The sequence below is a fragment of the Eikenella halliae genome, assembly GCF_001648475.1.
Classification (GTDB): Bacteria; Pseudomonadota; Gammaproteobacteria; order Burkholderiales; family Neisseriaceae; genus Eikenella; species Eikenella halliae.
In genome coordinates, this window is the sequence record NZ_LXSQ01000023.1 from 55,934 (window position 1) to 169,676 (window position 113,743).

Sequence of the window (113,743 nt, forward strand, 5' to 3'; positions counted from 1 at the left end):
GGTGGCGGAAACGAAGACGGTTTGCGGCATGACTTTTTCAAATTCGTGGAATTTGAGCGGTCGGTTGTCGCGGGCGGAAGGCAGCCTGAAACCATAATCCACGAGGTTTTGCTTGCGCGATGCGTCGCCTTTGTACATGCCGCCGATTTGGGTAACGGTAACGTGGCTTTCGTCGATGAACATGATGGCGTTGTCGGGCAGGTAGTCCATCAGCGTGGGCGGCGGTTCGCCTTCTTTTTTGCCGGAGAAGTGGCGGGAGTAGTTTTCGATGCCTTTGCAGAAGCCCATTTCGTAGAGCATTTCGAGGTCGAAACGGGTGCGCTGTTCGATGCGTTGTTGCTCGACGGGGCGTTGTTCGCGGGCGAAAAATTCGATGCGTTCGCGCAATTCTTCTTTGATGGACTCGCAGGCGCGCAAGACGGTATCGCGCGGGGTAACGTAGTGGCTGGACGGGAAGACGGTGTAGCGTCCGACGCGTTGGTGCAGGCTGCCTGAAAGCGGGTCGAACATATCGAGGCGATCGATTTCGTCGTCAAACAGGCTGATGCGCAAGGCGTTTTCGGAGCTTTCGGCGGGGTACACGTCAATCACGTCGCCGCGTACGCGGAAGCTGCCGCGTTTGAAGTCCAAATCGCCGCGTTCGTACTGCATGGAAACGAGCGTGGCGATGATGTCGCGCTGCTCGATGGTGTCGCCTTCTTTGACGGACAACACCATTTGTTGATACTCGGTCGGGTCGCCGATACCGTAAATGGCGGACACGGTGGCGACGATAATCACGTCGTCGCGCGTCATCAGGTTTTTGGTGGCGGAAAGGCGCATCTGCTCGATGTGTTCGTTGATCGCACTGTCTTTTTCGATAAACAAATCGCGGCTGGGCACATAGGCTTCGGGCTGGTAATAGTCGTAGTAGGAGACGAAATATTCCACTGCGTTTTCAGGGAAAAACTCGCGCATTTCGGCATAGAGCTGGGCGGCAAGGGTTTTGTTGTGCGCCATGATGATGGCGGGACGGCCGCTTTGGGCGATGACGTTCGCCATGGTGTAGGTTTTGCCCGAACCGGTTACGCCGAGCAGGGTTTGATAGGCCAGGCCGTCTGAAAGCCCTTCGAGCAGGCCGGCAATGGCGGTAGGCTGGTCTCCAGCGGGGGGGAAGGGTTGGTGGAGTTTGAAGGGGGAGTTGGGGTATTGGATGATTTGCATGAGGCTACCTGAAAAAGCGCGGGCAAAGATGGAATTATAACGCTAATGCGTGTGCTTGCTGCGGAGCGGTCGGAGAGTTTCAGGTAGCCTTTTGGGGACTGGCGGGGCGGCAGCAGGGCAGTATTGTTATGAAGAAGGCTACCTGAAAGTTTCAGGTAGCCTTTTGGCTGTTACTTGAAGAATAGATCGCGATACACGGCGTAAGGTACCAGCATCAGCATGGGCATCACCACCAGCAGGCCGAGGAATATGGGAATCATGCCAACAATGAACAGCAGACCCATCATCAAACTACAGAATACCGCACCGCCGATATTTCGGCTGAAACCTTGCCAGCTCAGCAGAATGGCACGCTTGGGTGGTTCGTTTTCCAAGATAATCAAGGCTGGGGCGAGGAAGGTAAAGGCAGAATAAACTATGCCCAGTATGAGAGACAGTGCCATCACAGAAAGGCCGGCAGACATCATCTGTGCTTCATCTAGATCCAGATTGGCAGCACTGCTCACATCGCCTACTTGTCCGACGATCAAGATGATTGCAGCAAGGTTGCTAATTAAAGCCACTACCGCGCCGATTGCACCGATTATCGCCAGCGATTTGGTGTTTTCCTGAAAGCCGATAAAAATCTGGCCGAATTCAAAATCGCCTTCTTCTTCCAATTGTTTGGCAATAAAGGCAAAGCCGGCTATTTCAAATATGGAGATGGCCGCCTGCAGCAGGCCGCCGATATACGGAATCATGCCCAAGCCGATATTGATGGCGCCAAACAACAGCGCGGCGCCAATAAGTTTGCCCGGGCGCAGTTTGAACAAACGCCAGGCTGCGCCAATCCACTCTTTAGCATTACCAGCAGGCAAAGCCTGCGGCTCGGCCAAATAGTTGCCTTGGCGGGTGGAATCCGGTTCGCCGTTGGTGCGCGGCGGGGCATATCGGTTGAATTGTTGGTTGTCCATCATGGTTTCCCTTGTTGGTTGGAAGAGTAGGCGGCAGGCTACCTGAAAAAATTAGATGGCAAAATATTGTGGTTTTGGGGTTTCAGGTAGCCTGTTAAGGCTTACAACGCAGCGCGGATTTCCTGTCGGATTTTATCGAGGAAACGGCCTTGCGGCACGAGTTCGGCGGCTTGGGTGTAGTCTGCCTGCCGAAAGGCGGTGCTGAGTTTGGCCAGCAGCCGGGCCTCTTCAGCAGCCACTTGGTTGTCCAGTTCGGCAAGCCGTTCGGCGGAATTTGCAGCGCGGGCGGCGGCCAGCTCTTCGCGCCATTCCATTTGCTGCATCAGAAACTCGGGGTCGAAGGCGGTGCGCTCTTCGGAATCGGCCTGAATGCCTTGCGCCTGCAACAGCAAAACGGCGCGCTCCAGCGGCCGGCTGAGGCGGCGGTAGGCTTCGTTTACGGCGGCCGCCATCATCACGGCCTGTTTCTGCTCGAAGGCGGAAGCGGTGGCGGTTTTATCGGGATGGAAGCGGGCGGCCAGTTGGCGGTAGGTTTGTTCCAGCAGGGCGGGGTCGAGGTCGAACTGCGCGGGCAGGTTGAAAAGTTGGAATTCGCGGGGCATGTGTGTGCTTTCAGGTAGCCTTTTCTAAAGATGAAGTATTGTATAGGCAAACGCTAAGATGAGGCTACCTGAAAACGGCGGCGGGCGGTTGGGGCGCAGCTTGCCGCATCCGCTTTCAGGTAGCCTGCAAGCGCCGCGGCTGGCGGAAGGGCGGCGGCTTGCTATACAATACGCGCCCTTACCGTTTGAAAGAAATGCGATTATGCCCTACCAACAAGCCAGTATTCCGATTGGTGCCGACCGTGCCGAGCAGTTTTCCGATGCGTTAATGGCCGCCGGCGCATTGTCGGCCGCGATTGAAGATGCCTATGCCGGCACAGACGAAGAACAGGCTATTTTCGGCGAGCCGGGCGAAGAAAACGGCCAAATTTGGCAGCGCAGCCTGGTGATTGCCTTGTTTGACGATCAATGCAACGTAGCTGCCGCCGTGTCGGCCGCGGCTAAGGAGTGCCGGTTGGAAGTGCCGCCTTACCGCATCGAGCAGCTGCCGGAGCAGGATTGGGTGCGCCTCACACAATCGCAGTTCGACCCCATCCGCATTTCCGGGCGGCTGTGGATTGTGCCCACCTGGCACGATATTGCCGACCAATCGGCCGTAAACCTTCGGCTCGACCCCGGCTTGGCTTTCGGCACAGGCAGCCACCCCACCACCCGGTTGTGCCTGCAGTGGCTCGATGAAAATATCCAAGCTGCCGACCGCGTGCTCGACTACGGCTGCGGCTCCGGCATTTTGGCCATTGCCGCGCTCAAACTCGGCGCTGCTGCCGCCGACGGCGTGGATATCGACGAGCAGGCCATCATTGCCAGCCGCAGCAATGCCGAGCAAAACGAAGCCGCCGCCCGTTTTTTCCTACCCGACGACTTGCCGGAAGCGGCATACGATGTGGTGGTGGCCAATATTCTGGCTAATCCGCTGCGCCTGTTGGGCGGCATGCTGGCCTCGCGCACCAAGGCGGGCGGGCGGATTGTGCTTTCCGGCATTCTGGAAGAGCAGGCCGAAGAGTTAAACGGCATCTATAGCGAATGGTTCGATATGCAGCCGCCGGTTGCCGAAGGCGGCTGGGTGCGATTGGTGGGCGTGCGCAAGGCCGGATAACCCGCCGGCCGTGCCGTAGAGCCGTTTCGAATAGGAGTAAAACCGGGCAAGCCAAGGCCGCGTATCCTTCTTTTTTGGAACGGCCAAATTCGCGGCAAATGGTTTGGCAGGAACGTTCCGCCGACAGATATTTTCTGTAAAATATACAAAAAACCGACAGTTAGCCGCTAGAAGGCTACCTGAAAATGGTAAAAGCGCATTAATTTTCTTAAAATAGCGGCCGAAACATCAGTATTTGGATTGCCGACACATGAAAACCGTCAAACTCAGTTGCCCCCGCTGCCAAGCGGAAAATCATTATGCCGTAGCCGATTTGCAGGCAGCCAACGGGCGGGTGCAGTGCAGCCAGTGCCGACATGCCTTTACCGTAGCGCGCAAGCCGAAAGCCCAGAGCACCCCTGCCGCCCAGGCTGAAATTCTGCAGGAAGACGTGATTCACGCCAAAATGCCCCTGCGCGAAAAACTCGCCCGCCTCAAACAACAATCTGCCGCCTTGGCCGCACAGCAGGCCGGACAGGATGCCGACGAATCCCTGCACACCCAGAAAAAACCGCTGGCCGCCGAGCTGGACGAAATCGACAGCCGCCTGCGCCGCCAGCGCATGGCTTTGGATAACGACACCGGCCAAGCCATGCCCTTCAAACTGGCCGAAGCCGAGCGGACTGCCAACAGCGCCGATGCCATCGAAGCACTGCTGCAACGCTCCGCTTCCACCCCGCCGCCGCCCACCGTGCTGCCCAGCATCGACACCCTGCTCAAAAGCGCACAATCTGCCGCCGCCGGCCACGGGCAAACCCAAAACATCCACATCCAGGCCGAGAGCTTGGTATTCAACTTGATGTCCGGCCGCGACCCCGGCGGCATTCAGCTGCCTGCTGCGGCCAAACTGCCTGCCGTTATCGACCAGCCCGCCGATAACCTGCTCGCTGCGCCTTCCGGCCCCCCGAATACTCCCGCATCTGCCGCCGCCGTACACAGCGAATTCAACTGGACGCTGGCTTCGCTGGCCGCGCTCACGGTACTGATTATGCAGCTGTTTTACTATTTGCTGATTATGAAGCACTAAATTACGGCGTCGAAAGTGAAAAGGCTACCTGAAAACCGGTTTGGAGGGGTTTCAGGTAGCCTTTGTTATGAGGAGTGGATTAGTAGCATACAGGCTTGATCATGTTTTGATTAAAAGACTAGCTGAAAACCTGAGGCGCTTATCAATATGGCCGTGCCTGCCAACCCGAGTAGATATGGTTTCACCTGAATTCCGGCGCAACAAAAAGGCTACCTGAAATTTTCAGGTAGCCTTGCTTATGCAGGAGAGGCTTATATAGTGAATTAACAAAAATCAGGACAAGGCGACGAGCCGCAAACAGTACAAATAGTACGGCAAGGCGAGGCAACGCTGTACTGGTTTAAATTTAATTCACTATAGTTTGCCGCCGGATTGGTTGGCCATATACACCACGGCGGCTTCCACGTCGGCATCGCTCAGGTTGGCATCGCCGCCGCGGGCGGGCATGGTTTTGAAGCCTTGGATGGCATGCTGCACCAAGGTGGCGCGGCCTTGTTTGAGGCGCGGTGCCCATTGGTCGTTATGGGTGATTTTGGGCGAGTTGGGGAAGGCGGAGTTGGCGGCGTGGCAGGCGATGCAGAGTTTGTTGAACACGGCTTCGCCATTGGCTGCGGCAGATTGGCCTGCGGGGGCGGAAGCGGCTGCACCGGAAGCGGCGGCATCGCCTTTTTGCACGGCGGGGGCGGTGAAGTTGCCGCCGGATTGGTTGGCCATATAGGCCACGGCGCGGGCAACTTCGTCATCGGTGAGGGTGCTGTCGCCGCCGCGCGCGGGCATTTGGCCTACGCCGTTAAAGCCGTTTACGGCGTGGGAAACGAGGGTGTCGAAGCCTTTGGCGATGCGGGCGCTCCATTCGTCGTTGTGGGTGACTTTGGGGGCGAAGGCAACGTTTTTATCGGCACCGTGGCATTGGATGCAGACTTTGTCGAACACTTGCTTGCCTTCGCGTTCGCCTACGGGTGTGCCGTCGCCCATGGTGAGGCGGCCGATGGGCTGGATGCGGGTTTCCACGGCGCTGGGCTGCATATCGGAAACGTTGCTGTAGTATCCGGTGGTGGCAAGCTTAACCAGGAGGAAGAGGGTGATCAGCAAAACGAGCAGGCCGCCGATAAAGGTAGTGGCGGCTGAGCCTTTGATGTTGTTGGCAGTGGTGTTCATGGTATGGGCTTTATGGTTTGTGGTCGCTATGGGCGCATGCGGTGCGCATACTTGTTGGTTGGTGTGAAACCTTCGCCTAATCAAGTTATTGAATGCTTTTTAGGATTGGCGGCCGGGCCGGCTTATACGGATTGGGTTTCGATTGGTAAGATTGTGCGAAATTATACTGAATTCGCTTATGGCTTCCAATCGTAAAATCCTATTCTGTGCCGCTTTGCCGCCGGAAGGAGACAAAATTTTTTGCCTTTGCGCCGGTTTTGGGTTAATCTTACGCGCTTCTCGCACCCATAGCTCAGTTGGATAGAGTGTCAGTTTCCGAAGCTGAAGGTCACAGGTTCGATCCCTGTTGGGTGCGCCAGTTTCATGGGAAGGCAGCCGGATGGCTGCTTTTTTGTTGCCCGGCCGTTCCAATTTGGCTTGTTATACAGCGGGGGGCGGCTATAAATTTCAGGTAGCCTTTTCAGAGAGGCTACCTGAAAACGTTAGAAGCGGAATGATGAGGCTTTTTTCACGGCAGGGCCGCCGAGGGCGGGGGCGACGGTATTGAACATCACGCTTTGTTCGTAGCTGGCCTCGCCGTTGCATTGCACGAGCAGGGCGTGCATCACGGGCTCTTGGCCGATGATTACGGCCATGCGGCCGCCGGCGGGCAGTTTGCTGCGCAGGGTTTCGGGCATGACGGGGCAGGAGCCGCCCACGTAGATGGCGCTTACGGTGGCGATGGGCGGGTTTACCAGGCCGTCGCCGATGCGGTAGTCGATATTGGTGATGCCGAGACCCTCTAGCACGGCGCGGGCTTTTTGCTGCTGGGCTTCGTCGGTGTCGACGGTGATGACGCGGCCGGCGAGCTTGGACAGCACGGCGGTGGCGTAGCCGGAGCCGGTGCCGATTTCGAGCACGGTGTCATTTTTGGTGAGCTTCAGGCCTTGAATCAGGCGGGCAACCACTTTTGGTTCGAGCATGGCGCTGCCGTTGGGCAGGGGCAGGGAGAGGTCGGCGTAGGCGTAGGCCTGCTGTTCGGGGGCAACGAATTGTTCGCGCGGCACTTCGGCCAAGGCGTCGAGAACGTCGAAATCCAATACGCTCCAGGGGCGAATTTGCTGTTCGACCATGTTGAATCGGGCTTGTTCAAAGTAGTTCATTATTTTGCTCGCAACAGTGGATATGTGTTTGAAGGCAGGATTATAAGCTAATTCGGTGTTTGTGGGCGGCAAATGTGCGGGGGAAAGAAAAGGCTACCTGAAATTTCAGGTAGCCTTTGTTTTTGCTGCTTCGGCCGTTTAGCCTTGGCGTTGTGCATCCACGGCGGCCAGTGCCACCATGTTCACCAAGCGGCGCACGGAGGCGAGCTGGTTGACGATGTGCACGGGTTTTTTCATGCCCAGCAGAATCGGGCCCACGGTTACGCCGTCGGGGCTGGCGGCGCGCAGCAGGTTGCAGCTGATGTTGGCGGCTTCCACGTTGGGCATCACCAGGAGGTTGGCGGCGCCTTTCAGAGTGGAGTCGGGCAGGCTTTGCTGGCGCAGGCTTTCTACCAAAGCGGCGTCGCCCTGCATTTCGCCGTCGATTTCCAACTGCGGGGCGGCTTGGCGGATGAGCTCAAGCGCACGGCGCATTTTTCCGGCGCTTTCGGAGGGCACGGAGCCGAAGTTGGAGTGCGAGAGCAGCGCAACCTTGGGCGTGATGCCGAAGCGTTGGATTTCTTCGGCGCACATCAGGGTGCTTTGGGCAATCTGCTCGGCGGTCGGATTGGCGTTTACATAGGTGTCGGCAATGAACAGGTTGTGGCCGCCGAAAATCAGCGCGTTCATGGCGCAGGCGGTGTGTTCGGGGTTGTTGTAGCCGACAACGTTGGAGATGATGCCGAGGTGGTGCTGGAAATGGCCGACCGTGCCGCACACCATGGCATCGGCATGGCCGAGCTGCAGCATGAGCGCGCCGATGAGGGTGGTGTTGGCAAGCACGCGGCGTTTGGCCAAATCGGGGGTGATGCCGTTGCGCTGCTGTAGGCGGTAGTATTCCTGCCAGTATTCTTGGTAGCGCGGGTCGTTTTCGTTGTTCACGATTTCAAAATCGCTGCCGGGGCGGATGGTGAGCCCCATTTGTTGGATGCGCTCTGTGATTACGGCGGGGCGACCGATGAGGATAGGCGCGGCCAGTTTGGCAGACACAATCTGCTGGGTGGCGTGCAGCACGCGTTCGTCTTCGCCTTCGACCAATACCACGCGTTTGAGCGATTGGCGAGCCTGGGCGAAGATGGGTTTCATGAACAGGCCGGACTTATAAACAAACTCGTTCAGTTTTTCTTCGTAAGCGGCAAAATCGGCAATCGGGCGGGTGGCCACGCCGGAATCCATGGCGGCTTTGGCCACGGCAGGCGCTACACGGGAAATCAGGCGCGGGTCGAAGGGTTTGGGAATCAGGTATTCGGGGCCGAATTTCAGCTCGGCGCCGGTGTAGGCGGTGGCAACTTTGTCGTTTTGCTCGGCCATGGCCAAATCGGCAATGGCGCGTACGGCGGCCAGCTTCATTTCTTCGTTGATGGTGGTGGCACCCACATCGAGTGCGCCGCGGAAGATGAAGGGGAAGCAGAGAACGTTGTTCACCTGGTTGGGGAAGTCGGAACGGCCGGTGCCGATAATCACATCGGGGCGGGCGGCTTTGGCTTCCGGCGGCCAAATTTCTGGCTGCGGGTTGGCCATGGCCAGCACGATGGGCGAAGCAGTCATTTGCTTGAGCATATCGGTGCTCAATACATTGGGGCCGGAGAGGCCGAGGAAGATGTCGGCGCCGGGCACGGCGTCGCCCAGTTTGCGCCAGCCTTTGTCTTCAATGGCGTAGCGCACTTTGCTGGCATCCATGCGTTCGCGGTCTTCGCGGGTTTGGTAGATGACGCCTTTGGAGTCGCACACGGTGATGTTTTCGCGTTTCATGCCCAAGGCCACGAGTAAGTCGAGGCAGGCGATGGCCGCCGCGCCCGCGCCGGAGCACACCAAGCGCACTTGGCCAATGTCTTTGCCCACCAGGCGCAGGCCGTTGAGGACGGTGGCGGCGGTGATGATGGCCGTACCGTGCTGGTCGTCGTGGAATACCGGGATTTTGCAGCGTTCGCGCAGTTTTTTCTCAATGTAGAAGCATTCGGGCGCTTTGATGTCTTCCAAGTTGATGCCGCCGAAAGTGGGCTCGAGCGAGGCGATGATGTCCACCAGTTTTTCGGGGTCGGTTTCATTGATTTCGATATCGAACACGTCGATGCCAGCGAATTTTTTAAACAATACGCCTTTGCCTTCCATCACCGGTTTGCTGGCCTCGGCGCCGATATTGCCTAAACCGAGCACGGCGGTGCCGTTGGAAACCACGGCCACCAGGTTGCCGCGTGCGGTGTATTTATAGGAATCCTGCGGGTTGGCTTGGATTTCCAGGCAGGGAGCGGCCACACCCGGGGAATAGGCCAGCGACAGGTCGTGCTGGGTGGCCAGTGCTTTGGTGGGGGCTACCTGAATTTTGCCGGGCTGCGGATATTGGTGAAAATCGAGGGCGGCTTGCTTCAGCATATCGTCCATGGGATAGGTCCTTTTGTGGGGTGGAAGGGGAAACGGGCTTGAGGCTACCTGAAAAATCCAATGCCTGCCCAGCCTGAGGCTACTGCTTGGCTTTTGGCGGATTGGGCGCCGCCGGCTGGGGCATCGGCACTAGGCTCAGGCTGTTGCCGCGTTTGGGATACCAAATGCCTTGCACGCGCCATTTGCCGGCGCTGTCTTCCAGGCGTACATACCAATGGTCGGCAGGGCGCAGGGCTTGGAAATCTGCGGCATATTCTACCCGATTCGCCGTCGCTGCGGCACTACCCTGCCGCTGCATCGTTACGGTTTGGTCGTATTCGCTGCGGGCGGGGTGCAGCCACAGCAGTTTGAGCGGCACATCAGGCTCGATATTGCCGCTGAGCAGGATTTTGGCGCGGCTGTTGTCGGGGCTGACGAGCAATTCGGCACGGATTTGCCGGCGTTCGGCTTCTTGGTCGCGCTCCATTTGCAGGGCGATGTTTTTACCTTCGCGGTAGTAATCGTCGGTAACCAGCGAGGGGTTGTTTTTGGTGGCGGCCAAGTAATAAGTGTAGAAACCGGCCGCCACCACAATAGCCGGCCCGGCCATCAGCAGCCACGGCCAGGGGTGTTTGTACCATGGCTTGGTCGGGGTGCTGTTGTCGCGGGGCGGGGTGGGCGTGCTCATGTGCTTATTCTCCGGTGAAGGTGCTTTTGGTGGTGATGGTGTCGACTTCGTCCGGCTTTTCGGCATCAGCGTAGCGGAAGGTGAAAACAATGGGGTTGCTGCCCCGTTCGGCGTAGTCGGGCAACACGGCTACCTGAACGGGGATGGAAACGCTGTCGTTGCCGCCCACGCGTAGGCCGCCTTCGGGCAGGCCGGTGATTTTGATGTCTTCTAGGCCGGAAACCGAGGCGGTGAGGATTTTTGCGCGCTCGCCGGTATTGCTGATGCGCAGGTTGTAGGCGTTTTCCAGCCAGCCGTCTTGGTTTTGGCGCACCATCACGCCCCGGTCTTTGATGATGTCGATGTGCACGTCTTGGCGCAGCAGGAGACCCACCGCCAGACCCACGGCCACCACGGCCAAAACCGTGCCGTAGCCCAACACGCGCGGGCGCAGCATACGGCGCGGGATTTTGCTTTCCGGATAGTCTTTTTCCAGCGCGCCTTCGGTGGTGTAGCGGATGAGACCGCGCGGATAGCCCATTTTGTCCATGATGTCGTCGCAGGCATCGATGCAGGCGGCGCAGCCGATGCATTCGTATTGCAGGCCGTCGCGGATGTCGATGCCCACCGGGCACACCTGCACGCACATGGTGCAGTTGATGCAGTCGCCCAAATCGGTGTCTTCGCGCTGCACGTTTTTCTTGCGTGCCCCGCGCGGCTCGCCGCGTGCCGGGTCGTAGGAAATAATCAGCGTGTCGCGGTCGAACATGGCGCTTTGGAAGCGGGCGTAAGGGCACATGTATTTGCACACCTGCTCGCGCAGGATGTGGGCAAACAGCCAGGTGGCGCCGCCGTAGAGCGCGGCGGCAATCAGCGCCGCGCCGGAAACGGCCGCCCAGTTGAGCGTGAAGATGTGCGTTACCAGCGCGCGGATGGGGCTGAACCAGCCGGCGAAGGTGATGCCCGTCCAGGCGCAAACCAGGAAAATCAACAGGTATTTGGTGGCCTTGATGCGGATTTTGGTGAAGTTCCACGGCGATTTATCGAGCTTGAGCCGCTTGTTGCGGTCGCCTTCCACCAAGTGGTCGATCCACAGCATGATTTCGGTATAGACCGTTTGCGGGCAGGCATAGCCGCACCACAAGCGCCCGGCGATGGTGGTCCACCAAAACAGGCCGAAGGCCGAGAGCAGCAGCAGGCCGGTGAGGTAGATTAAATCGTTGGGCACGAGCGTGAAGGCGAAGATGTGGAAGCGGCGGCCGGGAATGTCGAACCACACTGCCTGGCGGCCGTTCAGATTGAACCACGGGGTAACGTAAAACACGAACTGCGTGGCCAGAATCGCCCACAGGCGCAGGTTGGCAAAACGGCCTTTGGCCAGCTTGGGGTGAATGCGTTTCGCGCCCTGATACAGGGAAATCACCTGCTCTTTCGGAGGTTGCGCCATGGGTGTGTTCCTTTGATTGGGTCTGTGGATTATTGTTGTTTATTAGTGGTTTGTCTGCCTTTGCGGCACAAAAGGCCGGTTGGGTGCGGCAGCCGATAACGCGCGGGATTATACGCCGCTGCCGAAATGCTTGTCAGCCCGTTAGCCGGCTGCCGTTCGGGTGTGATAGAGAAAGGCAATGGCTGTTGAGGCTACCTGAAAGCCGTGGGGCTGGGTTTTAACTTGATTGGACGATGCTTTCAGGTAGCCTTTATGACTAAATACTTCACTTCCCATCACTCTAGCCCGCCTTGCCGTAACGTGTGTGTTGCCTGCGCTGCGGCTCGCCGCCCGGCATGGAGAAAAATCATTTCGGCTATACATGGCATCGGCAGTGGAGGATGGAGGCTACCTGAAAACGCCGCCGCAACGATATTCCTGCGGGATTGGCATTTCAGGTAGCCTTTTTGCGGCATTTGGCGGGGCGAGGGCAGGGCGGTAGTGCGGCAGTGCAGCAAGGGCGGCCAGCGCCGTATCGATTTCCGCTAATCCGTCATATAATCCCCGCCTTTTGCAGAAAGGCTCGACCATGCCCTCTTTTAGCAACGACTATCTCTCCGGCTGCCATCCGGCCATTCTTGAGCGCATGATTCACAGCAATCTTGAGCAAACCCCGGGCTACGGCCTTGATCCCTACTGCGAGTCTGCCCGCGCCAAAATCCGCTCTGCCATTGGCAGCCAGGCAGCCGATGTGCATTTCCTGGTGGGCGGTACGCAAACCAATGCCGCCGTGATCGCCCATATCCTGCGGCCGCACCAAGGCGTTATCGCTGCCGAATCCGGCCACATCGCCACCCACGAAACCGGCGCCATCGAAGCCTCCGGCCACAAAGTGCTCGCCCTGCCCGCTGCCGACGGCAAGCTCGGCGCGCAGCAAGTGCAGGACTTCATCGAACAATACTACGCCACCAGCCCGATCAAAGAGCACATCGTCCAGCCCGGCATGGTATACGTTTCGCAGCCTACCGAGCTTGGCACGGCATACAGCCAAGCCGAACTTGCCGCGCTCTCGCAAGTGTGCCGCCGCCACGGCCTGCCGCTGTTTGTGGATGGTGCACGCCTCGGCTACGCCCTGCACCCCGAAGTGAGCGACCTCACCCTGCCCGCCCTCGCCGAATTGGCTGATGTGTTTTATATCGGCGGCACCAAATGCGGCGCCCTGTTTGGCGAAGCCGTCGTCATCACCAACCCCGCGCTTCAACCCCATTTCCGCGCCACCATCAAACAACACGGCGGCCTGCTCGCCAAAGGCCGCCTGCTCGGCATCCAGTTCGACACCCTGTTTACCGACAACCTATACCAAACCGTCTGCCACCACGCCATCGCCCACGCCCGCCGTATCCGCCAAGCCTTTGAAGGGCGCGGCATCGCCTTCTACGGCGCATCCGCCACCAACCAGCAATTCCCCATCCTGCCGGAAGCGCAAGCAGCCTACTTCATCTGCGAATTTGGTTTTGCGGCCTACTGGCCGGCAGAAAACGGCCGACAAATCGTGCGCTACTGCACCAGCTGGGCCACCACCGAATCCGATGTGGACACCCTGCTGCACACCATCCAACATCTGTGATGCCATTGCCGAACACAACAAAGGCTACCTGAAAACCTATTTGCGTTTCAGGTAGCCTTTGCTTAATCGGGGAATGCAGCTTTGTATAGTGAATTAACAAAAACCAGTACAGCGTTGGCTCGCCTTGCCGTACTATTTGTACTGTCTACGGCTCGTCGCCTTGTCCTGATTTTTGTTAATTCACTATATCAGTTATACGGGTTGTGCACGCTGCGCACCAAATCTTGCAGGAATTCGCGCACTTGTGTTTCACTGCAGCCCATCAGCAGGGCGTCTTCGAAAGTGTCTTGCGCGAGCTGGTAGAGCTCTTGCATGTTTTCCTGCATCACTTTCACTTTTTCGGTGCACGATACGATGCTGCCGTCGTCGCTGTACCATTTGGGCATGGGGGGCATATTCATGATACAGGCCTTTAATGGGTGAAGCGGGAGGAGCGGTCTACCCGGCGGGCGGTGATGTAGCGGCTTTTCCAATAGTTGCCGTTCATACTGGTGATTTCGATGTCGCGGCCGGTGCGCGGGGCGTGGATGAAGCGGTCGTTACCGATATACATGCCGACGTGGGAGACGCGGCCGCCCGAGCCGAAAAATACCATGTCGCCGGGCTTGAGGTTGGCACGGTCTACCTGCTGGCCTACGGTGGCCATTTCGGCGGAAGTGCGCGGCAGGGTGATGCCCATGCTGCGTTTGAAGATATATTGCATGAAGCCGCTGCAATCGAGGCCTTGGGTGGGAGAATTGCCGCCGAAACGGTAGGAGAGGCCGATGAGGCTCATGGCGTTCATGATGAGGTCACCGGCTTCGTCTTGGCTGCCGGAAGAACGGCGGCCAGATGAGGAAGAGTTGCTGTGGCCGTCGTGTTCGGTGCGTTCGCGGATCAGGCGCTCGAGGGCGTCGTTATCCAATCCTTCCGGAGCGGCGTGTGCGGCGGGGGCGAGGCCGAAAGCCAGGGCGGCCAGGGCGCAGAGGGTTGCTTGTTTTATCCACTTCATCAATCTGAAACTTTCTTGTTTTGCCCATGTTATAGCATAGTGCGGTAAGGGGCGGCAATGTGTTTGGCCGAACGGTGCGCAATCGGGCGGTTTGTGCGCACCGGCAGGCGCGTATGTTATGCTGTGCGCCTGTTTGTGCGGACTTTATCCGCAAAGGGGATGCCGTATGGTTAGAACTGCCATGCCCGCTTTGGGCGACATCAATCGTTTGCGTCAAATCGTGGCCACGCTGGCGCGGCACGGTTTGGGCGGTTTTCTCAGCCGGATTCAGCTGAACCGGGCTTCTTGGCTCGGCGGCTCGGCCGCGCAGGAAGATGCCGACGGTTCGAGTACGGCGCACCGTTTCCGGCTGGCGTTTGAGGAGCTGGGGCCGACCTTTGTTAAGCTCGGCCAGATTTTGGCCACCCGGGTTGATATTTTCAACACCGAATGGATTGAGGAATTCGAGCATCTGCAAAGCAGCGCGAATCCTTTGCCTTTCGAGGCGATTCTCTCCCTGCTCACCGAGCAGCTGGGCTGCCCGCCGGAGCAGGTGTTCCGGCACATCGACAGCGAGCCTTTGGGCAGCGCCTCCATCGCGCAGGTGCACCGCGCGGTGTTGCTCGACGGCAGCGAGGTGGCGGTAAAGGTGCGACGGCCGGATATCGAACCGCTCATCCGGGCGGATTTGCGTATTCTAACCCATCTGGCGCAGCTCACCGAATCGGAAATGCCGGAAACCCGCCGCTATCAGCCGGTGCAGATGGTGCAGTATTTTGCCAAAAGCCTGGCCAGGGAAACCGATTTGCTGGCCGAAATGCGCCATTTGCAGCGTTTTGCCGCGCTGTATGCCGAGCATCCGGCGGTACATATTCCCAAGGCCTATCCCGAATACAGCAACCGGCAGGTGCTGATGCAGGAATACATCGCCGCCGATTTGCTGAAAGATACCGACATCGAATTGCTTAACGCCGAAGAGCGGCATATTCTGGCCTGCCGCATCACCGATGTGCTGCTTGATATGATACTGGGGCAGGGCCTGTTTCATGCCGACCCGCATCCGGGCAACATCTTTATTTATCCCGATTTGCGCATCGGCCTGATCGATTTCGGCATGACGGGCTACCTGAATCCGATGCGCCGGCAGGAAATCAATACGCTGGTTGAAGCCCTTATCCACCGCGACCCGTTTGCCGTGCAATATATTCTGAGCAACTGGGCGCAAGGCGAAGTTCCCGATGAAGACCTGCTCGGCGCCGACGTGATGGAAATGCTGCTCGACTACGAACACACCGCTGTGCGCGATTTGCGCGTGAGCCAGATAATTAACGATTTAACCCGCATCATGCGCGAACACGAGCTGGCCTTGCCGGGCGATTTGGTGATGCTGTTCAAAGCCCTGCTCACCCTCGAAGGCGTGGTGAAAAGGCTGGACGGCAGCTTCCAACTGCTGGAGCACGCCAAACCGATTGTGCAGAAAGTTATCCGCCAACGCCTTTTGCCACAGCAACTTTGGCGCAGAAGCCGCACGCAAAGCCGTATGCTGGGGCAGATGCTGGGCGATTTGCCCAAAAACCTGCTGCGTCTCAACCGCAATCTGCAAAGCGGCCGGTTAAACGTAAACCTGGATTTGAAACGCCTCGACACCCTGAACCGGCACTTGGAATACAGCGCCAACCGGCTGACCATGGGCATGGTAACGGCGGCTCTGATTATCGGCTCGTCCATCCTGCTCAGCAGCAATATCGGCCCGAAGCTGTTCGGCCTCTCGTTTCTGGGCTTTCTCGGCTATCTCTTGGCCTTTGCCAACAGCTTGTGGATTATCTGGTCTATCTGGCGTTCGGGCAAACATTAAAACAAAACTTTTCAAGCGCGTAAAAAAGTGTATGGTAAAGGATGGCGACAGTTGGGGGGAAATGGGTAACAGGCAAACCGTTAATATCGTATAGCTAAAGCGTTTCATTCCCGATGGCGTAGGTGCGCTTTGCCAAGCGGATTTATTGTTTGCTTCTTGCCACTTGGTAGGGGAAATAATTGCTTTGGCTGTGGCTGCAATCAGAAGGCTACCTGAAAAATCATTTTCAGGTAGCCTTCCTGTCTCTGCGGCACTAAACAGCATTAAGCCTCAACACAGCACATGCACCACATGCGTGGCCAAGCCGCCGGTGGAGGTTTCGCGGTATTTCGGGTTCATGTCTTTGCCGGTTTCATACATGGTTTTGATTACTTCGTCCAGCGACACCACAGGCTCGGTGGAGCGTTGCAGCGCCATGCGCGAGGCGTTGATGGCTTTGATGGAGGAAATGGCGTTGCGCTCGATGCACGGTACCTGCACTTGGCCGCCCACCGGGTCGCAAGTGAGGCCGAGATGGTGCTCCATGGCGATTTCGGCGGCAATACATACCTGTTCAATGTTGCCGCCCTGAATCTCGGTCAGCCCGGCGGCGGCCATGGAACAGGCCACGCCCACTTCGCCCTGGCAGCCCACCTCCGCGCCGGAAATGGAAGCATTCATCTTATACAGGCTGCCGATGGCGCTGGCGGTAATCAGATAACACAGGATATGCTCTTCATCGGCACGGCGGATAAAGTGGTCGTAGTAGGCCAGCACGGTGGGCACGATGCCGCAGGCACCGTTGGTGGGAGCGGTAACCACCCGCCCGCCCGCTGCGTTTTCTTCGTTGACGGCGAAGGCCACCATGTTTACCCAATCCACCGCCGCCATCGGGTCTTTGTCGTCCAGCCCGTTTTTGTCGAACTGTTTGCGCGAAAGCGGCGCGCGGCGGCGTATTTGCATGGGGCCGGGCAGCACGCCTTCGGTGTGCAGGCCGCGCTGGATGCAGTCGCTCATGGTCTGCCACACGGCACGCACATAGTCGCGCACTTCCTGCTCCGGCCGCAGGGCGCATTCGTTGCGGAACATCAATTCGGAGAGGGAGAGATTATGTTCGTTGCACTGGCGGATGAGGTCGTCTGCATTAGCATAAGGATAGGGTACATTGACGGGGGCAGATTGCTTGCCGCTGTCGGCAAATTGTTTTTCAGTCACCACAAAACCGCCGCCGATGGAGTAAAACACTTCCTGCGCCGCCAGATCGTCGCCGATATAGGCTTCCAGGCGCATGCCGTTTTCGTGCAGCGGCAGGAATGAAGAATGGAACACGAAATCGCGCTCGTAGTCGAACGGGGTTTGGTGGCCGCCAATGTCGGTGAGGGTTTTGCTGCGCAATACTTGTTCGATGAATTTGGGGAAGGCGGTGGTGTCCACCGTATCCGGCTCGTAGCCCGCCAGGCCGCCGATGATGGCGTGGTCTGTGCCGTGGCCTTTGCCGGTGAAGGAGAGCGAGCCGTACACATGGGCGCTGAAGCGGGTAATTTTATCCAGCAGCCCCTGTTCGATAAGCCGTTTGCGGAACAGCACGCCGGCACGCATCGGCCCCACGGTATGCGAACTGGACGGGCCGATGCCAATTTTGAACATATCGAAAATGCTGATCATTTTTTCCACCCCTTTCATTCATAGTGGGTCAACCGGAATCAGAGCAGGGCGGCTGATTGCAAATGGTACATGCGTATAGCAAAGCGGGCCAATGCCCTATTGATTTAATAGTTAATCCACTATAGTTATTTAACTTTTCGTATTCATCAATATCTTACCAAATTCGCCATCGGCAGCATAGGGCTATACTGCTGTGTGCCGGGCGATATGAATGCGGTTTCCCTGATGAATAATGCTGGACAAGTTGCCGCTACCTAGGCAAAATGCGCATATTGCCTGTTTGATGCAGTAAGGATGTTGTGGGAAAGCATGAGAAGTTTGGGCAATATTTTCGTGATGCATATTGCATAATTGTACAAAAACAGTGCAGTATGGTTAGCTGTTTATTTTCAATCAACTACATTATTTAGAGGTTAATATGCCACAAATGTTGATTCAAGTGTCCGGTATGAAGCATAAAACGGACGGGGACCGCTTGGTTTTGAAGGGTGAAACTGTTGCGGGCGTGAAAATGGTGAATGCCAACCATGACGATGGACGCGTAGTAGTGACATACGGCGATGGCTTCGATGCCGAGGCATTCAAAGCCGCCATTTCAGCAGAAGGTTTTACCGTGGCATAACGTACCGGTCAAACAACTAACGGCTTCCACAGAGGAAGCCGTTTTTCTTTTTCAGGTAGCCTTTCTGATGTGAGGCTACCTGAAAACCGTTTGCACGCGCTAATCAAACAAATCCTGCTGCCCGGTGCGTTGCGGCAACACCTGCGCCTTGGCCGTGCCGGTTTCGAAATGCAGCTGCAACACCTGCCCGCCGTGCAGCCTGCCTGCATCGCGCACCACTTTGCCCGCACGGTCGGTAATCACGCTGTAGCCGCGCGACAGCGTGTGTTGCGGCGAGAGGGCGTCCAAAATGCCTGCCTGCCTTTGGCATTGCGCCTGCTTTTGCGCCAAGAGCGCGGCCATGTGGCGGTTGAGTTGTGCCGCCTGCGTGTGCAGCTGCCGAGCAACGGTTTGCACTTGCGGCCGGCTGCGGCGGCACAGCTCGGCCAAATAGGCCAGCTGCTCCTGTTTGCGATGCAGGTGGCGCAGCATATGGTCGGCCAGCATTTGGCGGCTGCGCAACAAACCGGCCAGCTGCTCCTGCCATTTCTGGCGTGGATGGCGCAACTGCGCGGCATGCCAATCGAGCCGTTGTGCCGCGTCCGTGCAGCGCCGTTGCAGTGTGTGGCGCATATGGCTGTGCAGGCGACACATTTTGTCCAGCTGCTCCGCACGGTTCGGGCTGGCCATCTCGGCGGCGGCGGTGGGCGTGGGTGCGCGCACGTCGGCGGCGAAATCCGTGAGCGTGAAATCGGTTTCGTGCCCCACCCCGCTCACCACCGGAATCGGCGAGGCCGCCACCGCGCGCACCGCCGCTTCTTCGTTAAACGCCCACAAATCCTCAATGCTGCCCCCGCCGCGGCACACAATCAACACATCCGCCTGCGCGTGTTCTGCCGCTGCTGCAATGGCCGAGGCTACCTGAAACTCGCTGCCCGCGCCCTGCACCGCCGTGGGATACACCACCACGCGCACATCCGGCGCCCGCCGCCGTAACGTGGTGACCACATCGCGCAATGCCGCCGCCGCCAGGCTGGTGACCACGCCGATACACTGCGGCGCGGTAGGCAGCGGCCGTTTGCGTGCCACATCGAATAAGCCTTCCGCCTGCAGGCGCTGCTTTAGCCGTTCATAAGCCTCAAACAGCTGCCCCAGCCCCTTGCGCCGCACTTCCTGCACATTAATCTGAAACTCCCCACGCGCCTCATACAGCGTGATTTTGCCCAACACCTCCACTTCCTCGCCCTCGCGCAGCAGCGCAGCCAGCGAACGGGCGGCATGCTTAAACAAAGTGCAGCGCACCTGGGCGTGTTGGTCTTTTAAAACAAAATAATAGTGCCCGCTCGCCGCCTTCACCAAATTCGACACTTCGCCGCCCACCCACAGCCCGGCAAGCTGGTCTTCCAGCAGGTTTTTGGCCAGATGGTTGAGCTCGGAAACAGAAAGCGCGGCGGGGGCGAATAGGTCGGACATGGCAAGACGGCGGGAAAATAAACAAAGGCGGCATTATACAAGGGGAAGGCTACCTGAAAAATCGGCGGACGGGTTTGCCTGCTTTTTCAGGTAGCCCCTCAAACTGAAATAGTCTGTATAAATTAAAATTGAAAAATCAAAAAAAACAATATACTGCCGAAAATCTTTTTTCCACTCGTATTGATAAGGAGCAAATCATGTTGAAACGTTTGGCTTTGATAACGGCAGTTTGTTTGTTGGCCGCCTGCGGCAAGAGTGCGGATGATTATGTGGGCTATTGGCGCGAGCAGAACAATAGAGTAGAAGAGGTGATGGAAATCAAACATGAAAACGGCAATTATTTTGGTAATAACCTGATGGGTATTAACAATTCGTTAGGAATGGCCAGGAAAGCGGTCGTGTTGGATGAAAAAGACGGTGTACTGTCTGTGCAGGGCGTACCGTTTAAATTGTCGGATGACGGAAAGTCGATGTATATCGGCGACCGCAGCTACACTAAGATTGATGCTGAATTTAAAGACAAAATTATGGCACATCAATCGGAGTGCCAAAAACTCCGAGATGAGTTTTCGGCTGCACAAGACCCTTTACCGTATGATCGTGAAGGTAATGAAAAGCGTAATGCGCTTCAGAAGGAATATGAGGCCAAGTACGCAGAATTATCGAAGGAAATCAGATGTAATAAGGGGTTATTGGGTTGGTAAAATTTTTCTGAACTGACATTTATATTTTCAGTAGCCGTCAATCGCCCTAAAGGCTACCTGAAAACGGATGCAGCGCGTTGCGTTCAAACAGCCTGCACGTTTTTCAGGTAGCCTTTCCCTTCGCGGCAATATGTTAAAATACGCCATTTTCAATTCGGATTTTCCGCCATGTCCAATATTCCAGACCAAGTGCGCCGCCGCCGCACATTTGCCATCATCTCCCACCCCGACGCGGGTAAAACCACGCTGACCGAAAAGCTTTTGCTGTTTTCAGGCGCGATTCAGAGCGCGGGTACGGTAAAAGGCAAGAAAACCGGCAAATTCGCCACTTCCGACTGGATGGAAATCGAGAAGCAGCGCGGCATTTCCGTGGCATCAAGCGTAATGCAGTTCGACTACAAAGACCACACCGTCAACCTCTTGGACACGCCGGGACACCAAGACTTCTCTGAAGACACCTACCGCGTTTTGACCGCCGTTGACAGCGCGTTGATGGTCATCGATGCGGCAAAAGGCGTGGAAGCGCAAACCATCAAACTCTTGAACGTCTGCCGCCTGCGCAATACGCCGATTGTCACGTTCATGAACAAATACGACCGCGAAGTGCGCGATTCCTTGGAATTGCTGGACGAAGTGGAAAATATTTTAAAAATCCGCTGCGCGCCCGTTACTTGGCCGATCGGCATGGGCAAAAACTTCAAAGGCGTGTACCACATCCTGAACGACGAAATCTATCTCTTTGAAGCGGGCGGCGAACGCCTGCCGCACGAGTTCGACATCATCAAAGGCATCAACAATCCCGAACTGGAACAACGCTTTCCGCTGGAAATCCAGCAGTTGCGCGACGAAATCGAATTGGTGCAGGCTGCTTCCAACGAGTTCAATCTCGACGAATTTCTTTCAGGTAGCCTCACGCCCGTGTTCTTCGGCTCGGCGATTAACAACTTCGGCATTCAGGAAATCCTCAATTCATTGATTGACTGGGCGCCCGCTCCGAAACCGCGCGACGCGACCGTGCGCATGGTCGAGCCTGACGAGCCGAAATTTTCCGGATTTATCTTTAAAATCCAAGCCAATATGGACCCGAAACACCGCGACCGCATCGCCTTTTTGCGCGTCTGCTCCGGCAAATTCGAGCGCGGCATGAAGATGAAACACCTGCGCATCAACCGCGAAATCGCCGCCTCCAGCGTGGTAACGTTTATGTCGCACGACCGCGAGCTGGTGGAAGAAGCCTACGCGGGCGACATCATCGGCATCCCGAACCACGGCAACATCCAAATCGGCGACAGCTTCTCCGAAGGCGAACAACTGGCGTTTACCGGTATCCCCTTCTTCGCCCCCGAACTGTTCCGCAGCGTCCGCATCAAAAACCCGCTGAAAATCAAGCAACTGCAAAAAGGTTTGCAACAGCTCGGCGAAGAAGGTGCGGTACAAGTCTTCAAACCGATGAGCGGCGCAGATTTGATTTTGGGCGCGGTCGGCGTGTTGCAGTTTGAAGTCGTTACCTCGCGCCTCGCCAACGAATACGGCGTGGAAGCCGTGTTTGACAGCGCATCCATCTGGTCGGCGCGCTGGGTATCGTGCGAAGACAAGAAAAAGCTGGCGGAATTTGAAAAAGCCAATGCAGGCAATCTCGCCATCGACGCAGGCGGCAACCTCGCCTACCTCGCGCCCAACCGCGTGAACCTGAATCTGACGCAGGAACGCTGGCCGGATATTGTGTTCCATGAAACCAGAGAACACGCGGCGAAGCTGAGTTGATAAAGAGGCTACCTGAAATAAGATTTTCAGGTAGCCTTTATGTTCGGTGGATGTGGGCTGGTTTTCGCCTCTTTGCCTTGTATTGTTTAACTATTTTCTGGAGATAGCTATGAAGATGAAAAAATTGGTTTTAGCTGCCGTATTGGGTCTGGCAACTTCATTTGTTGCCGCTAAATTGCCAGTTGTGGTGCAACGTGCGGTTAATGAAGATGCGCAAAATTGCCGTAGCTCGGGTGGGCGGTTTTCTTATAGCAAAGCAATACAGACCATTGATTTAAATGGTGATGGATACCCCGATTATGTTTATGATTCGGGCGAAACAGAGTGTGCCGGCGGTGCTGATTTGGGCGGATCGGGTGGCTGGCCGGTAACCGTGTTTGCAGGGCAGCCGGACGGCTCGGCCAAGGAGGCGTTTAGTAATGGCGCAATAGGGGCGCGGATGATAAACGGCCGCCTGTATTTGGGCGTAGGTGGGGCATACTGCGGGCAAAATACGCGTGGTAGGGTGCGCGCCCAATACGACAACTGCATTCGCCCGCTGCAATGGAATGCACGTAGAAAAGTGTTTGAGTTCGCACCCGTGTCGCAGAAAAGGCCATTCCCAGCAAGCTGGGAGCGGTAAGGAGAAAACTATGCTGGCTTTGCCAATCTAAGAAGTGGACTACTGATTAAGAAGAGGCTACCTGAAAATTTTCAGGTAGCCTTTTTCAATGCGATGGGTATAGCAGGAGTAAGCCTGGCAAGCTGTTAATCCGCTGCAGCTGCCGGGCTTATTCTTGTTAAGTCAGGAAGAAGTATGCCCAAGCCGATACCACGATGATGGATAGGATATTCAGCAGGAAGCCAACCTGCATCATTTCTTTCTGCTTAATCAGCCCCGAGCCGAACACAATCGCATTGGGCGGCGTGGCCACAGGCAACATAAAGGCACAAGATGCACCGATGCCGATAATCAGCACCAACACTTCCTGATTCATGCCCATTTTGGCGGCAATGGTGGCGAATACCGGTACCAATAACGCGGCGGATGCGGTGTTGCTGGTGAATTCGGTGAGGAAGATGATAAACGCGGCCACCACCAAGATAATCACCAAGGGGGAAGCATGGCCGAAAGAAGCCGCCACTTCATTGCCCAAGGCAGCAGAAGCGCCGGATTTTTCCATCAATACGGAAAGGGTAATGCCGCCGCCGAACAGCATCAGCGTACCCCAGTCGGTGTTGCGTGCCACTTCGCGCCAGCTCACCACACCGAACATCACCACGGCCACTGCCGCCATCATGGCGATGAAGCTGTCGATCGATTTGATGCCGGTGGCTTTGCCCAAATCCCCGCCGAAAATCCAGCACAGGGCGGTAACCACAAAAATGATGACGGTAATCACGCGGTGCAAAGTCCACGGAATGTCTTCTTTTTGCTGCAAATCCACTTTTTCGGCAAAGTTCGGTTTCAACACTACAAACAGGGAAAACAGCATCAGCGGCAGCAACACCAGCATCATCGGCAGGCCGTGCTTCATCCAGCCGGCGAAGTCCAGATTGAGCGCTTTGGCGGCAATCGCGTTGGGCGGCGAGCCCACCAGCGTGCCCAGGCCGCCGATACTGGCGCAGTAGGCAATGCCCAGCAGCACGAATACATAGGTTTTGCGGTCTTTTTCTTTATCGACGTGCCCCATCAGCCCCATGGCCAAGGGCAGCATCATCGCGGCGGTGGCGGTGTTGCTGATCCACATGGACAGGCCGGTGGTAACGGCAAACACCATCATCACCGCCGCCAGCATATTGCCGCGCGAGAGCGAAATCACCAGCATGGCGATTTTTCTATCCAGCCGCTGCACGTGCATGGCTGCCGCCAGCGCGAAACCGCCGAAAAACACATAAATAATCGGATCGGAAAAGCCGGCAAAGGCTTCTTTGGTGCCCATATCCGGAATTTTGAAGAAAATCGCTAATAGTGGCACCGTAAGCGCGGTAACGGTGATGTGCACCGCTTCGGTAAACCATAAAATGGCCACAAACAGCAAAATAGTCAGCCCGGCATTGGGATAATGCCCATAGGGCAGGATTTGGTAGGCAATAGCCGATATCACGGCCGCAATAATGGCGATAATCAGCCCGCGAAAGCTGGTTACCGGTATTTGCGCACTTTGCAGCTCGAAGTTTTCCGGTAAATTGGTTTGGCTTGGGTTCTCTCGGAAGTTCATGAATCCGTCTCCATAAAGTTTGGTTAAGCTTTATCTTCACATTCTTTATTGTTGCGACCATGAGCATGTGTGCACTCATAGCGGCAGAATAAGAGCTGGCAAGGGGTCTGTCAATCATTAATATAAACATACCAAGCTGTTTGTATAGCGGGGCAAATTGGCTTTCGCTACAGCGTTTGCCCGCCTTGCCGTGCTTCTGCGCTGCCCACGGGCTGCCGCTTTATAGTGAATTAAATTTAAACCAGTACAGCGTTGTCTCGCCTTGCCGTATTATCTGTACTGTCTGCGGCTCGCCGCCTTGTCCTGATGTAAATTTAATTCACTATATATTGAAAGCCCATCTGGCTTGCCATATATCGGCCGGCCGCTTAAAAGGCTACCTGAAACTTTAGCTTCGCAAAAACTTGCGTTGCCGGTTTTCAGGTAGCCTTTATGTATGTATAGAGAGTATCAGGCGGCCAGGTGCGGGGCGATGGTTTGCAGCATTTGTGCCAGCACTTTGGGCGGGGCGGCTACGATGTCGCCGCTTTCGAGCCAGCCTTCGTTGCCGCGCATATCGGTTACGATGCCGCCCGCTTCCTGTACGATCAGTGCGCCGGCGGCGATGTCCCAGGGTTTGAGGTTGAATTCGAAGAAGCCGTCGAAGCGGCCGCAAGCCACGGCGCACAAATCGAGCGAGGCGGCGCCTTCGCGGCGGGCGCCGGCGGTTTTGGCGAGGAAGTCGCGCAGGATGTTCAGGTAGCGTTCCATCATGCTTTGATCCACCACGGGGAAGCCGGTGCCGATCAGGCAGCGGTTGAGCTCGATGCGGCTGGATACGCGGATGCGGCGGTCGTTGAGCAGGGCACCTTGGCCGCGTGAGGCGAGGTAGAGGTCGTTGCGCTCGGGGGCGTAAACGAGGGCTTCTTGCAAGACGCCTTTGTGCAGCAGCGCCATGCTGACGGCGTATTGGGGATGGCCGTGCAGGTAGTTGGTGGTGCCGTCGAGCGGGTCGATAATCCATTCATATTCGGCTTTTTCGGGGCCGCTGCTGCCGCCTTCTTCGGCGGTGATTTTGTGCCGGGGATAGGCTTCCTGCAGGATTTCGCGGATGATTTCCTCGGCGGTGCGGTCTACGTCGGAAACGAAATCGTTGAAGGCTTTGCTGTCGATTTTCACGGCGGGCAGGTTGTTGGCGGCACGCAGCATCATGTCGCCGGCGCGGCGGGCGGCTTTGACGGCGGTGTTGAGGATGGGATTCATATTTCTCCGATTCGGGTAGTGGGGGCAGGCTGCCGCTGGCAGGCTACCTGAAAATGGAAAGGCTGTGCCGGAAACGGCAGCCGATGTTTGGGGCGGCATTATACCTTGGGCGGCAAACGGGCAAAAGCGCCCGGGCTTTAAATCGGCAGCGGCGGCCTTATTTGCTTGAGCGTGCGGGAAGTTGCCCGCCTTGTTTGATTAAGGGATTTAATGATGACGGCTTTGCTGATTATTTTGGCGCTGGTGTTGCTGCTGGCGGGTTTGGCGGGTGCGGTACACCCGCTGCTGCCGGGAATGCCGCTGATGTTTGCGGGCACTTGGCTCTTGGCCTACAGCCAGGATTACGAAGTTATCGGCACCACGGCGCTGACGGTGTTGGGGCTGATTATGGCGCTGGCCTGGACGCTGGATTATGTGGCGGGGCTGCTGGGGGCGAAGTTTACCGGGGCGAGCAAACAGGCGCTGTGGGGCTCGCTGGCGGGCGGCGTTGTGGGGCTGTTTTTCGCGCTGCCGGGCATGGTGCTGGGCCCGCTGGTTGGCGCGGCGGCAGGGGAATTTGCGGCACGGCGCAGTTTGTGGGCGGCCGGCAAGGTGGGTTTGGGTACGCTCTTGGGCTTTGTGGCGGGCGTGGTGGCGAAGCTGGGCTGTGCGCTGGTGGTGCTGTTCAGCATTTTCGGGCTGTATGTGTATTATTGGTTGAGTTAGGGTTTCAGGTAGCCTGTTGCCAAGCAGGGGCTACCTGAAATTTTTATTGCCGGAAGGCGGGACGGCTGCCGCTTCCTGATTCTTAGCGCAACCGGCCGTATCCGCTTGCCGCCTACTTGTTGCCAAAGGCTACCTGAAAACGGAAAATACCCGATTAAACGTTTTCAGGTAGCCTCAGTCTGTTTTCCTGCTTAAAGGCTACCTGAAAAAAATTTTGCAATGGAATGAGAAACACATGATTGGTTTGATGATTATCACGCATGAAACGCTGGGCGAGTCGTACACCAAGCTGGCCCGGCATTTTTTCGGGCAGATGCCGGCGCATCTGGCGGTTGTGGGCGTGAACCCGGATGAAGATGCGGATGCGGCTGCCGCACGAGCCCAAGCAGCAGCGGAGCGTTTGGCGTTTGCCGACGGCATTTTGCTTTTGGCCGACGTGTTCGGTGCCACGCCGTGCAATATCGGCCGCCGGCTGCTGCCGCACCACCGCATGGTGATGCTCACCGGGCTGAATGCGCCGATGATGGTGAAGGCGGTGCAGGAGGCGGAAAAGGCCGATGATTTGCTGGCGCTGGCCGAATCGGTGCGCCAATCGGCCTTGGCGGGGATTATGTTGGTGTTGCCGGAAGAGGAGCAGGGCGTATGCTGAAGCAGGAAGTGGAGATTATCAATAAACTGGGGCTGCACGCGCGCGCGTCGAGCAAGTTTACGCAAACGGCAGGCGCGTTTACGGCGGAAGTGCGGGTGTGCCGCAACGGCAAGTGCGTAAACGGCAAAAGCATCATGGGTTTGATGATGCTAGCGGCGGCCAAAGGCTCGGTGATTGAAATTGAAACCGAAGGCGCCGACGAACAGGCGGCCATGCAGGCGCTGGTGGCGTTAATCAACAATTATTTTGACGAAGGCGAATAAACATGAGCGTGGTGTTGCACGGATTTGCAGCAGGCGGCGGGATTGCCATCGGGCGGGCGCATTTGGTGGTGCGCGGCATGGAGGAAGTGCCGCAGCTGGATTTGGCGCCGGAAGAAATTGATGCGGAAGCCGAACGTTTCGATGCCGCCATCAAGGCCACGCGCCGCCAGCTGGAGCAGTTGCGCAGCGCCATTCCGGAAAATGCGCCAACCGAATTGGGCGCGTTTATTTCGCTGCACCTGATGCTGCTGGCCGACGTTACGCTTTCCCGCGAGCCGATTGATATTCTGCGCGCGCAGGCCATCAATGCCGAATGGGCGCTGAAGCTGCAAACCGACAGGCTGGCCGAGCAGTTTGATGCGATTGAAGACGAATACCTGCGCGAACGCAAGCAGGATATGCTTCAGGTAGCCGAGCGGATTTACCAAAACCTGATGGGGCAGAACACCGAATTCCTGCCCGAAGGCGAATTAGACGACGACACCATCCTGATTGCCCACGATTTGTCACCTGCCGACGCGGTGTATTTTAAAGAACGCCATATTGCCGGCTTCGCCACCGATGCCGGTGGCCCCACCAGCCACACCGCCATTTTGGGGCGCAGCCTGGATATGCCCTCGGTAATCGGGCTCTACAATGCGCGCGAACTCATCAGCCAAGACGACTGGATTATCGTGGACGGCATCAGCGGCGTGCTGATCATCAACCCCGACGATTTAATCCTCAGCGAATACCGCAAGCGCGACCGCGTTTACCGCAGCCAGCGCCGCCTGCTCAACAAGCTCAAAGACATCACCGCCACCACCAAAGACGGCGCAGACATCGAGCTGTTGGCCAATATCGAATCCGCACAGGATGTGCGCCTGATGCACCGCCTCTCTGCCGACGGCGTGGGGCTGTTTCGCAGTGAATTCCTGTTTCTCAACCGCGACAACCTGCCCGATGAAGACGAGCAATACCGCGTGTATGCCGGCATTGTGAAAAAGCTCAAAGGCAAGCCGCTCACCGTGCGCACCGTGGATTTGGGCATGGACAAAAACCCGCGCTGGTTCGGCGAGGGGCACGCGCTCAATCCCGCGCTGGGCATGACCGGCATCCGTTTATGCTTGGCCGAGCCGATGATGTTCCGCACCCAAATGCGCGCGATTTTGCGCGCGGCGGCGCTGGGGCCGGTAAAGATTATGTGGCCGATGATTACTTCGGTGGACGAGGTGAGACAATGTCTCAATCATTTGGTGGTTGCCCGTAAACAGCTGGACGAACGCAGCATGGAATATGGCGAAGTGCAGGTGGGTGCGATGATTGAAATCCCCTCCGCCGCGCTTACCGTGGGCAGTATTTTGAAATATCTGGATTTTATCTCGGTCGGCACCAACGATTTGATTCAGTACACTTTATCGGTAGACCGCGGCGACGATAGCGTGAGCTACCTCTACCAGCCCGCCCATCCGGCAGTATTGAAGCTGCTGCACCATATTTTCAGCACCGCCAAGCGCATGGGCAAGCCGGTGTCGGTGTGCGGCGAGATGGCCGGCGACCTGCATTTCACCCGCCTGCTGCTCGGCTTGGGCTTGCGCCGCTTCTCCATGAATGCCAGCAACCTTTTGGCCGTGAAGAACGTCATCATCCAAAGCCACGCCGGCGAGCTGGCGGTACAGGTGAAAAAGCTGCTGCGCTTAAGCGATCCGGAAAAGGTGCGTCAAGCCGTTAAAAAGATGAATGCAGTAGATGATGGCAAAAATGCAACACTCGAAACGACATAGCATAGCATGGCATAACGAGGTAAAAAAGTGAAGAAGTGTTAAAAAATATTGTTTAAATACTGACGCTAATCTTAAGTAAAGTAAACACTCATATTGTTGGCAATTGTGTTTTAATGCAATTTTATTGCAGTAGATTGCCGTATTTAGGTAAATAAAGACAATAAGTGGCGACAAGCTGAGAAGTGTTCTATATAATGCGCCGCATCTGTGCTGCTTCTTGGTAGGCAGCATGGATAGTAAGTAGACGTTTTCCCGCAAGTTGGCCATCAATACTTCCTCCCTTGGTATTGATGGCTTTTTTTATGCGGGCTTTACGGAGGAATCCTTTGTATCGGCCAACTACCGTGCCTAGTTTATTCAGGCCGGTATTTTCAGGTAGCCTCTGGCCGTGGGAAAACGATAGCGCTTGTTTCAATCTTTATTTTGCTTAAAATCAGTAAAACGCCGCAGGCGGCTGTTTCAAACAACAGCCGCCCGATTATTTCCCCACCGCTATCTTGTTTGGCGTAGCCCCCGCTGCTGGCTTATAATCCGCAGCTTTCCAATCTATCCGAAAACATCGGTAAAACGACATCATGCAAGAACTCTACCAACCCTCCGCCATCGAGCCCGCCGCGCAGCGGAAATGGGCGGCCGAACGCGCGTTCAATGTGTCCGAAGACGCTTCCAAACCCAAATTCTACTGCCTCTCCATGTTCCCCTATCCCAGCGGCAAGCTGCACATGGGGCATGTGCGCAACTACACCATCGGCGACGTGCGCAGCCGCTTCAAAAAAATGCAGGGGTTCAACGTGTTGCAGCCGATGGGTTGGGATGCGTTCGGCATGCCCGCCGAAAACGCGGCGATTAACCACCAAGTCGCGCCGTCCAAATGGACGTATGAAAACATTGCCTATATGCGCAAGCAGTTGCAGAGCCTTGGCTTTGCGCTGGATTGGGAGCGCGAAATCGCCACCTGCCGCCCCGAATACTACCGCTGGGAGCAGCTCCTGTTTACCAAGCTGTTTGAAAAAGGCATTGTGTACAAAAAGTTGGGCACGGTGAACTGGGACCCGATTGACCAAACCGTGCTGGCGAACGAGCAGGTGATTGACGGACGCGGCTGGCGTTCCGGCGCACTGGTGGAAAAACGCGAAATCCCGATGTACTACTTCAAAATTACCGATTACGCCGAGCAGCTGCTGGCGGATTTGGACGGTTTGGACTGGCCCGAGCAGGTGAAAACCATGCAGCGCAACTGGATTGGCAAATCGCGCGGCATGACCGTGCGTTTTCAGGTAGCCGCCGACAGCCGCGAAGGGCTGCCTGAAAGCCACTGCGAGTTTGTGCAGGTGTACACCACCCGCCCCGACACGCTGATGGGCGCGACGTATGTGGCCGTGGCCGCCGAGCATCCGCTGGCCGCCGCCGCAGCCGAAAAGCAGCCTGCACTGCAAGCGTTCATTGCCGAATGCAAGGCGGGCAGCGTGGCGGAAGCCGACATGGCGACCATGGAGAAAAAAGGTGAATTTACTGGATTCCATGTCATTCACCCATTGACTGGGGATCAGCTGCCAGTGTGGGTTGCAAATTATGTGTTATGGGGCTACGGCGATGGCGCAGTGATGGCCGTGCCCGCGCATGATGAGCGTGATTTTGAATTTGCTAAGAAAGAAGGCTTACCTTGTAAACTTGTTAGTATTAGTGAGAAAAATGCTGAAATCCTAGCCGAAATTGAGCGATGTACTAATCAAGCAATTAGAAAACAAGATATTCTAAACAGTGAAAATAATCAGAAACTGGAAGAGAGACTACGAACTCATGTTGATAATTATGAAAAAGATGGTGGTTTAGTAAATGATGAATTAGTATTTTTGCTAGCTCAAGTAGGTAAAAATAGTCAATTTAGACATCCTAATGATCCACCTTCTAATGAGCCGCCTTTTGCAAAAAATAATATTGAATTTAAAGATGAGTGGAGAAAATTCCTCGCTCTTAATGAGAAAAATTTCTTGATTAACAGCGGTGATTTGGACGGTTTGAATTTTCAGGCTGCCTTTGATGCCATCGCCGCCAAGTTGCAGGCTGCTTCTGCGGGCGAGCCGAAAACGCAATACCGCCTGCGTGACTGGGGCATTTCGCGCCAACGCTATTGGGGCTGCCCCGTGCCGATTATCCACTGCGACCAATGTGGCGACGTGCCCGTGCCGGAGCAAGATTTGCCCGTGGTGCTGCCTGAAAACGTCGTGCCCGACGGTTCTGGTTCGCCGCTGGCCAAGATGCCCGAATTTTACGAGACAAAATGTCCGAAATGCGGCGGCGCGGCCAAGCGCGAAACCGACACCATGGACACGTTTGTGGAATCGAGCTGGTACCAGTTCCGCTATATGTCGCCACGCGACGACGCGCATATGGTCGCGCCCGAAGCCGCCGCGTATTGGGGGCAGGCCGACCAGTATATCGGCGGCATCGAACACGCCATTCTGCACCTGCTGTATGCCCGTTTCTTCACCAAACTGATGAATGATGAAGGCATCGTGTCCGTGCGCGAGCCGTTCAAACAACTGCTTACGCAGGGCATGGTGTTGGCGGCGACGTATTACCGCGAAAGCGCGGACGGCAAAAAAACATGGTTCAACCCCGCCGAAGTGCGCGTGCAGACCGACGACAAAGGTCGCCCCGTATCCGCCGTGTTGGAAGCGGACGGGCAGCCCGTGGTCATCGGCGGCGTGGAAAAAATGTCCAAATCCAAAAACAACGGCGTGGACCCGCAGCAAATCATCGATGCCTACGGCGCGGACACCGCCCGCCTGTTCATGATGTTCGCCAGCCCGCCCGAGCAGTCGCTGGAATGGTCGGATGCAGGCGTGGAAGGCGCGCACCGCTTCCTGCGCCGCCTGTGGCGCACCGTGTACGAATTCGTGCAAAACGGCGGCAGCGGCGTGAGCAAGTTTTCAGGTAGCCAAGAAACCCTGTCAGGCAGCCTGAAAGACCTGCGCTTCAAGCTGCACAGCACCATCGCCAAAGTAACCGATGATTACGACCGCCGCCAGCAGTTCAACACCGCCATCGCCGCCGTGATGGAGCTGCTGAACCAGTACGACAAAACCGACACCTCCGGCAAACACGGCCAAGCCGTCACCCGCGAGGTGCTGGAAGCCGTTATCCTGCTGCTATCGCCCATCGTTCCGCACATCTGCGAAACCCTGTGGGGCGAACTGGTGGGCGGCAACCTGTGGCAGCAAAGCTGGCCCGCCGTGGACAACGCCGCACTGGTGCAGACCGAGATAGAAATGATGGTGCAGGTGAACGGCAAACTGCGCGACAAAATCCAAATCGCCGCCGATGCGGACGAAGCCGCTGTGAAAGCCGCCGCCCTCGCCACCGGCGGCGCGCAGAAGTTTATGGAAGGCAAAGAGCCGAAGAAAATCGTCGTCGTGCCGAAACGGCTGGTGAATATTGTGGTGTGAGGCCGTTGGGCTGAAAGAAAGGCTGCCTGAAAACCGGTTTGGCTTGTTCAGGTAGCCTTAAATATGCAAAACTAAGGAATATGCAAAACTAAGGAACGAATCATGTTGAGAAAGGTTTTTGCCTTCACACTATTGCTGCCTGCTTTGGCTGCCGCCGATCCGCCTATTCGGGATTGCCGTGCCTTCTTGATGGATATGAGCACATTGGGTTTTCGCGCCGGTATTTGCTGGAAAAATATCGAGCAACCCGAAGTTGTCCGTTTGCGGGCAAGGGAGCGGGAATGTTCCGCCATATCAGCAGATGGAGAATTGCGTGAGGAAATCAGGGTTCGGCAGCTTGCCCTGCACGATGAATTTGTCAATGAGGCTGTAACGCGGGAAACGGTGGAGGCGGTATTGGCCGGCAAACGGGCGGATGTGGGCGGAACTGCATTCTGTGCTGCATACGACAAGCAGTTGAAAGACATGGTGCGATACTATCTGAACCCCGCTCTTTCTCCATCCCGACCGCAATCGCAACAGTCTGTTGGAACAAGGTGAGCTGGGCTTTATCGGCTATGTGAAATCTCCCTGCGATGATTTGGAAAAGCAGCTCCAAGCGTAGCCTGCGGCAGATTAAAGGCAGCCTGAAACCGGTCAAAAATCAAATCGACTCCGATAAGGGAAATCTATGCGCCGATACCTAATCACTGCCATATTGTCTGTTTTAAATGTACTTTTGATTTTATGGATATTGGGTGAGCTGCCATCCCTGGCTGATTTCATCACCGGTATTCCCAACCATGATTTCCGCGATTTCATCTCGGGTGTAGCCGAATTGCTGGTGCAATATTTGGCAAGCCTGTTGATTGTTTATCTGTCGTTTTGCCGTCTGCCCGTTAAAGGAGCGGCAGCTGTCAGAATATTTTGCCCGATAATCGTTTGCCTGTTGTTGGATATATTGTTCTGCTTATTTGTATACAGGATGTTTTTTATAGTTTGACTATTGGCGGTGGGATGGGTTTAGCCCATCAATCTCCGGAATGCCATGGAATGGTGGGTTGAAACCTACTGTTATCCCGCAGAAAGCAGAATAAAGGCTGCCTGAAAACCGGTTTGGTTTTCAGGCAGTTTTTTATAGTGGATTGAAACACAAGAATACTGTTGTGCGGTCTGCCTTGCTATAGTGGATTAACAAAAATCAGGACAAGGCGGCGAGCCGCAGACAGTACACACGTTACGGCAAGGCGAGGCAACGCTGTACTGGTTTTTGTTAATTCACTATATAACGTGTGTACTGCCTGCAGCCCGCCATTTTGCCCCATTTTTATTTTAACCCCGCCCACCTCGAAGCGCAGAAAGCTGCCGTGCTGCATTTGGCTGGCTTGGGGCGGGCTTTCAGGTAGCCTGGGGAAGGCAGGAGGTTTACCAATCGTCTTGTGTGGCGGCGAGACGTTCGGTGTCGGTGTCGTAGATGCCGTAGCATTGGGCAATGTAGGCGAGGTCGTTGCCGATGGCGTCGCGCAGGGTGTTGCCGCCTTCGATGTCGAACTCTTCGCGCAGTTGGTTAAAACGTTCGGCGGCCGCTTGGGTGAATAGGTAGAGGGCTTCGGCATCAGACGGCGGGTCGGCTTCGATTTGGCGGCAGGTATCGGCTAGGATTGCTTCGCCGCGTTGGGCAAACTCGAAGGGGAAGCTGTTGTCGTTGTAGATGTCTTGCAGGAAGGTGTAGTCAGCCAGTTCGGGGTTTTGCAGATTGTGGCGGCTCATGGCGGTCTCCTTGGGTTGGTGGAATGGTTTTGCATTGTACCCGAAACCGCGGGTTACAAGCCTGGCGGTGTGGGCTTAAAGGCTACCTGAAGATTTCAGGTAGCCTTTTTTGATGCAGTTGGGTGTTGAAGCTGTTGGGATATTTGTGCTGGCGGCAAGTGTTTTTTATGGGATGCCGATGTGTTATGGCAAACTGGTTTGGCTTTCGCCAAAACATGGGCTTGCTTTGCCGTATTGCCAGGCTGTGTGCGGCTTGCTGCCTTGTATTGCCAATCGGTTTGGCTGGTTATAAAGGCTACCTGAAAATTCTATTCAGCTGCCGGGGGATTGAGTTCGGCCAGTTTTTGCTCCACCCAGCTGCGGGCTGCATCGGGAGTATCGGGCATGGGTTCGGCTTCGCCGAAGTGGGACACGGCGGGCAGGGGGCGCAGGAGGGTGTCGATGTCTTGCGGGCTTAAAAAGCGGCCGTGCAGGTCGAAACCGACGTTGAGGGCGCGGCCGGGGAGGGGGGCGAGGCGGTCGTGCAGGTGGCCGTAGAGGTGATACCAGCCTTTGTGGCAGCCGTCCCATTCGTTGATGGGGTAGTGGAATAAAATCAGGGTGTTGTTGATTTCTGGCAGCTTGAGCTTGAGGTAGGGTTGGGCGGAGGCGAGCAGGGGGTGGCCGTCGGCTTTGGTGGTTTGGAAGAATCGGCCGATGTGGCGTTGGATGAGGTCGTCGTGGTTGCCGAAAATCAGGTGGTGGCGGCCGTTGAGGCGGGAGAGTAGGTGGGTGATGTGTTTGAGGTCGTGGGAGAAGCTGAGGTCGCCCAAGTTGTACACTTCATCTTCGGGGGAAACGGTTTTGTTCCACATGGCTACGAGATGTTCGTCCATCTCTTCAACGCTGGCGAAGCGGCGGAACTGGGGGCAGAATTTGGCAATGTTTTTGTGGGAGAAGTGGAGGTCGGAGGTAAAGAAGATTTTGCTCATATTGGTATGAAGTTCAAGGCGGTTGCTCACTGCGTTGCCGTACGGTTTGTGGCTAGCTGCATGAAGAAATCATTATTTCGGCTATACCTGAAAACAGGGCTTCAACGCGGTTGAAGCGAATTGTCGGTAGAGTTGAAATGGTGGTTCAGCCGAAGAGGCGGCGCTGCCAATCTTCGCATTCGCCGGTGTCGAGGCGGCGTTGGAACATATGCTGCCAGGAAGTGGGCAAGGGTAGTTGCAGCACTTCGCGCATAGCCTGGGGCTGGCAGTTTCGGCTGTCGATGAGCTCGAGGATGCGGCTGAGCGGCCATTCGGCATAGGGACGGGCGAGGAGTTGCACGCTGTCGCCCGCTTGGATGTGGCCGCTTTGCAATACGCGCAAATACCAGCCGCAGCGCAGATTGTGCTGCACTTGGGCGGCCATGTCGGGCACACCGAAGCGTTCGTTGAGTTTCCAGCAGGGCTGCCGGCCTTGGCTGACTTCGAAGCGGGCGCTGCCGATTTGCCATTGGTCGCCGAGGCAGACTTGCCATTCGTCTGTGCCTTCGATGCAGAGGTTTTCGCCGAAGCCGCCGGCGCGGAAGTGCGGATTGCCGGGGAATTGGGCTTGCCATTGTTCGTAGTGGTGTTGGGCGTAGCAATGCAGGGCTTTGTCGACACCGCCGTGGTAGCGCGGGTCACCCACGCCGTCGCCTACCAGGCCGGTGGGGGTGGCTTCGATGGGGCCGGTGACGGGTTGTTTGTCGATGCCGCTGATTTGGCCGCGGGCAAAGGGTTTGGGCTGGGCAATGCGGATTTCGCTGATGGTGGCGATGGTTTGAGGCATGATGGTTTGCTGCATGAATACGTTGGCGCTGATTATATAGCAAGCCAAATTAACTTTCGATATAAGGTGGAGAGCCGCAGGTGGCGCGAAAGTATGGCAAGGCAGAGCAAGGCTGTGGTGAAAGTTAGGTTGGTTATAGTGGATGGCATCGGGTGTTGAAAGGGCTACCTGAAAGTTTCAGGTAGCCCAGTTCCGACAGTTTGAACCAAGGCAATAAAAAACAGGCAAGCCTGAGGCATGCCTGTTTGCAAGTTGGGCGGTTAATCTTGGAAGATTTGTTGGTTGCCCACGAATACATTGCTGCTGTATTGGCAGCCGGATTCGGTTTTGCAGCCGGGGATGGTTACGCTTAAGGTGTAGCGGCCGGTGCGGGTGGGGCGCAAGCCGAACATGGGGGCGTCGTCTCCTCGAGTATCGGCTTTGACTACGCTGCCATCGGCTGATTTGAGGGTGAGGTCGATGTTGTCGCAGTCGTGATCGCAGGCAGCGAAAAAGGTATAGTATTTGCCGGCGGTGAGCTGAACCTGGTGGGTTTTGGTTTCGCCCACTTTGGCGTTGCCTTGGAACAGCTCTGCTTGGCGGGCGCTCGGGTCTTTTTCCTGCATAAGTTGTTTGTAAACCTGTTGGACTTCGGGCAGCCATGAGCCACTGGGCTCAGCCAGGGCGGCGGGGGCGGCAAACAGGGCGGCCAAGCCCAATGCGGCAAACTTTTTCATGTATCTTCCTTTTGTTCGGTTAGGTAAAGAGTACGCGTATTATAAGGTAAAGCTAGGAAATATTCTGGGTTTTATGTTCTTTTAAATCAATTATCCATACCGTTGCTTCGTGTGTTTGCAGATGATATGCGCAAAGCGGCGGGCTGCTTGAAAAATATCCTGCCCGATTTTCAGGTAGCCTTTTGTAGGGGGGGTATGGCCAGCCTGAGTTTCCAAACCGGGGCAGCATACAAAAATAAAAACCGCCCGGAAGATATCGGGCGGTTTTTGCATTGGCGGTGAGGCGGTTTATTTGGTTTTCATCACGCGGCGGATGAAAATCAGCATCCCGCCGATGAAGAAGGCCAGGCCGAGGAATTCGCTGATGGTGCCCCAGTTGTCCAGGTTCAAGGCCAAGGGGGAATCCGAGCCGCCGCTGGTAACGGACAGGGCGATAATCAGCGCCATAATCACGCCAATCAGGCTCTCGCCCACAATCAGGCCGGCGGCAAACAGGGTGCCCACGCGCTCGGCATCTTTCTGTTTGGCCTCATCTTTGCCGATGCGGCGTTTCAGGAAGGCAGCCATGATGGCGCCGATGGCAATCGGCATATTGATGGCCGGCGGCAGATAGATGCCCATGCCCACGGCCAGGGTGGGCAGCATCAGTTTGGAGCCGCTGCGTTTGAATGCTTCGTTGATGATGATGAGCACCACCCCGATGCCGATGCCGGTGAGGATGTAGTTCCATTGTAGGGTATCAGAGAAAATGGCTTTGGCGATGGTGGTCATCAGCGTGGCCTGCGGTGCGGCCAGTGCTTGGCTCGGATCCATATCCGGGCGCGGCATGGCGCCGGTGAAACCGTAGGCGGCGTAGAGCAGCTCGAGCACGGAAGACACCACGAACGCGCCCACCACGCAGCCGATAATCAGCGCCACTTCCTGACGCCACGGGGTGGCTTTAATCAGGTAGCCGGTTTTCAGGTCTTGCAGGTTGTCGTTGGAGATAGAGGCCACGGCCACCACAGCAGAGCCGCAGAACAAGGTGAGCGCCACCAGGAAGTTGCGCGTGCCTTCATCGGCAAACAGGTTGTTGGCATTGCCGATGCCCAACAGCACCAGCGAAATGGCCACCACGGAAATAATACCGATGCCGGAAATCGGGCTGGAAGAAGAGCCCACCAAGCCGGCCATATAGCCGCAGGCAGCCGCTACCAGGAAACCGATAACGAAAGCCAATAAGGTGCAGACTACTACCAACAGCCAAGCCGTGCCGGTAGGCAGGTTGGCATCGGCCACGAATTGGTAGAAGGAGAAGCCCAAGAGCAGCATCATGCCTAGTGCATAGGCAATCATGGCTTTGGGCGACAAGTCTTGCTCAACGCGTTCCAGCGCAGCACCTTCACCGCCTTTGATGGCGCGGAACGACATTTTCATGCCTTCCAGGGTGGGTTTGAGCAGGGTAATCAGCGTCCAGATTGCGGCAATACCGATGGTGCCGGCGCCGATAAAGCGCACTTTTTCTTTCCACAACCGCATGGCGAAAGCAACCATTTCCATATCGGCCGGCTGCGGATTGGTGGCGGAGAAATAGGGGATGGCGATGCCCCAGGCAATTGCAATGCCCACCAACATGGCAATACCGCTGGCCAGGCCGACCAAATAGCCGGCGCCGAGTAGAGCCAATGAGAAGCCCATCGGGATTTGGAAAATAGACGCGCCGGCTTTAAACCACAGACTGGCACTGTCGGCCACTACGCGCAAGCCGTTGCTGGCAAAGCTGAAAATACCGGAAATCACGCCACCGGTAACGATTTCGCCGATACCGCTGTCAGCTTTTTGCGCGGTATCTGCGTTTTCTTCACCTACTACGCCGTCACCGCTGCCGACTTTCAAAATCTCGGCTGCTGCCACGCCTTCGGGATAGGGCAAATCGCTTTTCACTACCATGGCATAGCGCAACGGGATGGTGAAAATCACCCCCAAGATACCGCCGGCCATACACAGCAGAGTGGTTTGCCAAAACGGGAAACCTGTCCAATAGCCGCTCATTAAGAGGCCGGGCAGGATAAAGATCACGGAAGAGAGCGTACCCGCGGCAGAAGCCTGGGTTTGCACCATGTTGTTTTCAAGGATATTACTGCCTTTGGCGAATTTCAAAATCGCCATGGAAATCACGGCAGCCGGGATGGAAGAGGCAAACGTAAGGCCTACTTTCAGCCCTAAATAGATATTGGAAGCGGTAAACACCACAGTGATTAACGCGCCCAACACCATACCGCGCAGGGTAAGCTCCCTGTAATTGGCATAAGGATCATGGGTGGATAGAGACATTTTCTTTACCTTTGGTTGAAACGAGGTTGCATTCTTTTTCGATATGAGGTTTATGTCAAGAAAAATATTGCAAATGTAAAATTTTATTTACAAATTAGCTAAGTTTACTTGGTGATTTTTTATGAATGAAAATATCTATATACTTTAAGAGTGATAATTTACTTATAAAAAATTATATTGTTATATTAAGTATAAAAATCATTAATCAGGAAATATGTGTTGTGTAGGTAATGAATTTTTTACAAATCCTTACGTTCTGTGATTGTAAAAAATATAGGGAGTTGGGCAGAGATAGCAGCAGATACAGGCAAATTAGGGTGCAGAAGTGAGGAGTGAAAGCTAGCTGAAACCATATTGGCTCAAGTAGAAGAGAGGCTACCTGAAAGCTTTCAGGTAGCCTCTCTAAACACAGCATCGGGCTGTTTTACAACACCGATTTCACAGTATCAACCACATTGTCCACGGTAAAGCCGAATTCTTTGAACAGCAGTTCGGCAGGGGCGGATTCGCCGAAGCGGTTGATGCCGACGACTGCGCCGTTCAGTCCGACGTATTTGTACCAGCCGTCGGCGTGTCCGGCTTCTACGGCGATGCGCGGCAGGCCTTCGGGCAGGACGGTGGCTTGATAGGCGGTGTCTTGGCGGTCGAATACGTTGGTGGACGGCATGGAGACGACGCGCACGGCGATGTTTTGCGCGGCGAGGGCTTTTTGCGCTTCCAAAGCCAGCTCGACTTCGGAACCGGTGGCCATGATGACGGCTTGAGCGTTGCCTTGGGCTTCGCTGATGACGTAGCCGCCGCGTTTGATGTCGTTCAGTTGTTGTTCGTTGCGCGCTTGGAATTTCAGGTTTTGACGGCTGAAAATCAGGCAGGACGGGTGGTCTTCGGCTTTTGCCGCTTCCGCCCATGCGACCAAGGATTCGGCGGTGTCGCACGGACGCCATACGTCCATATTCGGAATCAGGCGCAGGGTGGCGGTTTGTTCGACGGGTTGGTGGGTCGGGCCGTCTTCGCCAAGACCGATGGAATCGTGGGTAAAGACGAAGACGGGGTTGATTTTCATCAGTGCCGCCATGCGCAGGGCGTTGCGCTGGTATTCGCTGAACATCAGGAAAGTCGCGCCGAACGGTTTCACGCCGCCGTGCAGGGCAAGGCCGTTCATGATGGCGCCCATGCCGAACTCGCGCACGCCGTAGTGGATGTAGTTGCCGCCTTTGTCGCGGGTAACGGAGACGCTGTTTGACCAGTCGGTCAGGTTGGACGGGGTCAGGTCGGCCGAACCGCCCACCAGTTCGGGCAGCTCTTTGGCGAGGATTTCGATGCTGTTTTGGCTGGCTTTGCGGGTGGCGATGGTTTCGGCTTTGGCGCACACTTCTTGCAAGGCCGTCTGAATATAGGCATCGAAGTTTTCAGGTAGCCTGTGTTCCATACGGCGCACGAATTCTGCGGCTTCGGCGGGATATTTGGCTTGGTATTGCGCGAACAGCCCGTTCCATTCGGCTTCCAGTTTCGCGCCTTGTTCTTTCGCGCTCCATGCGGCGTAAATTTCTTGCGGGATTTCAAAGGCGGGGTAAGCCCAGCCCAGATGTTTGCGCGTGGCTTCGATTTCATCCGCGCCCAAAGGCGCGCCATGGGTTTTATGGCTGCCTTCTTTGTTGGCGCTGCCTTTGCCGATTAAGGTTTTGCAGCAGATGATGGACGGTTTGCCGGTTTCGGCGCGGGCGGCTTCGATGGCCGTCTGAATGGCGGCGGTGTCGTGGCCGTTTACGTTGGGAACGACGTGCCAGCCGTAGCTTTCAAAGCGTTGAGGGATGTTTTCGGTAAACCAGCCGTCCACTTTGCCGTCGATGGAAATATTGTTGTCATCATACAAAACAATCAGTTTGCCCAAGCCCAAAGTGCCGGCGAGCGAACAGGCTTCGTGCGATACGCCTTCCATCAGGCAGCCGTCGCCCATGAAGACGTAGGTGTAGTGATCGACGATGTTCAAACCGTCTTTATTGAACTCGGCGGCAAGGATTTTTTCCGCCAATGCCATGCCTACCGCGTTGGCAATGCCTTGTCCCAACGGGCCGGTGGTGGTTTCCACGCCGTCGGTGTAGCCGTATTCTGGGTGGCCGGGGGTTTTGCTGTGCAGCTGGCGGAAGTTTTTCAGGTCTTCAATGCTCAGGTTGTAGCCGGTCAGGTGCAGCAGGCTGTACAACAGCATGGAGGCGTGGCCGTTGGAGAGGATGAAGCGGTCGCGGTTGTAGAATTTGGGGTTGGCGGGGTTGTGGCGCAGGAATTTCGTCCACAAGACTTCCGCCATTTCCGCCATGCCCATGGGCGCGCCGGGGTGGCCGGAGTTGGCTTTTTGGATGGCGTCGGCGGAGAGGAAGCGGATGGCGTTAGCAAGTTGGGAGGGCATGGTGTTTCCTAACAGTTTGGTTTGAAAAGGGATAAGGCTACCTGAAAACGGGTCGGCTATTCGCCGCTCAACAGGCTGTAATTCTCGTAAACGGATTCGACGAGCGGGGTAAAGTCATCGGCGGAGAAATGGGCATGGCCGATGCCGATTAACCGGCTTAAAGGGTCGTCTGCATCGGCGGGTTCGGCATCTTCATCGGTAACAAAATCCTGCCGTGCGCGCGCCATCATGCCTTGCACATATTTCGCGCCCACGCCGAGGCCGGTGAGTTTATCTGCCACATAGGCATCAATATCGTCGGCATCCATCAGGCACACCAGCCGGCCGAAGCCGAAGCAGTAGCCGTAGAAGGTGAAGCCCGCCACTTGAAACAGCAGTTCGTCGTTGATATCCCAGCGCGGATCGCTCGTGATGGCGGAGAAAAGGCGGTTTGCTTTGTCGTGGAAGGCTGGTTGCATGGGATTTTAAGATACAGTTTACGGGTGGGCAGGTGCCGGGAACGGCGCGGATTATCGCACTTTTGGCCGCGCCGTTCAAAATATGGTGGATGAACAAAACGCGACAGCGTTGGCTCGCCTTGCCGTACTCCCTGCATTGTTTGCGGCTCGCCGCCTTGCCCCGTTTTTTTCATCCGCTATATCAGGCGAACAGTTTTTCCAGCGCGGCTTCGATGTCATGGCGCACTACGGCCTTGCTGCGGCTGCTGTCGATTACCGTGTAGCGTTCGGGCGCGGCGGCGGCGCGTTCGAGGTAGCTTTGGCGTACGCGAGTGAAGAAATCGGCTTCTTCTTGCTCGAAGCGGTCTTTGGTGCGGCTGCGTTCGATGCGCCTGAGCGATACTTCCAGCGGCACGTCGAGCAGGATGGTGAGATCGGGGCGCAGGCCGCCTTGCACCCATTGTTCGAGTGCGGCAATGTCGGCTTCGGGCAGGCCGCGCCCGCCGCCCTGGTAGGCGAAGGTGGCATCGGTGAAGCGGTCGGACACCACGGACACGCCGCCCTCCAGTGCGGGCAGGATAACGCTTTCGATGTGCTGAGCGCGGGCGGCGAACATGAGCAGGGTTTCGGCACGCAGCCCGGCTTGGGTTTTCGGGTTGAGCAGCAGGCGGCGCAGGGCTTCGCCCAAGGGCGTGCCGCCGGGCTCGCGGGTGAACAAGACGGGGCGCCCTTGTGCGGCAAACCATTCGCGGATCACAGCCAGCTGGGTGGTTTTGCCGGCGCCGTCGATGCCGTCGAGGGTGATGAAATGAGCAGTCATTTTTATAGTCAATTAAAAATAGAATAGTACAATACTCAACTTTGAAGGTCTAGCCATGGCATACTCTGCGGACTTAAGAAACAAAGCTTTAAACTATTACGAACAATGCAAAAACATCAGCCAAACCGCAGCAACGTTTAACTTGTCAAGAAACACGCTTTACCTGTGGATGCGCCTTAAAAAACAAACAGGCAGCCTAAAACATCAAGTTACCGGTCTAAATGCCGTCAAATTGGATAGGCAAAAACTGGCTCAATATGTTGGGCAACACCCGGATGCCTATCTGCATGAAATCGCCAAACATTTGATTGTACGGCAGCCGCCATTAGCTATGCACTCAAACAGATGGGAATGACGCGCAAAAAAAGACCACCACTTACAAAGAACAAGACCCGGCCAAAGTAACGCATTATTTGACACAGCTGGCCGAATTTTCCGACTACCAACGTGTTTATTTGGATGAAACAGGATTTGACCGCTACCTGTTCCGTCCCTATGCCCGCAGCCTGAAAGGGCAAATAGTGAAAGCGCAGATAAGTGGGAAAAGATACCAACGCTTATCTCTGGTGTCCGCACAAGTCGGCAACCGGCTGATTGCTCCGATGGTTTATCAAAATACGATGACCGGCGTCTTTTTTGAAGCGTGGTTTCAGCAATGCCTACTGCCCGCATTGACTCAAAAATCGGTGATTATTTTAGATAATGCACGATTTCACCGTATGGGTGTCTTACGGGAAATGGCGGAAAAATTGGGGCATAAGGTATTGCCTCTTGCACCTTATTCACCGGAGCTCAACCCGATTGAGAAGGTGTGGGCGAATATTAAGCGGTATCTTCGAACCGTATTGTCTGATTACGCCCGATTTGACGATGCGTTACTGTCCTATTTTGATTTTAATTGACTATAACTCCGTTGAGGCTTACGTTTCAGCTTTGCAGAAACCCAGACTTGCTTTGCAAAACATCGTTTACTGCGTTGAGGATGGGTTTTCAGGTAGCCTTTAGTTTGGCAGAGACTACCTGAAAACCGTTATGGTTAAGATGGATACGCGGCGGTTCACTTTTTTTCATCCTTCAACTTCGGTCATGGCCTCACCGTAACGGTAATATCGGTTTTTATCTTTGCCGTAAGGCAGTTCCCAGCCTTCTGGCGAGGTAAGTAAGACCACTTCGAAGCTACCGCAATCAGCTTCTGACACGAGCCAATATGCATGATAAACATATTTGTCGTCTTTGGAATAGAAATGCTGCAGCTTTTGCCAAGTGGCAGGGTTGGCTTTGGGCAGGATGTTTTTCTCGTAGAAAACGTGAGTGCCGTCTTTGGCAAAATTGCCGTCATTCATGGACATGAAGGTGGTAGGGTCGGCTTCAGGCAGAATTTCTACTTCGCTGTGAAGGTTTTTGTAGTACACCTGCCGACCGTCTTTGGCATAGCCTGCAGGAATGATTGAGCGAACGGTTCTTTTGATGCCGTCATCAAACTCCCTGCAATTATCATTACCGTAGTCCATCAGAAAAACACCTGCGTCACAAACTTCAAAATTGTCCGCATCGGCAGGCTCAAAGCTGCCGCCTGTGGTCCAAACGGTTCGGCGGTCGGTGGCATAGCATTCGTTGAGTACTTCGAAACGGGAAGGGTCTGCCCTTTTGAGCTCGCGTCCTGCAATATAGCAGCGGTTATCGTCTTTGGCGAAGAGGCTGTTGTAATAGACGAAGGTTTCGGGGTTGGCCCTTTTGACAGGAGTGTCGCGGTAGAAGACCAGTTTGCCGTTGGTCCAGTAGCCAATGATTTCTTGGGTGTCTTCCAAATAGAAGCGTGGGTCGGTGTCGATAACCCAATCCAAATCGTCTGGGTCGATGTTGTGGCTGATAAAGGGTGGTTTTTTAGCGGGCATGGACATGGTTTATTGTATTGGAAATATAGCTTTATTTTGGTCTCGGCTTCGCTTTCAGGTAGCCTTTTTTTCAGTTTGAGGCTACCTGAAAAATGTACGGATGGGATTTCAGGTAGCCTTCAGTTTAGTGCTGCTGTTGGCTTGGTTGTTCGCTTGTTTCGTTTTCGCCCGCGGTGTCGCTTTCGATATTGAGGTGTTTGCGCAATACGAAGGCTTGGGCGGCGAGGAAGATGCCCATCAGGATAAGCTGGCCGTAGCTTTTGAAGTGGATAAACAGATTTTTGGCCTGCTCGGAGGCGTCGTAGTGGTAGAGGCCGAACCAGTAGTGCAGGGCGGCGAGCAGGAGGAAGAAGGCGGCCCAGGCGTAGGTGAGGCGTTGCCAGCCTTGCGGGCCGAAGCGGAATACGTCTTTGGCCACGGGCTGCATCAGGGGTTTGCCGATGAGGGCGCTCACGGTCAGGGCGAGGGCGAAGCTGAGGTTGATGATGGGGGTTTTCCAGCGCAGGTAGAGGTCGTCGCGCAGGAGGATGGTGGCGCCGCAGAAGAGGATGGTGAGCACGAGCACCACCCATTGCTGTTTGGTGAGCCGCCATTTTTGCCGCACGAGGTGGATACCGTACACAACCAGGGTGGCGGCCAATACGGCGGCAGCGCCGGCCAATAGGCCGAATTTCTTGGAGGCGATGAAAAAGGCGAGGAGGGGGAGGAGGTCGAGCAGGGCGGTCATGTTACGGCCTTTTCAAAATATAGCGGCGGACGTTGGCGTTATGTTCTTCTAAGGTGCGGCTGAATTCGCTTTTGCCGGTATCGTCCATACGGGAGACGAAGTAGAGGTAGTCGGCGTTGCTGGGGTGGGCGGCGGCTTGGAGGGCGGCTTCACCGGGCAGGGCGATGGGGGTGGGGGGCAGGCCGTCGCGGGTGTAGGTGTTGTAGGGGGTGTCGCGCTGGAGGTCGGCGCGGCGGATGCGGCCGTTGTAGGCGCTGCCCATGCCGTAAATCACTGTGGGGTCGGTTTGCAGGCGCATGCCTTGGTTGAGGCGGTTGACGAACACGGCGGCCACGTTGGCGCGGTCTTCTTCGTGCGCGGTTTCTTTTTCGATGATGCTGGCCATGGTGAGCAGCTCGTAGGGGTTCTTATACGGCAAATTGCCGGCACGGTCGCTCCAGGCGGATTGCAGCTGGTTTTGCATACGGCGGTAGGCAAGGCGGTAGATTTGCAAATCGCTGCTGTCGTAGTCGATTTCGTAGCTGTCGGGGAAGAAGCGGCCTTCGGGATGTTGCACGTCGGCATCGGAGGCGACGGCGGCGAGGAGCTGTTGGTCGCTCCAAGATGCGGTGTCGTGGCGGATGTCGGCGGTTTGGTTGATGAGGCGGCGCATTTGGGCAAAACGCATGCCTTCGATGATGCGCACGGTGACGGTGTCGGGGCGGCCGTTTTTCAGGTGGTGCAGGATTTGCCAGGAGGAGGCGCGGGGCTGGAGGCGGTAGTTGCCGGGCAGGAGCTGTTTGTGGGTGCCGGTGAGGTAGGCGGCGGCCACGAATACCCAGCGGCTGTAGATGGCGTCGTTGGCGGCCAGCGTGCGGCTCACGCTGCCGATGCCGCTGCCGCGCTCTATCCGTAGGCGTTGGCTGTGGGTGTCTTTGGGGGCGAAGAGCAGGCCGGCAAACAGGGCGGCGGCCAGCAGGATAAGGGCAAGTAGGGAATAGAGGATTTTTTTCAGCATGGGTTTCGGTGTGGCCGATTAAAGGGCGGCAGTATAGCCCAGGGTGGGGCGGATGCGAAGCGGCGGGGTTGATTTGGAGGGCGGGTAAAGGCTACCTGAAACTGCTTTTTTGTTTTTCAGGTAGCCTTTCTGCGCTTTGCAGGCCGAACTTTACTCTTCTTCTTTGCCAAACCAGCGTTGCCAGCCTTCGCGGATTGGCGGGGCGATTTTCAGCAGATACACCAACACCACAATATTGCCCGCCGCCACGATGAAATAAAGCAGGTTGATGCTGTCGAACAGCCACAAAAGGATGGCGGAGAGCAGGGCGGCGGCCACCATGAAGAGGCCGTTGATGATGTTGTTGGCGGCGATGGCGTGGGCGCGGAATTCTTCGCTGCTGGCGGTTTGCAGCCAGGTGTAGAGCGGCACGGAGAAGAAACCGCCGCAGAAGCCGAGCAACACGATGCAGAGCATCACGGCATAGGCCTCGCCGCGCAACAGGAAGCTGCCGATGCCGCTGTATTCGTGATAGTGCGTGCCATGCACGAGGGAAACGAGCAGCAGGCCGAATATGGCCATGCCCACCGTACCCACCGCCACCCAGCCGAGGTTGAGCCGGCGGTGGCTGAGTTTGGCGCACAGCACGGAGCCGCTGCCGATGCCGATGGAAAACAGGGTGAGCATCAGGTTGAACACATTATCGTTGCCGCCCAGGTGCAGTTTGGTGAAGGTGGGCAGCTGGGTGGTGTACACCGCGCCGATAAACCAAAACCAGGAAATGCCGATGATGGCGGCGTAGATTTCGCGGTTGGCAAAGGCTTGTTTCAGAATGGCTTTGGAATTGCGCACAATGTGCCAGTCGATTTTTGCTTCCGGGGTTTTCGGCGCCACGCGCGGCATAAACAGGCTGGAGGCGAGGCCGCAAACAGCGATGATGAGCAGGAAAACGGATACCGTGGTGCCGCCGATGCCGGCCAGAATGGTGCCCAAAATCTGGCCGAACAGGATGGCGAGAAACGTGCCGCCTTCCACCAGGCTGTTGCCCACAATCAGCTCGTGTTCGTCCAAATAATCGGGCAACACGGCGTATTTAAGCGGGCCGAACAGCGTGGAATGCAGGCCCATCAGGAAAATGCAGAGCAGCAAAAGCAGCAGCGACTGGCTGAGGAAGCCCACCGTGGCCAGCAGCATAATCAGCACTTCGGCCACCTTCACCGCCACCGCCATGCGGCTGCGGTCGAATTTGTTGCACAGCTGGCCGGAGAGGGCGGAAAACAAGAAAAAGGGCAACACAAACAGAAGCGCGCTCACGTTAATCATTTGCGCCGGTTCGATGAGGCCGTTTTTGCCCAAACCATAAAAGCTGATCATGGTGGCCAGCGCGATTTTGAATAAGTTGTCGTTGAGCGCGCCGAGGAATTGGGTGCCGAACAGCGGGGCAAAGCGGCGGGTGGCGGCGAATTTGAAGCCTGGGTTCATGGTTTGTCCTGCGGGGGGGGGGAGTCGGGATGGACGGAATCGTCGTCCATCAGAATGCGGTGGGCGGGGCCTTCCAAATCGTCAAACTGGCCGTTGTGGCCGGACCACCAAAAGAAATAGCCGATTACGAAGGCCAATACGATGCTGATGGGAATCAGGATAAACACGCTGTCCATCAAAGGTTTCCTTCCAAATCGGTGAGCAGCAGGGTGTGGCCGCCGAGGCGCAGGTATTGCTGGCGGATGTCGGCTGCCAGGCCGCCTTCGGCATCATACAGGGCAATGCCCTCGCCGTGCGGCTGCCAAACCAGCAGCTGGCCGGCCAGGGCTTCCAGCGCGCGGGCGGGCGCGGCATCTTCCGGCGGCAGCGCGGCGGCGTGCGCCTGAATCATGGCGTTGCCGGCGACGGGCTCGTCGTCGTTGTCGGCCATGAGTACGAGGAAACCGAGCAGGGTGCCGTTGGGGGTGCTGAGGGTGAATTGGCGCATTTTCAGGTAGCCTTTGTTGTTGGGCGGGTTCGGTATGACCCGCCTACTTTTTTTCAGGTAGCCTTAATCGGCGGACGGGCTGTTGAGCAGCCAATATTGCAGGCCGACCAGGGTTTTGCCGTCTTGGATTTGGTTGGCGGCAACGGCTTCCCGCACGGCTTGGCGCGAGAGCAATACGGTTTCGACAAATTCGTCTTGGTCGGGCTTGCGGGTGCTGGTGGGCGTGATGCCTTCGGCGAGGTAGAGGTACATTTTCTCGTTGCAGAAGCCGGGGGCGGTGTAGAAGGTATGCAACAGGCGCACGGATTGGGCGCGGTAGGGGGTTTCTTCTTCCAGTTCGCGCGCGGCGCACACGGCCGGGTCTTCATCGGGGTCGAGCTTGCCGGCGGGCAGTTCGAGCAGGGCCTGGCCGGTGGCGTAGCGCCATTGGCGCACCAGCACCACTTCGTCTGCCTCGGTAACGGCCAGCACGCAGGCGGCACCGGGGTGGCGGATAACGATGCGGTAGCCTTGGTTGCCGTTGGGCAGCCGTACGGTGTCGCGGGCGATGGTAACGAATTTGCCGTCGAAAATCGGCTCGGAGGAGAGTTGGGTTTCGGTGAGGTTCATAGTATTTATTCAGGCTACCTGAAAACGAAGTTTCGGCGTAGCCGAAGCTGAGTTTCTGCGAAGCTAAAACGAAGTTTCTGAAGGGGGTAGGTTTTCAGGTAGCCTTTATGGAAACAGGTTATTGGGAAACGTAGCCGCGCAATTCTTTGGCTTTGGCACGGGCTTCGGTGGCAATGCATTCTTGTTCGGCCAGCTGCCCGGCAGTGCCGCCGCCTGCCTGCTGCGCGGCGGCGGTGCATTTGGCTGAGGCGCTGCGCTTCCAGCTTTGGAAGTCTTGGCCGATGATGTCTTTCACGTCGTCAGACACGCTCTGCCACACGTTTTGCAATTCCTGTACGGCGGCACGGCTGCGGTTGCCGGCTTCGGCGATTTGGTTGGCAGCCTGGTTTTCGGCCTCTTGTTTGAGGGCGGGGATGCGCTGCTGGATTTCGCGGTTTTCGCATTCGAGGCGCAGGGCTTCCTGCTCTAAGGGTTCGGCCGAGTCGGACGTGCTTTGGCGGGCGCATTGGCTCGTCCGCAGGCGCGCCCACTGCTCTTGTGAGTCTTTGAGCGCGGTACGGGCGGCCGCAGGCAGGGCCTGCCAGGCGTTATTGAGGTTTTCCTGCGCCTGTTTGTTTTCGGCGCGCAGCAAATCGATGCGGGTTTGCAGGCGGGTGTGGTCGACGAAGTTGATCGCTTGTTGGCGGGTTTCCTCGGAGGCAGCCTGTCGGCGTATTTCGGCTATTTGTTTGGCCAAATCAGGGGCGGCAAGGTAGAAGGCGGCGGGATAGAGCAGGCCGGCGGCGATTTCTTTGCTGGCCACGTTCACGACGAGTTTGTCGCCGTTGTCGGTTTGGCTGACGGTGTAGCTGAAGGGGGCGATGAAGCCGCCTTTGCCGTCGGGCTTGAGCATATCGCCCGCGCTCATCAGGCCGTTGTAGTCGATGCCGTCGGTTTCGTTGATTTCAAGGTAGTTTTCGATGCTTTGTTTGATGCGGGTTTGGGCTTCGGGCTTGGGGGCGAGGCGCAGGGTGGCTTCGCAGGAGAGCGTTTTGCTGCCTTCGGAGGCGGCCTGGGTGGTGCGGATGTCGGTGATTTCGAAGCCGAGCTGCCCGAAGGCGGCCTGCACTTCGGATGCGTCGGATTCGAAGTGGGGCAGGCCGCTTTCTTGGGCGGGCGACACGGCGGCCTGGATTTGGTCGGTAAGCTGCCCGATGGCTTCGGGCGCTTGGCAGCTGAGGGCAACGGGTTTGGCTTCTTCCTTGCCGCAGGCGGTAAGCGTGGCGGCAATCAGGAGGGGGAGGGCTGGGCGGATGAGGGGGTTCATGTCTGGATTTCTTTGGCTGGATGGGAATGACGGTATTTTATAGCAAATCACACGGGCTTTCGATTGGTGTTCCACTATCGTTGAGGCCGTGGTTTTCAGGTAGCCTTTCTCTGGCCGGGGAGGCTACCTGAAAAAGGAGGGTTGGGTTTTCAGGTAGCCTTTGTTTGGCGTGGCGGCGGAAGGCTACCTGAAAAGTTTGTTCTATGCCGGCGTTATTGCAGCAGCAGCCCGAAGCGGATGCCGATTTTGCGCCATTGGGCGGCGTCGTCGGCCAGCGCGCCGGCGGTGAGGGGGTTGTCTTCCGGCCATTGGCGGCTGATGGCGAGGGTGTAGTTTTTGTTTTCGTAGCTCAGTCGGGTGCCTGCGGGCAGGGTGATGGGTTGGCGGGCGCGGCAGAACAGTACGGCCAGGCGCAGGGCGGCCACGGCAAGCCACATGGTGGGGCTGATGGGCAGTTCGGCCATTTTTTTCAAGTCGCCGCGCTGGCCGAGCACCAGGGTGGCGAGGATTTGCTGCTCTTGGCGGGAAAATCCGGGCATGTCGGCCTGCCCGAGGATGTAGGCGGAGTGTTTGTGGTAGGCGGTGTAGGCGATGTCGGTGCCGATTTCGTGCACGAGGGCGGCCCAGCGCAGGTATTGTTGCCAGTATTGGCGCTCTTTTTCGGGTTCGCGTTCGGCGAGCATGTCGAAGAATTGGGCGGCAAGGGCGGCCACGCGTTTGGCTTGGTTTGGGCTGACGTGGTAGCGCTGTTGGAAGTGGGCGATGGTTTGCTCGCGCATGTCTTCGTTGAGCTGGCGGCCGATGAGGTCGTAGAACACGCCGTCGCGCAGGGCGGCGTCGGTTACGGTCATGCTGTCGATATCGAGCTCGGCGAAGACGGCGCTCATCACGGCCAGCCCGCCGGCGAATACTTCGATGCGGTCGGCCTTCATGCCGTCGAATTTGGCTTTTTTGGCGCTGCCGGCTTCAATCAGGCGGGCGGCGATTTTTTGCAGGGCAGCGGGGGTGATGCGGTTGTCTTCGGGATTGGCGGCGGCAATGAGGTCGCGCAGGGTGCGGGCGGTGCCGGAAGTGCCCACGGCCAGCTGCCAGCCGGTATTTTTCAACAGCTTGGCGATGCGCTGGATTTCGCTGCGGGCGGTGTTGACGGCGAGCTTGAAGGATTCGGCGGATACTTTGCCTTTGGGGAAGAAACGCAGGCTGTAGCTCACGCAGCCGAGGTTGAGGCTTTCGGTGATGTCGGGCTGCAGGCGGCTGCCGATTACGAATTCGGTGGAACCGCCGCCGATATCGACCACCAGCATCTGCCCGCTGCCGGGCGGCAGGGTGTGGATGACGCCGGTGTAGATGAGGCGGGCTTCTTCGCGCCCGGCGATGATTTCGATGGGGAAGCCCAAGGCGGCTTCGGCGAGCGGCATGAAGGGGGCGATGTTTTTGGCCACGCGGAAGGTGTTGGTGGCCACGGCGCGCACCTGTTCGGGCGGGAAGCCGCGCAGGCGCTCGTGGAATTTGGCCAGGCAGGCCAGCGCGCGCTCTTGGGCAACCCGGCTAAGCTGTTTGTGTTCGTCCAGCCCGGCGGCAAAGCGCACCATGTCTTTGATGGAATCAACGATTTGCAGCTGCCCGTTGTGATTGGTGCAGATTTGCAGGCGGAAACTGTTGGAGCCGAGGTCTACCGCGGCCAGCATATTGGCGGGGATGGTCATATGGGGATTCAATTCACTTTCGATACAGGCGGCGGGCCGAATCACAATACGGCAAGGTGGGCTGTGGCCGTAGCGGAAACAGGGTGAAGCCGCTATCGGGTATGCCGGGCGGCAGGCGTATATCTTACCTTGCTGCGGGGAGCGTGTCATTACGGGGCGGGGATGAGTATAATACCGCTCCAAATCAAGGCTACCTGAAATTTCAGGTAGCCTCGTCATGTTGTAGCACAACAAATAAACGGAAAACAGACTGATGCGGATTAAAACACCCCACACAATATTCAAACGCGGCTCGGCCGCCGCCTTGCTGGCGCTGCTTTCGGCCTGCTCGCTGGTGAACTATCGGCCGGTGGCCACCATTTCGAAAGTGGACACCACGCAGGGCTACCGGCTGGAGCAGAGCATCGCGCAGCAAAACGACGATGTATTCGTGGTGCTGCTGTTTTCCGGCGGCGGCACGCGCGCGGCGGCTTTGGGCTACGGCGTGCTCGAAGAGCTGGCCAAGCAGCCGGTGTACATCGAAGGGAGGGAGAAGCCGCTGCTCGATAGCGTGGACTTGGTGTACGGCGTGTCCGGCGGCTCGGTGCTGGCCACTTATTATTCGCTCCACGGGCGCGACACCATCCCCGCATTCGAACAGCAATTCTTGAAGCAGAACTTCCAAAAACAGGTGAGCCGGCAGGTGTTTTCGCTGGCCAACCTGCCGCGCCTGACCTCGCCCGAATTCGGGCGCGGCGATTTGCTGCAGGAGCAGTTTGAAGCCAGCCTGTTCGGCCACGCCACCTTCGGCGATTTGGCCAGGCGGCGCAAAGGCCCGTTTGCCGTGGTGTCGGCCACCGATATGTCGATAGGGCGGCGCTTTGATTTCACGCAAGAATTTTTCGACTTGATGTGCCTCGACCTGTCCGATTTGCGCCTGGCGCGCGCCGTGGCCGCCTCCAGCGCCGTGCCCGTGGTGTTCAGCCCGATTACGATCAACAACAACGGCGGCAACTGCGGCTACACCCTGCCGCCGCGCCTGCAAAACGCGTTGGAACACGGCAGCGACGAGCAGCAGCAAACCCGAACCCGCCGCGAGTTCGGCCAAGAGTTGGCGCTATATCAAAACAGCAAAAGCCGCCCCTACATCCACCTGCTCGACGGCGGCCTCACCGACAACCTCGGTTTGCGCGGCCTGCTGGACGCCGCTGAAATCTACCCCAGCCATACCCTGTACCGCCAGCTGGCCAACCAAAACGTGCGCAAAATCATCGTAATCAGCATGAACGCGCAAAACCAGCCCGACAGCATCATCGACCAAAGCGCCAAAGTGCCCGGCCTCTACGATGTGTTGAGTGCCATCATCAACGTACCCATCGACCAAAATTCGCAGGAGTCGCTACGCCGCATCCGCGCCGTGGCCGACCAATGGAACAGCCAGGCCGGCAGCCGCAAAGGCCACCCGATCAGCATGCATTTCGTGAGCCTCAGCCTGCGCGACTTGCCCGATTCCCCCTTGCGCAAAAACGTGCTCAATATTTCCACAAGCTTTTACCTGCCGCGCGAAGACATCAACAACCTGAAAGAGGCTGCCCGCGTGCTGATGCGCCAATCGCCCGAATACGCCCGCGCCTTGGCCGAGCTCTCGAAAGAGGCCGCGGCCGCTTCCGCCGTGCCCGCCGGGGAAGTCTGCGCAGGCAGCGGGAAAGAAGGCCTGGCAGAATGTTTGCGGGAAGAAAAGGCGGAATGAAGACGGCTGTCTGAACGGCAATGCGGAGCTGAAAGGCTACCTGAAAAATTTCAGGTAGCCTTTGGTGTGCGTTGGGCTTGCGGCCGATCAATTTATAGTGAATTAACAAAAACCAGTACAGAGTTGGCTCGCCTTGCCGTAACAGTGTGTACTGTCTGCGGCTCGCCGCCTTGTCCTGATTTTTGTTAATCCACTATACTTTCCACTCCGGCGTTGGCTTGCCTTGCTGCATTCCCGTGCTGTCTGTGGCCTGGCTTTCTCTTTAAGTTCAATCTGCCCGATTTGGTAAAGGGCTGGTTCTGATGCCAAATGCAAACTATAAAAGGCTACCTGAAAATGGGATTTCAGGTAGCCTTTGCCTTGATGGCAGGGTTAATGCCGATGTTTAGCCTTCATAGTGCTCGATGCTGGGGCAGGAGCAAACCAAGTGGCGGTCGCCATATACGTCGTCGATACGGTTTACGCTCGGCCAGAATTTGTTCTCGCGCACATAGGGCAGGGGATAGACGGCTTCTTCGCGGCTGTAGGCGCGTTTCCACTCGCCGGTTACATCGGCGGCGGTGTGCGGTGCGTTGACCAGCGGGTTGTCATCTTTCGGCCATTCGCCGCGCTGTACTTTCAGCGCTTCCTGCTTAATCTGTTTCATCGCGGCGATGAAGCGGTCGAGCTCGGTCTTGCTTTCGCTTTCGGTGGGCTCGATCATCAGCGTACCGGCCACGGGGAAGGACATGGTCGGGGCGTGGAAGCCGTAGTCCATCAGGCGTTTGGCAATGTCCACTTCGGTGATGCCGCTTTCGGCCTTGAGCGGGCGCAGGTCGATGATGCATTCGTGCGCCACGCGGCCGTTTTTGCCGGTGTAGAGCACTGGATAATCGGCGGAGAGCTGCTTGGCAACGTAGTTGGCGTTGAGCAGGGCGGTTTCGGTGGCTTGGCGCAAACCGTCTGCCCCCATCATGCTGATGTACATCCAAGTAATCGGCAGGATGCTGGCGGAGCCGTAGGGCGCGGCAGATACGGCACCCATGCCCGCGGTTGCGCCTTCCACCGGTGCCACGACGTGGCTCGGTGCAAACGGGGCGAGGTGGGTTTTCAAACCGATGGGGCCCATGCCGGGGCCGCCGCCGCCGTGCGGCACGCAGAAGGTTTTGTGCAGGTTCATGTGCAACACGTCGGCGCCCACTTCGGCCGGCTGCATGATGCCGACTTGGGCGTTCATATTGGCGCCGTCCATATACACCTGGCCGCCGTTTTCGTGGATGATGCGGCAGATGTCGCGGATGCCTTCTTCATACACGCCGTGGGTGGACGGGTAGGTAATCATCAGTGCGCCCAGCGTATCTTTATACTGTTCGGCCTTGGCTTTCAGGTCGGCAATATCCACGTTGCCGTGCTCGTCGGTATCCACGATCACAATCTGCATACCGGCCATATGGGCGGTGGCGGGGTTGGTGCCGTGGGCGGAGCGCGGAATCAGGCACACGTTGCGTTCGGGGTGGCCTTGCGCTTCGTGGTAGCGGCGGATGGTCACCATGCCGGTGTATTCGCCTTGCGCGCCGGAGTTGGGCTGGATACAGATAGCATCGAAGCCGGTAACGGCCTTGAGCTGCTCTTGCAGGCCGTGGATCATTTCCAGGCAGCCTTGCACTTGTTCGCGCGGGGCAAACGGGTGCACGTTGGTGAATTCCGGCCAGGTAATCGGAATCATCTCGGCGGTGGCATTCAGCTTCATGGTGCAGGAACCGAGCGAAATCATGCTGCGGTTCATGGCCAGGTCGCGCTCTTCCAGTTTTTTCAGGTAGCGCAGCATTTCGTGTTCGGTGTGGTAGCTGTTGAACACGGGGTGTTGCAGGATGGCGTTTTTGCGCTGCAGGTTTTCAGGTAGCCTGCTGGCGGGCGCGTTCTCGGGCAGGGCGGCTGCCTTGCCGGTGAACAATTCCACCAGTTGGGCAAACTCTTCGGCGCTGGAGGTTTCGCTGAAGGCGGCAGCCAGCACGTTCTCGCCGATGCGCAGCAGGTTGAAGCCGGTATCCAGCGCTTTTTGGTACACGCCGTCGGCTTGCGCCTTGCTGCCGAAATCCACGGCTACGGTGTCGAAAAATACCGAATGCACCACTTTGCCGCCGGCAGCCTGCACTGCATCGGCAAAAGCAACAGCCAGCGCGTGGATACGGCGGGCGATGCGGTTTACGCCTTCAGGGCCGTGATACACCGCATACATACCGGCCAAGTTAGCCAGCAGCACTTGCGAAGTACAAATATTGGAATTGGCTTTTTCGCGGCGGATATGCTGCTCGCGGGTTTGCAGCGCCATACGCAGCGCCTGCTTGCCGGAAGCATCCACCGATACGCCGATGATGCGGCCGGGGGCGGAGCGTTTGTCTTTGTCTTTAAACGCAAAGTATGCAGCGTGCGGGCCGCCGAAGCCCATCGGGACGCCGAAGCGCTGGGTGCTGCCCAAGGCAATGTCGGCGCCTAGTTCGGCGGGTGGTTTCAGCAGCACTAGGCTCATGATGTCGGCAGCCACGGCGGCAATCGCGCCTTTGGCTTTCACGGCGGCAATCACGTCGGCCAAATCGGCCACGTCGCCGTCTTTGCCCACATATTGGAACAGCGCGCCGAAGTATTCGCCGTTGCGGGCGGTGTCGAAATCGCCCACCACCAGCTCAAAATCGAAATATTTGGCCCGGGTTTTGATCACGTCCAGCGTTTGCGGGTAAACGCGCTCGTCCACAAAGAATTGGTTGGATTTGGATTTGCCCACGCGGCGCGCCATGGTCATGGCTTCGGCGGCGGCGGTGGCTTCGTCGAGCAGGGAGGCGCCGGCCAGCTCGAAGCCGGTGAGGTCGATGCACACCTGCTGGAAGTTCAACAACGCTTCCAAACGGCCTTGCGACACTTCGGCTTGATAGGGCGTATAGGCGGTGTACCAGCCCGGATTTTCCAGCACATTGCGTAGAATCACATTCGGCAGGCGGGTGGGGTAGTAGCCTAGGCCGATATAGCTTTTATTGATACGGTTTTTGGCGGCGATGCCCTTGAGCTTGGCCAAGGCATCGGCTTCGCTTAATGCTTCGGGCAGCTGCAGCGAGCCGGGCATACGCACGCTTTGCGGCACGGTGTGCTCCACAAAGCTGCTCACATCTTTTTCGCCCAACGCGGCCAAAAGGGCGGCGCGGTCGGACAGGCTGAGGTGGCGGCCGATAAAGTCGTTGTGGTGGAAGAGTTCGTTAAACTTCATGATCCTGCATCCTTTCTGCTTGCTCGGTGTTGAGGGGGTGGGGGATTGGAACAGACGGTTGTATTGTAGCCTAAATTAGGGTGCTTGCGGCGGGTGTGGCAAAGATTCTGCCATTTTCTGCCGAGGGTTTTCAGGTAGCGCCAGAGGGGCGGCGGATAGATGGTTTAGATAGCAATGATGGTGACGGGTCAGCGGCGGAAGAGGTGCACGCCGTGCAGACGGAAGGACGGATTGGGGTGATCGGCCAGCAGGTATTCCCGCCCGTTTTCTTTGGCGATGGCGAAGCAGACTAAGGGGGCGCCGCCGTGGAAGAGGTGCAGTTTATCTGCTTCGTGCCGCCAATTGCCGCTGCAGCCGCAGTCGATTTCCCCTTCGCAGGCCGCCAATTCGGCTTTACCGGGCTCGTATTCCAGCTCGAAGCTGCCGTTGCGGTAGAGCCGTAAGGTGTGTTGCGGGCTGCGGTAGGTGGCGGTGCGGTTGAGGAAGCTGCCGTCCCATATGAGTTTGAGTATGGCGGGCAGGTCGAGCAGGGTGGTGATGCTGCCGGGATCGAGCAGGAGGAGCAGCCAGTAATACCACGGCTCCGCCCACTTTATGCTGCCGAGGAAGAGCAGGATGGGGCCGACCAAGGGGGTGAGCGAATGACCTTTGCGCAGGAAGAGCCAGTTGCATGAGGCGATGAGGGCAAAAAGGATGAGGGCGGGATAGGCGGTAACGGGCATGGCGGGTATTGGGGAAGGGGCTACCTGAACATATTGGCGGGTTTGTGCGTAAACGGCAGGCGGCCATATTTATCGTGAATTACAGGTTAGGATGCCGCTGCGTTGGCTCGGGCTGGCCGCATTGTCTGCGGCTTGCCGACTTGTCCTGTTCTTATTTAAATCCGCTCTACATCCGTACATTATTTTTCAGGTAGCCTTTGCAGCAGGATTCTGTATGGCAAAAGGCTACCTGAAAACGCCGAGTGGGTGCTTTCAGGTAGCCTTGCTGTTTATTCGTCCCACTCTTCTTCGTCCTGCCAGGCTTTATCCAGGGCGTGGCGGATGGTGTCGTGGTCGAAGCCGCGGTAGGCGAGGAAGCGGGCGGCGCGTTGCTGTGCGGCGAAGTCGGCGGGGGGCTGTTTGAACTTTTTGCGCAGCACGGCGCGGGCGGTGGCGCGTTCGCTGCTGCGGTCGGGCAGGGCGGCTTCGATGAGTTCGCTGTCCAGCTTTTGCTGTTGCAGTCCTTGGGCGAGGCGCAGGCGGCCGTAGCGGCTGCCTTTGCTGTATACGTAGCTTTCGGCGTAGCGCCGGTCGGATTGCCAGTTGCGCTCGGCAAACTCTTGCAGCAAGGCGTCGATTTCGGCGGGGTCTTCGGCGTAGGGCGCGAGTTTGCGCCGTAGTTCGGCCTGCGACATTTCCCGCCGCGACAATAAATCTAAGGCGCGGCTGCGCAGGGATTTAACGGCGGCCATCGGGGCGCAGGCGGTCGTAGATTTCGGGCAGGGTGCTGACGATCCAATCCGCGCGGGTGGCGGGATCTTCGGCCAGTTTGTCCATATCGGCATAGCCGTAGCGCACGCCGATGGCAAAGCAGCCGGCGGCTTTGGCGGCCAGGATGTCGTTGCGCGAATCGCCCACCATCGCCATGTTTTCCGGCTTCACGCCCAATACTTCGGCGGCGTGCAGCAGCGGCGCGGCATCCGGTTTGCGCTGCGGCAGGGTGTCGCCGCCCACCACGAGGCTGAACAGGTCGGCCAGGCCGAGGCGGCGCAGCAGCTCGGCGGCCCAGGCTTCGCGTTTGTTGGTGATTACGGCCAGCGGGATGCTGAGGGTTTTCAGGAGCTGGAGGCCGGTTTTCACTTCGGGGTAGATGTAGGTGTGGCGGTCGAGGTGTTCGGAATAATGCTGGGCAAACACGGCGAAGGCGCGCTGCCACACTTCGTCGGGGGCTTGGCCGTTTGGGTCGTTGGTGAGGGCGCGGTGCACGAGTTTGCCCACGCCGTCGCCCACGTAGGACATCATCAGTTTTTCGTCGAGCAGGGGCAGGTTTTCGCTGCGGCGGGCTTCGTTGGCAGCGGCGGCGAGGTCGGTAAGGGAATCGACTAAGGTGCCGTCCAAATCGAAGGCGGCGGCGCGGATTTCGGGGCGGGTGTTCATGGTGTGGCCTCGGGGTTTGGATAAAAAATGATGGCGGATTTTAGCATGAGGCGGATGGCTGGGAGGCTACCTGAAAGCTGTTTTCTCATTTTCAGGTAGCCTTAAGGCGATATGGCGAGCCAATCGAACTTTATAGTGAATTAACAAAAACCAGTACAGCGTTGGCTCGCCTTGCCGTACTATCTATACTGTCTGCGGCTCGCCGCCTTGTCCTGATTTTTGTTAATTCACTATATTTTCATTCACAGCAATGGCCAAACAAACCGGCTGCCTGACGGGTTCGGGCAGCCGGTGTTTATGTGCGGATTACTTGAAGAAGTTGTCCATGCCGGAGGGCAGGCCGAGGCCTTGGGTGAATTGCGACATATGCTGTTGGGCGGCGGCTTCCACTTTGCGGGCGGCATCGTTGAAGGCGGCGGCAATCAGGTCTTCCAGCATTTCTTTGTCGGAAGCGGCATCGGCGGCGAGGCTGTCGTCGATGTGTACGCGTTGGACGGCGTGGTGGCAGCTGAGGGTGATTTTCACCATGCCGCCGCCGGCTTCGCCTTCCACGGTGATGTTGGCCAATTCGGCCTGTGCTTGTTTCATTTTTTCCTGCATTTTTTGTGCCTGTTGCATCAGGTTGCCGAGGCCGGCTTTGCTGAACATGAGTGTGCTCCTATTTTAAAGAGTGGGTGGGATAAAAAAGTGCGGGAGCGGCCTTAGGTTTGGCCGTTTCCCTGCAATACAAGGCTTTCGGGCAGCCAGCGGGCGCCGAATAGATTGAGGATGTCTTGCGCGGCGGGGTCTTGCTCCAGCAGGCTTTGCGCCTGGTTGCGGGCGGCCTGGCGCAGGCGTTGTTGGCGCATGGCGGGGGTTTCGGCAGCTGTGCCGCCGGCCGGCCAATCGGTGGTGCGGATGCTGACGGGATGGCCGTAGGCGGCGGCCAGGTGCTGCTCGATGCGCTGGATGTGTTCGCGGCTGATGCTGACTTGCCCGGCTTCGGCCACGGCGAGGGTGAGCAGGTGTTGCTGCGGGTCGTAGCCGAGGCAGGCGGTGTGCTGGGCGCTCATTTGGGCGGCACCGATTTTGGGCGCGATGGCGGCAACGATGTGCGGCCAAGTGTCGGCATCGGGCAGAGGCAGGGCTGTCGTGCCGGGGTGTTCCGGGGTTTCGGCAGCGGCCGATTGGGCTGGAGATGGTTCATTTTGCCCGTTTGGGCTGTGTAAAAATCCGCTTTGTTCGGTTTCAGGTAGCCTTTCGCGGCCTAATCCGGATTCGTTTCGGGATACGGCATCATGCTGGTGCTGGGGCAGGCTGTCATTTTGGTTTCGGCTATGCGGAAACTCGTTTGCGGGGTTTTGGCGGGGCTCGGTTTCAGCTAGCCCTGGGCTTGGGAGGCTGTCGGGCTGCCGGGTTTCAAAACCGGCGGGGATGGTTTCTGCCGGGGCAGGTTGCGGCTCGCTAGGATGGGGACGGCCGGGTTCGGCCGAATCGGGCGCGGGATTGCCGGAGGCGTTTGGATTGGGCGAAAGCCCGTGCTGACTGTTTGGACTGCCTGAAATGTTTTCAGGTAGCCTGTTGGTATGGCGGGCGGCGGGGGCGGTTTCCTGCGGCAGGGGTTCGTTTGGCGAAAGTCTGCCGTTGTCGTTCGGGCTACCTGAAAAGCTGTCGTGTTCATTTTGGCTGTTAGATTTGCTTTCAGGTAGCCTGGGTTCGGCTTGGGCGGGCGGGGCTTCTGCGGGATGGTTTTCGGCTGGAATGCGGGCCTTATCCGGCTGCGGTGTGGCAGCCGGACGGGGCTTTGGGGCGGGATCGTGCAGTTCGCTGCCGCTGATTCGGCTGCCTTCGGGCAGATCGGCGGCGGCCAAGGGGGCGAAGGCGAGCAGGCGCAGCAGGGTCATCACGAAACCAGCGTATTCGTCGGGCGCGAGCGGCAGGTCTTGTTTGCCGTGGATAACGCATTGGTAATACAGCTGGATTTGTTCGTCGCCCAGTTGGCCGGCGAGCTGTTGCAGGGTGTCGCGCTCGGGGTCGTCTGCGGGCACGGCGGCGGGGATGGTTTTGATGAGGGCGAGCTTTTGCAGCAGGAGGGCGAGCTCGCTCAAGGCGCTGTCGAAACCGATGGCGCGGCCGGCCATTTCCTGTGCGGTGGCGAGCAGGGCGGCGCCGTCTTGGTTGGCGGCGGCTTGCAGCAGGGAGTAAAGGTAGCGTTGGTCGACGGCGCCGATCATTTGGCGCACGTCGGCTTCGGTTACGCTACCGGAGCCCATGGCGATGGCTTGGTCGAGCAGGCTGAGTGCGTCGCGCATGGAGCCGGCGGCGGCGCGGCCGAGTAGGGCGAGGGCGGGGGCTTCGTAGGGGATTTGTTCGCTGGTCAGAACGTGCGCAAGGTGCTGCGACACCTGCTGGGCGGTCATGTTGCGCAGCACAAATTGCAGGCAGCGGCTGAGCACGGTAACGGGCACTTTGTGCGGGTCGGTGGTGGCGAGGATGAATTTGACGTGTTCGGGTGGCTCTTCCAGCGTTTTGAGCATGGCGTTGAACGCGGATTTGGAGAGCATGTGCACTTCGTCGATGATATAGACTTTGTATTTGCCGGCGGTGGGCGCGTATTGGGCGTTTTCCAGCACTTCGCGGATGTTGTCGATGCCGGTGTTGGAGGCGGCGTCGATTTCGAGCAGGTCTACAAACCGCCCGGCGTCGATGTCGCGGCAGGATTGGCATTGGCCGCAGGGCTCGCCTTCGTGCGGGGTTTCGCAGTTGAGGCTTTTGGCGAGGATGCGGGCGATGGTGGTTTTGCCCACGCCCCGCGTGCCGGTGAGCAGGTAGGCGTGGTGCAGGCGGCCTTTGCCCAGGGCGTTTTGCAGGGCTTTGACAACGTGTTCCTGCCCGACTAAATCGGCAAAGGTTTTGGGGCGCCACTTGCGGGCGAGAACTTGGTAGGCCATGTGGGATGCTTTGATGGGTTATTCAGGCGCACGGGTGCGCGGGGCGCGCATTGATGGTGCTATAGTGGATTAACAAAAATCAGGACAAGGCGGCGAGCCGCAGACAGTATATATAGTACGGCAAGGCGAGCCAACGCTGTACTGGTTTTTGTTAATTCACTATAAAGGCGGTATTTTAGCATTATCGCCGCTATTCTTGGGGCGGGGAAAGGCAAACAGGCTACCTGAAAATCGGATTTCAGGTAGCCTGCCTGTTTGGCCGGGTGGGGCTTATGTGCCGCTGCCGCCGTTGTTGGCGCGGTAGTATGCCCATTCTTCCACTTCTTTGCCGTCGGGCAGGATGCACACGCCGTATTCGCTGCCGTCTTGGTTTTTACGGATTTCAGACTTGCCGCCCTGCTGCACGCAGTATGCGCTGGCGGGGTTGGGGGTGCCGATGGCGGGCGCTTGGGCGTCGGCTTGGGCGGAAGTGGTTTGGCTGCCGGCGCAGGCGGCCAGGCCGAGGGCGGCCATCAGGGGGAAGAAACGTTTCATGGTTTATCCTTTTCGGGTGTGGTGAATAAATTTTCAGGTAGCCTTATCCGGGCTTTAGCTTACTCTGATAAAGGCTACCTGAAAGATAACAGACAAACGGGATGTGGAACGTTAATCCGAGTTCGGCTAGGTATAGTGGATTAAATTTAAATCAGGACAAGGCGGTGAGCCGCAGACAGTACAAATAGTACGGCAAGGCGAGACAACGCTGTACTGGTTTAAATTTAATTCACTATAAAAGCGCGGTGTGTTACAGCTTAACCTTACGCACGGCGCGGCAGCACTGGCGATACCAGCGTTTTTGCGCGGCTTTCGGGGGCAGGCTGTCATCGGCGTAGTTCCAGCGTTCGTATTGCGCCAACAGGCTTTCCAGCTCGGGGCTGAGGCATTCCTGCTCACGCAGGATGTTGGCGGTTTCGGCAGGGCCGAGGGCGGCAGGGTCGATGCCTTCCACGTCGAGCAGGCGCTCTTTGATGCGGGCGAAGCCTTCTTCCAACAAGTTGGCATAACGCCGACTGCTGCGCCGCCACCACAGCCACAGCGGAATCACGGCCAAAGTGCCGCCAACCAGCAGGAACACGAGCAGGCTCAATAGGTTGAAGCCGCCCAAGCCCAAGCTGCGGAACAGGCTTTGCTGCGAGCTGCTGTCGTAGTTCACCACCCATTGCTGCCAGTAAAACTGGCCTTCGGCGCTGAGTTTGCTCCACCACTGCCAATTGCCGCTGCCGGCCACCAGTTCTTGCTCGCCGCCCTCCAGCGCGGAGGAGAGGCCTTGTTCGATGCGGTTGCTGCTTATGGCGGCGGTGGGGTCGATACGCAGCCAGGCTTCTTCTTCGGGCAGCCACACTTCGGCCCAGGCGTGGGCATCTTTGCCGCGCACCTGCCAGAAACCGCCGTCGGGGTTGTATTCGCCGCCCTGATAGCCGGTAACCACGCGGGCGGGCACGCCGGCGGCGCGCATGATGACCACAAAGCTTTCGGCGTAGTGTTCGCAGAAGCCGCGGCGGTTGTCGAACACGAAGTTGTCGATGCGGTCGGGGCTGCGGTCGAGCGGGGGATTGAGGGTGTAGGCGAAGGATTGGTTGCGGTAGTAGGCCAGGGTGCGGTTGACGAAATCGACGGTGTTGGCGGATTGGCTGCGCAGCTGGCGGGCGAGCGAACGGACGCGCTGGTTGCTGTAGCCGGGCAGGCGGCTCAGCTGGCGCTGGCGCGAGGGGGAAAGTTTTTCAGGTAGCCTGTTGCCGATGGCGGCCTGCAAGGAAAAGCGGCGTAAACCATCATGGCTGCGCACACGCACGGTGTGGCCTTCCACAAAGTGCATTTTGCTGCGTGAATTGGCAGCACTGGAATTGATGAAGGGATAATCCAACGCGGGAATACGGCCCCGTTCGTCGCGCATAATGATGCTGTAGGACACGATGGATTGGGTAGGCTTGGTGGTGGCGTTGCTTTCAATGAAATCGTCGTCAGCACGCCATTGCTCGCCATCAAACTGGCTCATGGTGATGGCACGCCAATAGAGGTCGGATTGGTTGGGCGTGTAGCCCTCGTCGAAAGTGGCGTTGAAAGCCAGCTCGTTGCTCTGCACCAAATTGCTGATGCTGCCCGGCTGCATGGTGTCGGACAGGCCGGTTTGGGCTTGGCCGGGTTTGGGCGGCTGCGGAATGCGCCATAAAGGCTCGCTCATGCGCGGCACGGCGATAAATAATACGGCGGCCAGAGGCAGGGTGAGCAGCAGGGCGGTAACGGCGTGGCGGGCGGCCAGGCGCAGCGGCATATTCAAGAGGGCGATGCAGGTGGCGGTACCGAACAGGCCGGCCAACAGCCACAGGCCGATGAACATGCCTTGGTTGAGCAGCACGGTGGCGCCCATCAGGAATACCATGGCGGTGAGCAGCATATGCCAATCGCGCAACACGCGGCTTTCATAGGTTTTCAGCAGCACCAGCAGCAAGAGCAGCGCGCTGCCGCCTTCGCTGCCGAGAAATGTGCCCAGCTGCGAAAACACGAAGCCAAACACGGCCAGGCCGCCGACGGCGGTGGCCCAAGCGGGCAGGCCGCGGCTGCCGATGAGCGTGAGCCCGAGCTGGATCAGCCACAGCACGCCGAATACGGCAATCACGCCAACGGGCAGGGCAAAAGCCAGCGGCAGGGTAATCCATAGCAGCAGCAATAGAACGCCCAAACGCGGCAGGCGTTCGGGCGGTCGGTCGATGTATTCGGGATTGAAAACGAGCATGGTGGTTTGGGTTGGATGGCGGCTTGGTTGTTCGCTTTGCGGAAACTCGGTTTGCTTGGGCAAACTTCGTTTCAGGTAGCCTTTTTATCAGACGGTATGTTTTGTGCGCCTGTAGCCGCCAGTCTGCGTTCAACCGGTAATCAGATTGGGCAGGCTGTGGCTCAGTTGCAGCGAATTGCCGATTATACCCAAATCCGCATCGGCAAAGCAGGCGTTTTCCAAAATCAGCCCGCCCTCAGGGCGCGAGGCGTGCAGGCTCATGCGCATTTGCGCGGGGGTGAAGGGCAATCCGTGTTTGCGGGCGTATTCGGCGGCGCGGCGGTTGGCGGTTTGCAGCATCGGAATCAGCGTGATGTCTAAATGAAACACACGCACGCCCAACACCAAAATACGGGCGGCAAACCAATCGGCTTCTTCTGTGAACACTTCCGGGCTGTGCTGCTCGAAATTGTGCCGCTCGGCAGCAATCAGGCAGGCCAAGGAGCGGATTTGCGGCAGCAGGGCTTCGCACAGCATGAAATCTTGCTGCTGCGGCGTATCGGCCTGCAAATCGGCACGGTGCTGGTTGCCGTCCACGGCCAAATACCAGCGTTGCAGCTCGGTGCGGGGCTGGGTGGGGGGAAGCTGGCGGAGTTGGCGGGCTAGGGCAGACATTTTATGTTCCTGTTCGGCTTGGCGGTTCATGGGAGGGGTTCCGTGGGTGAGCGGCCTTGCCGGAGCAAATAAAAAACCGCTCGGGGTTTCCGGGCGGTAGCTTTTCTTTCGGCTAGGGTAGCGCAAATCAGGCGCACAGCAAAAGATACCGCTCGGCTGGGCGGTACCAATAAAACGGGACGAAAGAGAAGTTTTGCGTATTCATGGGGAGGGAGTGTAAGCGGCGCGGCGGGGGCTGTCAAGTGCCGGACGGCGGCGGGGTTGGCGTTTTCAGGTAGCCCCTCAGGGCTTGCAGGCGGCCTGAAAATTGTAAAAATAACAGCGCGAACAGCGTATTGGCGTAAAGCCGGGTTAAATGGTTTCGAAATTGCTTGATTGGCTGCTATCATGCCCGGCTTTACGGATGCTTCACGGGCATTCCTCATTTTTTCAAATTGGCCGGAAATAAAAGATTTGGCCGGCTGTACAGCGAATTAACGAAAACCGGTACTGCGTTGGCTCGCCTTGCTGCCTTGCCCCGATTGTTGTTAATCCGCCATTTAGGTAGGAGAGGGAAGTTGAAATATTCCAATTTGTTGTGGCTGCTGCCGCTTTTGGTGCTGGCCGGCTGCGTGTCGCCGGAAGCGGCGGGTATCCGCCGGCAGCAATCGCATATCAATTACGGCGATGATGTGAAAATCGGCAGCTCGATCAGAGCCTACGGCTTCCGCAGCCAGCCCACGCGCGGCAGGCCGGAAGTGGAGGTGCAGAGCGAAAAAGCGCCGGGCGAAGCGGCACAGTGCCTGCAAAAACAGCTGCAAACCCGTTTGCGCCTGCCGGATAACTTTATCCAAGTCCGCAGCTACACCAATTCGGCCTATACTGTGGCGCTGCACAATCCCTTTACCAACAAAGATGGCGTGTTGATGGATGTGCACCAACGCGGCGTGAAAAGTTCGGTGATCAAACTGTATGCCAACGGCACCACGCTTTCGCGCGTTTGGCGCGGTATCCCGGCGGCGTGTAAGTAGCCGATTGCCTACCAAAATATTATAATGGCAGCGTTTTAACCCGATTAACCACACAGGCAGACGAAACATGAAAAAATATTTGCTGGCTTTGCTGCTGGCCTTGAGCAGCACCGCTTGGGCATACCGCTTCCCCATCGACAGCATGGAAGTGGCCGTGCTGAAATCCGCTTCCTTCCCGCAGGTTACACTCACTACAGACGGCTTTTCTTGGCTGCGTACCCTGACTCTGGGCTGGCTGGACGATGGCGCGAAAACTGTGAATATGGTGCAGGGTGTGCGCATTAAAGACGATAACAACCGCTTCATTACCCATGGCCAGCTGCAAAACTATACCGGCCGCATCGTGGCTCTGCGCCGCGACGGAGCGGGCAATATCTTGGAAATGTGGATACTGACCCCGCAGGAAAACGAAGCATTCAAAGAACGTGCCGCCTTGCTGCAAAATCAGCAGCGTTAAGGCGGAATGAAAGATCAAACCTCCTGCCGTTCCGAATGGGACGGCAGGAGGTTTCGGTTTGGATGGGCTTGAAGTTTTCAGGTAGCCTTCGGGGAGGCTACCTGAAAGGCTGAAGCCATTTTTAAGGCTACCTGAAAACGCCGTGTTTGGTTTTCAGGTAGCCTTTTTGCGTCTGGCGGATTGGTTGTGAGATATGTCGTTTGAACGTAGGCGGTTATGCCGACACCCGGAGACTAGCTGAAAAATATAGTGAATTAACAAAAATCAGGACAAGGCGACGAGCCGCAGACAGTACACACGTTACGGCAAGGCGAGCCAACGCTGTACTGGTTTAAATTTAATTCACTATATCTGTACCGCTTCGGCTTCGTCGCCTGCTTCTGATTTAGATTTAACCCGCTATACCCGCCCTGCAAAATCTTTCAGATAACCCCAGCCCTCCTTTCCCCCAGCTGTTCCGCCAAAAAATCCACAAATGCCCGGATTTTCGGGCTGACGGCATTGTCGCCGTAATAGACGGCGTAAAACGGTTTGGCTTCGTTCAAGGCGCGGTCGGGTAGGAGTTCGTGCAGGTGTCCCGCAGCAATATCGGCGGCGACGGTGAAATCAGACAGGCAGGCGATGCCGTTGCCTTCCAAGCACAGGCGGCGGATGGTTTCGCCGCTGTTGGCGGACAGTTGCGGCACGGCGGCGTAGGGCGTGTGGCCGGTGTCGGCAAACGGCCAGTTGTTCAGGGTTCTGGGTTCGGAGAAGCCGATGAGGGTGTGCCGCGACAGATCGGCGACGGTCTCCGGCTTACCGTATCTGGCCAGATAGTCGGGCGCAGCAACAAGCTTCAGGCGACTGTCAAACAGGTGTCGGGCGCGCAGCGCAGAATCGTGCAGGCTGCCTGCGCGGATGGCAATATCCACGCGCCGTTCGATGAGGTCGATATAGCCTTCGGACGAGGTAAGCTGCAACGACACCTGCGGATAACGCTCACGAAACGGGCGCACGAGCGGGGCAATGCGATGCAGCAGCGTGGGCGTGGCGGAATCCACCCGAAGAATGCCCTGCGGTGTACCGCCCGAGGAGAGGAGTTCTGCTTCTGCGGCATCGATGTCGTGCAGTATCTGCCGAGCGCGCCTGAAGAAACGGCTGCCTTCTTCGGTAAGCCGAAGCTGGCGTGTGGTGCGGTTGAGCAGATTGGTGGAAAGTTTCTCTTCCAGCCGTTTCACGGTGCGGCTGACGGCGGAATTGGCCAGCCCGAGCCGCTCTGCCGCGCGGCTGAAGCTGCCGCTTTCCACCACCTGCACGAACACGGCCAGTTCGTCCGAATGGGTTTCATTGTTGCTTTTCTGGAAAAGTGTTTTGCAATTATTGCTGTTTTCATTATAAAGCATCGGGGTACAATAATGCTTTTTCAACGCAAATATAGTGGATTAAAATAAAAATGAGACAAGGCGGCGAGCCGCAAGGCGTACAGGTAGTACGTCAAGGCGAGCCAACGCCGTATCATTGCAATTTTAATCGACTATACCGTCGCATACGGGACGACAGAACGCAGAAAAGCCGCCCGTATCGGCGGCTTTCGTTATTCGTTCTGGGAATGCAGGGCATCCAGCCTTCGCGGCACGGGTGGTCTTTCTGCTCGGCATACGTCGTCCTCCTGTCAGACGTCATGGTATGCCCTCACACACAAAATTCCGGATATGCTCTCTCAAAAATTACCAAATATCAAAGAGTACCAATATCGGCCAAGGGCTTCTCGAAAGTCCATGTTCTGACACCTTCAACATCACGAACATCCAGCTGCCGAAACCCGTTCTTTTTGTAAAAACGGCAGTTGCTTTCTGTATGGGTAATCAAGGTAAGGCGCTGGCTTTTCTCCTCTTTGGCAAGTGCCTCAAGTCCCTCTGCTATAAAAAGACCGCCGACCCCCTTGCCCTGACAATCAGGCATCACGCCCAGCAGTTCAAGATAAAGGCTTCGAACGCCAATTCTCTTAGCTTCTTTACTACCTTCCCCGAAGACTTTTTGAAAGACTAGAAGCTGGCTGATATATTTCCACATCCTCCAAGCTCCTGCCCACAAAAATGAAAGCGTACTGACAGGATGGCAGCCAAGTTTATGAATGGTAGCGACTGCCAGAAGACGGCCGTCCTCTTCAGCGAGCAGGCAGATATGATGACGCATCGCTACCTTAACCATAACTGCATGCAGTCTGTTTAGAAAGTCAACATAGGACTGGCTGCTGCCAAACAGAGGACGGAATTTTTTCCTATAAACCTCATGCTCGGCAAAAGCAGCAGTTAAAACCGAGGCTGCAGCGGCAAGATCTTTTTCATCCGCCTTTCTAAAATAAATCACGATGATTTACTCCATAATACATGGGTTGGGACCTTTGCAAAACTTCAGATTTGAGCACAGTTCAAAGCAACAGCACCGCAAAACGCGCAGACAATATGGAAATATTACCAGTATGCCCGCCAAAGAGAAGCGCATGGCGAAGAAATGAGCCAAAGATGAAGATTTTCAAATATAGTGGATTAAAATCGCAATGATACGGCGTTGGCTCGCCTTGACGTACTACCTGTACGCCTTGCGGCTCGCCGCCTTGTCTCATTTTTATTTTAATCCACTATATTTGAGGAGACAACATGAATATTCTGTTAATTGACGGCGGCCAACATTTCGGTCATTCCGCCGGCCGCCTGAACCACACGCTGCACCAAACCGCACGCGACACGCTGACCGCACTCGGCCATGCGGTGAAGGAAACCGTGATTGAAGAAGGTTACGACAAAGATGCCGAAGTGGAAAAATGGCTGTGGATGGACGCGGTGGTTTGGCAGATGCCCGGCTGGTGGATGGGCGAGCCGTGGACGGTGAAAAAATATATCGATGAAGTGTTTACCGCAGGCGTGGGCGAGAACAAGCTGGTGGCCAACGACGGCCGCCACCGTGTAAACCCGACGGAAGGCTACGGCACGGGCGGCTTGCTGCATGGCAAAAAACACATGATTTCATCCACTTGGAACGCGCCGATTGAGGCGTTTACCCGAGAAGGCGATTTCTTTGAGGGCGCGGGCGTGGACGGTGTGCATTTCCATTTTCATAAAGCAAACGAGTTCCTCGGCACCACGCGCCTGCCCTCGTTCATCTGCAACGATGTGATAAAGAATCCGCAGGTGGAACAGTATTTGGCGGATTATCGGGCGCATTTGGAGAAGGTGTTCGGTAGGGCGTGATTGAGTGGATGCAAAAAGCAGCCTGTACTTTGGGAATTTGAAGTGCAGGCTGCTTTTTGTTGGGTTGTCCGGTTTTTTCGGAAGCTGTTTTCAGGTAGCCTTTGGCAGAGGCTACCTGAAAAATAGAAACAGTGTTTTTTGCTGGTTTATAGTGAATTAAATTTAAACCAGTACAGCGTTGTCTCGCCTTGCCGTACTATCTGTACTGTCTGCGGCTCGTCGCCTTGTCCTGATTTAAATTTAATTCACTATAAGCTTGACGCTCTAAGCGGTGATGGATAATTTTCTCTCTATAATTTATGCTGTTAGGCAGCTCATGGTAAAGGGGGAATGATGGCTGCGCTGGGAATGCTGTTTGTGTTGTTCGGTATATTTTGTTTGGCTTGTATCGTGCTCGGCGTTGTAATCGCTTGTCTGTACGGCATTTTTGAATGTTTGTGGATAATGGGATGGTTGCCTAAAAGTTGGTGGGGTTTTAAACGCGATAATCGCCCTTGAGTTTTTGAAGAAGCAGCCCGTTGCAGTTTAGCGGGCTGCTTTTTGTTAAGTTGCTAAATACTATGTTTGCTACCGCTTCCCTTATACACATCAAACCGGGTTGATTTGCCCGTGTATTGGTAATCCGGCTGGCGGCCGCACAGGAAATTGCCCAATCGCGGGCGTTTGACCACCACGCGGGCGGTGGCTGTGGCGAGGGCGGCATCGAGCAGGGCGGCATCGTTTTGAGCGGTGCCGACCAACTCGTGAAAAAACACCATTTCTTTTTTTACCGCCGCCGATTTGCGCCGTTCGGGGTACATCGGGTCGAGATACACCACTTGCGGGCGGCCGATTTCGGCGGTCAGTTGCGGCATGTATTCGGCGGCGTCGGCATTGTGCAGGGTGAGGCGGGAGGCGGTTTCGGCGGTATCGGGGTGGAGCAGGGCGCGAGCGAGGCCGTCGGCCAAGAGGCAGTATACGGCGGGGTGCCGCTCGAAAATATGCACGTTCAGCCCGAGCCCGGCCAACACGAAGCTGTCGCGGCCGAGCCCGCCGGTGGCGTCCCAAACGGCGGGCTGTTTGCTGCGGCCGACGGCTTTGGCCAGCAACTCGCCACCGCCGTGCAGCCGCCTGTGTTGCGCCGCGCCGGCGGTGAAATCTACCCAAACGCTGCCTTTGTCGCCCGCGCGGTGCAACACGATGCCTTGCTCTTCGGCGGCCAGGTAGAGGCAGGAGGCAGGCGGGGTGTTGGAAATAATTATTGCAGGATGGCGGGCGTAGTCGGGCAGGGTGTGCGGGGTGGGGGTGATGAGCTGGATGGAGGACATGGCGGCTTACTGTCTGGTTTGAGGAAATAATTGTTTCAGCTATGGCGGCGGGTGTGTTCGTTAGAATAAGGTAGCAAAGCAGGCAAGCGCAAAACCTACCCCTGTCATCAGAAATCCTCGCCAAAATACGCCTTTATTGCTGCCTTCCCAATCACGCTGGGTGATCAACAGCCAGAAAAAGCCGAGAGACCAGGCACACATCCCGATAAGATAAATAAACAGCGCATCTGTGTTGGATTGAAGGAATACCCACCATAGCGCCATATTGGCGCTGAGTGAAATGCCTGAGGCCAGATAGGGTTTAAATTCTTTCCATTTGAGGCCGAACACGTACACAACTAGCGTGGGCAGCATCAGCAGGATATACAGGCTCAAACCATACCAATCGGCATAAACCATAAACAGTACCAGCATCGGCACATAGAACAGTGCGGCGAGCAAGCCGTCCAGTGTGCGAGGATTCGGTTTTTTCCACATTTGCTTCTCCTTGTCTCTGGATTTTGACTTTCAGGTAGCCTTATCTGCAGCCGGTGATTGCCTAACAAAGATAGCGGTTATTTTACTCCTTTGGATTGGAGCCTGAATGGGAACGAGTACTGGGAGTTTCGAAGGTTTGGTTATAAAGTGTTTTTTATATTCATGTGGAAAAACTTTCAGGTAGCCTCAAAGGCTACCTGAAAGTTTATTGCTTCATTTCAGCAAAGTTATGCGGCTATTCGATTTCCAAGCGTTCCATCCGGTAGCGCATGGAGCGGAAGCTGATGCCGAGCAGTTTGGCGGCCTAGGTGCGGTTGTAGCGGGTTTTTTGCAGGGCTTGCTCGATAATCAGCCGCTCTACGTCGTCGAGGTAGTCTTGCACCTGGGTGCGGCCGAGCACGAAGCCGGGCAGGTTGTCGAGTTGGCCGCTGTTTTCTGGAGCGGTTGTTTCGGCGGGGTCGGGGCTGCCGCTGTTTTGGCTGACGGCGGCGATGGCACTGCCCCAGTCGTCGTCTTCATCCAATAGCGGGGAGCTGGAGAGCTGGAGGTCGGCGGCATCGATGGTGTTGTCGGCGGCCAGGGCGACGGCGCGTTCGAGAATGTTTTCCAGCTCGCGGAAGTTGCCGGGGTAGCTGTATTGCAGAAGCGCCTGTTTGGCGGGCTGGGTGAGGGTGTAGTCGCCGCCTTGGCGGTGTTTGCGCAAGAGCTGGGTGATGAGCTGGGGCAGGTCTTCGCGCATTTCGCGCAGGGGCGGCATGGTGAGGGAGACGACGTTGAGGCGGTAGAACAAGTCTTGCCGGAATGCGCCTTTGGCCACGAGGGCGGCGAGGTCTTTATGCGTGGCGGATATGATGCGCACGTCCACTTTCACTTCTTGCGCGTCGCCGATGCGGCGCACGGCTTTTTCCTGGATGGCGCGCAGGAGTTTCACCTGCATATGCAGGGGCAGGTCGGCCACTTCGTCGAGGAAGAGGGTGCCGCCGTGGGCGTGTTGGAAGAAGCCGAGGCGGTCTTGGTCGGCGCCGGTGAAGCTGCCTTTTTTGTAGCCGAAGAATTCGCTTTCCATCAGGTTTTCGGGGATGGCGCCGCAGTTTACGGCCACGAAGGGGCGGTCGCGCCGGTCGGAGAGTTCGTGGATGCTGCGCGCGGCCTGCTCCTTACCGGAGCCGGATTCGCCGGCGATATACACGGGCACGGTGGTGCGGGCGAGCTTGCGGATCATCTGCCGGGCTTCTTCGATTTGCGGGGATCGGCCGATGAGGCGGGGGATGTCTTCGGGATTGGCGGCAGGCTGCTCATCGGCTGCGGGTTGAATCTTGCGGCCGGCGGCTTTGCTTTCTTGCGGCTCGTCGTTTTCAGGTAGCCCCTCGCTTTCAGGTAGCCCTTCGTCTGCGCCGTCTGCTTGGGGCGGAGGTTCTTCTTTGGCCGGTGCGGGGGCGGGGAGGCTGTCTTCTTCGTGGATTTTGATGGCGGATTTCACCAAGGTGCGCAGTTGCGCCAGGGTGATGGGCTTTTGCAGGTAGTCGAAGGCGCCGGTTTTGATGGCTTGTACGGCTTGGTCGGCATTGCCGAAGGCGGTGATCACGGCCACGGGCACGTCGAGCTCTTTTTCGTTGATGTATTCCACCACTTCGAGCCCCGAACCGTCGGGCATGCGCATATCGGTAAGCACGAGGGAGAATTTTTTGCTGTCGAGCCACTTTTTGGCGGCATTGACGCCCTCGGCGGTTTCCACCGACAAGCCCATTTTCATCAGGGTCATTTCCATCAGGTCGCGGATGTCTTGTTCGTCGTCCACAACCAACACTGGTTTTTGCAGGCTTTGTTTACTCATTGATATCTTTCGGCATGATTAGTTCGAATCCCTTGACTTCGGGATGATAGTGAAGCTGGCTGGAGTTGGCGTGAGCCAATTCGCGTGCCACATACAGCCCCAGTCCGGTGCCTTCGGAGCGGGTGGTGAAAAACGGCTCGAACAGGCGTGGCTGGTTTTCTGGCGAAACCCCGGGGCCGTCGTCCATCACGGTAAGCGATACGGATACGTTGTCGTCGGTGGGCTTCACCAAAACGGTGATGGAATCGGCCTGCTTACTGCCATGCTGCCAGGCGTTGTTGATGAGGTTCCATATAATCTGCTGCAGGTGCATTTTGTCGAAATACACTTTCAGCGCACCGCCCTGCATATAAAGGTGCACAGCGTGTTTGGCTTCTGGATGGGTGAGCAGGAATTCCTGCTTGAAATCGAGCCAGAATTTCATCAGGTTGATGGATTGGGCGTCGAGCCGGTCGCTCTTGTTCAGGCTGCTCACTTCTTCCAACATTTTATCGATGCGCTGGATGTTGTTGTCGATGATGCCGCGCAGCTTGGTGGTCATCGGATCTTCGTCTTCCTCGGCCAACAGGCCGTTGGATTGGCGGATGGCGGAAAGCGGGTTGCGGATTTCGTGCGCCAGGTTGGCCGTGAGCTGGCCGAGCGCGGCCAGTTTGGTGGCCATGGCCTCCATGGCAACTTCTTGATCGGATCGGATAAACAGCATCAGCAGCGATTCGTCTTCGCGCACCAGCGGGCGGGCGCGCACCTGCACGCCTTGCCCGCCCAGCTCAACATGGGTGATGAAGTTGCGTGTGGGCGCGCGCTGCCAGCGTTTCACCAAAATATCGAACATTTCTTCGTGGCGGTCGACTTTCACATAAGGGAAATAGTGTCCGGCCTGGCGGTTCATCAGCCAGATGCGGCTGCTGGTGTCCACCACCACCACGGCCTCGGCCACATGGTTGAGCACCAGTTCGTTCAGGCCTTTGAGGCGGTCGAAGGCGCGGCGGTGTTTGCTCAGGGTGTTGGCGGCGCGGTTGAGGAAGGAGGCATAAAACGAGGTGAGCAGCGCCACCAGATAGCCCACCGCCGAGAGCACAAGGGTGTGGACGATTGCGTTGCTGCCGGCCTGGCTGTTGGCTTCAAACGGCCAATAACGCAGCCAGGTGCCGATAAACAGCAAAAGGGCGACATAAGAGGCATACAGGAGCGGATAGCGGCCGTGGCTGAGCAGGCAGGATACGCCGATAAAGGGCAGGATGAGGATGCCGAAGCCGGAGGAAATGCCGCCGGCCAGGTGCATGAGCAGCACCATCATGGTGATGTCGGCCACCGCGCTGATGTTGGGCAGGTTGTTTTTCTGCTGTTGCCAGTTGGGAAATACCATGCTGAACACAATCAGCCCGCCGTACACCGCCGCCCAGATATAGAAGCGGCTGCCGAAAATGGGCATCGAAGCCAGTCTGGCCATGCCCACATTCGAGCCGTAGGCGTTTACCAACACATGGAAGGTGAGCAGCGAAAGCAAAAGGCTCACGCGGGCGATATTCATCAGCCAGGGCAGGCGGTTGAGTTGGCTATCCCATTCATTGGGGGTATACGATTTCGGCAGCTGGATCATGCCTCGCCCTCCTGTGTGCCGCTCAGGCTGATGAGGCTACCTGAAACGTCCAACACCCGGCCTTTGCGGCCGCGTTTGCCTTCAATGTCCTGCACGCGTAAGCGTTCGCGGTGTGCCGCGCCGCGTTTGCCGCGGCTGCACACCCAGAAATCGGGGGTGGACACCAAGGCGGTCAGTTGCAGCGTGTCGTTGCCACGTAGCGACATCAATTGCAGGCCACGCCCTTTGGCCATCACTTTCAATTCGCCAATCGGGAAGGCGAGCAGATGTTTGTCCGCACTGGCCAGCACCAAGCGGCAATCGGGGTTGATTAGCGCAGACTGGCGCACCGGCTGCGGCATCAGCAGGGTCTCGCCCGCCTCCAGTTTCACCACTTCCTTGCCCGCCTTCACGCGGCCGACCAAATCGCCCAGTTTGGCGATGAAGCCGTAACCGCCGCTGCCGGCGAGCAGGTAGTGCTCTTGCGGCTGCCCGGCCAGCATAGTGAGCACCGCCGCACCCGGCTGTAATTCCAAGAGCGAGGCCAGCGGCACGCCGTCGCCGCGCCCGCCGGGGATTTCGGCCGGGTCGATGGTGTAGCTGCGGCCGAGCGTGTCGAGCACCACCACCGGGTCGACAGTGCGCGTTTCCAGCGTTTGCTGCAATTCGTCGCCTTCTTTAAACGCGGTGGCAGACAAATCCAGCCCGTGCCCGGCCCGGCTGCGAATCCAGCCCTGGCGCGACAGGATGAGCGTTACCGGCTCGTCGGCCGTGGTGTGGGTGAGCGCGGCGCGTTCGGCTTCGGCCACCAGCGTGCGGCGCGGGTCGCCGAACTGCTTGGCATCGGCCTGCATCTCTTTGATGATGAGCTTCTTCTTCGCGCCTTCGTCGGCCAATAAGTTTTTCAGGTAGCCTTCTTCCTCGCGCAAATCGGCCAGTTCCTGCTCCAGTTTGAAACCTTCCAAACGGGCGAGCTGGCGCAGGCGGATTTCCAAAATATCTTCGGCTTGGATTTCGGAGAGGCCGAAGGCGGCCATCAATTCGGGTTTGGGCTCGTCGGCTTCGCGGATAACGCGGATAACTTCGTCGATGTGCAAAAAGGCGGTCATGCGCCCGTCGAGGATGTGGATGCGTTTGAGCACCTGTTCCAAGCGGTGTTGCAGGCGGCGGGTTACGGTGGATACGCGGAAATCGAGCCACTCCTGCAGGATGGTTTTCAGGTTTTTCTGCGCGGGGCGGTTGTCGAGCCCGATCATCACCAGATTGGCCGGCACGTTGCCTTCCAGCCCGGTTTGCGCCATCAGGGTGTTGATGAAGTTATCCGGCTCGATGCGGCTGGATTTGGGCTCGAATACGAGGCGAACGGGGTGTTCGCCGTCGCTCTCGTCGCGCACTTTGTCGATGAGCTCGAGCATCAGCTTTTTGGTGTTGAGCTGGTCTTGGTTGAGCTGTTTTTTGCCGGATTTGGGCTTGGGGTTGGTTTGCTCTTCGATTTCGGCCAGGATTTTCTGCGCGCTGGTGTTGGGCGGCAGCTCGGTGATGATGAGGCGCCATTGGCCGCGCGCCAGTTTTTCGATTTCGTAGCGGGCGCGCACGCGGATGCTGCCTTTGCCGGTTTCGTAGAGCTGGAGCAGGTCTTTGGCCGGGGTGATGATGTGGCCGCCGCCGGCGAAATCGGGGGCGGGGATGTGCTCCATCAGCTCGGCGGTGGTGAGCGTAGGTTTTTTGAGCAGGGCCACGGCGGCGGCGGTAACTTCGCCTAAGTTGTGCGGCGGGATTTCGGTGGCCATGCCCACGGCGATGCCGGAGGCGCCGTTGAGCAGCACCATGGGCAGGCGGGCGGGCAGGGCTACGGGCTCTTCAAACGCGCCGTCGTAATTCGGCACAAAATCCACCGTGCCTTGATGCAGCTCGGAAAGCAGCAGTTCGGCAATCGGGGTGAGGCGGGCTTCGGTGTAGCGCATGGCGGCCGCGCCGTCGCCGTCGCGCGAGCCGAAGTTGCCGATGCCGTCGATTAAGGGATAGCGCAGGGTGAAGTCTTGCGCCATGCGCACCATGGCGTCGTAGGCGGAAGCGTCGCCGTGCGGGTGGTATTTACCCAGGATTTCGCCCACCACGCGCGCGGATTTCACCGGCTTGGAATGGTCGGCCAGCCCCATTTCCTTCATGGCAAACAGGATGCGCCGCTGCACGGGCTTTTGGCCGTCGCCCACGTCGGGCAGGGCGCGGCCTTTCACCACGCTCATGGCGTATTCGAGGTAGGCGCGTTCGGCGTAGGGGGCGAGCAGCAGGATGTCGCTTTGTTCGGCGGATGCGGTGTTTTCTGGCATGGTGTGGCTGGTGTTTCGGTTGCTAAACGCCGTAATTGTAAAGCAAGCAAGGGTTTTCAGGTAGCCTGCGGGGCGGTGGGGCTGGCTGAAACCATCGCGGGAGAACGGGTTAAGTTTTGTAGTATGCCTTGTGGGCGGCAGGGGAGTGAGTTTTATAATCACGCACTTTCAGCTGGCTCGCATGAAGAAGGCTACCTGAAAACGGGAAGCCGGCATTTGCCGGCATGAAACGTCTGACTCACTTTTAAGAGATCGCAATGAACGAAAAACAAATCCGTATTTTGGCTGTGGTGGCCACCATCATGGCCGTGGGCATGTATGTGGCCTACATCCCGCAGATTGCCAATAACCTGGCCGGGCATAAAGGCAGCCCGATTCAGCCCCTGGTAGCCGCCATTAACTGCACGCTGTGGACCACCTACGGCTTGTTCAAAACCCCACGCGACATTCCCGTGGCGCTGGCTAATGCGCCCGGCATTGTGTTTGGTTTGATTGCCTTTATCACTGCTTTGTAAACCTTTTAACTTTGCAGTAGCCACGCTTTCAGGTAGCCTTTTGCCAACACGGCAGGCTACCTGAAAACATTGCAGGGTTTCTGCCCAATGCCATCCCACCCCAAGCCCATGCTCTATCTGCACGCCTTTCCCTCGCCCTTGGGCAATATCCTTGCCGCCGCCAGCGAACGCGGTCTGTGCCTGCTCGAATTTGCCGGCAGCCGGCGCATCGACGATGAATTGCGCGACCTCCAGCGCCTGCTCGGCTGCCAAACCAAACAGGGCGGAAACGAACACACCCGCCTGGTGCAAACCCAGCTGGGCGAATATTTCCAAGGCACGCGCCGCGAGTTTAGCGTGCCGCTGCATGCCCCCGGCAGCCCGTTTCAGCGGCGGGTGTGGAGTGCGTTGCAAACCATCCCCTACGGAGAAACCACCCATTATCAGGCGCTGGCCGAACAGCTCGGCAACCCTGCCGCCGTGCGTGCCGTAGCCGCTGCCAACGGTGCCAACCGCCTCTCCATCCTCATTCCCTGCCACCGCGTCATCGGCAAAGACGGCAGCCTTACCGGCTACGGCGGCGGCCTGCAGCGCAAACAATGGCTGCTCGACCACGAACAGGGCAGGCATCAGGTGCAGCCCGATTTGCTGGGCTAATAGATAGAGGCATTTCAGGTAGCCTGCCCGTGCGCTCAAGGCTACCTGAAAGAGTGAACCCAGTGGGTCTATGCCGACATTTGCAGTTTCGAACCTTTTAGCTTTTCAGGTAGCCTTTTACTATGTGCAATCTGTTCACCTTTGCGCCTCATGCCGGCGCGGGCACTCGTTTAGCTGCGTAAAAACAAGCCCTCTGCAAGAGGTCTTGTTTTAACTTCGTTAAAACAAACCCTTCTAGCGAAGGTTCGTTTTTACTCCGCAGAAACTCGTCCTCCTTCGGAGACCTCGTTTTCTTTGCTTCGCCAAAGAAAAGGAAGCAAAAGAAAGGCGACTGCGGGCACAGGTTTGGCTTCGCCAAACTTCCCTCACTCCGCGCGGTTTTTCGGGCGGGCTCGCAACTTGCGGCTTCGCCGCTTTGAGCATGCAAGCCCTTGTTCCCCGAAAAACCGCGCTCCGCTCGGCTGTGCCAGCAGACGGATGGCAAGACCAATAGGTTCAAGGGAGAGTTAACTGTATTTATAGTGAATTAAAATAAGAATGCTACAGCGTTGGCTCGCCTTGCCGTATTGCTCATACTGTCTGCGGCTCGCCGCCTTGTCCCATTCTTATTTTAATCCACTATATCTTGTTAGATGTCCAAGGCTACCTGAAGCAGTAGGTTTTATCCCGTCTTCCGTAATATAGGCTACCTGAAATTCCATCCACTTCATTTTTCACGTATCATCTGCCTCCCCGCAACCAACGCCAACGTCATGACTACCTTCACCCACCAACACACCGCCCACTGCGAAAGCGGCGTGATGTCTGCCCTTCTCACCCACCACGGCTGCGCCATGAACGAAGCCATGGTGTTCGGGCTGGCTCACGCGCTCACTTTTGTGTATTTGCCCGTGGTCAAACTCAACAGCATGCCCCTGATTTCCTACCGCATCGCCCCACGCGGCATCATCAAAAACGTTTGCCGCGCCCTCGGTGTGAAGCTGGATATGCGCAAATTCGCCCAGGCCGAGCGTGGTGCGGCTGCGCTGGATGAGGCGCTGTTGCGCGGGCAGATTGCCGGTTTGCAAACCTCTGTGTATTGGCTGCCTTATTTCCCGCCCGAAATGCGCTTTCATTTCAACGCCCACAATCTGTTGGTGTATGGCCGCGAAGGAGAGGATTATTTAATCAGCGACCCCGTGTTTGAAACGCCCCAGCGCTGCGCCGCCGCCGATTTGCAGCGCGCCCGCTTTGCCAAAGGTGCACTGGCTGGCAAGGGCCTGATGTACACGCTCGATACCGCCAGCCTGCCGACAAAGCAACAGCTGGCCGAGCGCCTGCCCGCCCTGCTGTATGCCGCCATCCGCAAAAACGCCAAACAAATGCTCGCCCCCGTGTTTTTCGTGGGCGTGCGCGGCATCCGCACCGTGGCCAAGAAAATCGAACGCCTGCCGCAAGAGCCGGAAAAATATCAAAAGCTGTGGCTCGGCCACTTGGTGCGCATGCAGGAAGAAATTGGCACCGGCGGCGCCGGTTTCCGCTATATTTATGCCTATTTTTTGGAGCAGGCCGCCGATATTTGCGCCAACCCCGCCTTGCAAACCGCCTCGCAGGAAATGACCGCCATCGGCGACCAATGGCGGCAGCTGGCCAGCCAATGCGTGAAACAATGCCGCCGCCCGAGCGAACAAGGCTGCGCCCAAATCGCCACTTTCCTGCGCGAAATCGCGGATAGGGAGGAAAAACTATGGCGGGGGCTGCTGCATATTGTGAAATAGGCTGAAAGGCTACCTGAAATTTCAGGTAGCCTTTGCAGATTGTTTTATAGTGAATTAAATTTAAACCAGTACAGCGTTGCCTCGCCTTGCCGTACTATCTGTACTGTCTTCGGCTCGTCGCCTTGTCCTGATTTAAATTTAATTCACTATATCAAACGCTGAATGGTTCACGCTAAACTATTGCTTTGATTTTCAGATTTCCTTGTTTAGCATTCTCTTTTTTTAACCACACACAGATAAACATCATGGATTTGGATATTCAACAACTCTCTTCAATTTCCGGCTGGGAACGGCTTATCGAAGTCGGCATTGCCTTCGGCACCAATCTGCTGGCCGCGCTGGCGATTTTCTTTATCGGCAGGTGGATAGCTACCCGTATCGTTATCCTGATGAAGGCCGCGCTGATTCGCGCCAGAGTGGATAAAACGTTGGTCAGCTTCCTTGGCAACGTGGCCAATGTCGGCTTGCTTATCTTGGTTATCATCGCCGCGCTGGGCAAGCTGGGCATCCCCACCACATCGGTTACCGCCTTAATCGGCGGCGCGGGCTTGGCGGTCGCCCTGTCGCTGAAAGACCAACTGTCGAACTTCGCCGCCGGCACGCTGATTATCCTGTTCCGCCCGTTCAAGGTGGGCGATTTCATCAGGGTGAACGGCTTTGAAGGCACGGTGAGCGAAATCAAAATGGTGCAGACCACATTGCACACGCCGGACAACGAAGAAGTCATCCTGCCCAACAGCGTGGTGATGAGTAACAGCATCGTCAACCGTTCTTCCAACCCGTTGTGCCGCGTGCAGGTGGTGGTGGGCGTGGATTACTCCTGCGATTTGAAAGCCGCCAAAGCCGCCGTATTGAAAGCCGCCACAGAGCATCCCCTGTGTGTGCAGACCAAAGACAGGCAGGCCGTGGCATACATCACCAACCTGGGCGACAGCGCCATCGAAATCACACTGTGGGCATGGACAAACGAAGCCGATTTGGGCGCATTCCGCTTCGGCCTGAACGAGCAGGTGGTGGAAAACCTGCGCGCCGCCAATATCAATATTCCCTTCCCGCAGCGGGATGTCCATATTATTTCTCAGGGCTGATTAAAAGTATAAAAATTTAATCGTAATCGTTGATGGCCGGGGCCTGCCCTAATGCCGGGCAGGCTGCTTCAGCCACATCGCACGATACCGTTTTGTGAGGTATATCCTATGTTTATGTCATCGTTGCAATCAAACTTATCCTGGGCCTGTTGGCCTTAGTGTTGGTTATTAATCTGACCGGTAAGGGCAATCTTGCGCCGGCTTCGGCCAGCGACCAAGTGCAAAACTATGTGCTTGGCGGGATTGTGGGCGGGGTTATCTACAACACCGATATTTCCATCCCCGTGTTTATGCTGATTTTGGCCATTTGGTTTGCGGCGGTTTTATCGCTGCGCTGGCTGAAGAAGAATAACGATTTGGTTAAGAGGTTGGTGGACGGACGGCCCGTCATGTTGATTTCGCGCGGCAAAATCGATGTGAAGGCAGCACGCAAAGTCGGCCTTTCGGCGCATGATTTGGCTTTTAAACTGCGCATGCAGGGCATTTATACGGTAAAAGACGTTAAGCAAGCCATCCTTGAGCAGGACGGGCAACTCATCATCACCTCCTTCGGCGAAGAAAACCCGAAATACCCGCTGGTTACCGACGGCAGCATCCAGCAAACCACGCTGGAAATGATCGATAAAGACGAAGAGTGGCTGCTGGCCGAGCTGAAGGCTCAGGGCATCGAAGACATCGACACGGTGTTTCTGGCCGAATACGACAGCGGTCGGATTACGGTAACGAAATATAGCTGAACAGCGGGCTTTGCCGTATAAATGAAAGGCTACCTGAAATTTCAGGTAGCCTTTCCATGCTAAAGCGGCAGGATTATTTGGCGGGGGATTTCATCAGCTGGTCGAACACGCCGCCGTCGCCGAAGTATTTGGGCATGATTTCCTTCCACGGGCCGAATACATCGGTGGGGCGGAAGGTTTCCACCGGCGGCAGGGTGTCGGCGTGGGCGGCAAGCACTTCGGGATTGGCCGGACGCAGGTAGAGGCTGGCGCCGAGCTCTTGCGCTTCTTTGCTCCACAGGTATTTCAGGTAGGCGGTGGCCGCTTCGCGCGTGCCGCGTTTGTCCACTACGCTGTCCACCACGGCCACCGGGCTTTCCATGCGCACGGAATAGGCGGGATACACGACTTCAAACTGCCCTTCGCCAAACTGTTTGGCGGCCAGCCGGGCTTCGTTTTCAAACGTTACCAGCACATCGCCGATCTGGCGCTGCACGAAGGTGGTGGTGGCCGCGCGGCCGCCGTTGTCGAACACCGGCACATTGTGCATCACCCTGCCCACGAATTCGCGCGCTTTCGCGTCGTCGCCGTTGTTGGCCTTCAGCGCGTAGCCGTAGGCACCGAGGAAGGAATAGCGGCCGTTGCCGGTGGTTTTCGGGTTGGAGATGATGACTTTGATGCCGTCTCGCGCCAAATCGTTCCAATCGCGGATGTTTTGCGGATTGCCCTTGCGCACGAGGAAGACGGTGGTGCTGGTAAACGGCACGGCGTTATCCGGCAGGCGGCTCTGCCATTCGGGCGAAACGAGGCCTTTCTCCACCAAAAGCTCGATGTCGGAGCTCTGGTTCATGGTCACCACGTCGGCCTGCAGGCCGTTGGCCACGGCCAGCGCCTGCTTGCTCGAGCCGCCGTGCGACTGTTTGATGGCGATGTCGGGATTTTGCCGGTTGAACAGCGGGTTGTATTTTTCGTAGAAATTGCGCGCCACGTCGTAGGATACGTTGGTGAGCTCAACCTTGCCCGCGGCGGGGGCGGCAGGGCCGGAGGCGGCGGATGATGCGTTGCCGCCCCCGGGCGCGCCTTCCTGCGGCGAGCAGGCAGCCAGCAGCACGGCGGCAAACAGCGGGGCGAAAGTGCGGATGTTCATGGTGGTGTTCCTTTCAATCGGATTGCAGACAGGCGCTACTCTACCCAGCGGCGGCGAAAAAGGGAAAGAATCGTTGGTTGTTTGTTTAGACGGTTTGCTTATATGGCGGGCTGTTGGTGCTTCAAACGGGCGGTTTCTATCCGCAGGTTATGGAGAAAGGCTACCTGAAAAATGTTTCAGGTAGCCTTTCTTACAGGAAAGTTTGCACGGTGTGTAGGGTGCGTGCCGCAGGCACGCACGCCATTGCCTGTTATTCCCAAGCCGCGTGCGTGTGTTCCCGCACGCACCCTGCATCTCAAAAATGAGCAGGCTACCTGAAATTCATTTTTCAGGTAGCCTTTTGCGGCAGACGGAGCGGGCTGTGCCAGTTTTGGCTGCCTTTGTTAATAAAGGCAAAACCTGCCGCTAGAATTGTAAGCCTAGGCTCGGATGATTGATAATAAGTTCGGCTGAGGCGGCAAACCGCCGCAGGCAGGTTTGCCGCCTCAGCCCCCGCTGTGCAGCCCCCGCTGTGCAGCCCCCGCTGTGCAGCCCCCGCTGTGCAGCCCTTTTTTCGGGCTTTTGCAGCATCGTTCATTTTCCAAACAAGGAGACCGAATTATGCAGAAAACCCTACTCGCCCTTGCCATTCTTTCCTTCGCCGCCGCCGCATCTGCCGCGCCCGATTCCCAAGAAACCCCGCTGCACCCGATTAAAGACGGGCGCTATACCGTTACCACCGGCTACGAGCATGGCAATACAAAAAGCGGCGATGTCAAGCAAAACAGCGATAGCTTTGTTCTACGGGGTCGTGCCGATATCCCGCTGGCGCAACGGCATGCCATCCGTGCCGAACTGGGCTATGGCCGCCGCAGTTTCGATATAAAAGCAAACGGCGTAACTTTGGTGGACGGCGGCAAAGCCGACGAGATCGACCTGTATGCGGGCTATCTGTATTCCCCGTCCGGCTTCAAGCAGGGCGGTCTGCGCGTGGGCGGCGGTTTGGGCTATACCTATGGTGGCGACAATGCCAGCAAACACCGCACAGTCCATGCCCTGAATGCCGTGGACGTTAATGCAGGCATTCTGTACCTGAAAGCACAGGCGGAATACGAGCAGGACTTGGGCGGTGGCTGGAGCATCACCCCGTGGGGGGAAGCACAGGTCAGCCTGCGTAGTCGTGCGGAAACCAAATGGTCGCAGGCTTACAACATACCCGATGAAACGCATAAAGGCAGTAGCTATGACCTAGGATTGGGTGTGGATGCGCAGAAACAATTTACCCCGAATCTGGCGCTGACCTTCGGCCCTTATTACCGCTACGAGCATTACAAAACCCATGCCCGCGACCATGCCGGCCAACATTTCAATTCGTCCACCAGCCGCACGCACGCCTTCGGCATCCGCGCCGGCCTGCGCTTTTAAACCGCCGCGCTTGTCTGCAACGCAAAGGCTGCCTGAAATTCAGGTAGCCTTTCTTCATCCGATTTGTCGGCTGCTGCTTGGGGGCGTGTAGGTGTGCGCCGCAGGCACGCACGCCGTTGCCTGTTATTCCAACCGCGTGCGTGCTTCGCACACACCCTACGCCCCACATAATGAGCAGGCTACCTGAAGTTTTAGCTTCGCAGAAACTTCGCTTCGCTACGTTTTAGCTTCGCAGAAACTTCGCTTCGCTACGTTTTAGCTTCGCAGAAACTTCGCTTCGCTACGTTTTCAGGTAGCCTTTTTGTCTTCCGGCTGTGTGGTGCTGTTTTGTGCGGCTTCGTCCAAATCTTTGAGCCAGGATAATTTTTCGGCGATTTTGGCTTCGAGGCCGCGTGGCACGGGTTGGTAGAAATCGGGCTCGGCCAGGCCTTCGGGCATATAGGTTTCGCCGGCGGCGTAGGCGTGCGGTTCGTCGTGGGCGTAGCGGTAGGCGCGGCCGTAGCCGAGCTCTTGCATGAGCTTGGTGGGGGCGTTGCGCAGGTGGGGCGGCACTTCGGCGCTGCCGTGTTGCTTCACGAATTGGCGCATTTGGTTGTAGGCGGTGTAGCCGGCGTTGGATTTGGCGGCGGCGGCCAGGTAGAGCACGGCTTGTGCGAGGGCGAGCTCGCCTTCGGGGGAGCCGAGTCGCTCGTAGGTGTGGGCGGCTTCGTTGGCGATGGTGAGGGCGCGGGGATCGGCCAGGCCGATGTCTTCCCAGGCCATGCGGACAATGCGGCGGGCGAGGTAGCGGGGGTCGGCGCCGCCGTCGAGCATGCGGCAGAGCCAGTAGAGGGCGGCATTGGGGTGGGAGCCGCGCACGGATTTGTGCAGGGCAGAGATTTGGTTGTAGAAGCTTTCGCCGCCTTTGTCGAAACGACGGATTTGGCTGCCGAGGCTGTCGGCCAGGAAATCGGCGTTGAGCCGGCTGATGCGGCGGGTGGCGGCGGCGCGCAGGAGCTGTTCGAGCAGGTTGAGCAGGCGGCGGGCGTCGCCGTCGGCGGTTTGGATGAGCAGTTTTTGCGCGTCTGCTTCGAGGCTGAAGCTGCGGTATTCGGGCAGGGCGAGCACTTTGGCGGTGAGCGCGGCGAGTTCGTCTGCGGAAAGGGCTTGCAATACGTAAACTTGGGCGCGGCTGAGCAGGGCGGGGTTGACTTCGAAGGAGGGGTTTTCGGTGGTGGCGCCGATGAAGGTGAGCAGGCCGCTTTCCACATAGGGCAGGAAGGCGTCTTGCTGGGCTTTGTTGAAGCGGTGGACTTCATCGACGAATAAAATGGTGGCGCGGCCTTGCTGGAGGGCGATTTCGGCTTTGTTGACGGCTTCGCGGATGTCTTTCACGCCGGAAAACACGGCGGATACGGGCAGGAATTGGGCGTTAAAGCTCTGCGCGAGGATGCGGGCGAGGGTGGTTTTGCCCACGCCGGGCGGCCCCCACAGCAGCATGGAGTGCGGCTGCCCGCCTTCCACGGCCACGCGCAGGGGCTTGCCCGCGCCGATTAGGTGCTGCTGGCCGACTACGTCGTCGAGCGTGTGCGGGCGCAGGCGTTCGGCCAGGGGGGCAGCGGGGGTTTGGGCGAAGAGGTCGTTGGGCATGACGGGCTACCTGAAAAGTGGTAAGGCATTGGGGCGGATTTTATAGCAAATTCTGCGCGGCGGCTTCAGGGGGAAGGGGCGGGTTGTGGTATGATGCGGCGCGATGGCTTTCAGGTAGCCTCAAGCGCATCGGCTGCGGATACTGAAAGGCTACCTGAAAGCTGTGTTTCCAATTTCCTGAAAATAGCCCGGCACGGGCTGTTTTTAACGTTTGACTGATTTTCTCCGTATGCGATTCCGTTTAGATTTTGCGGTGCTGTATGCCTTGCTGGCGCTGAATGTGCTGGTGTTTGTGCTGATGCAGCTGCCGGGTTTTGAATTTTTGCAGCTGGCCGGCCCGTTGTGGCCGCTTGAGCATCCGCGCTACCAATATTGGCAGTGGCTGAGCTATATGTTTTTGCACGCGAATTTCACGCATCTGCTGTTTAATATGGTGGTGTTGTGTTCGTTTGCGCCGATGCTGCTGCTGCGCTTCGGCCAGCGGCGCTTTTTGCTGCTGTATTTGCTGTGCGGCTTGGCCGGGGCGCTGCTTTATACGGGCTGGAACGAATACCTGATTGCCAACGGCGTGCGCAATGTGGCCGAGCAAATCGGGCTGGACGAAGCTACAGTACGCTCGGCGCTGCTCTCCGGCGGCCTGCCCAATGTGCCCGACGGCTTGGCGATGGCGTTTTATACCCACCTGCTGGGCGCATCGGGCGCGGTGTTCGGTGTGCTCGCGGCGTTTGCGCTGTGCTTCCCGGATGCGCCGCTCACGGTGATGTTTTTGCCGATGCGGATTAAGGCGAAATATTTGGTGCCGGTGGCGGTGGGGTATGAGCTGTTTGCACAGTTCGGCGGGGTATCGCTGTTTGGCGACAACATCGCGCATCTGGCGCACGTGGGCGGCGCGGTGTGTGGCGCACTATTAGCCTGGTATTGGCTCAGCCGCCGCGAGCCGGTGTCGTTTACCGATTCCGGCGCTTCGGATTTCAGGTAGCCTGCCGGTCACTCTTTAATAAAGGGGGAGGTAAGAATGTTTGACGATAGTGTCCTGTTCGGCGTGCTGTTTGCCCTCAGCTTTACCACCAATGCCGTTTACCTGGTGTTTGCTGTCCGGCTGATGCGGGCGGAAGGCTGGATAAACGGACTGCTTGATTTATTTTTCCCCAGTGATTCCACTGTCGCTTTTACCAGAAAGTTGTTTGCCGCCCTGCTGGGCAGGCAGCCTGTGCAGCATCCCGGGCTGCTGGCCAAAACGCGCATCGCCTTTTGCTTGGCAATGGCGCTGATGCTGCTGCTGTTTTTATTCCCTTTATTTATTAACCTGCCATCGTAATCCGAAAGAATCCAACCATGAAATACATCAGCACGCGCGGGCAAACCGCGCCCAAATCTTTCAGCGAAGTTTTGCTTATGGGCCTCGCGCCCGACGGCGGCCTGATGCTGCCGGAGCGTTATCCGCAGGTGGATGCGGCCACGCTGCAACGCTGGCGAGATTTGAGCTACGCCGAATTGGCGTTTGAAATCATGAGCCTGTTTATCGACGATATTCCGGCAGCCGATTTGCGCCACCTGGCGGGCAACACCTACACCGAAGCCGTGTTCGGCACGCGTGAAATCACCCCGGTGCGCACCCTCGCCGACGGCATCAAAATCCAAGCCCTGTCCAACGGCCCCACGCTGGCCTTCAAAGACATGGCCATGCAGTTTCTCGGCCATGCCTTCGAATATGTGCTGGCGCGGGAAGGCAAATGCCTGAACATCATCGGCGCCACCAGCGGCGACACCGGTTCTGCCGCCGAATATGCCTTGCGCGGCAAGGCCGGCATTCATGTGTTTATGCTGTCGCCGCATGGCAAAATGAGCGCTTTCCAGCGGGCGCAAATGTATAGCCTGGCCGATGCCAACATCCACAATATCGCCATCGAAGGCATGTTTGACGACTGCCAAGATATTGTGAAAGCGCTGCAAAACGATGCCGCCTTCAAGCAGCAATACAGCATCGGCACGGTAAACTCCATCAACTGGGGGCGCATCGTGGCGCAGGTGGTGTATTACTTTGCCGGCTATTTCCGTGCTACCGCAAGCAATAGCGAAGAAGTGAGCTTCTGCGTGCCCAGCGGTAATTTCGGCAACATTTGCGCCGGGCACATCGCCAAACAGATGGGTCTGCCCATCCGCCGCCTGATGGTGGCCACCAACGAAAACGATGTGTTGGACGAGTTCTTCCGTACCGGCCGCTACCGCCCGCGCAGCGCAGCTAAAACCTACGTTACCTCCAGCCCGTCGATGGATATTTCCAAAGCCTCCAATTTCGAGCGTTTTGTGTTTGATTTATTGGGGAGGGACAGCGTTCAGGTAGCCTCTTTGTGGCAGCAGGTAGCCTCGGGTGAAGGCTTCGATTTATCCGCCGAGTTGCCGCGCATCCGCGACACCTTCGGCTTTGTGTCCGGCTCCAGCCGCCACGCCGACCGCCTCGCCACCATCCGCGCCGTGCAAGCCAGCGACGGCGAATGGCTCGACCCGCACACCGTCGACGGCGTGAAAGTGGCGCGCGAATTGCGCGAGGCAGGCGAAACCGTCGTTTGCCTGGAAACTGCGCTGGCGGCCAAGTTTGCCGACACCATCAGCGAAGCCGCCGGGCATGAGGTGCACCCGCCGCGCCCCGCCGCACTGGCTGGGCTGGAAAACCTGCTGCAACACGTTACCGTGCTGCCCAACAGCGCGGCCGCAGTGAAAAGCTTGATTGAGCAGGCCTTGGCTTAATTGGTTGGCAATAAACAGGCTATAGTGGATTAACAAAAATCAGGACAAGGCGACGAGCCGCAGACAGTACAGATAGTACGGCAAGGTGAGGCAACGCTGTACCGGTTTAAATTTAATTCACTATAAAAAGGCTACCTGAAAAAATTCAGGTAGCCTTCATACCATTCGTTCTATCAAACGCTTCAGCCCGCGCGGCATTTCGCCGCCGCTTCGGCCACTGCCCGGGTGAGCTGTTGCGGCGATACTTCGCCCAGCAGGGTTTTGCGGTAGTTGCCGCAGGCCGGGGCGCGGATGATGGTGAAGGGCAGGGCGCCGGTTGGGTTGCCTAGGCCGCGCATCCAGGCGGTGCTGTCATTGCCGGTGTAGCGCAGAATCGGGTAGCGCACCGGCACGCTTTGCAAAAAGCGGCTCACATCGGCAGGCTTATCCAGCGCCACGCCCGCCATCTCCACGCGCACGCCGCGCCGTTGCCGTTTTTCGGCGGCATACCATTGCGAAAGCGCCGGCATCTCGCGCCGGCACGGCACGCACCATGTCGCCCACACGTTCACCACCTGCACCCGCTTCTGTGCGCCGGTATCGAGCGAAGCAGGGCGGTTGTCCGCATGGTTTACCAAATCCGCCGCATACAGCGGGGCAGCGGCCAGCAGGGTGGCCAATCCAACATATTTTTTCAAAACAGGCTTCCAAATTGTGAAAACAAGGGCGTTTATTGTACGATATAGCGGCTTGGAATAGAAACGGCTGATGGCCGATGCGGTTATTTCTTCCGACAGGGCAGGCTGGTTTTGCCATGCTTTATGTGCCGTCTGCGGCTGCATCGCCGCTTTGGATTTTTATAGTGAATTAAATTTAAACCAGTACAGCGTTGGCTCGCCTTGCCGTACTATTTGTACTGTCTGCGGCTCGCCGCCTTGTCCTGATTTAAATTTAATCCACTATATTAGCCAGCTATCATGGCATCAGCTATTTTGGCTGCCAAGCCGCTGTTTAAACAAACCATCATTTCCCCGCGAGCATCCCCATGAGCGAAACCGTTTTGCTGTATCACAACCCGAATTGTTCCAAATCCCGCGCCGCCCTGGAGTGGCTGCAACAGCAGCCGGGCGTGGCCGTACAAACGCTGGATTACCGTGCCAACCCGCCTTCCGAAGCCGATTTGCGCAGCTTGTTGCAACAGCTCGGCAGCCCAGATGTGCGCAACATCATGCGTACCGGCGATGCGGCTTATGCAGAGCTGGGTTTGGACAAGCTGGAGTTGAGTCAAGACGAGCTGATTGCCGCGCTGCACCAACATCCGGTGTTGCTGCAACGCCCGATTGCGGTATACCGCCAACGCGCCGCCATCGGTCGGCCGCTGGAAAACATTATCGCCTTGTTCGATTAACTGATTGAGTTGTCATCATATGTGAGACCACCATGCTGGCCATATTCCGCGGTTCCCTGTTGCGCCAAGTTTGGCGGGGCATCAAGCTCTGCCTGCTGGTGTTGCTGGTGCAGGCCGCATGGTGCACTTGGCTGGTGTACAGCTACAGCACGCGCACTGCTTCCCGGCGGGCAGATGCGGCGGTGGTCTTGGGCGCGGCGGCCTGGGGCAAAAACCCTTCGCCCGTGTTCCGCGAGCGCATCAACCACGGCATCACGCTCTACCGCAGCAATCGGGTGGGCAAGCTGATTTTCACCGGCGGCACGCCCAAGGCGGGCTATATGACCGAAGCCGAAGTGGCCCGCCGCTATGCCCGCAGCCACGGCGTGCCGAATAAAGACATCCTGCTGGAAACCACCTCGCGCGACACAGAGCAGAATTTGGAGAATACCAAAACTTTAATGTATAACAACGGCTTGGAAAGCGTGGTTATCATCAGCGACCCCTACCACCTCGCCCGCGCCGCCGCCGTGGCCGATTATGTGGGGCTGGATTACCAAACCGAGCCCACGCCCACCAGCCGCTACAGCGGGCAGAGTCGCGCCAAATTCATGGCCAGCGAAGTGCTGTCGCTGATGGCCTTTCAGTGGTGGCGGCTGAGCGAAACCGTCGCCGCCTATGGGCGTGATTACCTGCTTTCAAGGCAAGCGGGGCAGTAGTGCAACACGCCGTTGCCCTGCCGCCATCATTTGCCTGCGGGCGGGAGGCGTAAAGTGGTAACAGTATAGTGGATTAAATTTAAATCAGGACAAGGCGGCGAGCCGCAGACAGTACACACGTTACGGCAAGGCGAGACAACGCTGTACTGGTTTAAATTTAATTCACTATATTTCCCTTATTCAGTTCACATTATTTTCAGGTAGCCCTATGTATTTGCTGTTCAAACTGCTGCATATTTTCTTTATTATTTCGTGGTTTGCCGGCTTGTTTTACCTGCCGCGCATCTATGTGAACCTGGCCATGGTGCCGACAGGCAGCACGGAATACCGCCAGCTTCTGGGCATGGCGCAGCGCCTGTTTAAATTCATGACGCCGCTGGGCATCGGCGCGGTGCTGTTCGGGCTGCTGATTCCGTTTTTCACCGGCTGGTGGGGGCAGGGCTGGGTGCACACCAAAATCACGCTGGCCGTTATCCTCGCGGGCTACCATTTCTACTGCTACCGCCTACTTATCGATTTCCAAGAGCGGCGCAACCGCTATTCGCACCGCTGGTTTCGCGTGTTCAACGAGATTCCGGTGCTGGTTATGGCGGCGGCGCTGTATTTGGTGGTGTATAAGCCGTTTTAGTGCGGATACGGATTTTCAGGTAGCCTTTCCAAAGCGGGAGGCTACCTGAAAATTTTTGTTATGACGGCAGGTGATGCCCATTGCGGTTGCAGGCAACTTTTTTGATGGGCAGGGCGGGGAAGGGCGCTTTGGTTTCAGGTAGCCTTGCAGGCTGATGGCCGAAATGCTGCGTGCCCCGCCTTGCCGTATGTGCATACTGCCCGCAGCCAGCCGCGTTACCCGGTTTTCGTTCATCCGCTATTCGGATTGGATAAAAGGCTACCTGAAAAAGGCAGCCTTCTTCATTTTTCAGGTAGCCCTGTGTTTTGAAGCTGCCCGAACCCTCTCCCAAGCTTTCCCTTGGCTGCCGGTCAGCCCTCTCGCCCTTATAACAGCATACAAAACAATATGTTGCACCACATATAATTTTTCCTTCTATCTAATGGCGAAATCAGTCTTTCCGTTCCCCCCGCCGCTTCGCCTATGATAGGCGCACGGTTTTAGAGTGAGAACGGAAATGGACTACTTCCCCCTGTTTGCCGATTTGAAAGGCCGCCCCGTGCTGGTGGTGGGCGCGGGTCATGTGGCTTTGCGCAAAATCCGCCTGCTGCTGCGCTGCGGCGCGGTTGTCCGCATTGCGGCGGGCCGGCTGCATCCGAAAGTGGCCGCGCTGCACGGCGCGGGCAGGGTGGAGTGGGCGGCGCGCGCGTTCTCGCCCGAACTGCTCGACACGGCCTTCCTCGCCGTGGCCGCCACCGACGATTCCGATTTGAACGAGCGGGTGTTCCAAGCCGCGCAGAGCCGCCGCCTGCTGGTGAACACGGTGGACGACCCCGCCCGCTGCAACTTCATCTTCCCCTCGATTATCGACCGCAACCCCATCCAAATCGCCATTTCCAGCGGCGGCAAGGCACCGGTGCTGGCGCGGCTGCTGCGCGAGAGGCTGGAAGCCCTGCTGCCGCAGGGTTTGGGCGTGATGGCGCAGATTGCCGGGCAATGGCGCGGCCGCGTGAAGGCGCGGCTCGGCAGCACGACGCAGCGCCGCCGCTTCTGGGAAAGGCTGTTTGTTTCCGCCGCCTTCCGGCGTTTGGCGGAAAGCCGACGCAGCCGCGAGGCCGGGCAGCTGGTGTGGCGGTATTTGGCCGGGGAGCAGCCGCAAAGCGGCGAAGTGGCGCTGGTGGGCGCGGGGCCGGGCGATGCCGGGCTGCTCACGCTCAAAGGCCTGCAGCGCATTCAGGAAGCCGACGTGGTGCTGTACGACGCGCTGGTGTCGGATGCGGTGCTGGATTTGGTGCGGCGCGATGCCGACAAAATCTGCGTGGGCAAGCGCGCCGGCGGCAGCAGCGTGCCGCAGGAGGAAACCAACCGCCTGCTGGTGCGCCATGCCCGCGCGGGCAAACGCGTGGTGCGGCTCAAGGGCGGCGACCCGTTCGTGTTCGGGCGCGGCGGCGAGGAATTGGAAGCCTTGCGCGAAGCGGGCATTCCGTTTGAAGTGGTGCCCGGCATCACCGCCGCACTGGGCGCCGCCGCCTACGCCGGCATCCCGCTCACCCACCGCGACCACGCGCACGGCGCGATGTTCATCACCGGCCACCGCAAAATCGACGCCGAAGTGCCCGACTGGCCCGCCCTGGCGCAAAACCGGCAAACGCTGGTGGTGTATATGGGCACGATTAAGGCCGCCGAACTTTCGCGCGAGCTGATTGCGCACGGCCGCGCCGCCTCCACGCCCGCCGCCGTCATCAGCTGCGGCACGCTGCCGCATCAGCAGGTGTTTTCCGGCAGCCTGGCCGAACTGCCCGAATTGGCCGCGCAAGCCGCCCAGCCCGCCCTGCTGGTGATTGGCGAAACCGTGGCGCTGCGGCAGGATTTGGCCTGGTTCGGCGGGCAGCCCGACCGGCAAGACGAACAGGGCTGCCGCTATGTGCAGCCGCAGCCCGCCGCAGCGGCCGGGCAGGCGGCGTGAGGGGGAATGCCGTGAATATCCGAGAAATCCCGGTTGTCCGCGAAGAAACCGCTTCCGCCGTATCCTTCCGCCCCAAGCTGTGGCAGATTCCCCGCCCCATTTCCGCCGTGTACCAAAGGCTACCTGAAAAAACCGCCGCGCTGCGCCGCCGCCTGCTGGAAATCTACCGCCGCCACAGCCGCGTGAAGCTGGCCAGCAGCCTGGCGGTGGAAGACATGCTGATTACCGACCTGCTGGCGCAACAAGGCCTGCGCGTGGAAGTGTTCATGCTGCAAACCGGCCGCCTCAACGCCGAAACCCTTGATTTGGCCGACGAAGTGCGCCGCCGCTACCCCGCACTCGACTTTCGCCTCTACTACCCCGAAGAAAAAGCGGTGGAAGAATACGTGCAAACCCACGGCCTGAACGCCTTCTACGACAGCGTGGAGTTGCGCAAGCGCTGCTGCCACATCCGCAAAGTCGAGCCGCTCAACCGCGCCCTGGCCGATGCCGACGCCTGGCTCACCGGCCAGCGTCGCGGGCAGTCGGTAACTCGCAGCGAACTCGCCCTGGCCGAACACGACAACGCGCGCGGCATCGCCAAATACAACCCGATTTTCGACTGGAGCGAACAGGAAGTGTGGGCCTACACCCTGCAGCAGCGCCTGCCCTTCAACGAACTCTACCGCCAAGGCTACCCCAGCATCGGCTGCGAACCCTGCACCATGCCCGTGAAGGAAGGCGAAGACATCCGCTCCGGCCGCTGGTGGTGGGAAAGCCGCGACAGCAAAGAATGCGGCCTGCACAAATAGCCGCCGCAACACAAAAGGCTACCTGAAAAAACGTAAGGGACTCTTCAGCCCGCCGCAAGCCCGATATTTTCAGGTAGCCCCAGCCCGCCACGGGCTACCTGAAACCGCAACCCGAACAACCAACCCGACACAGAAAGCCCGCCATGAGCGCCACTCTGCAAAACGACCACCTCGACTGGCTCGAAGCCGAATCCGTCCACATCATCCGCGAAGTGCTGGCCGAATGCCGCAACCCCGCCATCCTGTTTTCCGGCGGCAAAGACTCCGTCGTCCTGCTCGCCCTTGCCCGCAAAGCCTTCGCCGTGCCCGGGCGGAGCATCCCGCTGCCCTTCCCGCTGGTGCACATCGACACCGGCCACAACTACCCCGAAGTCATCGCCTTCCGCGACCAAACCGCCCGGGAATCCGGCGCGCGGCTCATCGTGGGCAGCGTGGAAGACTCCATCGCCAAAGGCACGGTGGTACTGCGGCGCGAAACCGACTCCCGCAACGCCGCCCAAGCCGTCACCCTGCTCGAAACCATCGAAGAACACGGCTTCGGCGCACTGATGGGCGGCGCGCGGCGCGACGAAGAAAAAGCCCGCGCCAAAGAGCGCATCTTCTCCTTCCGCGACGAATTCGGCCAATGGAACCCCAAAGACCAGCGCCCCGAACTCTGGTCGCTCTACAACGCCCGCCTGCACCCCGGCGAAAACCTGCGCGTATTCCCCATATCCAACTGGACCGAACTCGACATCTGGCAATACATCGAACGCGAAAAGCTCGCCCTGCCGCCGATCTACTACGCCCACCGCCGCCAAGTGGTGCGCCGCAACGGCCTCTTAGTGCCCGTAACCGAGCTCACCCCGCCGCGCGAAGGCGAACAGATAGAAGAACTGTCCGTGCGCTTCCGCACCGTGGGCGACATCTCCTGCACCTGCCCCGTGGCCAGCAGCGCCGCCACCCCCGCCGAAATCATCGCCGAAACCGCCCTGGCCGACATCTCCGAGCGCAGCGCCACCCGCATGGACGACCAAGTGAGCGAAGCCGCCATGGAGCAGCGCAAGAAACAAGGCTATTTCTAGCCCGAAGGCTACCTGAAAAAGCCCCGCACCGTTTTTTAGGTAGCCTAAAAAGCCGCAAGGCAGGCCGCCGCCCAGGTCGTCTGAAACCCGAACAACCCACCCAAAGAAAGCCCGACATCATGACCAGCCCCCACCGCCAAGCCCCCCTGCGCTTCATCACCGCCGGCAGCGTGGACGACGGCAAATCCACCCTCATCGGCCGCCTGCTCTACGACAGCAAAGCCCTGCTCGGCGACCAGGTGCGCCGCCTCGAAAGCAGCCGCAGCCAAGGCGCGATCGACTTCTCCGCCCTTACTGACGGCCTCGAAGCCGAACGCGAACAAGGCATCACCATCGACGTGGCCTACCGCTACTTCGCCACCGCCCACCGCAAATTCATCATCGCCGACACCCCCGGCCACGAACAATACACCCGCAACATGGTCACCGGTGCCTCCACCGCCCACGCCGCCGTATTGCTCATCGACGCCGCCCAGCTCGATTTTTCCCAACAACCGCTGCAACTGCTGCCGCAAACCAAGCGCCACTCCGCCATCCTGCGCCACCTGCGCTGCCCGCACATCATCGTGGCCGTCAACAAAATGGACTTGCTCGGCTTCAGCCAAGAAAAATTCAACGTCGTTGCTGCCGCCTACCGCGAACTGGCCGACACCCTCGGCCTGCCCGAAACCCGCTTCATCCCCATCTCCGCCCTCAACGGCGACAACATCGTGCACGAAAGCGCCCACACCCCGTGGTACCGAGGCGGCTCGCTGCTGCAAGTGCTGGAAAGCCTGCCCGCAGGCGAAGGCGTGTCCGAAGCGCCGCAAGACTTCCACTTCCCCGTACAGCTCGTACAGCGCGCCGACGGCAGCAAACAAGACGACTTCCGCGGCTACCAAGGCCGCATCGAAGCCGGCAGCGTGCGCGTGGGCGACAAAATCCGCATCGAACCCGCCGGGCTCGAAAGCAGCGTGCGCGGCATCATCGGCCTCAAAGGCAGCGTGGATCAGGCAACCGCAGGCGAACCCGCCACCCTCCTCCTCGCCGACGACATCGACATCTCGCGCGGCGACACCATCCTCTCCGCCGCCAGCCCGCTTGAGCCGCAACGCCGCCTTGCCGCCACCCTGTGCTGGTTCGACAGCCGCCCGCTCAACCCTGCCCGCAAATACCTGCTCAAACACACCACCCGTACCGTGCCCGCCAAAATCGCCGCCGTACGCCGCGTGTGGGACGTGCACACCCTCAGCCACTCCGCCGGGCGCAACACGCTGGAAATGAACGACCTGGGCGAAGTCGAGCTCACGCTGGCACAACCCCTCGTCTGCACCTCCTACGCTGCCAACCCCGCCACCGGCGCCTTCATCCTGATAGACGAAGCCACCAACCACACCGCCGCCGCCGGCATGATACTGGCCGACGCAGAAGCGGCAGGCGAAACACAGCAGGCAGAACAGGCTACCTGAAAACCCGACGGCCAACTTCAGGTAGCCCGCCGATCGGACATAAATGCCGAACAGAACAAACAAAGGCCGTCTGAAACCGCTGCCTTTTCCGTGAGAGAAGGCTACCTGAAACCCATCCCCCTCTCCCGCGGGAGAGGGCAGCAGGCCGCAAGGTCTGCATAAACCCCGAGAGCTACCTGAAACCTTAAAGGCAACCCGCAGTACGCAAGACGGGCTACCTGAAAACCTGACAACCAAATTTCAGGTAGCCCGCAGCAAGATTAGCAAGAGCAAGAGTAGGTTGGGTTAGGCTGCAAGCCGTAACCCAACAATCTGCCCCTTAATTTTCAGGTAGCCCCAGCCCATAACAAACCATCCCAAGGAACCCGCCATGAACCCGCTTCCCCCCGAACTCGCCGCCCAAATCGCCGCGCTTAACCCCCTGCAGCTGGCCTGGCTCTCCGGCTACTGCTGGTCGCAGGCCGGCGGGCAGGCCGGGCAGCCCGGCATCGGTACGCCTGCCGCCGCCCCCGCTTCGGCCGTCCCCGCCGCCGAACCCCTGCGCGTGGCCGTGATTTCCGCCTCGCAAACCGGCAACGCCCGCAAAGTGGCCGCAGAGCTGCAGCAGAGGCTCGCCGCCGCCGGCGTGAACGCCGCCCACACCGCCGCCGCCGACTACAAGCCCAAAAACATCGCGGGCGAACAACTCGTGCTGCTCGTTACCTCCACCCAGGGCGAGGGTGAGCCGCCCGAAGAAGCGCTCAGCCTCTACAAACTGCTCAGCGGCAAAAAAGCCCCCAAGCTTTCCGGCCTCAAATTCGCCGTGCTCGGTCTGGGCGACTCCAGCTACCCCATGTTCTGCGGCGCGGGCAAAAGTTTCGACGAACTGTTAGCCAAACTCGGCGGCGAACGCCTGCTGGAGCGGCAGGACTGCGACTTGGAATACCAGGCCGAAGCCGCCGCCTGGCTGGACAAAATCGTGCCGCTGGTGGGCAGCCTGGCCGCCGCGCCCGCCGCAGCCGCAACCGTTACGGGCAACGCTTCGGTCAGCCCCGCCGCCGCGCCCGCATCCGCCTACAACAAAGCCAACCCCTTCCCCGCCACCCTGCTCGCCCGCCAGAAAATCACCGGCCGCGATTCGGAAAAAGACGTGCGCCACATCGAAATCGACCTCTCCGGCTCCGGCCTGCAATACCGCGCGGGCGACGCGCTGGGCGTATGGTTTGAAAACGACCCCGCCGTCGTGGACGAAATCCTCGCCGCCGTCTCGCTCAAGGGCGACGAGCCGGTGAACGCGGGCGGACAGGGCAAAACCGTGCGCGAAGCCCTGCTGCACGACTGGGAAATCGGCCTGAACACCCCGCAGTTCGTGCAGGGCTACGCCGAAATCTCCGGCAACCCCGAGTTGAAGCAGGCCGCCGCCGACGCTTCCGCCTACGCCGCCGCCAACCCGATTGCCGGCATCGTGTCGCAATACCCCGCCGCGCTCACCGCCGAGCAGCTCGCCGGCCTGCTGCGCCCGCTCGCCCCGCGCCTCTATTCCATCTCCTCCGCGCCCGAAGAAGTGGGCGAGGAAGTGCACCTCACTGTGGGCGTGCTGCGCTACGAACACAACGGCATCCCCCGCACCGGCGCCGCCTCCGGCTTTCTGGGCGGGCGGCTGGAAGAAGAAGGCAGCGTACGCGTGTTCGTGGAAGAAAACCCCCGCTTCAGGCTACCTGAAAACCCTGACACGCCCGTAATCATGATCGGCGCGGGCACCGGCGTCGCCCCCTTCCGCGCCTTCATGCAGCAGCGCGCCGCCAACGGCGACAGTGGCAAAAACTGGCTGATTTTCGGCAACCAGCACTTCACCCAAGACTTCCTCTACCAAACCGAATGGCAGGGCTGGGCGAAAGACGGCCTGCTCAACAAATACGACTTCGCCTGGTCGCGCGATCAGGAAGAGAAAGTCTACGTGCAGCACAAAATCCGCGAAGAAGCCGCCGAACTATGGCAGTGGCTGCAGCAGGGCGCGCACATCTACGTGTGCGGCGACGCCTCGCGCATGGCCAAAGACGTGGAACAGGCCCTGCTCGACACCATCGCCGAACAAGGCGGCCTGAGCGCCGACGACGCAGACGAATACCTCGACAACCTGCGCCAGGAAGGCCGCTACCAGCGCGACGTATATTGAAAACAGCGGCTGTTTTTCAGGTAGCCCCGTCAGGCAAACAAAAGGCTGCCTGAAAATCAAAAAACCATTTTCAGACGGCCTTCCCCAAGGCGGCCAAGCTGCAAGCAGGAAAGGCTACCTGAAAAATTATTTGCCATGTTATTCAACTAATTGCTTCAGCGGCGGATTGAATGTCCGTATCCGGCAAATCCGCCGCCCCAAATGTCGGTTTCGAGAATCCGGCCTGACGGTTTTCAGGTAGCCCGATTAGGAAACGGCAGTAGGACGGATACCCGTATCCGACAAGCAAAGGCAAGTTCAGCAGCCCCAAGCAGGAAACGGAAAGGCTACCTGAAAACGGGAAACCGCCTTTCAAGCAGCCCCAAAACAACCCAAACCCAAAGGAACCCAAGCATGAGCACCCCCGACCCCCGCGCCAAACTCCCCGCCACCCCCCTGGCCGACAACGAACGCCTCAAAGGCCAGAGCCGCCACCTGCGCGGCACCATCGCCCAAGACCTCGGCGACGGCCTCACCGGCGGCTTCAACGGCGACAACTTCCAGCTCATCCGCTTCCACGGCATGTACGAACAGGACAACCGCGACATCCGCGCCGAGCGGCACGACCAAAAGCTCGACAACCTCAAAAACGTCATGCTGCGCTGCCGCCTGCCCGGCGGCGTGATCACCCCGCAGCAGTGGCTGGGCATCGACCAATTCGCCGGCAGCCACACCCTCTACGGCTCCATCCGCCTCACCAACCGCCAAACCTTCCAATACCACGGCATCCTCAAGCCCGACATCAAAGCCGTGCACCAATGGCTGCACAAACTCGGCCTCGACTCCATCGCCACCGCAGGCGACGTGAACCGCAACGTCCTGTGCACCAGCAACCCCGTGGAAAGCAGCCTGCACCGCGAAGCCTGGGAATGGGCGAAGAAAATCAGCGAACACCTCCTGCCCAAATCCCGCGCCTACGCCGAAATCTGGCTCGACGGCGAAAAAGTGGAAACCACCGAAACCGCCCCCCTGGCCGAAGGCGTGAAAAGCGGCGACGACACCGAACCCGTACTCGGCGCCAGCTACCTGCCGCGCAAATTCAAAACCACTGTCGTCATCCCCCCGCACAACGACGTAGACCTGCACGCCAACGACTTAAACTTCGTCGCCATCGAAGAAAACGGCAAACTCGCCGGCTTCAACGTACTCGTGGGCGGCGGCCTCTCCATGGAGCACGGCAACACCAAAACCTACCCCGACACCGCCCGCGAATTCGGCTTCATCGGGCTGGACAAAGTGCTCGACTGCGCCGCCGCCGTCGTTTCCGTGCAGCGCGACTGGGGCAACAGGAGCGACCGCAAAGCCGCCAAAACCCGCTACACCCTCGAGCGCGTGGGCACGGAAGTATTCATCGCCGAAGTGGAAAACCGCATGGGCGCAAAATTCCAGCCCATCCGCCCCTACGAATTCACCACGCGCGGCGACCGCATCGGCTGGGTGCAGGGCGAAGACAAAAAATGGCATCTCACCCTCTTCATCGAAAACGGCCGCATCACCGACGCACCCGGCCGCCCGCTCAAAACCGGCCTGCGCGAAATCGCCAAAATCCACAAAGGCGACTTCCGCCTCACCGCCAACCAAAACCTCATCGTGGCCGGCGTGGCCGCCCGCGACAAGGCCAAAATCGAAAAAATTGCCCGCGAACACGGCCTCATCAACGACAAAGTGAGCAAACAGCGCGAAAACAGCATGGCCTGCGTCGCCCTGCCCACCTGCCCGCTGGCCATGGCCGAAGCCGAACGCTTCCTGCCCCAATTCCTCGACCATGTGGACGAAATCATGGCGGAAAACGGCCTGTCCGAAGAGCACATCGTTTTGCGCGCCAACGGCTGCCCCAACGGCTGCGGCCGCACCATGCTGGCCGAAATCGGCCTCGTGGGCAAAGCCGTGGGCCGCTACAACCTCTACGCCGGCGGCAACCGCCAAGGCACGCGCATCCCCCGCCTCTATAAAGAAAACATCACCGAACCCGAAATCCTCGCCATCCTGCGCGAATGGATCGCCGGCTGGGCAACAGGCCGCGAACCGGGCGAAGGCTTCGGCGACTACGCCGTGCGCACCGGCATCGTCCAACCCGTGCTCGACCCCCCGCGCGACTTTTGGAAAGCATCTGCCGCCTGATTCGGCAAGAAAAAGGCTACCTGAAAATTCTAGCTTCTCAGAAATTTGCAAAGCTAAAATTTTCAGGTAGCCTTTCATCTGTTCCCACTATCTGCCCGCGTTATATAGTGAATTAACAAAAGCCAGCACAGCGTTGGCTCGCCTTGCCGTAACGTGTGTACTGTCTGCGGCTCGCCGCCTTATCCTGATTTTTGTTAATCCACTATAATCCGGGCATTCTTTCCACCTTCCGCCCCGCCATGCCTGCCGAACGAAAAATCATCCACATCGATATGGACGCGTTCTACGCCTCGGTAGAGCTGCGCGAGCAGCCGCATCTGCGCGGCAAGCCTTTGGTGGTGGCTTGGGAGAGCGGCCGTTCGGTGGTGTGCGCCGCTTCCTATGAGGCGCGGCGTTTCGGGCTGCATTCGGCCATGCCTGCCGCCACTGCGCGGCGGTTGTGCCCGCAGGCCGTGTTTGTGCCGCCGCGTTTTCATCTGTATCGCGAAGTGTCGCAGCAGATTCATGCTGTGTTCCGGCAGCACACCGATTTGGTCGAGCCGCTCTCGCTGGACGAAGCCTATCTGGACGTTACCCGTAATAAGCAAAACCTGCCTTATGCCAGCGAAATCGCCGCCGCCATCCGTGCCGAAATCCTGCGCCAAACCGGCCTCACTGCCTCCGCCGGTATCGCGCCGAACAAGTTTCTCGCCAAAATTGCTTCCGATTGGCACAAGCCCAACGGCCAATTCGTGATCCCACCGCCGCGCATCGCCCAATTCCTGCTCACCCTGCCGCTGGGCAAAATTCCCGGCGTGGGCAAAAAAACGCTGCAAAAAATGCATGCCCTCGGCCTGCAAACGGCCGGGGATTTGCAAAAAATGCAGCGCGGCGAATTGGTTAACCTGTTCGGCCGCTGGGGCTACCGCCTCTACGACCTCGCCCGCGGCATCGACAATCGCCCCGTGCAGCCGCAGCGCGAGCGCTTGCAGATTTCCACCGAAATCACCCTGCCGCAGGATTTGCCGCTGAGTAAAATTGTCTGCCACCTGGCTGATTTGGCGCAAGATTTATGGGCGCAGGCGCAGCGCAAACAAGTGCAGGCGCACACGCTCACGCTCAAGCTGAAAACTGCTGATTTCCGCATCCTCACCCGCTCGCAAACCTATTCCTCCGTCCTGCCCGATGCCGCCGCACTGGAGCAGGCTGCCCGGCAGCTGGCACAGCGCATGCCCGCAGGCAGCGACTACCGCCTTATCGGCTTGGGCATCAGCCATCTTTTGCCGCAGGGCAGCCAGCCGGAATTGTGGGCGGAGGAGGGCGCAGATGCGGAAGAGGCTACCTGAAATCCGATGAGGTGACATGGCTGCCTGCACGTTTTGCCGTCTGTATGGCGAATCAAAATAACAATGCTACGGCAAGGCGAAGCAATGCTGTAGCGAGAGTAAGTTGGCTGGGTATACAGATTTTCAGGTAGCCCTTATGGCTGAAATGAAGGCTACCTGAAACCGGTTTTGCAGCAATCCGCGAAGCCGGTTTCAGGTAGCCTTGTTTGCCGACGGCGTTACAGTGCCATCATGGTAAAGCAATACACCGTAATGCCCGCAATAATCACATACGCAATCGCATAAGGCATGGCGGAGCGAAGGAAGGCACCTTCTTGGCCTTGCTGTTCGCAGGCGGCGGTGGCGATGGCGATGCTTTGCGGCGAAATAATTTTGCCGCCGGTCGCGCCGGCCGTGTTGGCGGCGGCGAGCCATGATTTATTCATGCCCAGTTGGTCGGCCACGGAGGCTTGCAGTTTGCCGAACAGGATGTTGGAAGAAGTGTCGCTGCCGGTGGCGAAGGTGCCGATGGCGCCCACCAGCGGTGCAACCAGCGGATAGAACGTGCCGGTGGCGTCTACCAAGCCTTTGGCAATCACGGCAATCATGCTGCTGTGGCTCATAATCGCGCTCATGGCCACCAAGCAGATGACGGTGATGCCAGAAGCCTTCATTTTCACCAAAGTCTGCCCCAGAATCTGGAACAGTTTGCCGGCGGAAACGCCTTGCACCAAGCCGCCGATAAACGCGCCCAAAAACAGCATCAAACCGGCGTTGGACAACCAGCCGAAGGAGAAATATATGCCTTCCTTATAAATCGGCAGGTGGATTTTGCTCACCAGCGTGGATTTCAAAAACCCGCTGATGGGGCCGGACAGCGGGCTGGCCATGATGATGAAGAACAAGATGAAACCATACACCGACCATGCTTTCGCCATTTGCCCCATGTTGATGGCTTTATCGGCCGGCGTGGCTTTTTTCTCGGTCATTTTGGCATACAGCACGATGAAGACGATACAGGCGATGCTGCCCAAAATGGCAGGCGTTTCCGCGCCGATGAAGTAAGCGGCCACAAATTGCACACCCAGCGACAATCCGCCCACCACGGCCGACAGGATAATGTTGGGCACGAGGTATTTTTTAGAAGTGTCGGTCAGCATCAGGATGACGAACGGCACCAAGAACATCAAGAAGCCCAGCTGAATCACCACGTCTCCGGCAACGGCATGGGTCTGCTCGGCCGTTACCGCCGAGCCGAACACTTCTTTGGCCAAGGTAATCACGGGGATGCCGACCGCGCCGAAGCCGGTGGCCACGCTGTTGCCGATGAGCGACACGAGCGCGGAGAAGCGCGGGCTGAAGCCCAAACCAATCAAAATGGCCGCCGGAATAGCCACCGCCGTGCCGAAGCCCGCCATGCCTTCCAACAAGCCGCCGAAACCCCACACAATCAGCAGCACCTGAATGCGTTTGTCGCTGGAAATATTGGTAAATTGTTGTTTAATCACTTCAATCTGTTCGCTTTCCAGCAGCACGTTGTAGCTGAACAAAGCCATCAGAATCACAATCAGGATGGGGAAGATGGCTTTCAACACGCCTTCGGCAAATGCCCAGCCGACGTATCCGGCGCCGTAGCCTGTGGGGGGGGTGAAGCCGCTCACGTTGGGCACGGCAAAAATAGCAATCAAAACAGCGGACAACGCAGCCAAGATGGCACTGCGGTCGCCGCGCATTTTGAAGCCGATCATCAAAACAATCAGCAATAAGATGGGAAAGACGGAAAGGGCGATACTCATGATGTCTCCGTGTGTGTCGGTAAAAAGGGGCAGCCCGGGGTGCAGGCTGCTTTTGGGGTTTGCCTGAAAACAGGCGGCGGATTGGGTTTGTCGTCGGTTGGGCTACCTGAAAACTGGTTTTCCGATTTTTCAATCGGTTTGGGCGATTTAAAAGCAGCCTGCACTTCGGATTATGTTGTGCGGAACAAGCTTTGCGGCGTTCGGGCTACCTGAAAACGCGGTTACCTGATTCTTTTCAGGATTGGCGGAACGGGCGATGTTGAAACGGCAAACCTGCGGTTTGCTGCCCTCTCCCTAACCCTCTCCCACGGGAGAGGGGATGGGGTTGCGCGAATCCGTGCGTTTCGGGCTACCTGAAAACTGTTTTCTTGATTTCTCAATCAGTTCGAACGGTACAAAAGCAGCCTGCACTTCGGTTTGTTCGGAACGAACCTTTGGTGGCATTCTTTGGTGGCGTTCGGACTACCTGAAAAAGGCCGGCCGGAAACTTCGGTTTCTGCCAAACCAAAACCGTTCCGGCTTTGCAGGCTGCTTTTCTTATTCCATGTCCGAAAAGCAGCCTGCACTCGGTTTAGCCGCTGTTTTTCTGCTGTTTTTCCTTCAACAACTGGTGCAGCGATTTGGGCGCGGGCTTCATCGGCACGTGGTTGTCGGTCCAAGTCAGCTGTTTGCCCGGGGTCAGGCCGCGGAACTTGGTGGCCAGCGCGCCGAACATGCGGTAGGCGGTTTTGCCGGCGAAGATGCCGTCAAACATGCGCCAAGCCAGTTGCTCGCCCAAGGTGTGCGACGCGCCTTGGCCTTTAATCGGGTAGGGCACGGCTTCGTCGGGCGCGCGCTGGGCTTCTTCGCGCAGGCGCTGCATTTGCTCGGTAATCGGGATTTTCACGGGGCAAACTTCCACGCACGCGCCGCACATGGTGCAGGCGGTGGGCAGGTCGCGTGTGGGCTCCAAACCCAGCAGGTGCGGCGACAGGATTTCGCCAATCGGGCCGGGATAAGTGGTGCCGTAGGCCGCGCCGCCGATGCGGGTGTACACGGGGCAGTGGTTCATGCACGCGCCGCAGCGGATGCATTGCAGGGTGCGGCGCATTTGTTCTTCGCCGTAGGCCTGGCTGCGGCCGTTGTCCAGCAGCACCAGGTGCATTTCCTGCGGGCCGTCCAGCTCGTCGGAACGACGTGGGCCGGTAATCATGTTGAAATAGGTGGTGATGTTTTGGCCGATGGCGCTGCGCGGCAGCAGGCTGTACAGCGGCGGGATGTCGGACAGTTTGGCCACCACTTTTTCAATACCGGTAATGGCGATGTGCACGGGCGGCACGGTGGTGGACAAGCGGCCGTTGCCCTCATTTTCCACCAAGCACAGCGTGCCGGTTTCGGCCACGGCAAAGTTCACGCCGCTCAAGCCGACATCGGCGGTGCGGTACACGTCGCGCAGGGCTTGGCGGGCAAAGCCGGTGAGTTGATCCACGTCGTCGGTCAGCGGCGTGCCGATGTTGTTGTGGAACAGTTCGCTCACTTGCTCTTTGGTTTTGTGGATGGCGGGCATCACGATGTGGGTCGGTTTTTCGCCGGCCATTTGCACGATGTATTCGCCCAAATCGCTTTCCACGGCTTTAATACCGCGATCGGCCAAATAATGGTTCAGCTCGATTTCTTCGCTCACCATCGATTTGCCTTTCACCATCAGTTTGCCCTGATGGTGCATCACGATGCCGTGGATGATGCGGCAGGCTTCGTCGGGTGTTTCCGCCCAATGCACTTTCACGCCCAAACGGGTCAGGTTGCTTTCCAGCTGCTCCAGCAAATCGGGCAGTTTGGACAGCGAACGCTGGCGGATGTGCTCGCACAGGGTGCGCAGCATTTGCAGTTCTTGTTCGTCCGACAGCACGATTTTGCGCTTGGTCATCAGCATGTCCATGGCCGTGCGCAGGCTTTTGCGCAAGGGTTTGTCGGCCAGGGCTTCGCGCGCGTTGGCTTTGAAGGTTTCGGGGCGCGGATGGAAGTGTACGGTTTGTTCGGTTCTCATGCGGCATTCTCCAAATCGGCGGGGTCGATATTCTCGGGCAATACGGCCAAGACGACCATATCGCGCGGACCGTGTGCGCCGTAGGCAAGGGTTAATTGGATATCGGCGGTTTTTGACGGGCCGGATGCCAAAATGATATTGGTGGGCATGGCTTCGATTAAGGCTTCGCCATGCAGGGCCGCATGAAAGGTGTCGTACATTTTGCGTGTGTCGAACAGGCAGATGTGTACGGGGGGAACCAGGCTTTGGCTGCGCGGTTCTTCGGGGGAAGAAACCAGCATAATCGTGCCGGTGTGGGCGATGCCGCAAACAGACGAAGTGAAACCAGCCTGCACGTCGGCGAAGAATTCGTCTTTCCAATCGTCAATCGGTTTGGCGAAGGCGCGGGTTTCCACGGAAGCAGCCTGCAGAGCCGCTTGGGCGCGGCGGCCGTGTTCGGTTTGCGGCGAAAGCAGCATGTTTTGCAGGCCTTTTTGCTGCGCGACTTCCACCAGTTTTTGTTCCCAATCGTGTTCGCGCACCCAGAAAATCTCAGTTTTCACCGCGCGCATGGTGGCCGCCCAATGGCGCAGGCGGTCGGTTTCGCTTTCCCATTCGGGCGACATTTCTTGGTAGTAATCGAAAGTTTGCGGTTCCGCCATCGGATAGGCGTTGGCTTTGCGGAGTTTAGCCAAAATATTGTCGCGCGCGCTCATGCTTTACCTCCCGTGCGTTCCAGCAAGAATGTGGCAATGTGTTTGGGTTTGGGCATGTTCGGCTCGTCTTTGGCGATTTTGCCGCCGATGTTCATCATGCAGCCTGCATCCGCACTCACGATTTCCGTGGCCTGCGTTTCTTTCAGCGCGGCCACTTTGTCGGTGACCATCGCGCCGGAAATGTCGGACTGCTTCACGGAGAACGTGCCGCCGAAGCCGCAGCATTCGCTTTCGTGGTCGTGCACGATGCGTTCCACGTTTTGCAGGCTGTCAATCAGCTTCCAGCCGGTGATGTGCACGCCCATTTCGCGGCGTGCCGCACAGGAAGTATGCACCGCCACTTTCACCGGCGCGCCCACGTCTTTGGGCTCGTAGCCGATGTCCACCAGAAAATTGGTCAGCTCGACCACGCGGCCGGCCAATTCGTTGGCGCGCTGTTCATATTCGCTGCCTTTGAACAATTTGGGCCAATGGTGCTTCATCATGCCGCCGCAAGAGCCGGACGGCACGACGATGGGGTAGTTTTCGGGGAACAAGTCAAGCTGTGCCTTGGCCACGTCGAACGCTTCTTCGCGGTGGCCCGATGAGAATGCAGGCTGCCCGCAGCAGCTTTGCTCCATCGGAAAATGCACTTTAATGCCTTGCTGCTCCAACAGCGTGATGGCATCCATACCTGCTTCCGGCATAAACAAATCCAAAAGGCAGGTGCCGAAAAAGTAAACATCGGCGGGTTTGCCGCCGTGTGGGGTGGTTTGGTTGGTGTTCATGATAATGCTTCTTATGTTTATTTAAGAATCAATCGGTGCTTTGCCTGTGGCAGAAGCGCGCTACTTTAAGCGATATGCTTTTAGGCGGTCAAGGGATTATGAAATTATGGCTGAAATTGAATAGGGAGAAGAGAAGGCTGGAGGGAAAAACTGCCAATATAGTGAACTAAAATAAGAGTGTTGCTACGTTGGCTTGTCTTTGCCGTATCGCTTATAAAAGCTGGTAGTCATCAAGACGGAAAATGAATTTTGGGATATTGTGTTTGGACAGTAAAGGTGTTTATTTGGGAAGTGTGTTTTTTAAGAAAAGCTACCTAAAATTGATATAAGGATGATATGGTATAGTCTTTGTTTTACCTTGTTCTTTTTTGCAATAATCATGGAAACCTTGTGGTTTATACCCGCTTATATTTTCAGGTAGCCTTTTCGGCTGACAGCCAAAGAAAAACACAGCCGGTTATGATAACGGGCTGTGTTGGTTTCTCTAAAGGATTAGTACAGTTTCGGCGGCAGTTGTTGGCTGCGAAGGCGTTTTTGCAAACGTTTTACTGCAGCGGCTTTTTTGCGTTTGCGCTCAGTAGTTGGTTTTTCGTAGGCTTCACGGGCACGCAGCTCGGTGAGCAGGCCGGTTTTTTCAATGGCGCGCTTGAAACGGCGCATGGCTACTTCAAACGGTTCGTTTTCTTTTACGCGAATAGAAGGCATTTTGTCATCCTTAAAATATTTTATTTGTTGCCGGGCAGCCTGCCCGGGAAAATGGTTTGATTTATCGCTTTTGCACCGTTCGGCGCGGGCCGGATAAGTAGCCGGGGTGGAAAAATCACCTCCTCATCGGGGCGGCTGCACCGGCTGGGCGGTGCGCCGAAATATTAGGCAGCAGAAAGGGCTGCATATAAAGGCGCGGATTATGGTGGTTGCGGCGGGATTTGTCAAGCAGGGTAAGGGGTAGCAGCGCATGGGTGATAAATACTTTCGCTAGAGAACTCATGTTTGATTTGAACTGGAAACATGGGTTTCAGGTAGCCTTTGCCTGCTTACTCCGGGCTCAGCCACACGGCGCTGGCCATGCGGCCGGTTTGGCCGTCGCGGCGATAGGAGAAGAAGCGGTCGCGCTCGAGCACGGTGCAATGCCGGCCACCGTAGATTTGGCTAACGCCGGCACGGCGCAGGGTTTGGGTGGCGAGCAGATAAATGTTTGCCAGGTATTTGCCGCTGCCGATGGGCTCGAAGGCGGCTTCGGCGGCGGGGTCGGCCTGGGTGAAGGCGGCCAGAACGTCGCCGCCCACTTCAAAAGCGTCGGGGCCGATGGCAGGGCCGAGCCAGGCGAGGAGGTCGGTAGGGTCGGCCTGCATGGCGGCGATGGTGTTTTCCAGCACGCCGCCGGCGAGGCCGCGCCAGCCGGCGTGGGCGGCGGCCACGACGCTGCCGGCGCGGTCACAGAGGAGTACGGGCAGGCAGTCGGCGGTCATGACGGCGCAGGCGGCGCGGCGGCTGCGGTCGAAAGCGGCATCGGCTTCCGGCGGAGCGCCAAGGCAGTCGGCAGCGGGCACTACACGGTTGCCGTGCACTTGGCGCAGATAGGCCAGCGGCAGGGGAACGTGTACCTGCACTCGGCGGCGGTTTTCGGCCACGGCGACGGAGTCGTCGCCCACGTGGTCGCCTACGTTCAGGCTGGCGAAACGGTCTTGGCTGATGCCGCCTTGGCGGGTGGTAATCAAGGTGTGGACATTGTTTGGCGCGGGCCAATCGGCGTGCAGGAGGCTACCTGAAATTTCAGGTAGCCCTAAGTTGGCGGCAAAGCTGTTGGCGGGGAATTGGCCGTTCATGCGGTTTCATCCGGGCGCAGTTGCGGGCAGACGGCGAGGATGGCGCTGAGGATGGCTTCGCCCAGGCGCAGGGAGCGCTGGCCGTTCCAGCCAAAGTCGTCGTCGGGCAGGTTGATGTTGTCTTTGAAGGGCATTTCGAGGGTGTAGGAGAGACAGCCGAAGGTTTCGCCCACGTAGGATTTGGCAATGGCGAGGTTGGCTTGGCCGGGGGCGATTTCGGGGTAGCCGTGTTCGTCTTGAAAATCGGGGCTGGCCTGGCGCAGGGCAGTTTTGAAGGCGGCTTCGAGCGCGGCGAGGCGGGCATCATAGGAAGGGTTGCCTTCGCAGCCGGCGGCGAATACGTAGGGCAGGGCTTCTTCGCCGTGGATGTCGAGGAATAAATCTACGCCGGTTTCGTGCATTTTTTGGCGCACGGCATACACTTCTGGGCTGCGCTCGGGGCTGGGGTTTTGCCATTCGCGGTTGAGGTCGGCGCCGGCGGCGTTGGTACGCTGGTTGCCTAGGGCAGCGCCGTCGGGGTTCATATTGGGCACGATATAGAAGGTGGCGCAGTCGAGCAGGGCGCGGGCGGTGGGGTCTTGGTGGTCGAGCAGGCGGGAGAGCAGGCCTTCGGCAAACCATTCGGCCATGCTTTCGCCGGGGTGCTGGCGGGCGATAATCCAGATTTTGAGGTCGCTGGCGGCTTGGTGGCCGATGGTGAGCAGGTTGATGTCGCGGCCTTGCGCGGTGCTGCCGAGGTCGTCGATTTGACACAGGCCGCTGCCTTGTGCGTCGCCGAGGAGGTTGAGGTGCTGCTCGTGGGAGTAGGGCTCGAAATAGGCGTAATACACGCTGCCGGCCAGCGGGGTGTGTTCGATGGTGAGCACGCCGTCTTCATAGCGGGTTGGCACGCGGAACCAGTTGTTGCGGTCGTAGGAGGCGGTGGCCTGATAATCTTCCCAGCCTTCGGGGTAGCTGGATTGACCGGCGTTTTCGATGCGGATACGGCAAGGTTGGTAGGCCGCGCCCTGCAGGCGGAAATAAAACCACTGGCTGAAGGAGGCGGCATTGTCGCCGCGCAGGGCGAGGCGAATGTTTTGGCTGTCGGTGCTGTCGATTACGCTGATGGCGCCGGCATCGAAGCTGCTGCTGATTTTGGGCATGGCAGGTCTCGCTGCTTGAGGAGGGGAAGCGGGGATTGTAATGCTTTTCAGGTAGCCTTTCTAGGGAAGGCGGGGCGGGGAAAGGGCAGCGGAAACTGGATTTTTTGCGGCGCTGGCTCTAAACTGTGCGGCAGATTGGGCGGCGGCGTTTTTCAGGTAGCCTGTTGGAAGATGGCCGCCGCCATGCTTTTGTGTTGATTTTAAAGGAAGAGACAATGAAAATTTTGTTATTGGGCGCACCCGGTGCGGGCAAAGGCACGCAGGCGCAGTTTATTACCGCCGCTTTCGGTATTCCGCAGATTTCCACCGGCGATATGCTGCGCGCCGCCATCAAAGCCGGCACGCCGCTGGGCTTGGAAGCCAAAAAGATTATGGACGCGGGCGGCCTGGTGCGTGACGACATCATCATCGGCATGGTGAAAGAGCGCATTGCTCAGGATGACTGCAAAAACGGTTTCCTGTTCGACGGCTTCCCGCGCACGTTGGCGCAGGCTGAAGCCATGCAGGAGGCGGGCGTGGTTTTGGATGCGGTGGTGGAAATCGATGTGCCCGACGAGGTGATTCTCGAGCGCATGGCCGGCCGCCGTGTGCACCTGCCTTCCGGCCGCACCTACCACATCCGCCACAACCCGCCTAAAGTAGAAGGTAAAGACGACGTTACCGGCGAAGACCTGATCCAGCGCGACGACGACCGCGAGGAAACCGTGAAAAACCGCCTGGATGTGTACCACAAACAAACTGCCGTGCTCATCGGCTTCTACAGCCGGCTCACCGGCGACAACGCGCCCCGCTATATCAAAATCGACGGTACACAGCCGGTGGAAGCAGTGAAAGCTGCTGTATTGTCTGCTTTAGGCAAATAAGCCGGTGCAGAAGTTTTCAGGTAGCCTTCAGCCAAGTAGCAGGCTGCCTGAAACCAAAAGGCTACCTGAAAAAGGAAAAGCAATGAAAAAACTATGGTTTGCAGCCTGCGTATTGGCTCTTTCCGCTGCCGCTTCGGCCGAATTGCGCGAAAACCGCTATTACGCGCCGGAAGAGGAAAAGCCGTGGGAAGAAGCCGCCGTGGTGCTGCCCGATTATCCCGACTTGCAGCGCGGCGAGTGGTTCGAGCTGTATATTAACCCTACCTACCGCAACAAAGTTTGGCTGCAGCTGCCCGTGCAGCAGGCCGCCGATCGCAGCATGCGCTACGTGCTTGCTGTGCAGCCGCAGGGCGGGCAGCTGAATATGAGCTATGAGGGCATGCGCTGCGGCGACCGCCATCACCGATCCTTCGCCTTCGGCGACAACACCAACCGGCGCTGGATTGCCCCGCGCAACGGCACATGGCGCAAGTTTGACAGCTACACCAGTGCCAACGACCCGGTGCGCGGTCGCCTGATGGCGATTTTCTGCAACGACGGCCGCGCGCTTACCGCGCAAGAGCTCGACCAGCGCATCCGCAGCATGGGCGGGCTGCACTAAGGGTGTGAACGTTTAACTCAAGATATAGTGAATTAAATTTAAACCAGTACAGCGTTGGCTCGCCTTGCCGTACTATCTGTACTGTCTGCGGCTCGCCGCCTTGTCCTGATTTAAATTTAATTCACTATAAAAGGCTACCTGAAAACCGGTATGGGTTTCAGGTAGCCTTTTCCCTATCGGCCACAAATTTAAGTTAAACCCTGCTAAAGCAGCCTTGCCGCATTGTTGCCCGCCCCCGATTTGCCTTACAATCGCCGTTTTCAACGGCAGAGGCTGATATGTCTTCGTCTCCTACCCCGCACACTACAGTCAGCAGCCTGGTCTTATACCGCAGGCTGTTTGGCTACCTGAAAAACTATCTGCGCATTTTCTCCCTGGCCGTGCTCGGCATGGTGGTGGTGGCCGCCACCGGGCCGATTTTCGCCTGGCTGCTCAAACCGCTGATTAATGAAGGCTTTGTGGAGAAAAACCTCTCCGCTATGCGGTGGGTGCCGCTGGCGATTATCGGCCTGTTTATCGTGCGCGGTATTTTCAACTTCATCAACGAATACAGCACCAGTTATCTCTCCGGCCACCTGGTGCAACAAATCCGCCGCGAAATGTTTGCCAAAATGCTCAAGCTGCCGGCCGGCTATTTCAGCCAACACGGCAGCGGGCGGATTATGTCGCGCATCATGAACGATGCCAGCCAGATTACCGAGGCTGGTTTCAATGTGGTGACCGTAACCGCCAAAGACGGCATCACCGTGGTGGGACTGTTGTGCTTCCTGCTGTATCTGGATTGGCAGCTCACGATTATCACGCTGGTGATGATTCCGGTGCTGGCTTGGTGTGTGCGCCAGGTGAGCAAACGCCTGCGCCAGCTTTCGCGCGAAAGCCAGCAATATGTCGGGCAGATGACGCAGGTGTTAGATGAGAGTATCACCGGCGAGCGCGTGATTAAAGTGTATGGCGGGCAGGAGCACGAGAAAAACCGCTTCGATGAAACCGCCATCAACGTGCGCCGCAACGGCGTGAAGCAAACCGCCGCCAACTCATTCAGCACGGCGGTAACCCAGCTGATGATTGCCA

General features: G+C 57.8%; 100 protein-coding genes, 1 tRNA gene and 5 pseudogenes (2 of these 106 cut by a window edge). 45 read left to right on the forward strand and 61 right to left on the reverse strand.

Features of this window, described 5'->3' with window-relative positions; genetic code table 11:
* From uvrB to hscB, 3 genes are all read right to left on the reverse strand, one after another.
* On the reverse strand, positions 1-1,203 hold the 5' portion of the coding sequence (gene uvrB, locus A7Q00_RS09900; RefSeq protein WP_064090382.1) for an excinuclease ABC subunit UvrB. It extends 816 nt beyond the left edge of the window; 1,203 of the gene's 2,019 nt are visible here — the first part of the coding sequence; the start codon lies at positions 1,201-1,203; its stop codon lies off the left edge, out of view.
* A gap of 170 nt (positions 1,204-1,373) precedes the next feature.
* Positions 1,374-2,078, reverse strand: a complete 705-nt coding sequence (locus tag A7Q00_RS09905) for a BPSS1780 family membrane protein (RefSeq protein ID WP_156503804.1) — start codon at positions 2,076-2,078, stop codon at positions 1,374-1,376.
* Positions 2,079-2,257: 179 nt separating this feature from the next.
* Positions 2,258-2,758, reverse strand: coding sequence for a Fe-S protein assembly co-chaperone HscB (gene hscB / locus A7Q00_RS09910; RefSeq protein ID WP_064090384.1), 501 nt, complete (start codon positions 2,756-2,758; stop codon positions 2,258-2,260).
* A gap of 202 nt (positions 2,759-2,960) precedes the next feature.
* Between hscB and prmA the strand changes: the two genes are divergently transcribed.
* Together prmA and A7Q00_RS09920 are read left to right on the forward strand one after the other, a co-directional pair.
* Positions 2,961-3,854: a 50S ribosomal protein L11 methyltransferase gene (prmA, locus tag A7Q00_RS09915; RefSeq protein WP_064090385.1), complete on the forward strand. Its 894-nt coding sequence runs from the start codon at positions 2,961-2,963 to the stop codon at positions 3,852-3,854.
* 250 nt (positions 3,855-4,104) lie between these two features.
* Complete coding sequence (locus tag A7Q00_RS09920; RefSeq protein ID WP_064090386.1) at positions 4,105-4,920, forward strand: MJ0042-type zinc finger domain-containing protein; 816 nt, start codon at positions 4,105-4,107, stop codon at positions 4,918-4,920.
* A gap of 354 nt (positions 4,921-5,274) precedes the next feature.
* Here the strand turns inward: A7Q00_RS09920 and A7Q00_RS09925 are convergent, their stop codons facing one another.
* A complete protein-coding gene (locus A7Q00_RS09925; protein WP_064090387.1) occupies positions 5,275-6,078 on the reverse strand; it encodes a c-type cytochrome in 804 nt (267 codons plus the stop codon).
* Positions 6,079-6,359: 281 nt separating this feature from the next.
* Here A7Q00_RS09925 and A7Q00_RS09930 point away from each other — a divergent pair.
* A tRNA-Arg gene (locus tag A7Q00_RS09930) sits at positions 6,360-6,436 on the forward strand.
* A 124-nt stretch (positions 6,437-6,560) separates the two neighbouring features.
* On the opposite strand, the gene A7Q00_RS09935 is transcribed toward A7Q00_RS09930, so the two are convergent.
* The 4 genes from A7Q00_RS09935 to ccoG form a co-directional block, all read right to left on the reverse strand.
* On the reverse strand, positions 6,561-7,220 hold the full coding sequence (locus tag A7Q00_RS09935; RefSeq protein ID WP_064090388.1) for a protein-L-isoaspartate O-methyltransferase family protein: 660 nt from the start codon (positions 7,218-7,220) through the stop codon (positions 6,561-6,563).
* A 138-nt stretch (positions 7,221-7,358) separates the two neighbouring features.
* Complete coding sequence (locus tag A7Q00_RS09940; protein WP_064090389.1) at positions 7,359-9,641, reverse strand: NADP-dependent malic enzyme; 2,283 nt, start codon at positions 9,639-9,641, stop codon at positions 7,359-7,361.
* A gap of 79 nt (positions 9,642-9,720) precedes the next feature.
* Positions 9,721-10,308 (reverse strand): FixH family protein, encoded by a 588-nt coding sequence (locus A7Q00_RS09945; RefSeq protein ID WP_064090390.1) that lies wholly within the window; start codon positions 10,306-10,308, stop codon positions 9,721-9,723.
* A gap of 4 nt (positions 10,309-10,312) precedes the next feature.
* Positions 10,313-11,734 carry a cytochrome c oxidase accessory protein CcoG gene (ccoG, locus tag A7Q00_RS09950; protein WP_064090391.1) on the reverse strand — a complete coding sequence of 474 codons (1,422 nt, stop codon included), beginning with the start codon at positions 11,732-11,734 and terminating at the stop codon, positions 10,313-10,315.
* A gap of 568 nt (positions 11,735-12,302) precedes the next feature.
* Here ccoG and A7Q00_RS09955 point away from each other — a divergent pair.
* On the forward strand, positions 12,303-13,340 hold the full coding sequence (locus A7Q00_RS09955) for a threonine aldolase family protein (protein ID WP_064090392.1): 1,038 nt from the start codon (positions 12,303-12,305) through the stop codon (positions 13,338-13,340).
* Positions 13,341-13,528: 188 nt separating this feature from the next.
* Here A7Q00_RS09955 and A7Q00_RS09960 read toward each other — a convergent pair whose 3' ends face one another.
* Together A7Q00_RS09960 and A7Q00_RS09965 are read right to left on the reverse strand one after the other, a co-directional pair.
* Complete coding sequence (locus A7Q00_RS09960) at positions 13,529-13,741, reverse strand: hypothetical protein (protein WP_064090393.1); 213 nt, start codon at positions 13,739-13,741, stop codon at positions 13,529-13,531.
* Positions 13,742-13,752: 11 nt separating this feature from the next.
* The gene (locus A7Q00_RS09965; protein ID WP_064090394.1) at positions 13,753-14,331 is read right to left on the reverse strand and encodes a C40 family peptidase; all 579 of its coding nucleotides are present in this window, start codon (positions 14,329-14,331) and stop codon (positions 13,753-13,755) included.
* A gap of 166 nt (positions 14,332-14,497) precedes the next feature.
* Here A7Q00_RS09965 and A7Q00_RS09970 point away from each other — a divergent pair, with 166 nt between their 5' ends.
* A complete protein-coding gene (locus A7Q00_RS09970; RefSeq protein ID WP_064090395.1) occupies positions 14,498-16,165 on the forward strand; it encodes an ABC1 kinase family protein in 1,668 nt (555 codons plus the stop codon).
* A gap of 270 nt (positions 16,166-16,435) precedes the next feature.
* On the opposite strand, the gene A7Q00_RS09975 is transcribed toward A7Q00_RS09970, so the two are convergent.
* Complete coding sequence (locus tag A7Q00_RS09975; RefSeq protein WP_064090501.1) at positions 16,436-17,809, reverse strand: L-serine ammonia-lyase; 1,374 nt, start codon at positions 17,807-17,809, stop codon at positions 16,436-16,438.
* 418 nt (positions 17,810-18,227) lie between these two features.
* Here A7Q00_RS09975 and A7Q00_RS09980 point away from each other — a divergent pair, with 418 nt between their 5' ends.
* The gene (locus tag A7Q00_RS09980; protein WP_064090396.1) at positions 18,228-18,431 is read left to right on the forward strand and encodes a hypothetical protein; all 204 of its coding nucleotides are present in this window, start codon (positions 18,228-18,230) and stop codon (positions 18,429-18,431) included.
* Positions 18,432-18,530: 99 nt separating this feature from the next.
* Here A7Q00_RS09980 and xseA read toward each other — a convergent pair whose 3' ends face one another.
* Positions 18,531-19,883 carry an exodeoxyribonuclease VII large subunit gene (xseA, locus tag A7Q00_RS09985; protein ID WP_064090397.1) on the reverse strand — a complete coding sequence of 451 codons (1,353 nt, stop codon included), beginning with the start codon at positions 19,881-19,883 and terminating at the stop codon, positions 18,531-18,533.
* Between the two features lie 197 nt (positions 19,884-20,080).
* Here xseA and A7Q00_RS09990 point away from each other — a divergent pair, with 197 nt between their 5' ends.
* The 3 genes from A7Q00_RS09990 to A7Q00_RS10000 all read left to right on the forward strand — a co-directional run bounded on the left by A7Q00_RS09990 (position 20,081) and on the right by A7Q00_RS10000 (position 22,973).
* A complete protein-coding gene (locus tag A7Q00_RS09990; RefSeq protein ID WP_064090502.1) occupies positions 20,081-20,587 on the forward strand; it encodes a DUF2147 domain-containing protein in 507 nt (168 codons plus the stop codon).
* A gap of 168 nt (positions 20,588-20,755) precedes the next feature.
* Positions 20,756-22,351: a peptide chain release factor 3 gene (locus A7Q00_RS09995; RefSeq protein ID WP_064090398.1), complete on the forward strand. Its 1,596-nt coding sequence runs from the start codon at positions 20,756-20,758 to the stop codon at positions 22,349-22,351.
* A 109-nt stretch (positions 22,352-22,460) separates the two neighbouring features.
* Positions 22,461-22,973 carry a hypothetical protein gene (locus tag A7Q00_RS10000; RefSeq protein ID WP_245637559.1) on the forward strand — a complete coding sequence of 171 codons (513 nt, stop codon included), beginning with the start codon at positions 22,461-22,463 and terminating at the stop codon, positions 22,971-22,973.
* Between the two features lie 157 nt (positions 22,974-23,130).
* On the opposite strand, the gene A7Q00_RS10005 is transcribed toward A7Q00_RS10000, so the two are convergent.
* Together A7Q00_RS10005 and A7Q00_RS10010 are read right to left on the reverse strand one after the other, a co-directional pair.
* A complete protein-coding gene (locus A7Q00_RS10005; protein ID WP_064090399.1) occupies positions 23,131-24,552 on the reverse strand; it encodes an SLC13 family permease in 1,422 nt (473 codons plus the stop codon).
* Between the two features lie 450 nt (positions 24,553-25,002).
* Complete coding sequence (locus A7Q00_RS10010) at positions 25,003-25,794, reverse strand: inositol monophosphatase family protein (RefSeq protein WP_064090400.1); 792 nt, start codon at positions 25,792-25,794, stop codon at positions 25,003-25,005.
* 213 nt (positions 25,795-26,007) lie between these two features.
* Here A7Q00_RS10010 and A7Q00_RS10015 point away from each other — a divergent pair, with 213 nt between their 5' ends.
* The 4 genes from A7Q00_RS10015 (at position 26,008) to ptsP (ending at position 29,174) form a co-directional block, all read left to right on the forward strand.
* Positions 26,008-26,499, forward strand: coding sequence for a DUF456 domain-containing protein (locus A7Q00_RS10015; RefSeq protein ID WP_064090401.1), 492 nt, complete (start codon positions 26,008-26,010; stop codon positions 26,497-26,499).
* A 235-nt stretch (positions 26,500-26,734) separates the two neighbouring features.
* On the forward strand, positions 26,735-27,148 hold the full coding sequence (locus A7Q00_RS10020) for a PTS sugar transporter subunit IIA (protein ID WP_064090402.1): 414 nt from the start codon (positions 26,735-26,737) through the stop codon (positions 27,146-27,148).
* Positions 27,142-27,411 carry an HPr family phosphocarrier protein gene (locus tag A7Q00_RS10025; protein WP_064090403.1) on the forward strand — a complete coding sequence of 90 codons (270 nt, stop codon included), beginning with the start codon at positions 27,142-27,144 and terminating at the stop codon, positions 27,409-27,411. The genes A7Q00_RS10020 and A7Q00_RS10025 overlap by 7 nt, the downstream gene beginning before the upstream one ends.
* Before the next feature lie 2 nt (positions 27,412-27,413).
* Entirely contained in the window at positions 27,414-29,174 is a 1,761-nt protein-coding gene (ptsP, locus tag A7Q00_RS10030) for a phosphoenolpyruvate--protein phosphotransferase (protein ID WP_064090404.1), read from the forward strand.
* A gap of 187 nt (positions 29,175-29,361) precedes the next feature.
* Here ptsP and A7Q00_RS13680 read toward each other — a convergent pair whose 3' ends face one another.
* The gene (locus A7Q00_RS13680; RefSeq protein ID WP_156503805.1) at positions 29,362-29,589 is read right to left on the reverse strand and encodes a hypothetical protein; all 228 of its coding nucleotides are present in this window, start codon (positions 29,587-29,589) and stop codon (positions 29,362-29,364) included.
* Between the two features lie 160 nt (positions 29,590-29,749).
* On the opposite strand from A7Q00_RS13680, the gene leuS reads away from it, so the two are divergent.
* The 3 genes from leuS (at position 29,750) to A7Q00_RS10045 (ending at position 33,605) form a co-directional block, all read left to right on the forward strand.
* A complete protein-coding gene (gene leuS / locus A7Q00_RS10035) occupies positions 29,750-32,623 on the forward strand; it encodes a leucine--tRNA ligase (protein WP_064090405.1) in 2,874 nt (957 codons plus the stop codon).
* A 102-nt stretch (positions 32,624-32,725) separates the two neighbouring features.
* Positions 32,726-33,163: a hypothetical protein gene (locus A7Q00_RS10040; protein WP_064090406.1), complete on the forward strand. Its 438-nt coding sequence runs from the start codon at positions 32,726-32,728 to the stop codon at positions 33,161-33,163.
* Between the two features lie 130 nt (positions 33,164-33,293).
* Positions 33,294-33,605 carry a hypothetical protein gene (locus A7Q00_RS10045; protein WP_064090407.1) on the forward strand — a complete coding sequence of 104 codons (312 nt, stop codon included), beginning with the start codon at positions 33,294-33,296 and terminating at the stop codon, positions 33,603-33,605.
* A 422-nt stretch (positions 33,606-34,027) separates the two neighbouring features.
* On the opposite strand, the gene A7Q00_RS10050 is transcribed toward A7Q00_RS10045, so the two are convergent.
* The 8 genes from A7Q00_RS10050 to tmk form a co-directional block, all read right to left on the reverse strand.
* Positions 34,028-34,372, reverse strand: coding sequence for a DUF5713 family protein (locus A7Q00_RS10050; protein ID WP_064090408.1), 345 nt, complete (start codon positions 34,370-34,372; stop codon positions 34,028-34,030).
* 308 nt (positions 34,373-34,680) lie between these two features.
* Positions 34,681-35,343, reverse strand: a complete 663-nt coding sequence (locus A7Q00_RS10055; RefSeq protein WP_064090409.1) for a metallophosphoesterase — start codon at positions 35,341-35,343, stop codon at positions 34,681-34,683.
* 145 nt (positions 35,344-35,488) lie between these two features.
* Positions 35,489-36,169 (reverse strand): MOSC domain-containing protein, encoded by a 681-nt coding sequence (locus tag A7Q00_RS10060; RefSeq protein WP_245637560.1) that lies wholly within the window; start codon positions 36,167-36,169, stop codon positions 35,489-35,491.
* Between the two features lie 260 nt (positions 36,170-36,429).
* Entirely contained in the window at positions 36,430-36,885 is a 456-nt protein-coding gene (locus A7Q00_RS10065) for a hypothetical protein (protein ID WP_064090410.1), read from the reverse strand.
* 288 nt (positions 36,886-37,173) lie between these two features.
* The gene (locus tag A7Q00_RS10075; RefSeq protein ID WP_064090412.1) at positions 37,174-39,198 is read right to left on the reverse strand and encodes an OPT family oligopeptide transporter; all 2,025 of its coding nucleotides are present in this window, start codon (positions 39,196-39,198) and stop codon (positions 37,174-37,176) included.
* Between the two features lie 424 nt (positions 39,199-39,622).
* Entirely contained in the window at positions 39,623-41,605 is a 1,983-nt protein-coding gene (tkt, locus tag A7Q00_RS10080; RefSeq protein ID WP_064090413.1) for a transketolase, read from the reverse strand.
* Between the two features lie 56 nt (positions 41,606-41,661).
* Positions 41,662-42,063: a hypothetical protein gene (locus A7Q00_RS10085; protein WP_064090414.1), complete on the reverse strand. Its 402-nt coding sequence runs from the start codon at positions 42,061-42,063 to the stop codon at positions 41,662-41,664.
* 181 nt (positions 42,064-42,244) lie between these two features.
* Entirely contained in the window at positions 42,245-42,862 is a 618-nt protein-coding gene (gene tmk, locus A7Q00_RS10090) for a dTMP kinase (protein ID WP_064090415.1), read from the reverse strand.
* A 55-nt stretch (positions 42,863-42,917) separates the two neighbouring features.
* Between tmk and A7Q00_RS12990 the strand changes: the two are divergent.
* Positions 42,918-43,746: pseudogene (locus tag A7Q00_RS12990) on the forward strand (IS630 family transposase); the annotation flags it as partial.
* A gap of 183 nt (positions 43,747-43,929) precedes the next feature.
* Here A7Q00_RS12990 and A7Q00_RS10100 read toward each other — a convergent pair.
* The 9 genes from A7Q00_RS10100 to ppx all read right to left on the reverse strand — a co-directional run bounded on the left by A7Q00_RS10100 (position 43,930) and on the right by ppx (position 52,050).
* Positions 43,930-44,757, reverse strand: coding sequence for a DKNYY domain-containing protein (locus A7Q00_RS10100; RefSeq protein WP_218915562.1), 828 nt, complete (start codon positions 44,755-44,757; stop codon positions 43,930-43,932).
* 124 nt (positions 44,758-44,881) lie between these two features.
* On the reverse strand, positions 44,882-45,484 hold the full coding sequence (locus A7Q00_RS10105; protein ID WP_064090417.1) for an inner membrane-spanning protein YciB: 603 nt from the start codon (positions 45,482-45,484) through the stop codon (positions 44,882-44,884).
* Between the two features lies 1 nt (position 45,485).
* Entirely contained in the window at positions 45,486-46,481 is a 996-nt protein-coding gene (gene mltG / locus A7Q00_RS10110; protein ID WP_064090418.1) for an endolytic transglycosylase MltG, read from the reverse strand.
* A gap of 150 nt (positions 46,482-46,631) precedes the next feature.
* The gene (locus A7Q00_RS10115; RefSeq protein ID WP_064090419.1) at positions 46,632-47,942 is read right to left on the reverse strand and encodes an MFS transporter; all 1,311 of its coding nucleotides are present in this window, start codon (positions 47,940-47,942) and stop codon (positions 46,632-46,634) included.
* Complete coding sequence (ccoS, locus tag A7Q00_RS10120; protein WP_003822854.1) at positions 47,939-48,118, reverse strand: cbb3-type cytochrome oxidase assembly protein CcoS; 180 nt, start codon at positions 48,116-48,118, stop codon at positions 47,939-47,941. The genes A7Q00_RS10115 and ccoS overlap by 4 nt, the downstream gene beginning before the upstream one ends.
* A complete protein-coding gene (locus A7Q00_RS10125; protein ID WP_064090420.1) occupies positions 48,118-48,429 on the reverse strand; it encodes an HLGFF motif protein in 312 nt (103 codons plus the stop codon). Before A7Q00_RS10125 ends, ccoS begins: the two co-directional genes overlap by 1 nt.
* 63 nt (positions 48,430-48,492) lie before the next feature.
* Positions 48,493-49,038, reverse strand: a complete 546-nt coding sequence (locus A7Q00_RS10130) for an NUDIX hydrolase (RefSeq protein WP_064090421.1) — start codon at positions 49,036-49,038, stop codon at positions 48,493-48,495.
* Positions 49,039-49,156: 118 nt separating this feature from the next.
* Entirely contained in the window at positions 49,157-50,344 is a 1,188-nt protein-coding gene (locus A7Q00_RS10135; protein WP_064090422.1) for a lysozyme inhibitor LprI family protein, read from the reverse strand.
* A gap of 212 nt (positions 50,345-50,556) precedes the next feature.
* Positions 50,557-52,050, reverse strand: coding sequence for an exopolyphosphatase (ppx, locus tag A7Q00_RS10140; RefSeq protein ID WP_064090423.1), 1,494 nt, complete (start codon positions 52,048-52,050; stop codon positions 50,557-50,559).
* Positions 52,051-52,303: 253 nt separating this feature from the next.
* Between ppx and A7Q00_RS10145 the strand changes: the two genes are divergently transcribed.
* A complete protein-coding gene (locus A7Q00_RS10145; protein ID WP_245637561.1) occupies positions 52,304-53,779 on the forward strand; it encodes a patatin-like phospholipase family protein in 1,476 nt (491 codons plus the stop codon).
* Positions 53,780-54,164: 385 nt separating this feature from the next.
* Here A7Q00_RS10145 and gcvP read toward each other — a convergent pair whose 3' ends face one another.
* From gcvP to A7Q00_RS10180, 7 genes are all read right to left on the reverse strand, one after another.
* Positions 54,165-57,017: an aminomethyl-transferring glycine dehydrogenase gene (gcvP, locus tag A7Q00_RS10150; protein WP_064090424.1), complete on the reverse strand. Its 2,853-nt coding sequence runs from the start codon at positions 57,015-57,017 to the stop codon at positions 54,165-54,167.
* 188 nt (positions 57,018-57,205) lie between these two features.
* Positions 57,206-57,739 carry a hypothetical protein gene (locus tag A7Q00_RS10155; RefSeq protein WP_064090425.1) on the reverse strand — a complete coding sequence of 178 codons (534 nt, stop codon included), beginning with the start codon at positions 57,737-57,739 and terminating at the stop codon, positions 57,206-57,208.
* 269 nt (positions 57,740-58,008) lie between these two features.
* Complete coding sequence (gene recX, locus A7Q00_RS10160; RefSeq protein ID WP_064090426.1) at positions 58,009-58,470, reverse strand: recombination regulator RecX; 462 nt, start codon at positions 58,468-58,470, stop codon at positions 58,009-58,011.
* A complete protein-coding gene (locus tag A7Q00_RS10165; RefSeq protein ID WP_064090427.1) occupies positions 58,457-59,155 on the reverse strand; it encodes a phosphoglycolate phosphatase in 699 nt (232 codons plus the stop codon). Before A7Q00_RS10165 ends, recX begins: the two co-directional genes overlap by 14 nt.
* Before the next feature lie 306 nt (positions 59,156-59,461).
* Positions 59,462-59,803: a YbaB/EbfC family nucleoid-associated protein gene (locus tag A7Q00_RS10170; RefSeq protein ID WP_064090428.1), complete on the reverse strand. Its 342-nt coding sequence runs from the start codon at positions 59,801-59,803 to the stop codon at positions 59,462-59,464.
* A gap of 53 nt (positions 59,804-59,856) precedes the next feature.
* Complete coding sequence (dnaX, locus tag A7Q00_RS10175; RefSeq protein ID WP_064090429.1) at positions 59,857-62,085, reverse strand: DNA polymerase III subunit gamma/tau; 2,229 nt, start codon at positions 62,083-62,085, stop codon at positions 59,857-59,859.
* Between the two features lie 270 nt (positions 62,086-62,355).
* Positions 62,356-62,619: a putative hemolysin gene (locus tag A7Q00_RS10180; RefSeq protein ID WP_064090430.1), complete on the reverse strand. Its 264-nt coding sequence runs from the start codon at positions 62,617-62,619 to the stop codon at positions 62,356-62,358.
* 119 nt (positions 62,620-62,738) lie between these two features.
* Between A7Q00_RS10180 and A7Q00_RS14335 the strand changes: the two are divergent.
* A pseudogene (locus A7Q00_RS14335) lies at positions 62,739-62,854 on the forward strand (IS5/IS1182 family transposase); the annotation flags it as partial.
* 15 nt (positions 62,855-62,869) lie between these two features.
* Here A7Q00_RS14335 and A7Q00_RS10185 read toward each other — a convergent pair.
* The gene (locus A7Q00_RS10185) at positions 62,870-64,921 is read right to left on the reverse strand and encodes a transglutaminase TgpA family protein (protein ID WP_245637562.1); all 2,052 of its coding nucleotides are present in this window, start codon (positions 64,919-64,921) and stop codon (positions 62,870-62,872) included.
* Positions 64,922-64,987: 66 nt separating this feature from the next.
* The gene (locus A7Q00_RS10190; protein ID WP_156503806.1) at positions 64,988-65,542 is read right to left on the reverse strand and encodes a hypothetical protein; all 555 of its coding nucleotides are present in this window, start codon (positions 65,540-65,542) and stop codon (positions 64,988-64,990) included.
* A gap of 527 nt (positions 65,543-66,069) precedes the next feature.
* On the opposite strand from A7Q00_RS10190, the gene A7Q00_RS10195 reads away from it, so the two are divergent.
* Together A7Q00_RS10195 and A7Q00_RS10200 are read left to right on the forward strand one after the other, a co-directional pair.
* A complete protein-coding gene (locus A7Q00_RS10195; RefSeq protein WP_245637563.1) occupies positions 66,070-66,522 on the forward strand; it encodes a hypothetical protein in 453 nt (150 codons plus the stop codon).
* Positions 66,523-66,589: 67 nt separating this feature from the next.
* Positions 66,590-66,979 carry a hypothetical protein gene (locus tag A7Q00_RS10200; protein ID WP_064090431.1) on the forward strand — a complete coding sequence of 130 codons (390 nt, stop codon included), beginning with the start codon at positions 66,590-66,592 and terminating at the stop codon, positions 66,977-66,979.
* Positions 66,980-67,401: 422 nt separating this feature from the next.
* Here A7Q00_RS10200 and A7Q00_RS10205 read toward each other — a convergent pair whose 3' ends face one another.
* Both A7Q00_RS10205 and A7Q00_RS10210 read right to left on the reverse strand, forming a co-directional pair.
* Complete coding sequence (locus A7Q00_RS10205) at positions 67,402-68,361, reverse strand: LysR family transcriptional regulator (protein ID WP_082887825.1); 960 nt, start codon at positions 68,359-68,361, stop codon at positions 67,402-67,404.
* A 334-nt stretch (positions 68,362-68,695) separates the two neighbouring features.
* The gene (locus A7Q00_RS10210; protein ID WP_064090432.1) at positions 68,696-69,328 is read right to left on the reverse strand and encodes a GNAT family N-acetyltransferase; all 633 of its coding nucleotides are present in this window, start codon (positions 69,326-69,328) and stop codon (positions 68,696-68,698) included.
* Positions 69,329-69,618: 290 nt separating this feature from the next.
* On the opposite strand from A7Q00_RS10210, the gene A7Q00_RS10215 reads away from it, so the two are divergent.
* Positions 69,619-70,209 carry an NAD(P)H-dependent oxidoreductase gene (locus A7Q00_RS10215; protein ID WP_064090433.1) on the forward strand — a complete coding sequence of 197 codons (591 nt, stop codon included), beginning with the start codon at positions 69,619-69,621 and terminating at the stop codon, positions 70,207-70,209.
* Positions 70,210-70,760: 551 nt separating this feature from the next.
* Here the strand turns inward: A7Q00_RS10215 and A7Q00_RS10220 are convergent.
* The 6 genes and pseudogenes from A7Q00_RS10220 to parC all read right to left on the reverse strand — a co-directional run bounded on the left by A7Q00_RS10220 (position 70,761) and on the right by parC (position 77,736).
* Positions 70,761-71,516, reverse strand: coding sequence for a class I SAM-dependent methyltransferase (locus A7Q00_RS10220; RefSeq protein WP_064090434.1), 756 nt, complete (start codon positions 71,514-71,516; stop codon positions 70,761-70,763).
* 60 nt (positions 71,517-71,576) lie between these two features.
* Entirely contained in the window at positions 71,577-71,993 is a 417-nt protein-coding gene (locus A7Q00_RS10225; protein ID WP_064090435.1) for a hypothetical protein, read from the reverse strand.
* Positions 71,994-72,228: 235 nt separating this feature from the next.
* A pseudogene (locus A7Q00_RS14340) lies at positions 72,229-72,297 on the reverse strand (helix-turn-helix domain-containing protein); the annotation flags it as partial.
* Positions 72,298-73,827, reverse strand: coding sequence for a sigma-54-dependent transcriptional regulator (locus A7Q00_RS10230; RefSeq protein WP_425387511.1), 1,530 nt, complete (start codon positions 73,825-73,827; stop codon positions 72,298-72,300).
* Positions 73,820-75,427 carry a sensor histidine kinase gene (locus A7Q00_RS10235; RefSeq protein WP_064090436.1) on the reverse strand — a complete coding sequence of 536 codons (1,608 nt, stop codon included), beginning with the start codon at positions 75,425-75,427 and terminating at the stop codon, positions 73,820-73,822. Before A7Q00_RS10235 ends, A7Q00_RS10230 begins: the two co-directional genes overlap by 8 nt.
* Positions 75,424-77,736 carry a DNA topoisomerase IV subunit A gene (gene parC, locus A7Q00_RS10240; protein ID WP_064090437.1) on the reverse strand — a complete coding sequence of 771 codons (2,313 nt, stop codon included), beginning with the start codon at positions 77,734-77,736 and terminating at the stop codon, positions 75,424-75,426. The genes A7Q00_RS10235 and parC overlap by 4 nt, the downstream gene beginning before the upstream one ends.
* A 257-nt stretch (positions 77,737-77,993) precedes the next feature.
* Here parC and A7Q00_RS10245 point away from each other — a divergent pair, with 257 nt between their 5' ends.
* The 5 genes from A7Q00_RS10245 to A7Q00_RS10265 all read left to right on the forward strand — a co-directional run bounded on the left by A7Q00_RS10245 (position 77,994) and on the right by A7Q00_RS10265 (position 82,469).
* Positions 77,994-78,251 carry a SemiSWEET family transporter gene (locus tag A7Q00_RS10245; protein WP_064090438.1) on the forward strand — a complete coding sequence of 86 codons (258 nt, stop codon included), beginning with the start codon at positions 77,994-77,996 and terminating at the stop codon, positions 78,249-78,251.
* Between the two features lie 87 nt (positions 78,252-78,338).
* Complete coding sequence (locus A7Q00_RS10250) at positions 78,339-78,887, forward strand: methylated-DNA--[protein]-cysteine S-methyltransferase (protein ID WP_245637564.1); 549 nt, start codon at positions 78,339-78,341, stop codon at positions 78,885-78,887.
* A 752-nt stretch (positions 78,888-79,639) separates the two neighbouring features.
* Entirely contained in the window at positions 79,640-80,644 is a 1,005-nt protein-coding gene (gene darH / locus A7Q00_RS10255) for a BtrH-related acyltransferase DarH (RefSeq protein ID WP_064090439.1), read from the forward strand.
* Positions 80,645-80,889: 245 nt separating this feature from the next.
* On the forward strand, positions 80,890-81,732 hold the full coding sequence (locus tag A7Q00_RS10260) for a mechanosensitive ion channel family protein (protein WP_064090440.1): 843 nt from the start codon (positions 80,890-80,892) through the stop codon (positions 81,730-81,732).
* Between the two features lie 119 nt (positions 81,733-81,851).
* Positions 81,852-82,469, forward strand: a complete 618-nt coding sequence (locus A7Q00_RS10265) for a DUF421 domain-containing protein (RefSeq protein ID WP_342668435.1) — start codon at positions 81,852-81,854, stop codon at positions 82,467-82,469.
* 73 nt (positions 82,470-82,542) lie between these two features.
* Here the strand turns inward: A7Q00_RS10265 and A7Q00_RS10270 are convergent, their stop codons facing one another.
* Positions 82,543-83,595, reverse strand: coding sequence for a sulfate ABC transporter substrate-binding protein (locus A7Q00_RS10270; RefSeq protein ID WP_064090442.1), 1,053 nt, complete (start codon positions 83,593-83,595; stop codon positions 82,543-82,545).
* A gap of 600 nt (positions 83,596-84,195) precedes the next feature.
* Here A7Q00_RS10270 and A7Q00_RS10275 point away from each other — a divergent pair.
* The gene (locus A7Q00_RS10275) at positions 84,196-84,999 is read left to right on the forward strand and encodes an autotransporter domain-containing protein (RefSeq protein WP_064090443.1); all 804 of its coding nucleotides are present in this window, start codon (positions 84,196-84,198) and stop codon (positions 84,997-84,999) included.
* Positions 85,000-85,287: 288 nt separating this feature from the next.
* Here the strand turns inward: A7Q00_RS10275 and A7Q00_RS10280 are convergent, their stop codons facing one another.
* Positions 85,288-86,628: a replication-associated recombination protein A gene (locus A7Q00_RS10280; RefSeq protein WP_064090444.1), complete on the reverse strand. Its 1,341-nt coding sequence runs from the start codon at positions 86,626-86,628 to the stop codon at positions 85,288-85,290.
* 229 nt (positions 86,629-86,857) lie between these two features.
* Between A7Q00_RS10280 and A7Q00_RS10285 the strand changes: the two genes are divergently transcribed.
* From A7Q00_RS10285 to thrC, 3 genes are read left to right on the forward strand one after another with little or no spacing between them, the layout of a single operon-like run.
* Positions 86,858-87,607 carry a rhomboid family intramembrane serine protease gene (locus A7Q00_RS10285; protein ID WP_064090445.1) on the forward strand — a complete coding sequence of 250 codons (750 nt, stop codon included), beginning with the start codon at positions 86,858-86,860 and terminating at the stop codon, positions 87,605-87,607.
* 36 nt (positions 87,608-87,643) lie between these two features.
* Entirely contained in the window at positions 87,644-87,946 is a 303-nt protein-coding gene (locus tag A7Q00_RS10290) for a hypothetical protein (RefSeq protein WP_064090446.1), read from the forward strand.
* Positions 87,947-87,963: 17 nt separating this feature from the next.
* Complete coding sequence (gene thrC, locus A7Q00_RS10295; RefSeq protein ID WP_064090447.1) at positions 87,964-89,376, forward strand: threonine synthase; 1,413 nt, start codon at positions 87,964-87,966, stop codon at positions 89,374-89,376.
* A 182-nt stretch (positions 89,377-89,558) separates the two neighbouring features.
* Here the strand turns inward: thrC and A7Q00_RS10300 are convergent, their stop codons facing one another.
* Entirely contained in the window at positions 89,559-90,053 is a 495-nt protein-coding gene (locus A7Q00_RS10300; protein WP_064090510.1) for a TlpA family protein disulfide reductase, read from the reverse strand.
* A gap of 347 nt (positions 90,054-90,400) precedes the next feature.
* On the opposite strand from A7Q00_RS10300, the gene arsC reads away from it, so the two are divergent.
* From arsC to dinB, 11 genes and pseudogenes are all read left to right on the forward strand, one after another.
* The gene (gene arsC / locus A7Q00_RS10305; protein ID WP_064086355.1) at positions 90,401-90,763 is read left to right on the forward strand and encodes an arsenate reductase (glutaredoxin); all 363 of its coding nucleotides are present in this window, start codon (positions 90,401-90,403) and stop codon (positions 90,761-90,763) included.
* 32 nt (positions 90,764-90,795) lie between these two features.
* Complete coding sequence (locus A7Q00_RS10310) at positions 90,796-91,461, forward strand: YdcF family protein (RefSeq protein ID WP_064090448.1); 666 nt, start codon at positions 90,796-90,798, stop codon at positions 91,459-91,461.
* Positions 91,462-91,522: 61 nt separating this feature from the next.
* A pseudogene (locus A7Q00_RS13695) lies at positions 91,523-91,632 on the forward strand (IS5/IS1182 family transposase); the annotation flags it as partial.
* 37 nt (positions 91,633-91,669) lie between these two features.
* The gene (locus tag A7Q00_RS10315) at positions 91,670-92,089 is read left to right on the forward strand and encodes a CopD family protein (RefSeq protein WP_049258947.1); all 420 of its coding nucleotides are present in this window, start codon (positions 91,670-91,672) and stop codon (positions 92,087-92,089) included.
* 496 nt (positions 92,090-92,585) lie between these two features.
* Positions 92,586-94,034 carry a siroheme synthase CysG gene (gene cysG / locus A7Q00_RS10320; protein WP_064090449.1) on the forward strand — a complete coding sequence of 483 codons (1,449 nt, stop codon included), beginning with the start codon at positions 92,586-92,588 and terminating at the stop codon, positions 94,032-94,034.
* Between the two features lie 11 nt (positions 94,035-94,045).
* The gene (locus A7Q00_RS10325; protein WP_082887827.1) at positions 94,046-94,825 is read left to right on the forward strand and encodes a phosphoadenylyl-sulfate reductase; all 780 of its coding nucleotides are present in this window, start codon (positions 94,046-94,048) and stop codon (positions 94,823-94,825) included.
* 98 nt (positions 94,826-94,923) lie between these two features.
* Entirely contained in the window at positions 94,924-95,889 is a 966-nt protein-coding gene (gene cysD, locus A7Q00_RS10330; protein WP_082887828.1) for a sulfate adenylyltransferase subunit CysD, read from the forward strand.
* A gap of 119 nt (positions 95,890-96,008) precedes the next feature.
* Positions 96,009-97,337, forward strand: a complete 1,329-nt coding sequence (locus A7Q00_RS10335; protein WP_064090450.1) for a sulfate adenylyltransferase subunit 1 — start codon at positions 96,009-96,011, stop codon at positions 97,335-97,337.
* A gap of 370 nt (positions 97,338-97,707) precedes the next feature.
* Entirely contained in the window at positions 97,708-99,492 is a 1,785-nt protein-coding gene (locus A7Q00_RS10340; protein WP_064090451.1) for an assimilatory sulfite reductase (NADPH) flavoprotein subunit, read from the forward strand.
* 393 nt (positions 99,493-99,885) lie between these two features.
* On the forward strand, positions 99,886-101,652 hold the full coding sequence (gene cysI, locus A7Q00_RS10345) for an assimilatory sulfite reductase (NADPH) hemoprotein subunit (RefSeq protein WP_064090452.1): 1,767 nt from the start codon (positions 99,886-99,888) through the stop codon (positions 101,650-101,652).
* 239 nt (positions 101,653-101,891) lie between these two features.
* Positions 101,892-102,977: a DNA polymerase IV gene (gene dinB / locus A7Q00_RS10350; protein ID WP_064090453.1), complete on the forward strand. Its 1,086-nt coding sequence runs from the start codon at positions 101,892-101,894 to the stop codon at positions 102,975-102,977.
* 218 nt (positions 102,978-103,195) lie between these two features.
* Here the strand turns inward: dinB and A7Q00_RS10355 are convergent, their stop codons facing one another.
* The 8 genes from A7Q00_RS10355 to A7Q00_RS10385 all read right to left on the reverse strand — a co-directional run bounded on the left by A7Q00_RS10355 (position 103,196) and on the right by A7Q00_RS10385 (position 111,208).
* Positions 103,196-104,752 carry an L-lactate permease gene (locus A7Q00_RS10355; RefSeq protein WP_064090454.1) on the reverse strand — a complete coding sequence of 519 codons (1,557 nt, stop codon included), beginning with the start codon at positions 104,750-104,752 and terminating at the stop codon, positions 103,196-103,198.
* Positions 104,753-105,046: 294 nt separating this feature from the next.
* Positions 105,047-105,196, reverse strand: coding sequence for a hypothetical protein (locus A7Q00_RS13700; protein WP_156503807.1), 150 nt, complete (start codon positions 105,194-105,196; stop codon positions 105,047-105,049).
* Positions 105,197-105,323: 127 nt separating this feature from the next.
* Entirely contained in the window at positions 105,324-106,778 is a 1,455-nt protein-coding gene (locus A7Q00_RS10360) for a LutB/LldF family L-lactate oxidation iron-sulfur protein (protein WP_064090455.1), read from the reverse strand.
* Positions 106,775-107,473, reverse strand: coding sequence for a LutC/YkgG family protein (locus A7Q00_RS10365; RefSeq protein WP_064090456.1), 699 nt, complete (start codon positions 107,471-107,473; stop codon positions 106,775-106,777). Before A7Q00_RS10365 ends, A7Q00_RS10360 begins: the two co-directional genes overlap by 4 nt.
* Positions 107,470-108,240: a (Fe-S)-binding protein gene (locus A7Q00_RS10370; RefSeq protein WP_064090457.1), complete on the reverse strand. Its 771-nt coding sequence runs from the start codon at positions 108,238-108,240 to the stop codon at positions 107,470-107,472. The genes A7Q00_RS10365 and A7Q00_RS10370 overlap by 4 nt, the downstream gene beginning before the upstream one ends.
* Positions 108,241-108,732: 492 nt before the next feature.
* The gene (gene rpsU / locus A7Q00_RS10375; protein ID WP_064090458.1) at positions 108,733-108,945 is read right to left on the reverse strand and encodes a 30S ribosomal protein S21; all 213 of its coding nucleotides are present in this window, start codon (positions 108,943-108,945) and stop codon (positions 108,733-108,735) included.
* Positions 108,946-109,274: 329 nt separating this feature from the next.
* Positions 109,275-110,066: a peptidoglycan editing factor PgeF gene (gene pgeF, locus A7Q00_RS10380; RefSeq protein WP_082887829.1), complete on the reverse strand. Its 792-nt coding sequence runs from the start codon at positions 110,064-110,066 to the stop codon at positions 109,275-109,277.
* Entirely contained in the window at positions 110,063-111,208 is a 1,146-nt protein-coding gene (locus A7Q00_RS10385; protein WP_064090459.1) for a M14 family metallopeptidase, read from the reverse strand. The genes pgeF and A7Q00_RS10385 overlap by 4 nt, the downstream gene beginning before the upstream one ends.
* Before the next feature lie 215 nt (positions 111,209-111,423).
* On the opposite strand from A7Q00_RS10385, the gene adk reads away from it, so the two are divergent.
* Both adk and A7Q00_RS10395 read left to right on the forward strand, forming a co-directional pair.
* The gene (gene adk, locus A7Q00_RS10390) at positions 111,424-112,071 is read left to right on the forward strand and encodes an adenylate kinase (RefSeq protein WP_064090460.1); all 648 of its coding nucleotides are present in this window, start codon (positions 111,424-111,426) and stop codon (positions 112,069-112,071) included.
* An 82-nt stretch (positions 112,072-112,153) separates the two neighbouring features.
* Positions 112,154-112,672, forward strand: coding sequence for a CNP1-like family protein (locus tag A7Q00_RS10395; protein ID WP_064090461.1), 519 nt, complete (start codon positions 112,154-112,156; stop codon positions 112,670-112,672).
* 19 nt (positions 112,673-112,691) lie between these two features.
* On the opposite strand, the pseudogene A7Q00_RS14345 reads toward A7Q00_RS10395, so the two are convergent.
* Positions 112,692-112,801, reverse strand: a pseudogene (locus tag A7Q00_RS14345) (IS5/IS1182 family transposase); the annotation flags it as partial.
* A 149-nt stretch (positions 112,802-112,950) separates the two neighbouring features.
* Between A7Q00_RS14345 and msbA the strand changes: the two are divergent.
* Positions 112,951-113,743 carry the 5' portion of a lipid A export permease/ATP-binding protein MsbA gene (gene msbA, locus A7Q00_RS10400; protein ID WP_064090462.1) on the forward strand. 1,022 nt of this gene lie beyond the right edge of the window, so the window shows 793 of its 1,815 coding nt (coding positions 1-793); the start codon lies at positions 112,951-112,953; its stop codon lies beyond the right edge, outside the window.

What these genes read in the sequence shown, in the direction of transcription:
- hscB (WP_064090384.1), bottom strand. Translation starts at nt 2,758, where the DNA reads ATGCCCCGCGAATTCCAACTTTTCAACCTGCCCGCGCAGTTCGACCTC.
- prmA (WP_064090385.1), top strand. Translation starts at nt 2,961, where the DNA reads ATGCCCTACCAACAAGCCAGTATTCCGATTGGTGCCGACCGTGCCGAG.
- A7Q00_RS09920 (WP_064090386.1), top strand. Translation starts at nt 4,105, where the DNA reads ATGAAAACCGTCAAACTCAGTTGCCCCCGCTGCCAAGCGGAAAATCAT.
- A7Q00_RS09925 (WP_064090387.1), bottom strand. Translation starts at nt 6,078, where the DNA reads ATGAACACCACTGCCAACAACATCAAAGGCTCAGCCGCCACTACCTTT.
- A7Q00_RS09935 (WP_064090388.1), bottom strand. Translation starts at nt 7,220, where the DNA reads ATGAACTACTTTGAACAAGCCCGATTCAACATGGTCGAACAGCAAATT.
- A7Q00_RS09940 (WP_064090389.1), bottom strand. Translation starts at nt 9,641, where the DNA reads ATGGACGATATGCTGAAGCAAGCCGCCCTCGATTTTCACCAATATCCG.
- A7Q00_RS09945 (WP_064090390.1), bottom strand. Translation starts at nt 10,308, where the DNA reads ATGAGCACGCCCACCCCGCCCCGCGACAACAGCACCCCGACCAAGCCA.
- ccoG (WP_064090391.1), bottom strand. Translation starts at nt 11,734, where the DNA reads ATGGCGCAACCTCCGAAAGAGCAGGTGATTTCCCTGTATCAGGGCGCG.
- A7Q00_RS09955 (WP_064090392.1), top strand. Translation starts at nt 12,303, where the DNA reads ATGCCCTCTTTTAGCAACGACTATCTCTCCGGCTGCCATCCGGCCATT.
- A7Q00_RS09960 (WP_064090393.1), bottom strand. Translation starts at nt 13,741, where the DNA reads ATGAATATGCCCCCCATGCCCAAATGGTACAGCGACGACGGCAGCATC.
- A7Q00_RS09965 (WP_064090394.1), bottom strand. Translation starts at nt 14,331, where the DNA reads ATGAAGTGGATAAAACAAGCAACCCTCTGCGCCCTGGCCGCCCTGGCT.
- A7Q00_RS09970 (WP_064090395.1), top strand. Translation starts at nt 14,498, where the DNA reads ATGGTTAGAACTGCCATGCCCGCTTTGGGCGACATCAATCGTTTGCGT.
- A7Q00_RS09975 (WP_064090501.1), bottom strand. Translation starts at nt 17,809, where the DNA reads ATGATCAGCATTTTCGATATGTTCAAAATTGGCATCGGCCCGTCCAGT.
- A7Q00_RS09980 (WP_064090396.1), top strand. Translation starts at nt 18,228, where the DNA reads ATGCCACAAATGTTGATTCAAGTGTCCGGTATGAAGCATAAAACGGAC.
- xseA (WP_064090397.1), bottom strand. Translation starts at nt 19,883, where the DNA reads ATGTCCGACCTATTCGCCCCCGCCGCGCTTTCTGTTTCCGAGCTCAAC.
- A7Q00_RS09990 (WP_064090502.1), top strand. Translation starts at nt 20,081, where the DNA reads ATGTTGAAACGTTTGGCTTTGATAACGGCAGTTTGTTTGTTGGCCGCC.
- A7Q00_RS09995 (WP_064090398.1), top strand. Translation starts at nt 20,756, where the DNA reads ATGTCCAATATTCCAGACCAAGTGCGCCGCCGCCGCACATTTGCCATC.
- A7Q00_RS10000 (WP_245637559.1), top strand. Translation starts at nt 22,461, where the DNA reads ATGAAGATGAAAAAATTGGTTTTAGCTGCCGTATTGGGTCTGGCAACT.
- A7Q00_RS10005 (WP_064090399.1), bottom strand. Translation starts at nt 24,552, where the DNA reads ATGAACTTCCGAGAGAACCCAAGCCAAACCAATTTACCGGAAAACTTC.
- A7Q00_RS10010 (WP_064090400.1), bottom strand. Translation starts at nt 25,794, where the DNA reads ATGAATCCCATCCTCAACACCGCCGTCAAAGCCGCCCGCCGCGCCGGC.
- A7Q00_RS10015 (WP_064090401.1), top strand. Translation starts at nt 26,008, where the DNA reads ATGACGGCTTTGCTGATTATTTTGGCGCTGGTGTTGCTGCTGGCGGGT.
- A7Q00_RS10020 (WP_064090402.1), top strand. Translation starts at nt 26,735, where the DNA reads ATGATTGGTTTGATGATTATCACGCATGAAACGCTGGGCGAGTCGTAC.
- A7Q00_RS10025 (WP_064090403.1), top strand. Translation starts at nt 27,142, where the DNA reads ATGCTGAAGCAGGAAGTGGAGATTATCAATAAACTGGGGCTGCACGCG.
- ptsP (WP_064090404.1), top strand. Translation starts at nt 27,414, where the DNA reads ATGAGCGTGGTGTTGCACGGATTTGCAGCAGGCGGCGGGATTGCCATC.
- leuS (WP_064090405.1), top strand. Translation starts at nt 29,750, where the DNA reads ATGCAAGAACTCTACCAACCCTCCGCCATCGAGCCCGCCGCGCAGCGG.
- A7Q00_RS10040 (WP_064090406.1), top strand. Translation starts at nt 32,726, where the DNA reads ATGTTGAGAAAGGTTTTTGCCTTCACACTATTGCTGCCTGCTTTGGCT.
- A7Q00_RS10045 (WP_064090407.1), top strand. Translation starts at nt 33,294, where the DNA reads ATGCGCCGATACCTAATCACTGCCATATTGTCTGTTTTAAATGTACTT.
- A7Q00_RS10050 (WP_064090408.1), bottom strand. Translation starts at nt 34,372, where the DNA reads ATGAGCCGCCACAATCTGCAAAACCCCGAACTGGCTGACTACACCTTC.
- A7Q00_RS10055 (WP_064090409.1), bottom strand. Translation starts at nt 35,343, where the DNA reads ATGAGCAAAATCTTCTTTACCTCCGACCTCCACTTCTCCCACAAAAAC.
- A7Q00_RS10060 (WP_245637560.1), bottom strand. Translation starts at nt 36,169, where the DNA reads ATGCCTCAAACCATCGCCACCATCAGCGAAATCCGCATTGCCCAGCCC.
- A7Q00_RS10065 (WP_064090410.1), bottom strand. Translation starts at nt 36,885, where the DNA reads ATGAAAAAGTTTGCCGCATTGGGCTTGGCCGCCCTGTTTGCCGCCCCC.
- A7Q00_RS10075 (WP_064090412.1), bottom strand. Translation starts at nt 39,198, where the DNA reads ATGTCTCTATCCACCCATGATCCTTATGCCAATTACAGGGAGCTTACC.
- tkt (WP_064090413.1), bottom strand. Translation starts at nt 41,605, where the DNA reads ATGCCCTCCCAACTTGCTAACGCCATCCGCTTCCTCTCCGCCGACGCC.
- A7Q00_RS10085 (WP_064090414.1), bottom strand. Translation starts at nt 42,063, where the DNA reads ATGCAACCAGCCTTCCACGACAAAGCAAACCGCCTTTTCTCCGCCATC.
- tmk (WP_064090415.1), bottom strand. Translation starts at nt 42,862, where the DNA reads ATGACTGCTCATTTCATCACCCTCGACGGCATCGACGGCGCCGGCAAA.
- A7Q00_RS10100 (WP_218915562.1), bottom strand. Translation starts at nt 44,757, where the DNA reads ATGCCCGCTAAAAAACCACCCTTTATCAGCCACAACATCGACCCAGAC.
- A7Q00_RS10105 (WP_064090417.1), bottom strand. Translation starts at nt 45,484, where the DNA reads ATGACCGCCCTGCTCGACCTCCTCCCCCTCCTCGCCTTTTTCATCGCC.
- mltG (WP_064090418.1), bottom strand. Translation starts at nt 46,481, where the DNA reads ATGCTGAAAAAAATCCTCTATTCCCTACTTGCCCTTATCCTGCTGGCC.
- A7Q00_RS10115 (WP_064090419.1), bottom strand. Translation starts at nt 47,942, where the DNA reads ATGAACCCAGGCTTCAAATTCGCCGCCACCCGCCGCTTTGCCCCGCTG.
- ccoS (WP_003822854.1), bottom strand. Translation starts at nt 48,118, where the DNA reads ATGGACAGCGTGTTTATCCTGATTCCCATCAGCATCGTATTGGCCTTC.
- A7Q00_RS10125 (WP_064090420.1), bottom strand. Translation starts at nt 48,429, where the DNA reads ATGCGCCAATTCACCCTCAGCACCCCCAACGGCACCCTGCTCGGTTTC.
- A7Q00_RS10130 (WP_064090421.1), bottom strand. Translation starts at nt 49,038, where the DNA reads ATGAACCTCACCGAAACCCAACTCTCCTCCGAGCCGATTTTCGACGGC.
- A7Q00_RS10135 (WP_064090422.1), bottom strand. Translation starts at nt 50,344, where the DNA reads ATGAACCCCCTCATCCGCCCAGCCCTCCCCCTCCTGATTGCCGCCACG.
- ppx (WP_064090423.1), bottom strand. Translation starts at nt 52,050, where the DNA reads ATGACCATCCCCGCCAATATGCTGGCCGCGGTAGACCTCGGCTCCAAC.
- A7Q00_RS10145 (WP_245637561.1), top strand. Translation starts at nt 52,304, where the DNA reads ATGCGGATTAAAACACCCCACACAATATTCAAACGCGGCTCGGCCGCC.
- gcvP (WP_064090424.1), bottom strand. Translation starts at nt 57,017, where the DNA reads ATGAAGTTTAACGAACTCTTCCACCACAACGACTTTATCGGCCGCCAC.
- A7Q00_RS10155 (WP_064090425.1), bottom strand. Translation starts at nt 57,739, where the DNA reads ATGCCCGTTACCGCCTATCCCGCCCTCATCCTTTTTGCCCTCATCGCC.
- recX (WP_064090426.1), bottom strand. Translation starts at nt 58,470, where the DNA reads ATGGCCGCCGTTAAATCCCTGCGCAGCCGCGCCTTAGATTTATTGTCG.
- A7Q00_RS10165 (WP_064090427.1), bottom strand. Translation starts at nt 59,155, where the DNA reads ATGAACACCCGCCCCGAAATCCGCGCCGCCGCCTTCGATTTGGACGGC.
- A7Q00_RS10170 (WP_064090428.1), bottom strand. Translation starts at nt 59,803, where the DNA reads ATGTTCAGCAAAGCCGGCCTCGGCAACCTGATGCAACAGGCACAAAAA.
- dnaX (WP_064090429.1), bottom strand. Translation starts at nt 62,085, where the DNA reads ATGGCCTACCAAGTTCTCGCCCGCAAGTGGCGCCCCAAAACCTTTGCC.
- A7Q00_RS10180 (WP_064090430.1), bottom strand. Translation starts at nt 62,619, where the DNA reads ATGAAACGTTTCTTCCCCCTGATGGCCGCCCTCGGCCTGGCCGCCTGC.
- A7Q00_RS10190 (WP_156503806.1), bottom strand. Translation starts at nt 65,542, where the DNA reads ATGAACCGCCAAGCCGAACAGGAACATAAAATGTCTGCCCTAGCCCGC.
- A7Q00_RS10200 (WP_064090431.1), top strand. Translation starts at nt 66,590, where the DNA reads ATGAAAAAATATTTGCTGGCTTTGCTGCTGGCCTTGAGCAGCACCGCT.
- A7Q00_RS10205 (WP_082887825.1), bottom strand. Translation starts at nt 68,361, where the DNA reads ATGCTTTATAATGAAAACAGCAATAATTGCAAAACACTTTTCCAGAAA.
- A7Q00_RS10215 (WP_064090433.1), top strand. Translation starts at nt 69,619, where the DNA reads ATGAATATTCTGTTAATTGACGGCGGCCAACATTTCGGTCATTCCGCC.
- A7Q00_RS10220 (WP_064090434.1), bottom strand. Translation starts at nt 71,516, where the DNA reads ATGTCCTCCATCCAGCTCATCACCCCCACCCCGCACACCCTGCCCGAC.
- A7Q00_RS10225 (WP_064090435.1), bottom strand. Translation starts at nt 71,993, where the DNA reads ATGTGGAAAAAACCGAATCCTCGCACACTGGACGGCTTGCTCGCCGCA.
- A7Q00_RS10230 (WP_425387511.1), bottom strand. Translation starts at nt 73,827, where the DNA reads ATGAGTAAACAAAGCCTGCAAAAACCAGTGTTGGTTGTGGACGACGAA.
- A7Q00_RS10235 (WP_064090436.1), bottom strand. Translation starts at nt 75,427, where the DNA reads ATGATCCAGCTGCCGAAATCGTATACCCCCAATGAATGGGATAGCCAA.
- parC (WP_064090437.1), bottom strand. Translation starts at nt 77,736, where the DNA reads ATGCCAGAAAACACCGCATCCGCCGAACAAAGCGACATCCTGCTGCTC.
- A7Q00_RS10245 (WP_064090438.1), top strand. Translation starts at nt 77,994, where the DNA reads ATGAACGAAAAACAAATCCGTATTTTGGCTGTGGTGGCCACCATCATG.
- A7Q00_RS10250 (WP_245637564.1), top strand. Translation starts at nt 78,339, where the DNA reads ATGCCATCCCACCCCAAGCCCATGCTCTATCTGCACGCCTTTCCCTCG.
- darH (WP_064090439.1), top strand. Translation starts at nt 79,640, where the DNA reads ATGACTACCTTCACCCACCAACACACCGCCCACTGCGAAAGCGGCGTG.
- A7Q00_RS10260 (WP_064090440.1), top strand. Translation starts at nt 80,890, where the DNA reads ATGGATTTGGATATTCAACAACTCTCTTCAATTTCCGGCTGGGAACGG.
- A7Q00_RS10270 (WP_064090442.1), bottom strand. Translation starts at nt 83,595, where the DNA reads ATGAACATCCGCACTTTCGCCCCGCTGTTTGCCGCCGTGCTGCTGGCT.
- A7Q00_RS10275 (WP_064090443.1), top strand. Translation starts at nt 84,196, where the DNA reads ATGCAGAAAACCCTACTCGCCCTTGCCATTCTTTCCTTCGCCGCCGCC.
- A7Q00_RS10280 (WP_064090444.1), bottom strand. Translation starts at nt 86,628, where the DNA reads ATGCCCAACGACCTCTTCGCCCAAACCCCCGCTGCCCCCCTGGCCGAA.
- A7Q00_RS10285 (WP_064090445.1), top strand. Translation starts at nt 86,858, where the DNA reads ATGCGATTCCGTTTAGATTTTGCGGTGCTGTATGCCTTGCTGGCGCTG.
- A7Q00_RS10290 (WP_064090446.1), top strand. Translation starts at nt 87,644, where the DNA reads ATGTTTGACGATAGTGTCCTGTTCGGCGTGCTGTTTGCCCTCAGCTTT.
- thrC (WP_064090447.1), top strand. Translation starts at nt 87,964, where the DNA reads ATGAAATACATCAGCACGCGCGGGCAAACCGCGCCCAAATCTTTCAGC.
- arsC (WP_064086355.1), top strand. Translation starts at nt 90,401, where the DNA reads ATGAGCGAAACCGTTTTGCTGTATCACAACCCGAATTGTTCCAAATCC.
- A7Q00_RS10310 (WP_064090448.1), top strand. Translation starts at nt 90,796, where the DNA reads ATGCTGGCCATATTCCGCGGTTCCCTGTTGCGCCAAGTTTGGCGGGGC.
- A7Q00_RS10315 (WP_049258947.1), top strand. Translation starts at nt 91,670, where the DNA reads ATGTATTTGCTGTTCAAACTGCTGCATATTTTCTTTATTATTTCGTGG.
- cysG (WP_064090449.1), top strand. Translation starts at nt 92,586, where the DNA reads ATGGACTACTTCCCCCTGTTTGCCGATTTGAAAGGCCGCCCCGTGCTG.
- A7Q00_RS10335 (WP_064090450.1), top strand. Translation starts at nt 96,009, where the DNA reads ATGACCAGCCCCCACCGCCAAGCCCCCCTGCGCTTCATCACCGCCGGC.
- A7Q00_RS10340 (WP_064090451.1), top strand. Translation starts at nt 97,708, where the DNA reads ATGAACCCGCTTCCCCCCGAACTCGCCGCCCAAATCGCCGCGCTTAAC.
- cysI (WP_064090452.1), top strand. Translation starts at nt 99,886, where the DNA reads ATGAGCACCCCCGACCCCCGCGCCAAACTCCCCGCCACCCCCCTGGCC.
- dinB (WP_064090453.1), top strand. Translation starts at nt 101,892, where the DNA reads ATGCCTGCCGAACGAAAAATCATCCACATCGATATGGACGCGTTCTAC.
- A7Q00_RS10355 (WP_064090454.1), bottom strand. Translation starts at nt 104,752, where the DNA reads ATGAGTATCGCCCTTTCCGTCTTTCCCATCTTATTGCTGATTGTTTTG.
- A7Q00_RS13700 (WP_156503807.1), bottom strand. Translation starts at nt 105,196, where the DNA reads ATGCCACCAAAGGTTCGTTCCGAACAAACCGAAGTGCAGGCTGCTTTT.
- A7Q00_RS10360 (WP_064090455.1), bottom strand. Translation starts at nt 106,778, where the DNA reads ATGAGAACCGAACAAACCGTACACTTCCATCCGCGCCCCGAAACCTTC.
- A7Q00_RS10365 (WP_064090456.1), bottom strand. Translation starts at nt 107,473, where the DNA reads ATGAGCGCGCGCGACAATATTTTGGCTAAACTCCGCAAAGCCAACGCC.
- A7Q00_RS10370 (WP_064090457.1), bottom strand. Translation starts at nt 108,240, where the DNA reads ATGAACACCAACCAAACCACCCCACACGGCGGCAAACCCGCCGATGTT.
- rpsU (WP_064090458.1), bottom strand. Translation starts at nt 108,945, where the DNA reads ATGCCTTCTATTCGCGTAAAAGAAAACGAACCGTTTGAAGTAGCCATG.
- pgeF (WP_082887829.1), bottom strand. Translation starts at nt 110,066, where the DNA reads ATGAACGGCCAATTCCCCGCCAACAGCTTTGCCGCCAACTTAGGGCTA.
- A7Q00_RS10385 (WP_064090459.1), bottom strand. Translation starts at nt 111,208, where the DNA reads ATGCCCAAAATCAGCAGCAGCTTCGATGCCGGCGCCATCAGCGTAATC.
- adk (WP_064090460.1), top strand. Translation starts at nt 111,424, where the DNA reads ATGAAAATTTTGTTATTGGGCGCACCCGGTGCGGGCAAAGGCACGCAG.
- A7Q00_RS10395 (WP_064090461.1), top strand. Translation starts at nt 112,154, where the DNA reads ATGAAAAAACTATGGTTTGCAGCCTGCGTATTGGCTCTTTCCGCTGCC.